The sequence below is a fragment of the Stenotrophomonas maltophilia genome, from assembly GCF_006974125.1.
Classification (GTDB): domain Bacteria; phylum Pseudomonadota; class Gammaproteobacteria; order Xanthomonadales; family Xanthomonadaceae; genus Stenotrophomonas; species Stenotrophomonas maltophilia_O.
On sequence record NZ_CP037858.1, the window covers coordinates 4261892 to 4377234 of the forward strand.

92 protein-coding genes, 2 pseudogenes and 1 riboswitch (2 of these 95 running past the window's edge) are annotated in these 115343 nt (G+C 64.8%); of the genes and pseudogenes, 36 read left to right on the top strand and 58 right to left on the bottom strand.

The genetic code is table 11. The features are described 5' to 3' along the window. On the top strand, positions 1–224 hold the 3' end of the coding sequence (locus EZ304_RS19705) for an electron transfer flavoprotein-ubiquinone oxidoreductase (RefSeq protein ID WP_142807928.1). The gene continues 1453 nt to the left of window position 1, outside the view; 224 of the gene's 1677 nt are visible here — the last part of the coding sequence; the start codon falls outside the window, past its left edge; it ends in the stop codon at positions 222–224. A 65-nt stretch (positions 225–289) separates the two neighbouring features. Then, on the top strand, positions 290–691 hold the full coding sequence (locus tag EZ304_RS19710) for a c-type cytochrome (RefSeq protein WP_099551580.1): 402 nt from the start codon (positions 290–292) through the stop codon (positions 689–691). On the opposite strand, the gene EZ304_RS19715 is transcribed toward EZ304_RS19710, so the two are convergent. Further along, the gene (locus EZ304_RS19715; protein ID WP_142807929.1) at positions 685–4281 is read right to left on the bottom strand and encodes an ATP-binding protein; all 3597 of its coding nucleotides are present in this window, start codon (positions 4279–4281) and stop codon (positions 685–687) included. The two genes, EZ304_RS19710 and EZ304_RS19715, sit on opposite strands and share 7 nt — an antisense overlap. Positions 4282–4356: 75 nt before the next feature. Here EZ304_RS19715 and EZ304_RS19720 point away from each other — a divergent pair, with 75 nt between their 5' ends. The 7 genes from EZ304_RS19720 (at position 4357) to pnuC (ending at position 13137) form a co-directional block, all read left to right on the top strand. Then, positions 4357–4995, top strand: a complete 639-nt coding sequence (locus EZ304_RS19720; RefSeq protein ID WP_099551582.1) for a response regulator transcription factor — start codon at positions 4357–4359, stop codon at positions 4993–4995. Between the two features lie 378 nt (positions 4996–5373). Beyond that, the gene (locus EZ304_RS19725; protein WP_142807930.1) at positions 5374–6144 is read left to right on the top strand and encodes a hypothetical protein; all 771 of its coding nucleotides are present in this window, start codon (positions 5374–5376) and stop codon (positions 6142–6144) included. Between the two features lie 111 nt (positions 6145–6255). Beyond that, complete coding sequence (locus EZ304_RS19730; RefSeq protein ID WP_142807931.1) at positions 6256–8253, top strand: peptidoglycan-binding domain-containing protein; 1998 nt, start codon at positions 6256–6258, stop codon at positions 8251–8253. Between the two features lie 246 nt (positions 8254–8499). Further along, complete coding sequence (locus EZ304_RS19735; protein WP_142807932.1) at positions 8500–8907, top strand: glycine zipper 2TM domain-containing protein; 408 nt, start codon at positions 8500–8502, stop codon at positions 8905–8907. 128 nt (positions 8908–9035) lie between these two features. Further along, the gene (locus tag EZ304_RS19740) at positions 9036–10160 is read left to right on the top strand and encodes a phosphotransferase enzyme family protein (RefSeq protein ID WP_142807933.1); all 1125 of its coding nucleotides are present in this window, start codon (positions 9036–9038) and stop codon (positions 10158–10160) included. 43 nt (positions 10161–10203) lie between these two features. Beyond that, positions 10204–10299, top strand: a riboswitch (TPP riboswitch). Positions 10300–10369: 70 nt separating this feature from the next. After that, positions 10370–12559, top strand: a complete 2190-nt coding sequence (locus EZ304_RS19745; RefSeq protein ID WP_142807934.1) for a TonB-dependent siderophore receptor — start codon at positions 10370–10372, stop codon at positions 12557–12559. Positions 12560–12567: 8 nt separating this feature from the next. Then, complete coding sequence (gene pnuC / locus EZ304_RS19750; protein ID WP_142807935.1) at positions 12568–13137, top strand: nicotinamide riboside transporter PnuC; 570 nt, start codon at positions 12568–12570, stop codon at positions 13135–13137. Between the two features lie 105 nt (positions 13138–13242). Here the strand turns inward: pnuC and EZ304_RS19755 are convergent, their stop codons facing one another. The 4 genes from EZ304_RS19755 to EZ304_RS19770 form a co-directional block, all read right to left on the bottom strand. Beyond that, positions 13243–13659, bottom strand: coding sequence for a hypothetical protein (locus EZ304_RS19755; protein WP_099551588.1), 417 nt, complete (start codon positions 13657–13659; stop codon positions 13243–13245). Between the two features lie 86 nt (positions 13660–13745). After that, complete coding sequence (locus tag EZ304_RS19760; RefSeq protein WP_142807936.1) at positions 13746–14720, bottom strand: Dyp-type peroxidase; 975 nt, start codon at positions 14718–14720, stop codon at positions 13746–13748. A 114-nt stretch (positions 14721–14834) separates the two neighbouring features. Further along, entirely contained in the window at positions 14835–15158 is a 324-nt protein-coding gene (locus tag EZ304_RS19765; protein WP_099551590.1) for a hypothetical protein, read from the bottom strand. Positions 15159–15318: 160 nt separating this feature from the next. Beyond that, a complete protein-coding gene (locus EZ304_RS19770) occupies positions 15319–15894 on the bottom strand; it encodes an Ax21 family protein (protein ID WP_099551591.1) in 576 nt (191 codons plus the stop codon). Positions 15895–16055: 161 nt separating this feature from the next. Here EZ304_RS19770 and EZ304_RS19775 point away from each other — a divergent pair, with 161 nt between their 5' ends. The 3 genes from EZ304_RS19775 to EZ304_RS19785 all read left to right on the top strand — a co-directional run bounded on the left by EZ304_RS19775 (position 16056) and on the right by EZ304_RS19785 (position 18379). Further along, positions 16056–17051 (top strand): DUF2268 domain-containing putative Zn-dependent protease, encoded by a 996-nt coding sequence (locus EZ304_RS19775; protein WP_142807937.1) that lies wholly within the window; start codon positions 16056–16058, stop codon positions 17049–17051. A gap of 212 nt (positions 17052–17263) precedes the next feature. Then, the gene (locus EZ304_RS19780; RefSeq protein WP_012509703.1) at positions 17264–17536 is read left to right on the top strand and encodes a hypothetical protein; all 273 of its coding nucleotides are present in this window, start codon (positions 17264–17266) and stop codon (positions 17534–17536) included. 156 nt (positions 17537–17692) lie between these two features. Then, positions 17693–18379 carry a hypothetical protein gene (locus tag EZ304_RS19785; protein WP_099551593.1) on the top strand — a complete coding sequence of 229 codons (687 nt, stop codon included), beginning with the start codon at positions 17693–17695 and terminating at the stop codon, positions 18377–18379. 13 nt (positions 18380–18392) lie between these two features. On the opposite strand, the gene EZ304_RS19790 is transcribed toward EZ304_RS19785, so the two are convergent. Continuing rightward, positions 18393–18767: a glyoxalase superfamily protein gene (locus tag EZ304_RS19790; protein ID WP_142807938.1), complete on the bottom strand. Its 375-nt coding sequence runs from the start codon at positions 18765–18767 to the stop codon at positions 18393–18395. A 232-nt stretch (positions 18768–18999) separates the two neighbouring features. Between EZ304_RS19790 and EZ304_RS19795 the strand changes: the two genes are divergently transcribed. Further along, positions 19000–19644, top strand: a complete 645-nt coding sequence (locus tag EZ304_RS19795) for a DUF2306 domain-containing protein (protein WP_185959200.1) — start codon at positions 19000–19002, stop codon at positions 19642–19644. Here EZ304_RS19795 and EZ304_RS19800 read toward each other — a convergent pair. Together EZ304_RS19800 and EZ304_RS19805 are read right to left on the bottom strand one after the other, a co-directional pair. Then, entirely contained in the window at positions 19630–20757 is a 1128-nt protein-coding gene (locus EZ304_RS19800; RefSeq protein ID WP_142807940.1) for a helix-turn-helix domain-containing protein, read from the bottom strand. The genes EZ304_RS19795 and EZ304_RS19800 overlap by 15 nt on opposite strands. Positions 20758–20853: 96 nt before the next feature. Further along, positions 20854–21519, bottom strand: coding sequence for an Ivy family c-type lysozyme inhibitor (locus EZ304_RS19805; RefSeq protein WP_142807941.1), 666 nt, complete (start codon positions 21517–21519; stop codon positions 20854–20856). 137 nt (positions 21520–21656) lie between these two features. Here EZ304_RS19805 and EZ304_RS19810 point away from each other — a divergent pair, with 137 nt between their 5' ends. Further along, positions 21657–22112, top strand: coding sequence for a YybH family protein (locus EZ304_RS19810; protein ID WP_142807942.1), 456 nt, complete (start codon positions 21657–21659; stop codon positions 22110–22112). Between the two features lie 142 nt (positions 22113–22254). On the opposite strand, the gene EZ304_RS19815 is transcribed toward EZ304_RS19810, so the two are convergent. The 5 genes from EZ304_RS19815 to EZ304_RS19835 all read right to left on the bottom strand — a co-directional run bounded on the left by EZ304_RS19815 (position 22255) and on the right by EZ304_RS19835 (position 25339). Next, a complete protein-coding gene (locus EZ304_RS19815) occupies positions 22255–23280 on the bottom strand; it encodes an NAD(P)H-dependent glycerol-3-phosphate dehydrogenase (RefSeq protein WP_005407597.1) in 1026 nt (341 codons plus the stop codon). 20 nt (positions 23281–23300) lie between these two features. Further along, positions 23301–23819 (bottom strand): protein-export chaperone SecB, encoded by a 519-nt coding sequence (gene secB, locus EZ304_RS19820; RefSeq protein WP_004153553.1) that lies wholly within the window; start codon positions 23817–23819, stop codon positions 23301–23303. A 99-nt stretch (positions 23820–23918) separates the two neighbouring features. Next, positions 23919–24356 (bottom strand): rhodanese-like domain-containing protein, encoded by a 438-nt coding sequence (locus EZ304_RS19825; RefSeq protein WP_004153552.1) that lies wholly within the window; start codon positions 24354–24356, stop codon positions 23919–23921. 57 nt (positions 24357–24413) lie between these two features. Continuing rightward, positions 24414–24839, bottom strand: coding sequence for a hypothetical protein (locus EZ304_RS19830; protein ID WP_049429838.1), 426 nt, complete (start codon positions 24837–24839; stop codon positions 24414–24416). A 32-nt stretch (positions 24840–24871) separates the two neighbouring features. Further along, positions 24872–25339, bottom strand: coding sequence for a YiiD C-terminal domain-containing protein (locus tag EZ304_RS19835; RefSeq protein WP_005407593.1), 468 nt, complete (start codon positions 25337–25339; stop codon positions 24872–24874). Between the two features lie 35 nt (positions 25340–25374). Between EZ304_RS19835 and EZ304_RS19840 the strand changes: the two genes are divergently transcribed. From EZ304_RS19840 to EZ304_RS19850, 3 genes are all read left to right on the top strand, one after another. After that, positions 25375–26184 (top strand): uroporphyrinogen-III synthase, encoded by an 810-nt coding sequence (locus EZ304_RS19840; protein ID WP_142807943.1) that lies wholly within the window; start codon positions 25375–25377, stop codon positions 26182–26184. Between the two features lie 103 nt (positions 26185–26287). Next, entirely contained in the window at positions 26288–27265 is a 978-nt protein-coding gene (locus EZ304_RS19845; RefSeq protein ID WP_142807944.1) for a uroporphyrinogen-III C-methyltransferase, read from the top strand. Between the two features lie 6 nt (positions 27266–27271). Then, entirely contained in the window at positions 27272–28567 is a 1296-nt protein-coding gene (locus tag EZ304_RS19850; protein ID WP_142807945.1) for a heme biosynthesis HemY N-terminal domain-containing protein, read from the top strand. An 88-nt stretch (positions 28568–28655) separates the two neighbouring features. Here the strand turns inward: EZ304_RS19850 and EZ304_RS19855 are convergent, their stop codons facing one another. Further along, positions 28656–29951 carry an acetyl-CoA C-acetyltransferase gene (locus EZ304_RS19855; RefSeq protein WP_099551602.1) on the bottom strand — a complete coding sequence of 432 codons (1296 nt, stop codon included), beginning with the start codon at positions 29949–29951 and terminating at the stop codon, positions 28656–28658. Between the two features lie 93 nt (positions 29952–30044). Here EZ304_RS19855 and EZ304_RS19860 point away from each other — a divergent pair, with 93 nt between their 5' ends. After that, the gene (locus tag EZ304_RS19860; RefSeq protein ID WP_142807946.1) at positions 30045–30932 is read left to right on the top strand and encodes a hypothetical protein; all 888 of its coding nucleotides are present in this window, start codon (positions 30045–30047) and stop codon (positions 30930–30932) included. Positions 30933–31057: 125 nt separating this feature from the next. On the opposite strand, the gene EZ304_RS19865 is transcribed toward EZ304_RS19860, so the two are convergent. The 4 genes from EZ304_RS19865 to EZ304_RS19880 all read right to left on the bottom strand — a co-directional run bounded on the left by EZ304_RS19865 (position 31058) and on the right by EZ304_RS19880 (position 34881). Beyond that, positions 31058–31684, bottom strand: a complete 627-nt coding sequence (locus EZ304_RS19865) for a superoxide dismutase family protein (protein ID WP_142807947.1) — start codon at positions 31682–31684, stop codon at positions 31058–31060. 31 nt (positions 31685–31715) lie between these two features. After that, entirely contained in the window at positions 31716–32285 is a 570-nt protein-coding gene (locus tag EZ304_RS19870) for a superoxide dismutase family protein (protein WP_142807948.1), read from the bottom strand. A gap of 93 nt (positions 32286–32378) precedes the next feature. Next, on the bottom strand, positions 32379–33827 hold the full coding sequence (ntrC, locus tag EZ304_RS19875; protein ID WP_142807949.1) for a nitrogen regulation protein NR(I): 1449 nt from the start codon (positions 33825–33827) through the stop codon (positions 32379–32381). Next, complete coding sequence (locus EZ304_RS19880) at positions 33820–34881, bottom strand: two-component system sensor histidine kinase NtrB (protein WP_099551616.1); 1062 nt, start codon at positions 34879–34881, stop codon at positions 33820–33822. The genes ntrC and EZ304_RS19880 overlap by 8 nt, the downstream gene beginning before the upstream one ends. Positions 34882–35265: 384 nt before the next feature. Here EZ304_RS19880 and EZ304_RS19885 point away from each other — a divergent pair, with 384 nt between their 5' ends. Further along, the gene (locus EZ304_RS19885) at positions 35266–37092 is read left to right on the top strand and encodes an ATP-binding protein (RefSeq protein WP_111105525.1); all 1827 of its coding nucleotides are present in this window, start codon (positions 35266–35268) and stop codon (positions 37090–37092) included. Positions 37093–37260: 168 nt separating this feature from the next. On the opposite strand, the gene chrA is transcribed toward EZ304_RS19885, so the two are convergent. The 5 genes and pseudogenes from chrA to EZ304_RS19910 all read right to left on the bottom strand — a co-directional run bounded on the left by chrA (position 37261) and on the right by EZ304_RS19910 (position 41985). After that, positions 37261–38460, bottom strand: coding sequence for a chromate efflux transporter (gene chrA / locus EZ304_RS19890; protein ID WP_049441726.1), 1200 nt, complete (start codon positions 38458–38460; stop codon positions 37261–37263). Between the two features lie 54 nt (positions 38461–38514). Then, positions 38515–38934 (bottom strand): arsenate reductase (glutaredoxin), encoded by a 420-nt coding sequence (gene arsC, locus EZ304_RS19895; protein ID WP_049441725.1) that lies wholly within the window; start codon positions 38932–38934, stop codon positions 38515–38517. Beyond that, positions 38931–39638, bottom strand: a pseudogene (gene arsH / locus EZ304_RS19900) (arsenical resistance protein ArsH). Before arsH ends, arsC begins: the two are co-directional and overlap by 4 nt. Before the next feature lie 67 nt (positions 39639–39705). Next, the gene (locus EZ304_RS19905; protein ID WP_049441724.1) at positions 39706–41184 is read right to left on the bottom strand and encodes a SulP family inorganic anion transporter; all 1479 of its coding nucleotides are present in this window, start codon (positions 41182–41184) and stop codon (positions 39706–39708) included. A 507-nt stretch (positions 41185–41691) separates the two neighbouring features. Next, positions 41692–41985 carry an ArsR/SmtB family transcription factor gene (locus tag EZ304_RS19910; RefSeq protein ID WP_049441866.1) on the bottom strand — a complete coding sequence of 98 codons (294 nt, stop codon included), beginning with the start codon at positions 41983–41985 and terminating at the stop codon, positions 41692–41694. Positions 41986–42156: 171 nt separating this feature from the next. Here EZ304_RS19910 and EZ304_RS19915 point away from each other — a divergent pair, with 171 nt between their 5' ends. Genes EZ304_RS19915 through EZ304_RS19935 form a run of 5 tightly spaced genes read left to right on the top strand, consistent with a single transcriptional unit; the run spans position 42157 to position 45177 of the window. Beyond that, a complete protein-coding gene (locus EZ304_RS19915) occupies positions 42157–43098 on the top strand; it encodes an MBL fold metallo-hydrolase (RefSeq protein WP_239683842.1) in 942 nt (313 codons plus the stop codon). Beyond that, the gene (locus EZ304_RS19920) at positions 43095–43535 is read left to right on the top strand and encodes a YeeE/YedE family protein (RefSeq protein ID WP_080355804.1); all 441 of its coding nucleotides are present in this window, start codon (positions 43095–43097) and stop codon (positions 43533–43535) included. Before EZ304_RS19915 ends, EZ304_RS19920 begins: the two co-directional genes overlap by 4 nt. Continuing rightward, on the top strand, positions 43532–43963 hold the full coding sequence (locus EZ304_RS19925) for a YeeE/YedE family protein (protein WP_049441722.1): 432 nt from the start codon (positions 43532–43534) through the stop codon (positions 43961–43963). Before EZ304_RS19920 ends, EZ304_RS19925 begins: the two co-directional genes overlap by 4 nt. Further along, the gene (locus EZ304_RS19930; RefSeq protein ID WP_049441720.1) at positions 43960–44397 is read left to right on the top strand and encodes a TIGR01244 family sulfur transferase; all 438 of its coding nucleotides are present in this window, start codon (positions 43960–43962) and stop codon (positions 44395–44397) included. The genes EZ304_RS19925 and EZ304_RS19930 overlap by 4 nt, the downstream gene beginning before the upstream one ends. 18 nt (positions 44398–44415) lie before the next feature. Further along, positions 44416–45177: a sulfite exporter TauE/SafE family protein gene (locus EZ304_RS19935; RefSeq protein ID WP_049441719.1), complete on the top strand. Its 762-nt coding sequence runs from the start codon at positions 44416–44418 to the stop codon at positions 45175–45177. Between the two features lie 72 nt (positions 45178–45249). Here EZ304_RS19935 and EZ304_RS19940 read toward each other — a convergent pair whose 3' ends face one another. The 3 genes from EZ304_RS19940 to EZ304_RS19950 all read right to left on the bottom strand — a co-directional run bounded on the left by EZ304_RS19940 (position 45250) and on the right by EZ304_RS19950 (position 49773). Beyond that, complete coding sequence (locus tag EZ304_RS19940; protein WP_049441718.1) at positions 45250–46521, bottom strand: DUF2254 domain-containing protein; 1272 nt, start codon at positions 46519–46521, stop codon at positions 45250–45252. A gap of 123 nt (positions 46522–46644) precedes the next feature. Then, positions 46645–48624 carry a BCCT family transporter gene (locus EZ304_RS19945; protein ID WP_049441717.1) on the bottom strand — a complete coding sequence of 660 codons (1980 nt, stop codon included), beginning with the start codon at positions 48622–48624 and terminating at the stop codon, positions 46645–46647. 51 nt (positions 48625–48675) lie between these two features. Beyond that, the gene (locus tag EZ304_RS19950) at positions 48676–49773 is read right to left on the bottom strand and encodes a hypothetical protein (RefSeq protein ID WP_049441715.1); all 1098 of its coding nucleotides are present in this window, start codon (positions 49771–49773) and stop codon (positions 48676–48678) included. 298 nt (positions 49774–50071) lie between these two features. Here EZ304_RS19950 and EZ304_RS19955 point away from each other — a divergent pair, with 298 nt between their 5' ends. Continuing rightward, on the top strand, positions 50072–50440 hold the full coding sequence (locus EZ304_RS19955) for an H-NS family nucleoid-associated regulatory protein (RefSeq protein ID WP_075675701.1): 369 nt from the start codon (positions 50072–50074) through the stop codon (positions 50438–50440). Positions 50441–51114: 674 nt separating this feature from the next. Here the strand turns inward: EZ304_RS19955 and EZ304_RS19960 are convergent. From EZ304_RS19960 to glnA, 21 genes and pseudogenes are all read right to left on the bottom strand, one after another. Then, the gene (locus tag EZ304_RS19960) at positions 51115–52278 is read right to left on the bottom strand and encodes a hypothetical protein (protein ID WP_142807950.1); all 1164 of its coding nucleotides are present in this window, start codon (positions 52276–52278) and stop codon (positions 51115–51117) included. 178 nt (positions 52279–52456) lie between these two features. Next, on the bottom strand, positions 52457–53476 hold the full coding sequence (locus EZ304_RS19965) for an AAA family ATPase (protein WP_080355803.1): 1020 nt from the start codon (positions 53474–53476) through the stop codon (positions 52457–52459). A 239-nt stretch (positions 53477–53715) separates the two neighbouring features. Next, on the bottom strand, positions 53716–53970 hold the full coding sequence (locus EZ304_RS21195) for a hypothetical protein (RefSeq protein ID WP_229302317.1): 255 nt from the start codon (positions 53968–53970) through the stop codon (positions 53716–53718). Positions 53971–54186: 216 nt separating this feature from the next. Continuing rightward, a pseudogene (locus tag EZ304_RS21200) lies at positions 54187–54717 on the bottom strand (AAA family ATPase); the annotation flags it as partial. After that, the gene (locus EZ304_RS19975) at positions 54717–57137 is read right to left on the bottom strand and encodes an integrase catalytic domain-containing protein (protein ID WP_142807951.1); all 2421 of its coding nucleotides are present in this window, start codon (positions 57135–57137) and stop codon (positions 54717–54719) included. The pseudogene EZ304_RS21200 and the gene EZ304_RS19975, both read right to left, overlap by 1 nt. A gap of 1563 nt (positions 57138–58700) precedes the next feature. Beyond that, complete coding sequence (locus tag EZ304_RS21310) at positions 58701–59279, bottom strand: histidine phosphatase family protein (RefSeq protein WP_049441709.1); 579 nt, start codon at positions 59277–59279, stop codon at positions 58701–58703. After that, complete coding sequence (locus EZ304_RS21315) at positions 59273–59563, bottom strand: leucine zipper domain-containing protein (RefSeq protein WP_080355800.1); 291 nt, start codon at positions 59561–59563, stop codon at positions 59273–59275. Before EZ304_RS21315 ends, EZ304_RS21310 begins: the two co-directional genes overlap by 7 nt. Before the next feature lie 40 nt (positions 59564–59603). Next, complete coding sequence (locus EZ304_RS19990; protein ID WP_185959201.1) at positions 59604–62021, bottom strand: S8 family peptidase; 2418 nt, start codon at positions 62019–62021, stop codon at positions 59604–59606. A 181-nt stretch (positions 62022–62202) separates the two neighbouring features. Further along, positions 62203–63183, bottom strand: coding sequence for an AAA family ATPase (locus tag EZ304_RS19995; RefSeq protein WP_049441864.1), 981 nt, complete (start codon positions 63181–63183; stop codon positions 62203–62205). 695 nt (positions 63184–63878) lie between these two features. Next, positions 63879–64193 (bottom strand): hypothetical protein, encoded by a 315-nt coding sequence (locus EZ304_RS20000; protein ID WP_032130155.1) that lies wholly within the window; start codon positions 64191–64193, stop codon positions 63879–63881. Between the two features lie 72 nt (positions 64194–64265). Further along, complete coding sequence (gene mltA / locus EZ304_RS20005; RefSeq protein ID WP_142807953.1) at positions 64266–65432, bottom strand: murein transglycosylase A; 1167 nt, start codon at positions 65430–65432, stop codon at positions 64266–64268. Positions 65433–65499: 67 nt separating this feature from the next. Further along, the gene (locus tag EZ304_RS20010; protein WP_142807954.1) at positions 65500–66246 is read right to left on the bottom strand and encodes an N-acetylmuramoyl-L-alanine amidase; all 747 of its coding nucleotides are present in this window, start codon (positions 66244–66246) and stop codon (positions 65500–65502) included. A 116-nt stretch (positions 66247–66362) separates the two neighbouring features. Next, the gene (locus EZ304_RS20015; RefSeq protein WP_142807955.1) at positions 66363–66776 is read right to left on the bottom strand and encodes a hypothetical protein; all 414 of its coding nucleotides are present in this window, start codon (positions 66774–66776) and stop codon (positions 66363–66365) included. A gap of 94 nt (positions 66777–66870) precedes the next feature. Continuing rightward, entirely contained in the window at positions 66871–67194 is a 324-nt protein-coding gene (locus EZ304_RS20020) for a hypothetical protein (RefSeq protein ID WP_142807956.1), read from the bottom strand. 339 nt (positions 67195–67533) lie between these two features. Further along, positions 67534–67809, bottom strand: coding sequence for a DUF596 domain-containing protein (locus EZ304_RS20025; RefSeq protein WP_158230201.1), 276 nt, complete (start codon positions 67807–67809; stop codon positions 67534–67536). A 338-nt stretch (positions 67810–68147) separates the two neighbouring features. Beyond that, positions 68148–68492 (bottom strand): DUF596 domain-containing protein, encoded by a 345-nt coding sequence (locus EZ304_RS20030; RefSeq protein ID WP_142807958.1) that lies wholly within the window; start codon positions 68490–68492, stop codon positions 68148–68150. Beyond that, entirely contained in the window at positions 68489–83599 is a 15111-nt protein-coding gene (locus tag EZ304_RS20035; protein ID WP_185959202.1) for a hemagglutinin repeat-containing protein, read from the bottom strand. The genes EZ304_RS20030 and EZ304_RS20035 overlap by 4 nt, the downstream gene beginning before the upstream one ends. A gap of 106 nt (positions 83600–83705) precedes the next feature. Beyond that, positions 83706–85430, bottom strand: coding sequence for a ShlB/FhaC/HecB family hemolysin secretion/activation protein (locus EZ304_RS20040; protein ID WP_142807960.1), 1725 nt, complete (start codon positions 85428–85430; stop codon positions 83706–83708). A 304-nt stretch (positions 85431–85734) separates the two neighbouring features. Beyond that, positions 85735–87165, bottom strand: a complete 1431-nt coding sequence (locus EZ304_RS20045; protein WP_099551610.1) for an ammonium transporter — start codon at positions 87163–87165, stop codon at positions 85735–85737. A 21-nt stretch (positions 87166–87186) separates the two neighbouring features. Continuing rightward, complete coding sequence (locus EZ304_RS20050) at positions 87187–87525, bottom strand: P-II family nitrogen regulator (RefSeq protein ID WP_004134334.1); 339 nt, start codon at positions 87523–87525, stop codon at positions 87187–87189. 322 nt (positions 87526–87847) lie between these two features. Continuing rightward, entirely contained in the window at positions 87848–89257 is a 1410-nt protein-coding gene (gene glnA, locus EZ304_RS20055) for a type I glutamate--ammonia ligase (RefSeq protein ID WP_004153533.1), read from the bottom strand. A 224-nt stretch (positions 89258–89481) separates the two neighbouring features. Here glnA and EZ304_RS20060 point away from each other — a divergent pair, with 224 nt between their 5' ends. The 3 genes from EZ304_RS20060 (at position 89482) to EZ304_RS20070 (ending at position 91787) form a co-directional block, all read left to right on the top strand. Further along, complete coding sequence (locus EZ304_RS20060) at positions 89482–90276, top strand: undecaprenyl-diphosphate phosphatase (RefSeq protein WP_099551611.1); 795 nt, start codon at positions 89482–89484, stop codon at positions 90274–90276. A 73-nt stretch (positions 90277–90349) separates the two neighbouring features. Further along, positions 90350–91177, top strand: a complete 828-nt coding sequence (locus EZ304_RS20065) for an META and DUF4377 domain-containing protein (protein ID WP_142807961.1) — start codon at positions 90350–90352, stop codon at positions 91175–91177. A 142-nt stretch (positions 91178–91319) separates the two neighbouring features. Then, positions 91320–91787, top strand: coding sequence for an META domain-containing protein (locus EZ304_RS20070; RefSeq protein WP_142807962.1), 468 nt, complete (start codon positions 91320–91322; stop codon positions 91785–91787). Positions 91788–91872: 85 nt separating this feature from the next. Here the strand turns inward: EZ304_RS20070 and EZ304_RS20075 are convergent, their stop codons facing one another. The 9 genes from EZ304_RS20075 to EZ304_RS20115 all read right to left on the bottom strand — a co-directional run bounded on the left by EZ304_RS20075 (position 91873) and on the right by EZ304_RS20115 (position 100844). Next, positions 91873–92484 carry a YbhB/YbcL family Raf kinase inhibitor-like protein gene (locus EZ304_RS20075; RefSeq protein ID WP_099552518.1) on the bottom strand — a complete coding sequence of 204 codons (612 nt, stop codon included), beginning with the start codon at positions 92482–92484 and terminating at the stop codon, positions 91873–91875. Between the two features lie 10 nt (positions 92485–92494). Next, on the bottom strand, positions 92495–94564 hold the full coding sequence (locus tag EZ304_RS20080; protein WP_099552519.1) for a tetratricopeptide repeat protein: 2070 nt from the start codon (positions 94562–94564) through the stop codon (positions 92495–92497). Positions 94565–94620: 56 nt separating this feature from the next. Continuing rightward, positions 94621–95610 carry a YheT family hydrolase gene (locus EZ304_RS20085; protein ID WP_185959259.1) on the bottom strand — a complete coding sequence of 330 codons (990 nt, stop codon included), beginning with the start codon at positions 95608–95610 and terminating at the stop codon, positions 94621–94623. A gap of 52 nt (positions 95611–95662) precedes the next feature. Beyond that, positions 95663–96454: a lysophospholipid acyltransferase family protein gene (locus EZ304_RS20090; RefSeq protein WP_142807964.1), complete on the bottom strand. Its 792-nt coding sequence runs from the start codon at positions 96452–96454 to the stop codon at positions 95663–95665. Positions 96455–96573: 119 nt separating this feature from the next. Beyond that, positions 96574–97008, bottom strand: a complete 435-nt coding sequence (locus tag EZ304_RS20095) for a hotdog fold thioesterase (RefSeq protein WP_099552522.1) — start codon at positions 97006–97008, stop codon at positions 96574–96576. A 10-nt stretch (positions 97009–97018) separates the two neighbouring features. After that, a complete protein-coding gene (locus tag EZ304_RS20100) occupies positions 97019–99070 on the bottom strand; it encodes a phospholipase D family protein (protein ID WP_099552523.1) in 2052 nt (683 codons plus the stop codon). Next, a complete protein-coding gene (locus EZ304_RS20105) occupies positions 99067–99684 on the bottom strand; it encodes a YceI family protein (RefSeq protein WP_099552524.1) in 618 nt (205 codons plus the stop codon). The genes EZ304_RS20100 and EZ304_RS20105 overlap by 4 nt, the downstream gene beginning before the upstream one ends. 4 nt (positions 99685–99688) lie before the next feature. Then, complete coding sequence (locus EZ304_RS20110) at positions 99689–100165, bottom strand: SixA phosphatase family protein (RefSeq protein ID WP_005407539.1); 477 nt, start codon at positions 100163–100165, stop codon at positions 99689–99691. Between the two features lie 49 nt (positions 100166–100214). Continuing rightward, positions 100215–100844: a ParA family protein gene (locus tag EZ304_RS20115; RefSeq protein WP_049446080.1), complete on the bottom strand. Its 630-nt coding sequence runs from the start codon at positions 100842–100844 to the stop codon at positions 100215–100217. A 123-nt stretch (positions 100845–100967) separates the two neighbouring features. Here EZ304_RS20115 and EZ304_RS20120 point away from each other — a divergent pair, with 123 nt between their 5' ends. Next, positions 100968–102452 (top strand): AAA family ATPase, encoded by a 1485-nt coding sequence (locus EZ304_RS20120; protein ID WP_142807965.1) that lies wholly within the window; start codon positions 100968–100970, stop codon positions 102450–102452. A 567-nt stretch (positions 102453–103019) separates the two neighbouring features. Here the strand turns inward: EZ304_RS20120 and EZ304_RS20125 are convergent. Then, the gene (locus tag EZ304_RS20125; protein WP_099552526.1) at positions 103020–103655 is read right to left on the bottom strand and encodes a tetratricopeptide repeat protein; all 636 of its coding nucleotides are present in this window, start codon (positions 103653–103655) and stop codon (positions 103020–103022) included. Between the two features lie 172 nt (positions 103656–103827). Between EZ304_RS20125 and EZ304_RS20130 the strand changes: the two genes are divergently transcribed. The 3 genes from EZ304_RS20130 (at position 103828) to EZ304_RS20140 (ending at position 109259) form a co-directional block, all read left to right on the top strand. Next, positions 103828–107514: an indolepyruvate ferredoxin oxidoreductase family protein gene (locus EZ304_RS20130; protein WP_142807966.1), complete on the top strand. Its 3687-nt coding sequence runs from the start codon at positions 103828–103830 to the stop codon at positions 107512–107514. 212 nt (positions 107515–107726) lie between these two features. After that, on the top strand, positions 107727–107933 hold the full coding sequence (locus tag EZ304_RS20135) for a helix-turn-helix transcriptional regulator (protein ID WP_239503844.1): 207 nt from the start codon (positions 107727–107729) through the stop codon (positions 107931–107933). 3 nt (positions 107934–107936) lie between these two features. Continuing rightward, positions 107937–109259, top strand: a complete 1323-nt coding sequence (locus tag EZ304_RS20140; protein ID WP_142807967.1) for a type II toxin-antitoxin system HipA family toxin — start codon at positions 107937–107939, stop codon at positions 109257–109259. On the opposite strand, the gene EZ304_RS20145 is transcribed toward EZ304_RS20140, so the two are convergent. Beyond that, complete coding sequence (locus EZ304_RS20145) at positions 109260–109874, bottom strand: DUF938 domain-containing protein (protein ID WP_099552529.1); 615 nt, start codon at positions 109872–109874, stop codon at positions 109260–109262. It abuts the gene before it with no gap. A gap of 701 nt (positions 109875–110575) precedes the next feature. On the opposite strand from EZ304_RS20145, the gene EZ304_RS20150 reads away from it, so the two are divergent. The 4 genes in view from EZ304_RS20150 to EZ304_RS20165 are tightly spaced (at most 30 nt apart) and all read left to right on the top strand, a layout consistent with a single transcriptional unit that may run on beyond the window. After that, on the top strand, positions 110576–112207 hold the full coding sequence (locus tag EZ304_RS20150; RefSeq protein ID WP_185959203.1) for a TldD/PmbA family protein: 1632 nt from the start codon (positions 110576–110578) through the stop codon (positions 112205–112207). A 30-nt stretch (positions 112208–112237) separates the two neighbouring features. Further along, a complete protein-coding gene (locus EZ304_RS20155; RefSeq protein ID WP_099552766.1) occupies positions 112238–113872 on the top strand; it encodes a TldD/PmbA family protein in 1635 nt (544 codons plus the stop codon). Positions 113873–113893: 21 nt separating this feature from the next. Beyond that, positions 113894–115228 carry a TldD/PmbA family protein gene (locus EZ304_RS20160; protein WP_142807968.1) on the top strand — a complete coding sequence of 445 codons (1335 nt, stop codon included), beginning with the start codon at positions 113894–113896 and terminating at the stop codon, positions 115226–115228. Next, on the top strand, positions 115228–115343 hold the 5' portion of the coding sequence (locus EZ304_RS20165; protein WP_099552768.1) for a DUF4159 domain-containing protein. 592 nt of this gene lie beyond the right edge of the window; only the first 116 of its 708 coding nucleotides appear in the window; the start codon lies at positions 115228–115230; the stop codon falls past the right edge of the window. The genes EZ304_RS20160 and EZ304_RS20165 overlap by 1 nt, the downstream gene beginning before the upstream one ends.

Genomic DNA, 115343 nt, shown 5'->3' on the forward strand with positions numbered 1-115343 from the left:
CGAGCATTCCAGTGAAGGTGAACCTGGCCGAGTACGCCGGTCCGGAAGCGCGCTACTGCCCGGCCGGCGTGTACGAGTTCGTCGGCGACGCCGACAACGCGCGGCTGCAGATCAACGCGCAGAACTGCGTGCACTGCAAGACCTGCGACATCAAGGACCCCACCCAGAACATCGTCTGGGTGACCCCGCAGGGCGGCGGCGGCCCGAACTACTCGGGCATGTGATCGCACCGGGCTGCGACCGCGTGTCGCAGCCCGCCTGCCCCGCTGCGTCGCTATCCTGCCCGCCCATGCGTGCATCACTCCCGCTCATCGCCGTTGCCGTGGCCCTGGTCGCCACGGCCTGCCAGCGTCCGCCTGCGGCACCGGCCACGCCGGAACAGGCGCACCAACAGGCCATGCAGCGCGCGTTCGAGTTGTGTGCCGGCTGCCACACCGTGCAAGCCGGGGGCATCCACCGCTTCGGGCCGAATCTGCACGGCGTGATCGGTCGTCGCGCCGGCAGCCTGCCCGACTACGGCTACTCCGATGGCATGCGCCGCGCCGACATCACCTGGACCGCGCAGACGCTGGATGCGTTCCTGCAGTCGCCCACCCACGTGGTGCCCGGCACGCGCATGTACAACGCCTTCCCCAGCGCCGAACGCCGCGCGCTGGTGATCGCCTACCTGCAGCAGCAGTCGGCTCAGTGAGCCAGGCGCTGCAGTTGTTGCTGCAGCCGCGCCACGAATGCCGCCACCGCGGCGAACAATGGCACCGGATCGGTCTCGGCCGCATCCTGCAGGCGCTCGACCAGTGCATTGGCCTGCCCGGCCAGTGCCGTCGCCCCCACTGCACCCAATCCGCCCGCCTGGCGATGCAGGTGCAGCGCGGCAGCCTCACGGTCGCCGGCCTGCAGCGCGCACTGCACAGCGGCCAGGTCACCTTCACTGGCCTGCAGCAGGCTGTCGCGCAACTGCTCGGCCACGGCCTGCGAACCGAAACGCTGTTGCAACGTGGCCAGATCAGGCAGCATCGCGCCGGCGGCGGCGGACTCCGGCACCGGCTCCTCGAACGAATGCCCCTGCGCCTGCGGTAACCAGCGCAGCAATGCCGCGCGCAGAGTGGCCAATGACAACGGCTTGGCCAGCACCTCGTCCATCCCGGCTTCACGGCAGCGACGCGCATCGTCGTCCAGCACGCTGGCGGTCAGCGCCAGCACGGCCAGCCGCGGTTGCCCGGTGCGTCCCTCGCGCTCACGCAGAAGGCGGGTGAAGGCGAAACCATCCAGCACCGGCATCCGGCAATCGGTAATGACCAGATCGAAGGACTTTGATGCCAGATGATCCAGGCCCTGCTGGCCATCACCGACCAGCACATGCGGCACGCCCAACTGCTGCAGCCGCCAGGCCATCATCGCCTGGTTGGTCGGATGATCCTCGATCACCAGCACGCGCGCCTGCCGCAGCGCCAACGGCAGCAGGGCAGCCTGTGCCTGTTCGGCAACCAGCGCTTCAGCATCGGCAATGCCCGCTTCCACCAGCGATAGCCGCACCTCGGCACAGGTGCCCTCGCCCAGCGTGCTGTGCAGCTCCAGCTCGCCCTCCATCATCTGCACCAGGCGATGGCAGATGCTCAGGCCGAGGCCGGTGCCACCGTGGTCACGCTGGATGTAAGCGCCGGCCTGGGTGAACGGCGCGAACAGGTGCTGCAATTCTTCCGGCGCGATACCCATGCCGGTATCGGTGACGCTCAGGCGAAGCGGCTGGCTACCGTCTTCGGCGGTCGGCCCCAGCACCTCCAGCTGCAGCCGCACTTCGCCGTGCACGGTGAACTTGATGGCGTTGCTGAGCAGGTTGAACACGATCTGGCGCAGGCGCACGCCATCCACTTCGTGCGCCGCCGCCAGCTGCGGGTCGATCTGCACCTGCAGGTCCAGTCCACGTGCACTGGCCTGCGCCGACAACAACCGGCACACGCTTTCCAGCAATGGCCGCAGCCGCTGCGGCACCGGTTCCAGGCGCAGCGCGCCGGCCTCCAGCCGCGAGTAGTCGAGGATGTCGTCGAGGATCTGCCGCAGCATCTGCGCCGCGTCCTCGATAACCCCGAGAATGCGCTGCTGCTCGGCATCCAGCGGCGAATGCGCCAGCACCTCCAGCATGCCCAGCACGCCACTCATCGGCGTGCGGATCTCATGGCTCATGGTGGCCAGGAAGCGGGATTTGGCCTCGGCCGCCTGCTCGGCCTCGGCCTTGGCTGCGGTCAGGGCATCCGCCTGTGCACGGGCCTCGCTGGCATCCACCCAGTAGCCACTCCAGGTCACTACACCGGCTTCGGCGGCATAGGGTTGCGCCTGGGTGCGCACCCAACGCGGGCCTGTTCCATTGCCGCGCAGGCGGAATTCCAGCATGAGCGGTGCGAACTGGTGCGCGGCCTGTTCGACCGCCTGCAGGATGCGCGCGCGATCGTCCTCTTCGACGCGTTCCAGCAATGTCCTGGCGTCCTGCTCGGCCTGCTGCCGGGTGATCCCGAACAGCGCCTGCAGGTCGCCGGCAATGAACGGGAAGCTGAGCGTGCCATCAACCTCGCGACGGGCCTGGTAGACCACGGCAGGCAGGTTGTCGGTCACTTCGGCCAGGCGCTGCTCCAGCTGGCGGCGCCCGGCCACCTCACGGCGCAGGCGCCAGTAGCCGATGCCATGCACCAGCAGCGCGGTCAGCAGCACCAGCAGCAGCGGTACACCCCAGCGCAGCGTGCTTCGCCAGTCGATGCCGTTACGGTACTCCACCGCCAGCCAGTCGTCGCGCAGCGCTTCGCGCTCGCGTGGCGTCATCTGCAGCAGCAAGCGATCGAAGGTCGTGGCGAGCGCCGCATGCCGGCGCTCCACGGCCAGTGCCAGCTGGTCGTTGAAGCCCGCGGGCGCGGCAACCTGCAGGCGCCCCGGGAAACGCGTGCGCAGCAGGTGGTCGACCAGCGCAAGATTACCCACGTAGGCGTCGGCCTCGCCATCGATCAGGCGTTGCATGGCCTGTTCGGCACTGCGCGCGGCGACGATCCTGGCCTGCGGCGCCTGCTGCAGCACATAGCCACGAACGCGCTCCGGATCGGACAGCAGTACACGCTTGTCCTGGAGGTCGGACAGACCTAGGAGGGCCGGGCTGTCGTGGCGGCTGATGATCACGTTCGGCACGCTGATGAAGGGTTGGCTGAACACCCAGTCCGGGCCCAGGTAATGCGAATCGACCGGAATGCCCATCACCGCCTGCAGCTCGCCGCGACGCGCCTTCTCGCGCACCTCGTACCAGTCATGGCTGTTCTGCGCCTGCAGGTTGGCACCGGCCTGCATCAGCCGCCCCAGGTACTCGCTGGCCAGGCCGCTGGGCTTGCCATCCTCGTCGGCGAACGACAGTGGGGCGGCGTTCGGCGCGAAACCGATCTTCAACGGCTGTTCCAGAACCCGCTTCTCGGCCTGGCTCAGCGCCAGCTGTGCCGATGCCGACCACTGCGGCGGGGGCAGCCAGCGTTGTGCCAGTGCATCGCGCTGGGCCTGGCTGGTCGCGGCCAGCGCCAGGTCCAGCGCTTCGGCCAGCGGTTGCTTGCTGTTGGGAACGCCGAAGTGCAGCCGTTCGGGGGGCAGGTCGCTCGGACGCAGCAGGACGACACCCTGCAGGTGCTGGCGAGCGATCAGTTCGGTGGCAACGTAGGCATTGCCTATGTAGACATCAGCTTTGTCGTCTCTGACCATCTGCAGCGCTGCCAACGAGCTGTTTGCGACAAGCTGCACCGCACGTGGGAAACGTGCCCGCACCTGCGGGCCGGTCAGGAAATCCTGCTCGATGACCACCCGCAATCCGTCCAGGTCGGGCATGTTCGAAGCACGCAGATCGCCTGGCCTCCCCACCAGCGCCAACGGCGCCTCGCCATAGGCAGCGGTGTAGACCATGCACCGGGTGCGGTCGGCGCTGAGACCGACATTCATTACCACGTCGATCTCGCCACGACAGGCCGCATCCAGTACGGAAGTCCAGTCGGCATATCGCCGGGCCTCGACCTTCACGCCCAACTGACGGGCAAGAAGCGACAGATAATCCGGCCCCAGGCCAACCTGCTGGCCATCACGGAGGGACTCGAACGGCGGCCAGCCGCTGTCATACTGGCCCACGACGATGCTTGGATGGGCGGCGAGGTACTCGCGCTGCAGGGGACTGAGCGGCAACAGCCCAGGCACCGCCTGTGCCAGCGCCACCGGCAGCACCAGTGCGGCCAGCAGCAGGACCAGCCCGCGAACAGCCCAGCTACGCATCGGCGTCGATCTCCTAGAATCCTGCCAGGGTCCGCGATGGTCGCGGTCCGGCCTGCCCGGTGGTCATACTAGAGCATGAGCTTGCGCATCATCATCGCAGACGACCACCCGGTGGTCCGTATCGGTACCCGCGCCGTCATCGAATCGAGCGGGGTCGGTCGTGTGGTCGGTGAAGCCGACAGCGCGCAGGCGCTGATGGCCCTGCTCGGCAGCCACCCCTGCGACCTGCTGGTGACCGACTATTCCATGCCGGGCAGCCCACAGGCAGACGGCTTCGCCATGATCGGCATGATCCGCCGCCGCTACCCCGACCTGCCGGTGCTGATGCTCAGCGTCTCCAACAACCTGGCGATCCTGCGCATGGTGCTCGACAGCGGTGTGCTCGGTCTGGTCGACAAGAGCTCGTCGATGGACGAACTGCCGCAGGCCATCCAGGCGGTCTACCGGGGCCAGCCCTACATCAGCCGCAGCCTGCGTGAGCGGGTCGAGGCTGCGGGCAGCTGGCGCATGCGCGAGGGCGACGGCAAGCCGTTGTCGCCACGCGAGGTGGAAGTGCTGCGGCTGCTCGGCACCGGCATGACGGTGAAGGAGATCTCGCTGCAGCTGCACAAGAGCGTCAGCACCATCAGCCGGCAGAAGGGCGACGCCATGCTCAAGCTGGGCCTGAAGGGCGACGCCGAGCTGTTCGACTACCTGCGCGACGGCAAGATCTGAGAACCAGATCACACTGCAAGGGCATCTGTCACCGCCCTCTTTGACCGACCGCCGTTCTGTGCCAAGATGACCCGGCATGGGTTTTCAATGCGAGGTCGAAGGAATCGGCCGGCTCATGTCCTCGCTCCCGTCCCTGGTGGATGGGGTGCGGTTTCCTGCCGGCCGTCTGGCCCGGCAACGCTGACCATGGAGAGGCGCATGCATCACCCCCCCGAGCTACGTTGGACCCTGCCGTTGCGGCCCCTGCGCGCATTCGCGGCGTGCCTGCTCGTCTCTCTTTCCGCTGCGGCCTGCAGCGCCGCCGATCCGGCCCCCTCGTCCTCCCAGCCTGGTGCCCCCGTGCAGGCTGCCGATGCGCCCCGACAGGATGTTGCCCCGATGCAGAACACCCCTCCCGACACCGCCGTCACCCCGCCCGACGCGCCGACCGTGATGTATTTCACCTACCAGGTGGACGGTGATGGCGCGACCTCCTACGAGGTCCAGAACGGCAGTGTGGCGACCTTCTGGTTCGGCCACACCTTCACCCTCGACGGCACCACGTATTACACGGGTTTCTCCTGGGATACCCGCGAGCACTACGGCAAGCCGGGCGAGCAGTCGCCGGCCGGCCCGGATGACCGCGCCAATCTCGCCGAGGCCACCTTCGTGCTGGCCGGCAGCGATGCGAACAAGCCCTGGAAGTTCCGTGGCCAGGAATGGACCATCGGCGCACTGGGCGCCTATGACAAGGCCGACGATGTGGATACCCGGCGCAAGCCGCTTGAACATCGCACCGCAGACGGCCGCCTGCTGCTGGCGGTGCCGACCAGCAGCTTCGACCGCGGCATCAGCAGCACCGGCTATGCACTGCTGCTGTTCAACCCCAAGCGCAGCGAAGACGACGTGGACAGCAAGGTCTGGCGCTATGTCGGTTCGGTGCGCACCGGCGAGGACAACAGCGCCGCCTGCGACGAGGGCAACGTGATGCCCTGCACCGACAGCGATGGCGAACTGGCGTTCGCTGCCGACGGCAATGGCCTGCCGCGACTGACCGTGACCTTCAAGGGCACCACCATCGACGCCCCGGGCAAGACCCGTGCGCTGGCTGCCAGCGATGCCGTGCACTACACCTTCGACAGCGCGACCCAGCAGTACATCGCGCCCTGATAGCACCCGCCACACGCGGGTTCCCTGTTGACCGACATGTTCTTGACTCATGGATGAGTCCGGTTGGCGATTCGCGGCACGCGCCGCTCCATCAACCCCGAGGAAGACGTCATGGCACAGCATGACTACAGCAGAAAGGAAGTCCTGGACATCGTCGAGCAGGTCGCCCGGCACAAGGGCATTCCGGTCGATGACTTCATGCGCTTCGCGCACATCGAGACCGGCGGCACCTTCAACGAGCGCGCCCACAACACCTCGTCCGGCGCCAAGGGCCTGTTCCAGTTCGTGCCCGGCTCCGCACGCCAGTATCACCTGACCGGCCACGAGTTCGACCCGACCCGCAACACCGAAGCGGCCGCACAGATGTACCAGGACAACCTGGACTCGATGGCACGCCGCAACGAACGCACCGGCCACCCGTACCTGTCCGGCGGCAGTACGCCGACCGGCCTGGACCTGTACCTGGCCCACCAGCAGGGCAGCGCCGGCTATGGTTCGGTGCAGACCGCGATCGCCACCGGCACCTTCGGCGTGGTCCGCAACGGCCATGGTGAAGAGATCAACATGCGCCGCAACGTACTCAACCAGATCGGCTCCGATGCCAAAGCGCTCACCGGCCACACTCTGGCCGAGATGCGTGGCATGAACGATGGCGACCTGGCGCGCACCTTCTCCAGCTACTACATCCACAAGTACGCGGCGATCAGCATTCCGGAAAAGAACATCGCCCCGCAGACGGTGGCCCCAGGCCAGAGCCAGGGTCAGACCCCGGCAGCGCCGGTGCAGGCCAGCGCCGCCGTGGCAGCCGGTGCAGCCGCGCTGGCGGCGACCGCTTCGGCCGCCGCCGCGCCGAAGCCGGGCATCGAACTGCAGGCCGCCTACGAGGCCGGCGTGAAGTACGACCACGTCAAATACGCCATCAATATTCCGGGCCACGCGCTGCATGTGCCGGGCAAGAGCGGCAAGAACGTGGAACAGGGTTACATCGACTGTTCCGGTTGGGTCGGCACGCTGCAGAACCGGACCATGGATGAGATCAACCAGAAGGCCGGGCATGCGGTCTTCAGCAAGGCCGATCGCATCGACCTGGGCAACCTGGGTTCCGGTGGCATCGTGCGCAAGGCATTCGACCAGTCCGGCGTGCTGCTTGACCGCGACGCGATCCTGAAGCCCGATGCGCTGAAGGAAGGCATGATCATCGGCCTGGATACGGCCAAGACCCGCCACGAGCATTGGAACGGCATCGACCACATCGTGATGGTGGTGCGCGACCCCAACACCGACAAGCTGCTGATCAGCCAGTCCACCGGCAGCAAGGGCGTGCACACCATGCCCATCGAGGATTACCTCAAGCAGGTGAAGGACCACCCGAACTGGAAGCTGTACGCCTCCGACCCGCTGTCCAAGGCGCGCGACCTGCTGGAAAACCGCACCCAGTCGCATGAGCAGACCCAGGGCAAGCCGGCCGCCGAGCACAAGGCCGCTGCCACCCCGCACGCCGAACTGTACAAGCAGGGCGCGCACAGCGAGGGCGTGCGCACAGTGCAGGAGCAACTGGGCCACCTCGGCTACGTCGGTGCCGACGGCAAGCCGCTGATCGAGGATGGCCGCTTCGGCCGCAACACCGACGCGGCGGTGCGCCAGCTGCAGAAGGACAACGGCCTGGTGGCCGACGGCATTGTCGGGGCCAAGACGCTGGAGGCAATCAGGGAAGCCCGCGAGCGCCCGCTGCTGAACGACGAACGGCACCCGCGCAATCCGCTCTTCATCCAGGCAAGCAAGGGGCTGGAACTGATGCCGGCAGGCACCTTCAAGGATCGCCACGCGCTGGAAAGCGCCGCCGCGGCCCTGACCAAGGAGGCGCATGCCGCCGGCCTGCAGCGCATCGACACGGTGGTGCCGAGCCCGAACGGTGAGCGCCTGTTTGCCGTGCAGGGCACGATCGGCGACCCCGCCGCCAGCCGCGTGGCGGTGGAGACCCGTGCAGCCAGCGAGCAGAGCCTGGCGCTCAGCAGCGGTGCCGTGCAGGGCGCGCCGAACGTGCTGCATCAGCAGCAGGACGCCCAGCAGGAGCAGGCCCGGCAGGCACAGAAGGCCATGGGCGTCTGAGCCCGCGGCGCCTTGCAGACCAGGGAAGGGCCGCGCCATGCGCGGCCCTTTCCCTTTCTGCCAGCTGAGCGGCAGCGGCCGCTTTCAGCCTTGCTTCATGCCGCCTGCCGCTAGATGAATGCGCAAGCCGCACGGTGGGCCAGGCAATGTTCCGGCAATGTTGGAACGTCAGCGTGGTCTCCACGGCAGCCGGGGCGCCCGCGCCCTCCCTGCCCAGCGTGGCATGCACCTCACAGGAGAACGAACATGCTCAGTACTTCCACACTCAGCTTCCGTGGTCTGGCGATGGCCCTGGCACTGGTGGCCGGTGTTGCCGTGGTCAGCGATGCCAGCGCGATGTCGAGGAAGGACAAGCGCACCCTGGTCGGCGCCGTGGTCGGTGGCGTGGCCGGCAACCTGCTCTCCAACGGTGATCCCGCTGCCACTGTCGGCGGTGCCGTGGCCGGCGGCGCGATCGGCAACCTGACCACGTCCGACCGCCGCGACCGTCGCTATTACGACAACCGTTACTACGACAACCGCTACGACCGCCGCTACGATCGTGGCTATTACCGCAGCGGCTACTACGACCGTGGCGACGACCGTCGCTGGCAGCGCCAGCGCTACTACGACAACCGCTACTACAACGACCGCGGCCGCCATCGCGGCTGGTAAGCGGCGCGACGGCATCATCGCAGCTGATGCAGGCACGGGCGGGTCGATGACCCGCCCGTTTGCGTTGGCCGCGCGCATGGCGTTGAATGCGCAGCCTTGGATGTGACTTTCCCCACTGGGGCTGCGGCATGACTTCTTCCTCCCACCGCGTGCAGGGCCTCAACAACGACGAGGTCGCTGCCGACTGGCCGCCGATCAGCGCGGCGGACATTGCGTGGCTGAGTGCGCGTTACCCGCAGCTGGACGAGCACAGCCATCCCCGCTGGCACAGCCCGCGACCGCTGTCGGCCGCCGCCATCGTCGACGGCGTGGACGGCGCGGTGTTCGTCAAGCGCCATCACCACAGCGTGCGCAGCGCGGCCTGCCTGGAAGAAGAGCACCGCTTCATCGCCCATCTCGCCGCAGCGGGCGTACCGGTGGTGCAGGTGCTGCCGGCGACCGATGGCCGCACTGCGGTCGAACACGGCGAATGGACCCTCGAGCTGCATGCGATCGGCGTCGGCGAGGACCTGTACCGCGATGCCGTGTCGTGGTCGCTGCTGACCGACGTCGCGCAGGCCCGCGAGGCCGGGCGTGCACTCGCGCAGCTGCACTGTGCTGCGGCCAGCCACCACGCGCCCCAGCGCAGCACCCATGTGCTGGTCGCGCGCGACGATCTGATCCGTGCCGACGATCCGATCGCGGCCATCAAGGCAGGGCTGCACGAGCGCCCCGGGCTGGCCCGCTATCTCGCGCGCATTCCATGGGAAGCGCAGCTGCGGCGCGACGTGCTGCCGTGGCATGCCGGCCTGGCCCAGCGCCTGCGCGACGAGCCACGGTTGTGGGCGCACAACGACTGGCATGTCTCCAACCTGCTGTGGCGCGATGGGCAGATCAGTACCGTGCTGGATTTCGGCCTGGCCTCACCCACCAGCGCGCTGTTCGACCTCGCCACGGCGATCGAGCGCAACGCGGTGGCGTGGCTGGAACTGGAGCACGGCATGGAAGCGGTGCGCATCGATATCGCGCTGGCCCTGCTCGACGGCTATCGCCAGGTGCTGCCGCTGTCGGCGGCACGCGTGCGCCTGCTGGCCGACCTGCTGCCGATGGTCCATTTCGACTTCGCACTGTCCGAAGTGGAGTACTTCGAGGGCGTCACCGGCTCGACCGCCAATGCCGACGTAGCGTGGCAGCCCTTCATGCTGGGGCATCCGGCATGGTTCCACAGCGCGCCGGGACAGGCACTGCTGCAGGCGCTGCACGCGGCAGCCTGAAGGGCACCGGCTCGCAAATCCGTACCATTTGTAGTGAAATGGTCACCTGAAGCGGGGGTGCCTGGATCTGCCAGGCTGAGAGAGTCCCTTGGAACCTGATCCGGTTTGCACCGGCGTAGGGAGCTTTGAGCCGCAGCCACACCCCCATCATGGGCCGGTGCACCTGCGCGCCGTCGCTTCGTCTCCCTTGTTGTCCGAAGACGAACCGAATGAACCGCTGCCTGCGCCCCACCCTGCTCTCCCTCGCCCTCTGCGCCGCGCTGCCGCTGCACGCCAGCGACGCCGAAGCGTCCCCCGATGCGGCTGCCACCAGCGCCGAACGCTCGCCGACCGAACTGGCAGCAGTGCGCGTGCAGGCCGGCAAACCGAAGGCCGATACCTCGCGCGTGAATGCCTTCGGTGGTGGTTCCTGGAAGGACATGCCGGCCTCGGTGAACGTGCTCGAGCGTGACTACCTCGACCGCCGCCAGGTGCGTTCGCTGTCCGAGCTGGCCAGCAACGATGCCTCACTGGGCGATGCCTACGCGCCGGTGGGCTACTACCAGAACATCGCCATCCGTGGCTTCGCCCTGGACGCCGCCACCGGCTACCGCTTCAACGGCCTGTCCATCGCCGGCGAACAGCGCCTGGCGCTGGAGAATGTGCAGTCGGTGGAAATCCTCAAGGGCGAAGCCGGCCTGGCCGCAGGCGTGATGGCACCGGGCGGCATCATCAACTACATCGGCAAGCGCCCGGCCGAGGTACGCACTGCCACGCTCGGCACCGATTCGGAAGGCTCGCGCTACGTCGCCGTCGATGTCGGCCACTGGATCACCCCGCGTTTCGGCCTGCGCCTGAATGCCGCGTGGGATTCCAGCAACTCCTATGTCGAGCACGCCGATGGCCGCCGCAATTTCTACTCGTTGGCCGCCGACTGGCTGATCGGCGAGCGCGGCAAGCTGGAAGTGGATGCCAACTACCAGACCAGCTCGCAGCGTTCGGTGTCGGGTTACCAGCTGCTGGGCGCGCGCGACCTGCCGCGCGGCGTCGACCGCGAGCACCTGCTCGGCTACCAGCCGTGGCAGCGCCCGGTGGATATCGCCAGCACCAACATCACCGCCCTGCACACCTATGATTTCAACGACGCCTGGCAGTCGCGCGTGTCGGTGGGCCACAGCCGGTCGGTGATCGATGACAACGTCGCCTTCGCCTATGGCTGCTACTACGCCACGCAGTGCGCCGATGGCAGCGTGCCGGGCAACTACTTCGCGCCCAATGGCGACTACGACGTCTACGACTACCGCAGCCCGGACGACACCCGCCGCAACCAGCAGGCGCGTGCCGAACTGCGTGGCCGCTTCGAGACCGGCAACGTCGGCCATGAGCTGACCCTCGGTGCCGACTACTTCCGCCGCACCGTGGACAAGCGCCCGAGCGTCAACGAGTACGTCGGCACCAGCAACATCCACGACGCACCGGTGCAGGTGTTCGTGCCGTCGCCGAAGATGCCGGGGCCGTCCGCACGGCGCCTGGACAGCCGCCAGACCGCGTTCTTCGCGCTGGACCGGATGAGCTTCGGTGACGACTGGCAGTGGCTGGCCGGCGGCCGCTTCGTGCGCCTGGACGAGCGCGCCTACGACAAGCGCGGCACCCCGCAGCGCCACAGCCGTCTGTCGCGCTTCCTGCCGCAGACCGCCGTGGTGTGGAAGGCCACCGACCAGCTCAACGCCTATGCCAGCTACGTGCGCGGCATTTCGCTGGGCCAGGAAGCGCCGTTCTGGACCAGCAACGCCGATACCTTCCTGCCATCGGTGCAGTCCCGGCAGCTGGAAGTGGGCGTGAAGTACGTGCCGGTCGAAGCACTGACGCTGGGCGCGGCGGTGTTCCGCATTTCGCAGCCGTACCAGTACGCCAAGCCCGACAACAGCGACGTCGGCTACACCTTCGTTGAGGAAGGCACGCAGACCCACACCGGCCTGGAGCTGACCGCCAACGGCCAGCTGACCGATGCGCTGCAGATCGTGGCCAGCGCCAGCGTGCTGCAGGCGCGCGCGCGCGACACCGGCACACCGGCCTATGAAGGCCATCAACTGGTGAACGTGCCGAAGGTGCGCGCCAGCGTGCACGTGGCCTATGCGCTGCCGTTCGTGCAGGGCCTGGATGTGACCGGTGGCTGGCGCTATGCCGGTGCCAACGTGGCCCGCGCCGACGGTGGCGTGCGCGCGCCCGACTACTCGGTGTTCGACGCGGGCCTGCGTTTCCAGCATCGCCTGCACGAGCGCGCGGTGACCTGGAACCTGTCGGTGGACAACGTGTTCAACCGCTTCTACTGGCGCGATACCGGCAGCAGCGGCGGTGACTACTACCTGCTCCCCGGCGCACCGCGACAGGCCCGCCTGTCGGTGACGTTCGCGCTGTGAGCGGCGTGATGCTGGAGTGGACCGCCGCGCTGTGCAGCATCCTCGGCGTTTGGCTGATGGCCAAGCGCCGGCTGGTGGCGTGGCCGGTCGGCCTGCTGTCGGTGACGCTGTACGGGCTGGTGTTCGCCGAGGCCAAGCTGTACTCGGACACCCTGCTGCAGGTCGCCTTCGGTGGCTTCCTGGTCTATGGCTGGCTCAACTGGCGCCAGCATGCTGCCGATGAAGGCAGCATCCGCATCGTGCCGTTGGCGCGCGGCAAGCTGCTGCGCGACCTGGCCATCGGCCTGTGCGGTGGCGTGGCGTTGGGAGCCGGCATGCACACCTTCACCGACGCTGCGCTGCCGTGGCTGGACGCGATGCTGACCGCACTGAGCCTGGTTGGCCAGTGGTGGCAGGCACGCCGCCACGTGGCCTGCTGGTGGGTGTGGATCGCGGTGGACGTGGTCTACGTCGGCGCCTACCTGTTCAAGTCGCTGCACGTGACCGCCGCGCTGTACGTGTTCTTCCTCGGCCTGGCCGTGTTCGGCCTGCGCGCATGGAGCGCCGCCGCGCGCGAGCCGCAGGTGGCAACGCAGTAGAGCCACGCCATGCGTGGCTGAGGAACACCGGTAGTCGCCAACCGTGGTTGGCGCGCGCCTACCGACCACGGTCGGTTACCATGCACATCCACGCATGGCGTGGATCTACTGGGTAAGCAGCAGGCCCAGCCGCAGCGGCTGCCGCATGTCGGCCGGTGGGGCCGCCTGCAACGGCGCGGCCTGCAGCGTCGCGCGCAGGTCGGCGTCGACCTGGGCATCACCCAGGCTGTCGAACTCCAGCTTCGATATGCGACCATCTGCCGCGATCCACACGCTCACCGGCAACGGCGTCGGCGCATCCGGATGTGCCTGCAGCCATTCCAGCACGCGCTGCGCCTGAGGATCCTGTTCCTGCTGCAGGCGCTGCTGCAGCTGGCCACCCACGGCGGCGGCGTAGGCCATCCAGTGCGCAGGGGCATCCTGCGCGGAAACGCTGGCACTCCCCAGTGCCAACGCGCCGAACAACGCGGCCAGTGGCCGCCACCAGCGCCGCACGCCGGTCCCGTTCCCAGTCTTGGCCATCGCCTGCCTCCTGCACTCCCATCCAGCGCGCCATGGTCGGCGCCATAGATGACAGGCAGATGGCGGGCCGTGATGGCCCGGCGCGATCAATCGCCCAGGTCGGCCAGCGCCTTGCGCGAGGGTGCGAAGAAGGTCACGCCGGTGGTGGCGGTGGAGAAGTCCAGGATGCGGTCGTGCAGCGGCGCGGGATTGCCGATGAACATGCGCTCGAGCATCTTCTCGATCACCCACAGGCGGCGGGTGTAACCAATGAAGTAGGTGCCGTACTCGCCACGGCCCGGGTTGGCGAACGGCATGTTGTCGCGCAGGATCTCGTGCTCGCCGTCGGCGTCTTCAATGGTGCACAGGGTCTTGTGCGACTTCTGCGCATCGGCCGGCGCATCGTCCAGCTCGATGTTGTCGTGCTTGGTGCGGCCGATGATCGCTTCCTGCGCTTCGGTCTTCTGTGCGCGCCACGCATCAAGATTGTGCAGGTACTTCTGCACCACCACGTAGCTGCCACCGGCATGCTCCGGGTCTTCATCGCCCACGATGGTGGCTTCCGGGAGCGACAGCCCTTCCGGGTTGGCGGTGCCGTCAACGAAATCGAGCAGGTCGCGGCCATCGAAGTAGCGGAAGCCGGCCACGTCATCGACCGTTTCCACCGCATCGCCAAAGGCCATCAGCAGGTTGCGCTCGAACGCCACGATCAGGTCCATCGTGCGTGCACGGACGTGGTACAGCAGGTCACCGGGTGTGGACACGGCCGTGTGGGTCGCACCCTTGATCTCGCGGAACGGCTTCAGCTCGCGCGGCGGCGTGGTGCCGACCAGCGGCTGCCACACGCGGTGGCCGATGGCCACGTTGCAGGTAAAGGTGCGCTCGATCTCGCGGATGGCGGTGTTCTTGATCAGGTCGTCGGTGCTGGCCAGTACCTCGCGTGCCTTGGCGATCGACGCCTCGTCATCCTTCACCTTCAGCACCAGGAACGCCGCCGAATGGGTGAGCGGCGCAGTGATCTGCTGCGGCTCGTTGTCGAGCGTGTGGTTGACGGCGGTGATCGGTGCGGGCTGGGAGTTCACGGCGGTTCCTGCTGGCTTGAGGCGGACGCATCGCGTGGCGATGTGCGGGCGATCATAGCCGAACCACCCGCGCGCGGCCGGAGCGGTTCTCGTTCCGCTGCCAGCAGCGCCGCACTACGCCCGGGTCAACTGGAACTGCTGCGTGCCCGTCCAGGCGATGCGCAGGTACGTGCCTTCCAGCAGGCCGCGCTCGCGCAGCCAGGCAAACACCTCGCCCGGGCACCACTCGCGCCCCGCCGAGAAGGCCACGCCCAGATCGCGCAATGCGACGAACATGCGGGCCTTGGCGGCATCGTCGGCGACAGAGGCATGCAGGATCGGCGGCACGCCCTGAAAACCAAGCGCACCCAGCGCCGGCTGCGCGGCGGTATCCACAAGCACCACCTGCACGGTGTTGCCATCGGCCTGCTGCACGTATGCGCAAAGGGAGGTCTGCATGCGGGATCCGCCATCCGGTGGGCTGACAGTATGCCCGCGCATTACCGATGCCTCAGGGGTCCCGGAAAAAGTGAAGCCCGGCGCGAGGCCGGGCTTCGGTTGGCGTGTGGGAGAGAGAGAGTCACACGCCAGCACAACACGCACTAACGACAGGCGTTTGTTACCAGGTGAAGCGCGGGCCCACGAACCACTCGCGGTCGCCGGCCTTGGCCAGCTTCACTTCGCCACTCAGGCCCCAGTTCTGGTTGAACTTGGCGGTGGCGCCGACACGGCCGTAGAACTCGCCGTCCGGGTTGATGCCGTGCTTCTTGGTGTAGTCCTCGTAGCCGGCCATCACGTAGCCTTCCACGTACGGGTTGAACGCGGTGCGCACGCCAACCTCGGTGGAGTAGCCGTTGAAGTCCAGGCCATGCTTCATGTCGTACTTCTGGTACGCAACGCGAGCCACCAGGTCGGTGTTCGGTGCGATGCCGTAGTTGTAGCCGGCGCCGATGCGCCACTGGTCGACGTCATTCTTGAACTTGTCGGTCTCCTGCGCGCTGTAGTCGCCGAAGATGTGGAAGTTCGGGTGCACCGCCACGGAACCCTTCACCTTCCAGCCATCGGCGTCGCCGCCCTTGGCATCGGTGTTCACGTAGCCGCCTTCAACGTAGTTGTACGACAGGCCATCGGTTGCCGATGCAGCGAACGGCAGAGCAGCCAGAAGACCCAGGGCAAGCAGCGAATTCTTGTTCATCGGGACACACCTTTAATTATTTTGGTTTCGTCGACCGCCTCCCGGGAGGGGGAGAGAGAGGAGGCGGTCGACAGGTGTGAATTATCCGTTAGGGGGTCTAATCAACCCTGAATATTGAACTGACTGGTGTATAAATAAGGCTGACGTTCAGGGAACTCCGCATGGCATTGCTGTCGGCTTCTAACGCTCACCACGCTCGATGCCTGATGCGGGCACTGATCCTGATCGCCTCGCCGGTCGCGCTGCTGCAGGCACAGGCAGCTGATCACGTCGTTGCTGCCGGGCACATCGTCGTACAGACAGACGATGTCACGCGCTTCTTCAAGGTGTTGGACGCCAACCACGGGCGCCCAAGCGCCGATGATCTGCAACACGGCTATCTGGATGCGGGTACGCATGCCCTGCGCAGCTTCACCGACAGCCGTATCGGCTCGATGGAGCGGCTGGCCAGGGCCATCCAGGACAAGCCGGCATTGTTTGCGAAAGCGAGAACCTGCGCGAGAGCATTGCCATCGATCCGCACGCGCGTCGCCGTTGCCGTCGATCAACTGGGCGCCCTGTTGCCATCTGCGCGCTTTCCCCCGGTCACCGTACTGGTGGGCCGCGGCAACAGTGGTGGCGTGACCACCGAAGCAGGTGTGGTCATCGGACTGGAAGCGCTGTGCAACGCCGACTGGATGCAGGCCGATGTAAGTGACCGCTTCGTGCACCTGATCGCCCATGAGTACGTGCACGTGCAACAGCCCGGTGCACGTGTGGACGTCGAGCAGCCCACCCTGCTCTATCAGACGCTGCTGGAAGGCGGTGCCGAATACGTGGCCGAACGGATCTCCGGGCAACCGGCCAACGCACATCTGCAGCGTTGGACGCAGGGTCGCGAGTGTGCGCTGGAGCGCGCCTTCCTGCAGGACAGCATGGGTACCGATCTTTCGAGGTGGCTGTACAACGGCCCCGGCGACGACGCGCGCCGCGGAGATCTCGGCTACTGGATCGGCTACCGCATCGCCCATGCCTATGTTGCGCGCGCGCCCGACACGCGCAACGCCATCGCCGAACTGCTGGATGTCCAGCCTGGAAACGCTGCAGCGCTGTTGGAAGCAAGTGGATGGCAACCTGCGTGCGGAGCAGGCGAAAGCACGCAGACGCGCATGCCGTGATGCCGGCTTCATGCAGGTGAATGGGTGATGTTTAACAGGCACAAGGCGATACGCCGATGCAGATCAGCTCGCTTGATCCCGCTTGTTAAGGTTTGTTGATTTACAGGCCTTCACAGCCCATCCACGTACTCAAATTCCAGCTGAAAGCGCTTGGTAGCGCCGGGAACAAACGCCGCTATATTCCAGCTTCCCCAGACGAAGGAGGGAGTGGAATGAAACTGACCTCGCAACACATGAAGATGGCCCGTGCACTCAGCGTGGCGCTCATCGCCACCGTGAGCCTTGGCGCTTGCGCCTCTTACAAGAACGAGTTTGCAACGATCAACTCGCGTCTCGACCAGCTCGATGTAAAGGTGCAGGGCGCCGCCCAGAGTGCCGAGTCCGCCAACCAGTCGGCGCAGCAGGCCAACCAGCGTCTGGACCAGATCGAAGGCCGCGTGCAGCAGCTTGAAAGGGCACCTGCCGGCCGCAAGCCGCGCGGTTAATCGCTCCCTCACCGTTTGAATTGATCCACCTCTGTATCGGGAACCAGTGGCCTTCGCCGGCCACTGGCATCCTTCCACCAAGATTGCATTGCAAGGAGCCGCCCCATTCGCACTTCCTCCTCCCCTGCACGCCGCGCCCTCCATGCCGCACTGGCCATGGCACTGGTCGTTGCGTGCAGCGGCGTAGCCAATGCCAGGGACAAGGACGCACCTGCACCTCCGGTGGCCGCAGTCGATGAACTTCCCGCTGACCAGGGCGTCTCCGAGACAGTGATCGAGCTGGCCGGCTGGGTGGTCGCCAGCAAGGATAACCAGGGTTATCCGTTCGCGATCATGGACAAGGCGGCCGCGCAGGTACTGGTCTTCGGTGGAGACGGCAAGCTGCGTGGCGCGGCACCGGCGCTGTTCGGTTCGGCCATCGGCGATCACTCGGCCCCCGGCGTTGCCAAGCTCGCGCTGAGTGCGATTCCAGGCCATGACCGCACCACCCCGGCGGGCCGTTTCATTGGTGGCTACGGCCCCTCCGACGATGCCGGTCGCGTGCTGTGGGTGGACTACGATTCCGCCGTCTCGATGCACCCGCTTCCGCCAGGCACCCCGAAAGAGAAGCGCGCCGAACGGCTGGCATCACCTTCGCCGGACGACAACCGCGTTACGCACGGCTGCATCAACGTCACACCTGCGTTCTACGAGCAGATCGTGCAGTCCACGTTCGAGAAGGGCGGTGTGTTCTACATCCTGCCGGACAAGGATTCGATCGCCAAGACGTTCCCGGAATTCGCGCAGAGCCGTGGGGATGCAAAGGACGAAGACGAGAAAGGCGCACGGCGCGCGAGCAAGTAATGGGCAATGCACGCTAACGGGCGTTGTCCCTGTTCTCCATGACTTGCCCGATGCTGAGCTCATTGCCACTTGGGTCCGCTATGCGGAAATCGCGCATGCCGTAGGGCCTGTCCCCGATGGGGACGATGATCGTGACGTTCGAGCCCGCAAGCGTTTCGTAATAGTCGTCGATACCGGATATGCCCAGATAGACATGTGCCGCGCCTGCAGGCTTGCTATCGGCCTGTTGCGTGAGGGTGATCTCCACCCCGTCGCGGCAGACGGCGGCAATGTCCGCTGGATCGCCCCACGACCATGCCAGTTCGAATCCGAGCACGCTGTGGTAGAACGCTATCGACTCCGCGAGATGGTCTACTGAAAGGATGGGAGAGATGGACTCGATCTTCATGGGCTCGACAGTCCTTCCATGCTCCGGTGTTGGCTGATCATAGCTTCCAACCGGTCCCCGGGCCTGACCATCTGAAACAGCGAACGAGCACAGCCAGCCACCGTTGCCACTGTCAACGGGTCACCCTGGCCGTACTCCTCCACCGGTCCCATGTACGACTCCGCCGATCTGGACGATTTTCCGCCTCGTCGTACCCATGCTCGGGCCTCCATTTCCCCAAGGAGGTTCCGAGATGCCACACCGCTTTCCCAAGGCCGCCCGCTGGACGGCCGGGCTGGTCTTCACCCTGCTCTGCGCCGCCGTGGCGGCCTACGCCTTCGCCGTGCTGTACGGCCAGCCACACGCGGACAATCCCCTGCAGATGAAGTTCGCAGCATCCGGCCTGGATGTTCCCGCCCACCTCTTCGGCGGCGGGCTGGCCCTGTTGCTGGCGCCGTTGCAGATAAACGGATGGATCCAGCGGTACGTCCCCCGCCTGCATCGGCTGAGTGGCGGACTGTATGCGGGCGGGGTGCTGATTGCCGGGCTGGCCGGCCTCTCCCTGGCATTCCACGCCGAAGGTGGAGCGCCTACCGGCATCGCCTTTGGCCTGCTTGCCGTGGCATGGTTGGCCACAACCGGCATCGGCGTCGGCCACGCGCTGGCCGGCAACCTGGCCAGGCACCGGCAATGGATGTGGCGCAGCATCGCTCTTACCGCGTCGGCGATATCGTTCCGGCTGATCCTGGGCATCGGGCTGGGCGTGCTGCATCTACCCTTCGCCCCGGTCTATCTGGCCGCCGCCTGGGGCTGCTGGTTGTTCAACCTGACGGTCTGCGAACTGGTATTGCGATGGCCGCGGCGCTCATCGGCCACGGCGTTGTCAGCGGCTCGGTGATTCCGGGGCGCCAGACATCGCATGGCGCTTGCGGAAGACGCTGGGTGTTTCATCCAGCCGGCGCTTGAACGCCGCGTTGAACGTCGATTTCGAGGTAAAGCCGCAGGCATAGGCGATATCCAGAATGGTCCGGGCGTCAGCACCATCGGCCAGATGGGCAGCGGCGGCTTCAATCCGCTGGCGGTTGATGTAGTCGCAGAAGTTCTCGCCGAAGCGGCGGTTGATGACCACCGAGACCAGGTATTCGGGGTAGCCGCAGCGTTTGGCCAGCTGGCCGATGGTGAGCGCCGGTTCGCGGTACAGCTGCTGATCGGTCATCAGCTGCGACAGGCGCACCTCGACATCGACAAAGCGCGGGGCGTCAGCGCTCGACGCCGTGTCGGGCTGCGCTGGCGGGGGTTCAATGACCGACTCCACCACCACGGCCACCTGGGTGAGGCTGAAATACCCCATCAGGAAAACCCAGGCCGCCACCAGGCCGTAGATCAGCGGATAGTCGATCCAGGGGATCCGCACCAGCCACTGCAGGGTGGCAACGAACCAGATGGCAATCTGCGAGATCGCCATCGCGTCGATCCAGTGCAGCGACATCCGGTCCGCATCCGAACGTCGCTGCAGCAAACCGCGCCGGTAACGCCAGACACGCAGCAGACCGGCAATCACATAGGAAAGGCTGTACGCGTACAGCACGATGTTCAGCCGCATCCATTCCAGGTCCGCGATGCCCGTCAGCAAGCGCGCATGGATGCCTTCAGCCGATACCAGCCCCCGCAGGAAGAAACCTGCGTGCAGGGCCAGCACGATGATGAACCCGGATAGATGCACACTGTCGCGCCAGCGTGCGGTCCGCGCCTCGGTGAGGACACTGACGTAGACATAGAACAGGCTGCCGTACAGGAATGGGAACAGGCCGACGAACCGCAGCGCCTTGCCGGCCGTGGGGTAGGACGGATCCCAGTAGACTGCCTTCACCGCAAGATCGATGCCGATCAGTGCGATCCACACCGCCAGCACACGGTTCGCCCCGGCATTGACCGGGCGGCGCCACAGGGCCAACGCCAGCAGCGCGGCCTGTGCGGCGCCAATGGCGAAGACGACGGTCCAGAAAGCCATGCAGGGAGGCCGATGGGCAACGGGCTGGTGTGAAATCTTAGCAGCCGGTTTCCGGGCGAAAGAACAGGACGAACGGCACAGAGCCCGCCCGCCACATCACTCGCAGAGCGCGCTGTCTTCCGTCAACGCGGCATCCTGCAGTGGCTGGCGCTGTTCGATCTGCGCGCGTTGTTCCGCCGTCGGCTCGCCCAGCCACCACACACGGCAGCGCGCGGTAAGACGGCCGACCATCTTCGCTTCCGTCGGCGAATACAGCATCGCCAACGCGGTGCCGGGGCAGTCGTGGGCCTGGCAGGCGGTGTAGAACCACCACGGCTCGCCCTGCAGCACCACCAGCTCGCCAGGTCCGCTGGGCCCGCTCAACAGGCGTTCGCGCAGCGACGGAATCTCCTTGTCGGCGGATTCGGCCGCGGCCGTGTTCTTCATCAGGGCGTTGAACGCGGCCAGCACCTTCGGGTCCTTGCGGCCGCAGTCGTCCACGGTGTTGCCGCCCACCAGAGTGAAGAAATGGGTCGCCAGCGGGTTGTCCGCACAGGTGAGTTCGCCGCCGGCGCTCGGGTCTTCCGGTTCGCCTTCGTTGTCCCACACCGAGGGGTCCACGCCGTCTTCGATGGACGGTTCCTTTTCGACCACCGTCGCTGTGGCGGCCGGTGCTTCGGTGGCCGGTGCCGGTGCGGCCGGTGCTGCATCCGGTGCCGGTGCCTGTCCGCAGGCCGCCAGCAGTGCGACCATCATCGCCATCCCTGTGATTCGAATCTTCATTCCGTGTCCTTGTCTGATCTGCGGTGCATGCAGCCGCGCGGGCGCCTGCGAGATTCTAACCAGCGGCGCGCTAGGATGCGTCTGAAGCCTTCCCACCATCGCCAGGGCCTGGACGCATGCGCCGCACACGACTCGCCATGATTTTCTCCAGTGCCCTGCTGCTGGCATCGCCGGCAATTGCCCACGATGCAGAAGGCGTGAAGCGTGCACAGCCTCTCCCGGATGCAGCCCTGCCCGCACCGCTGGACCGTGTACTGCGCGACTACGAACAGGCGTGGCGCACAGGTGATGCCAAGGCACTGGCGGCGCTGTTCACCGAGGATGGCTTTGTACTGCAGAGCAACCAGCCGCCGGTGCGCGGGCGCAGCGCGATCGAGGCCGCGTATACCGGCCAGGGCAGCAGCCCGTTACGGCTGCGTGCCTTGGCGTATGCGGTGGAGCGGAATACGGGTTACATCATCGGTGCCTACGGCTACGGTAACAACGCGGGCGATACCGGCAAATTCACGCTCACGTTGAAGCGCGTGGGTGACGGGCCGTGGCTGATCTTCTCGGACATGGACAACGGCAACGCGCCGCCGCGGGCGCGGTGATGAATGCCGCCGGGCATGGCCCGGCGCTACCGGGCGCCAACCAAGGTTGGCGACTACCAGAGGCGGGTTCCGTCGTAGATCCACGCCATCCGTGGATGGGGCGCGCACAAAAAACCCCGGCACGTAGCCGGGGTTTTTCGATTCACTTGAACAGCGTGTCCGGGTATTCCGGTTTCTGTTCCCGCGCCAGCAATGCGCGCAGGCCTTCTTCCGGCGTCTGCTCGCCGTGCAGCACGGCACGCACGCGGTCGGAGATCGGCAGGTCGATGCCATGACGGCGTGCCTGTCGCATCACTTCGTCGGCGGTCTGCACCGACTCGACCACCTGGCCGATTTCGCGCACGGCATCCTGCAGCGTCTGGCCGCGGCCCAGGGCCAGGCCCAGGCGGCGGTTGCGCGACAGGTCGCCGGTGCAGGTCAGCACCAGATCGCCCAGGCCCGCCAGGCCCATCAGCGTTTCCGGCTTGGCACCGATCGCAGCAGCCAAGCGCAGCATCTCGTTGAGGCCACGGGTGATCAGGCCGGCGCGGGCGTTGAGGCCCAGCTGCATGCCATCGGCCACGCCGGTGGCCACGGCCAGCACGTTCTTCATCGCGCCGCCCAGCTCGGCGCCGACCATGTCGTCGCCGGTATAGGCGCGGAACGCCGGGCCATGCATCGCCTCGGCCACCGTCTGCGCGAACTCGGGCACGTCGCCGTGCACGGTGATCGCAGTCGGCAGGCCCTGGGTCACTTCCTTGGCGAACGACGGCCCGGTGACAACGGCCAGCGGCACGTCCTCACCCAGCACTTCGCGCGCCACTTCATGCAGGAAGCGGCCCGAACCGGGTTCGAAGCCCTTGGTGGCCCAGGCCACGCCGGCACCGGCCGGACGCAGCGGCGCCAGCGCACGCACGGTTTCACCGAAGGCATGCGACGGGGTCACCACCAGGATCCAGGCCGCGCCCTCCACCGCCGACGCCAGGTCGGTGGTGGCACGCAGGCTGTCCGGCAGCGGGATGCCCGGCAGGTAACGCGGATTCTCGTGGCGCTGGTCGATGGCTTCGACCACGGCAGCATCGCGCCCCCACAGCACGGTCGGATGACCGTGCCGTGCGAGCAGGCTGGCCAGCGCGGTCCCCCAGGAACCGGCGCCCAGCACGGCGATCTTGTCAGCGGTAGTGCTCATCCGTGACGTCGCGGCAGGAATCAGGCGTTGCCAGCCGGCTCGGAGTCAGCCAGCGACGGTGCGTCGCCCTGCTCCTGGCGCTGGCGCAGGGTTTCTGCGTACAGGCCTTCGAAGTTGATCGGCTGCAGGAAGAACGGCGGGAAGCCGCCGGCCTGGATCAGGTCGCTGACCAGCTGGCGCACGTAGGGGAACAGGATGTTCGGGCACTGGGTGCCGAGCAGCACGTCGATCGACTGCGGGTCCAGGCCGACCAGGCCGAACACGCCGGCCTGCTTCACTTCGGCCACGTAGGCGGTGCGCTCACCGGCCTGGCAGGTCAGGGTCACGGCCAGCACGACTTCGAAGGCGTTCTCACCCAGGCGCTGCACCTGCTGGTTCAGGTTCAGCTGCAGCTCCGGCTGCACCTGGTCGTTGAAGATGGTCGGAGCGTTCGGCGACTCGAAGGAGACGTCCTTGACGTAGATCTTCTCGACGGTGAAAGCAGGGCCGGTAGCGGCATCGACCGGCGCAGCGGCGCCGTTGGTGATCTCTTCGGACATTTCCAGTAACTCCAATGAATGCAATGAAAACGATGGTCGAACTACTGCGATGGGGGCGGGATCAGGCCCATACAAGGCCGGATCCGCCACCTGTGGCAATCAGTTGCGGCCCTTGACCAGCGGCAGCTCGGCCTGCTGCCAGGCGGGAATGCCGCCGTCGAGCACGTAGACCTTCTCGAAGCCGGCCTTCTTCAGTGCCTTGGCGGCGGTTTCCGAGGCGTTGCCGCTGCGGCATACCAGCACCACCGGCGACTGCTTGGCATTGGCCACCAGCTTGTTGTCCGGGCCGAAGGCACTGGCCTGGGCGTTGCGGCTGCCGGCAATGTGACCCTTCTCGAAGTCACCGCTGGCCGACAGGTCGACCACCACCGTGCCGCCCGCGTTCATCAGCTGGGTCAGTTCGGCGGGCTTGATGCCCTTGAAGCCCCGGAACAGGCGGCGGATCTCGGTGACGATGATGGCCACGGTCAGGCCGACCAGGGCCGCGGACAGCATCGGGTTTCGGCCTGCAAAGGCCAGCAACTCTTCGTAATTCACTCAGGTCACGGGTCGATTAAGCGGGCGCCGATTGTCGCACAAGCCGGACGCGGCCCGTCACTGCCCCTTCCACAGGTCCGGCAGGCCGGCGGTCTGCCACCAGCGCTTGGCCTCCGGATCCCAGCGCCAGCGCTCGACCACCATCACGGTGCGTTCGGCCTGGGTGTTCTGGTTGATCACCCCGATTTCGACCCGGCGCTCGACCAGGCCGCCTTCCAGCGCCGCGCTGCTGCGCTCGCGGTAGGACGACACGCGCAGCTGCGCGTAGCGGTTGAGCTCGAACTCGGTGGGCGGCTTTTCCTTGCGCTGCTTGGGGTCGAGGTAGCCGATGGCATCGTCCATGCTGCCCCAGCGGATGGTCGCCCCGTAAGCGATCTGGGTCTCTTCCAGCAGCTTCCGCTGCTTGCGGCTGAGGTCGTCGGCCGAGGCTGCGGCGCTGGCCAGCAGCAGGGAGCAGATCAGGAACTGGATCAGGCGGCGCATCGGTGGTTTCCCCAGAACGTCAGCCTGCCATCCTACCCTTTGGCGAAGGCAACAAAGCGACCGCTGAACTCGGCGGCCGGCTTGCCATCGGCGCCGGGCTGGGTGGCGATGATGCTGATGCGGGCCTTGCGGCGCTGGCGGAAGGTGTTCAGGAAGGCATCCCAGCCGGTGGCTTCGGCCGCTTCGGCATGGGCATGCAGGTCTTCGTAGACCGGGGCCAGGTAGCGCAGGTTGCTGTCGGCCACGTAGACCTCGGCATCGTGGCCGGCAAGGCGCAGGCGCAGGCTGACCAGTGCCCAGCCCGACAGGGTCAGCACCGAGGCCAGGCTGCCACCGAAGGCATTGCCCTTGTCGTTGACGTTGGCGGCCAGCGGCGCGGTGATGCGCAGCACGCCGTCGGCATAGCCGTCGAGCTGGATCTGCATGGCGCGGACCGCCGGCATGCAGTCCAGCACGTCCTGCAGGGCGGCCAACGAGGAAGTCAGGGCATCAACGGACATCGGAGCAGCGACCACGACAACGAAGGGCCCGCATAATGCAGGCAATGGCCGACCATACGATACCCACTGGCGCTGCCGGTTCCGAGGCGGGCTGGACCTTCATTTCGCTGCGCCCGCGGGGCCAGAATGCGGCGCTGCGCCGCGCCGTTGCTGGGCTGGGCGGGCATGTAGTGGCCCTGCCGCCCTGGCGCTTGCAACGCCTGCAGGGCACGCCAGTGGTGCGCCAGCTGCAACGCGCGCTGAACTGCGATCGGGTGGTGTTCACCAGCCCGGCTGCGGTGGCCGCAGCCGCCGCGCTGCTGCCGCTGGCCGACGCGCAGCGCAGTCCCTGGCTGACGGTGGGCGAAGGCACCGCACGCGCGTTGCGGGCGCAGGGCATTGACCAGGTGCATGCACCGCAGCGGATGGACAGCGAAGGCCTGCTCGCCCTGCCGGTTCTGGCGCAGGTGCAGGGCCTGCACATCGGCCTGGTCACCGCTCCCGGTGGACGCGGCCTGATTGCCGCGCAGCTGCAGGCGGCCGGCGCCACCCTCGAACGCGCAGACGTCTACCAGCGCTGCCTGCTGGGCCTGCAGCCACGCGTGTTGGCCCGACTGGCGCGTTCAGCGTCTCCCTGGGTGCTTGCGGTCAGCAGTGGCGAAGCGCTTCAGCATTTCTGGCGGCAGATTCCGGCTGCCTTGCAGCAGCGTCTGCGGGCACACGCCAGCATCGTGGTCGCCAGCGACCGGCTCGGCGAACAGGCTCGCGACCTGGGCCTGCACCGGGTCGTGCGCAGTGCCGGTCCGACCACTGAACAGTTGGTCGCCGCTGCACACGCCACACTCACCGGCCCGGCAGCGACCTGAACAGGGACGTGCGTCACGCTTGCCGCTGCCGTCGGCAACAGTGATGCTGTGCACAACGCGGCCTGCCGGAACCGACTGGCAACACAGCCGACAAGGAAGCCCGATGAACGACACTCCGCCCGCTGCTCCACCCCATCGACCCGTGCGCTGGCTGCTGCCGCTGGCCGGGGTGGTCGTGCTTGGTGCGGGCGGCTATGCCGGCTGGTACTTCTGGCAGCAGCAACAGGAAGAACAGCACGCGCAGGCGCAGACCACCGCCGTGCAGCTGCAGGGCCTGGAAGCCACGCTGGACGCGCTGCGTCGTGACCAGCGCGCGACCAGCCAGCGCCTGCAGGATGCGGCGGCCACCAACCGCGTGCTGCGCGACGAGATGCTGGGCCTCTCGCAGCGCAGTGCACTGCTGGAAGAGAACCTGGCCAAGCTGGCCGACAGCGCCAACCAGGGCCGCCAGGCGGTACAGCGCGATGAGGCCGAGCTGCTGCTGACCCAGGCCGCGCAGCGCCTCAACTACGCCGACGACGTGGACGGCGCGCGCCGTCTGTACGCGCAGGCTGCCACCGCGCTGGCCGATCTGCCCGACAGCGAGGGCCTGAACCTGCGCCAGGCGCTGGTGCAGGAGCGCGATGCGCTCGATGCGCTGGGTGCCGGCCCGCGCGTGCAGTCGCTGCAGCGGCTGGATGCCTTGGCCAGGGCACTGCAGAGGTTGCCCTCGCAGGTAACCGGCAACGCTGCGACCGACACCGCAAGACCGTGGTGGCAATCGACGCTGGCCCCGTTCGTGGACATCACACCGAGCCGCCAGAACGGCCCGCTGACCGCTGCCGAACGCCGCAATGCCGACGATGCACTGCAACTGGAACTGACCCTGGCGCGCGCCGCGATCGAACGTGGCGACCGCGCCGGCCGCGATACCGCGTTGGCACGCGTGGAGCACTGGGCACAGCGACGCTGGCCGGATTCACCGGCCCTGCGCGCGCAACGTGCTGAACTGAAGGCCTTGCGCGAGCTTCCGCTGCAGGCCAGCAACGCCGTTCTTGGCAGCACCCTGCAGCAACTGCGCACCCAGACCGACCGGAGGTAATCCCGCATGAAACCCCTGCAATCGCTGGTCGTGCTGTTGCTGGCCGTGGCCATCGGCGTGGTCGCCGCGCAATGGCTCGGCGCCGATGACCTCAACCGCTTCGGCGAAGTGACGCTGCGCTACGGCGGCTACGACTACCACAGCAACCTGCCGAAGGTGGCGCTGCTGTCGGTGATCGCGGTGCTGGTGCTGTGGCTGCTGTGGAGCCTGATTGCCGCACCGTTCCGTGCCTGGGGCCGCTACCGCCGCAAGCAGGGCCGGGTACGCCTGATCGATGGCCTGCAGGCCTACGAACACGGCCAGTGGCAGCGTGCCGAAAAGCTGCTGGACGGCGCGGCCAAGGATCCGGAAGTGAGTGCGGTGGCGCTGGCCAATGCCGTGCGCAGCGCACAGGCGCGTGCCGATGGCCCCGCGGGCGAGGCGCTGCTGCAGCGCCTGGGCGAAAGCGATGCCACGTTGCAGGCGCTGCTGCGTGCGGAACAGCTGCTGGCGCGCGATCTGCCGGTGGACGCCATCAACGCATTGGACGTGGCGGCGATCCAGCCACTGCCGCCGCGTGGCCTGTGGCTGCGCACCGAAGCGCTGGCGCGTGCCGGGCGCGCACACGAGGCCTATGGCCAGCTGGGTGCGCTGCGCCAGAGCAAGGTGCTGCCGGCCGAATCGAACAGCGAACTGGAGGCACGCCTGGCCGCACAGGCGCTGCTGGAAGCAGCCGACGTCAATGCGCTGGCCGCGCAATGGGAAGCCACGCCGAAGGCGCTGCGCCCCACTCCGGACGTGGTCGGCGCCTATGCCAGCCGCGCGGTGGCACTGAACTGGGACGAGCCCGCGCTGCTGGCGCTGGAACAGGCCCTGGACCATCGCTGGGACGACGAACTGGTGGCGCTGTATGGCCGCCTGCCGGCCGAGCGCCTGGCCACGCGACAAGCCAACCTCGCGCGCTGGCGCAACGTGCACGACAGCTCGGCCGCGCTGCGCCTGGCACAGGGCCGCGTGGCACTGGGCCAGCAGCAGTGGGATGCCGCCGATGCGTTCCTGCACGAGGCCATTGCCACGGGTGCCGGTGCACCGGCCTGGGAAGCACTGGGAGAACTGTTCACGCAGCGTGGCGAGCACGCACTGGCCGCGCAGTGCCTGTCCAATGCGCTGCGCCTGCAGCGCGGCGAGGACAGCGTGGAGCTAGTGCGCAGCATTGAAGCGCCGTCGCGGGCCACGGTGGAAGAGCAGCCGATCGCGGTGCAGCCGCCGGTGTATGACGCCAACGAAGAGCGCGACGAATTCGGCAACCCGCGGTTGCCGTGAAGCGTGCCGACCAACGGTCGGCACCCACCGGAGCAACAAAAAAACGCCGCCCATTGGGCGGCGTTTTCATGTGTGGAACGTCGCGCGATCAGCGTTCGACGATCGCGACCACGCCCATGCCGCCGGCGGTGCAGATCGACACCAGCGCGCGGCCACCGCCGCGTTCTGCCAGCTGCTTGGCTGCGGTAGCAATCACACGTGCGCCGGTGGCGGCGAACGGGTGGCCGGTGGCCAGCGACGAGCCCAGCAGGTTGATCTTGTCCGGGTCGATGCGGCCCAGCGGTGCGTCCAGGCCCAGGCGGTTGCGGCAGTAATCCTCGCTCTCCCACGCACGCAGGGTGCACAGCACCTGCGCGGCGAAGGCTTCGTGGATCTCGTAGATGTCGAAGTCCTGCAGGGTCAGGCCGTTGCGCTTGAGCATCTCCGGCACGGCCACCGTCGGCGCCATCAGCAGGCCTTCGCCATGCACGAAATCAACGGCCGACACGTGGGCATCACGCAGATACGCCTGCGGTTCATGGCCATGCGCACGAGCCCATTCCTCACTGGCCAGCAGCACCGCGGCGGCCCCGTCGGTCAGCGGCGTCGAGTTGGCAGCCGTGAGCGTGCCACGGCCGGAGACCTTGTCGAAGGCCGGCTTCAGCGTGGCGAGCTTTTCCAGCGAGGTATCCGGGCGCAGGATGTTGTCGCGCTCGACGCCACGGAACGGTGCGATCAGGTCGTTGAAGAAGCCACGCTCATAAGCGGCAGCGAGCTTCTTGTGCGACGACACCGCCCACTCGTCCTGCGAGTCGCGCGAGATGTTCCATTCCTTGGCCATGTCCTCGCAGTGGTCGCCCATGCTCTTGCCGGTGCGCGGCTCGGCCACGCCCGGGAACTCGGGCTTGAGCTCGGAGAACTTGAAGCCAGCGGTGAGCGCGCGGATCTTGTCGCCGGTGCTCTTGGCACGGTTGGCGGCCAGCAGGCGCGCGCGCAGCTTCTTGCCGTAGACGATCGGCACGTCGGAGGTGGTGTCCGAACCGCCGCCGATGCCGGATTCGATCTGGCCCAGCGCGATCTTGTTGGCGACAGTGATGATGCTGTCCAGCGAAGTACCGCAGGCGCGCTGCAGGGTGATGCCGGGGGTCAACGGCGACAGGCCGGAGGACAGCGTGGCTTCGCGGCCCAGGTTCCAGTCGCTGGAGTGCTTGATCACCGCACCCATCGCCACTTCACCCAGCTGCTGGCCGTGCAGGCCGAACCGTTCGACCAGCGCGCCCAGCGTACGGACCGACATGCCGAGGTTGCCGACATCCGAATACGCGGTGTTCTGGCGGCAGAACGGAATGCGGACGCCACCGAGGATGGCGACGGGACGAGCGTTGGGCATGGAGATACCTGGCATGGATGAGGGTGTCTGCAACATGGCCTGCACGACGGAGCAGGCATAATGGAGCCAAGTGTAGCTGCCGCCCTGTGATGGGCCAACCGTGGAACCATGAGCAAACCCGACCCCGCGATGAATGCCCTTGGCGTGCTGGCCCTGGAACTGGCCGGCGGTGAAGTCCCCCGCCAGGCGGTGCTCAGCGCTGAACAAGCCGGTGAACTGGCCGAACGCGTCGGCCGCGACCTGTCCAAGCTGGTGCCGCAGGTGGCCGAGCTGGACCTGGTGTTCGCCGCCGCCCATTTCGACCCGGCCGAAGTGCTGCGCCCGGGCTGGCCGATCCATCGCCGCCTGGAAGAACTGCAGATGCGCGCCCCGGGCCGCAACCAGGGCCCGCGCCTGCTCGCCTTCGGCACCGATGCCCAGGGTGACGTGCCCCTGCCCTTCCAGGCCGATGCCAGCCTGGTGGGCGGTGGCCTGCGCGTGGTGCCGTTCCTGTTGACCGGCAGCGACGTAGCCACCACCAACACTGTCGCCAACGCGCTGGAAGAAACACTGCTGGCCAACGGCATGGCGCATGCCGATACCGCGTTGATGGCGCAGAACACCTTCGGTGCCCGCATCGAGCACGCGCGCTACTTCACCGTGAATGATCTGGCCGCGATGATGTCGATGCAGTACGACAACCAGGGCCTGGCCGCGCTGTGGCCGCTGATCGAGACCGCGATCATGGCGCCGGGCGAGGACGAGTGGCTCAACGCCGCGCCCGAGCCGCTGCTGCGCTATACGCATGGCGAAGCGCGCATGGCGTTGTTCGACCCGGCCGGCTGGTGCGCGCACTACAACCACGGCAAGAACGACTGTGACCGCCTGAAGGGGATCTACGAGCAGTTCCTGATGCGCCAGCGGCAGATGGCCGCAGTGCTGGAAGCGCACGGCGTGCCGGTGCTGTTCGTGCACTGCGAGGCCGGCCAGGACGCGCGCGAGCTGCTGGCGCGCTGAAGGCCGGTAGTGCCGGCCGCTGGCCGGCAACCTCCGGATCTGCGATTGCCGGCCAGCGGCCGGCACTACCGATCAGGAAAAACGCCGGCTTGCGCCGGCGTTTTCTGTTCCCAGCACGATCGGCCTTACGGGGCCTTCTGGATCACTGCACACGCCAGGCGCGCGCCGGCGTTGCCGGTCGGCTGGGTCTTGTAGTCATCCGCATCGGCGTGGACGATCAGGCCACGGCCGATGATGTCGAAGTCATCACCCTTGCCGATGTTGACGTTGCTCGACACCGGGCCGTCGATGGTGGCCACGCCCTTGTCGTCGGCCTTGATGTTGGGCATGTCACCGCCGTGGTGCGGATCGGTGGCCACGCTGCCGTGATCCTGCTTGCCCGGATTGAAGTGGCCACCGGCGCTCATGCCGTCCGGGGCACTGCAGTCGCCCTTCTCGTGGATGTGGAAGCCGTGTTCGCTACCCGGCTTCAGGCCACTGATCTGGCCGGTCACATGGACCTTGCCGTCAACCACCTTGAAGGTGACGCTGCCCTTGGTCTCGTTGCCCTGGGTCGGTGCCAGCTCGGCGCTGGCCGAGGCGTCGGCAGCCGGTGCAGCCGCCGGGGCCGGCGTCGCAGCCGGTTCGGTGGTGGCGCCGTCGGCCGGCGCGGCCGGCGGGGTTTCAGCCTGCGGCGCGGCCGGCTGCTGGTTGCAGGCCGCCAGGCCCAGTGCAGCAATGGCCGCGAACAGCGAAGTGTGGATCAAACGCATGGAATCTCTCCCTGGATGGTGCCTGCAGTGATCAGCGGACAACCCGGATCACGCCACAGGCGATGCGGACGCCGGCATTGCCGGCGGGCTGGCTGCGATAGTCGTCGGCGTTGGCATGCACGACCAGTGCACGTCCGGCGATATCGGTGGCGGCGCCTCCGCCAAGGGTAACGCCCTTGAGGTGGATATCGACGTTGGCGCGGCCCTGGGCGTCGGCACGCAGATTGTCCATGTCGCCCAGGTGGTGCTTGCCGGTGCCGGCGCGACCATGCGCAGCGCCACCGGGGTTGAAGTGGTTGCCGGCACTGCTGGCATCCACCGCGCTGCAGTCGCCGCGCTCGTGGATGTGGAAGCCGGCCTGCTGCATCGGCTGCAGGCCACCGATCAGGCCGGTGATGTGGATGCCACCGGGCTCCACCATCAATGCCAGGCGGCCACTGACGATGCTGGCCGAAGACGGCGACAGATTGGCCTCGGCCTGCTTCGCGGCGCTGACCACGGTCGGCGGTGGCGGGGTGGGCTCGGCCTTCTTCGGCGCACTGCCACAGGCAGACAGCAGCACGGCGGCGGACAACGGCAGGATGGAAAAGGACAGACGCATCGAAGACTCCTTGCAGGTGACACTACGGACGGCATCGTCCATGAACGATCAACGGTTCGGCAAGCGGGCGCGAGGATCGCGTGCAGGGACCGTTCAATGGCCCCCGCGGCGGCGCCCGGCGCCCAGCTTGCGGGTAAGGGTATTGCGGCCCAGGCCCAGGCGGGCCGCGGCTTCGGCACGGCGGCCGTGGGTGATCTGCAGCGCGGCCTCCAGCAGGGCATGGTCGACCCGCTCGCGCACCTGCGCGTGCAGCCCTTCCACGCCTTCGGCCAGCTGACGGCGTGCCCATTCGGCCAGCAGCGCTTCCCACTGCCCCGGATCGGCGCTGGTGGTGCTGCTGCGGCGACCGCGCGTACGGTTGAGCGCGGTATCGACGTCGGCCACGCCGATGGTGTCGGCGGCGGCCAACGCCGCCATCCGCCAGCACACGTTTTCCAGTTCGCGCACGTTGCCCGGCCAGTCGTGTTCGCGCAGCGCCTGCAGGGCGGCAGCGGTCAGGCGCTTCGGTGGCGTGTCCAGCTTGCGCGCGGCGGCGGCCAGGAAGGTGCTGGCCAGTTGCGCGATGTCCTCGCGGCGCTCGCGCAGCGGCGGCAGCTGCAGGCGCACCACATCCAGGCGATGCAGCAGGTCGGCGCGGAACTTCCCCTGTGCAACCAGACCTTCCAGATCCTGGTGGGTGGCGGCGATCACGCGCACATCGACGCGGATCAGTTCACGGCCACCGACACGGAAGAACTCGCCCTGCGCCAGCACGCGCAGCAGGCGGGTCTGCAACGGCAGCGGCATGTCGCCGATCTCATCCAGGAACAGCGTGCCGCCATCGGCCTGCTCGAAGCGGCCGATATGGCGGCGCTGCGCACCGGTGAAGGCGCCGGCCTCGTGGCCGAACAGCTCGCTTTCCAGCAGCTCGGCCGGGATTGCGGCAGTGTTGAGTGCAACGAACGGACCGTGCGCGCGTGGTGATTCGCGATGCAGCGCATTCGCCACCAGTTCCTTGCCGGTACCGGTCTCGCCGGTGATCAGCACCGCCAGTGGTGCCTGCGCCAGGCGGCCGATGGCGCGGAACAGCGCGCGCATCGGCGGCGTATCACCCACCAGTTGCGGCGGCTGGTCGCTGGGCGTTTCGGCGGCGGGGCTGGACGCGGCCAGCGCGGGCGCCACCGCCGGCAGCACACGCTGCGCCAGCGCCACGGCATCGTCCAGGTCGAACGGCTTGGACAGGAACTCATGCGCACCACCACGGAACGCACCGGCGGTGCTGGCCACATCGGTATAGGCCGACATCACCACCACCGGCAGCTGCGGCAATGCGGCCTTGAGCTTGTCCAGCAGCACCAGGCCGTCGTCGCCGGGCATGCGCACATCGGTGAACAGCAGCGCCGGCGGCGGGCCTTCGTTCAACGCCTGCAACGCGGGCGCAGCGCTGTCGAAATCGACGACCTGGTAGCCCGCCTCGCGCAGCGCGGTGCACAGCACGAAGCGCACGGCACGATCGTCATCGACCACCCAGATTCGCTGCGGGGACGAAGAAGGCTCAGACATCGCGCGGGGCCTCCTCGGCCGGGGCGGCGCTGCTGACGATCGGCAGCAGCAGGGTGAACACGGTATGGCCCGGGCGCGAGCGGTAGGTCAGCGTGCCGCGATGCTCGCGCGCCACCTGCTGGGCCAGCGCCAGGCCCAGCCCGGTGCCCTCGGCGCGGCCACTGACCAGCGGCAGGAACAGGTGTTCGGCCAGTTCCTCGGGCACGCCACGGCCGTCGTCGGCGATTTCCAGGCGCAACGCCAGCGTGTGCAGCTGCTCGGCAATGCGCACGCCATGCTCCACGCGGGTGCGCAGGGTGATGCTGCCGGCGCCGGCCTGGATCGCGTTGCGCACCAGGTTCCAGACCGCCTGGGTGAGGCGGTCGGCGTCGCCATGGAATTCGGGAATGCTGGGGTCGTAGTCGCGCTGCAGGCGCACCGCCCAGCCGGCTTCGCTCTCGGCCAGGCGCAGCACGCGCTCCAGCGCCGCATGGATGTTCAGTTCTGCATGCGGCGCGGCCGGGGCCGGCGACAGCAACTGGTCGAGCAGGCCGTTGAGGCGCTCGATCTCCGAGCCGATCAGCTCGATCAGCTCGCGTTCGCTGGCATCGCGCTGGGCAGCACGCCGGGCGAGCAGTTGGGCGGCGCCCTTCAGCCCGGCCAGCGGATTGCGCAGCTCGTGGGCCAGGCCCTTCAGCGCCGCGCTGAGCGCGCTGGGCAGGGCCTGGGTCGGGTCGAGCCCGGGGAATTCATCGACCGGGTGTGCCTCCAACAGCCAGCCTCCGTCGTCGCGGCGGCTCATCCAGCCCTCGGCGAAGCGCGGCGCCTCGCCGGGCACAGCCAGTGCCAGCCGGTTCAGGCGCAGGCTGTCGCGCTCGTCACGGGCCAGGAAATGGGCCAGGGCCTCGCCCTGCACTTCCAGTGCAGCCAGCGGCCGCCCCAGCAGGCGCCGGACGCTGACGCCCAGCCAGCGGGCGAAGGCCGGATTGCAGCCGGCAATGCAGCCATCGGCCCCGGCCCAGGCCAACGGCGTGCCCAGGGCATCGAGGGACGGCGGGGGTGCGGGGTCGGACATTGCACCAATGTAGTGCAAAACGCGGGGTTCGGGGTCAGAGCTCTTTCCGTGAGGAATGGACGCTTTGGCAAAGTCAGTGCTGTAGGCACCAACTATGGCGAATCGCATGAGTACGAACTATGCCGAACTGTAGTTTCAGGGTGGGTTCCCAGATTCGACAGTTCAGGGAACTGCGGAACCAGATGAGAGCGTACGCCTGTTTGGCCAGCCAAGAACGCATTCGTGAGAATGAAGCGTTAAGAGTAGCGGGCCATCTTAGGTGCCGAAGGCTAGCGCCCTTGCTCAGGCCCTCAGATTGCCTCGGTTGCCGCTTCCGCAGCCTCGAGGCACTATCTAGTGGCGGCTGGCTTGGCTGCATGGAAGGCGCTCAGGGGGAGCGAAGATATGCGCTTGGAAGCAATCAGCATTACCAACTTTCGTTGCTATGGGGATGAGATCCGGGTCGAACTGGACGACTTGACTACTTTTGTCGGCCGGAATGACATCGGCAAGTCAGCGATTCTGGAAGCGCTGGAAATATTCTTCAACGCAGACGTGGTGGCCATGGAGCAGGGAGATGCTCATGTTCACAGCGTAGACAAGACCGTTTCGATCACGTGTGAGTTCTCGGAGCTTCCGCCAACACTGACGTTAGACGCGGGGGCAGATACCACGTTGGCCGATGAGTATCTTTTGACCTTGGAAGGCCGGCTGAAAATTCGTAAAACCTACGACTGCACCAGCAAGAAGCCATCCGCAGAAGTGCTGGTGCTTGCGTTTCACCCCACTGCGGCCAATTACGACAACCTGCTGGAATTGAAGGAGAAGGAGCTCCAGAAGAGGGTGAAAGATCTTGGCTTGGCGGTTGCATTGAAGGGCAACCCTGGCATGCGCCGCGCACTTTGGGCGGCCGCTGGCGACCTCAAGCTTCAAGAGGTCGCAATCGCGGTCGGCAAGTCCAAGGAGGACGTCAAACGTATCTGGGACCAGATTGAGCCTCACTTGCCGATGTTCGCTCTCTTCCAAAGTGATCGGAGCAGTCGGGACTCGGACAGCGAGGTCCAAAGCCCGATGAAGGCAGCCGTCGCTGCTGCCATTGCAGAGGTCCAAGATGACATTGCTCGAATCCAAACAAAGGTTCGCGAGAAGGCCGAAGAGATTGCGAAGAACACGCACAGTGCTTTGACCACGATCGATCCCAACCTTGCCAGCGAACTTACACCAGAGTTCAGCCCTCCCACCGCCGCCAAGTGGCAGGGACTGTTTTCGCTCGGCTTGAGCACCGACGGTGGCATACCGTTGAACAAGCGAGGCAGCGGCGTCAGGCGGCTTGTGCTGGTGAGCTTCTTCAAAGCCGAAGCGGAGCGACGGCTCAAAACCAGCACCAAGCGCAGCATCATCTACGCGATCGAGGAGCCAGAGACGGCTCAGCACCCCAGCAACCAACGGATTCTCATCGACTCCTTCAAGGTGTTGTCAGAAGACCCCGGCTGTCAGGTCATATTGACCACTCACAGTCCCGGATTTGCCTCGGCGCTACCCCAGCAGAGCATTCGTTACATCTCTCGCCACTCTGACACGAAAAAGCCGCAGGTTGAGTCGGGGGTCGACGTGTTCGGTAAGGTGGCTGAAGCATTGGGCGTAACGCCTGACAGCCGGGTCCAGGTACTAGTGTGCGTCGAAGGTCCAACCGATGTACTGGCCTTGAAAGCCCTTTCCAAAGCGCTCCACGAGGTCGACTCCAACCTGCCAGATCTTTCATCCGATGAGCGACTTGCATTTGTTGTCCTAGGCGGTGGAACGCTGGAGCACTGGGTCAATCACCACTACCTGCGGGGCCTAGGCAAGCAGGAGGTGCACATCTACGACGGCGATGTCCCGGCATATGCCCTAAGCGCGCAGCAGGTCAATGACCGTGGGGACGGGTCATGGGCTGTCGTCACAACCAAGCATGAGATTGAGAGCTACTTGCACAAGGACGCCATTGCGCTCGCGTTCGGATTTGAGATTGAAGTCACTGATCACCCCATGGCGGGCAAAGCTGTTCCAAAGGTCTTCGGGGAAGCTTTTGTCGCCCACGCTGGCGTAGGCAGTCCGCTTAAAGACTCCAACGCCAAGAGAAAGTTGGCTCAGCATGCGTTCCCTTGCATGACAGCAGCCATGTTGGAAGAGCGTGATCCCGATGGCGAAGTTCATGGTTGGATGCGTCGGCTAGGCGAGATGTTGGCTTAAATGCCCCTTTGGGTCGGAAACTGGCCTTCGTTACCCCCGATAAGAGTCCGTAGATCCAGAATTGGATATCTGCTCCCCAAGCCTAAGCTTTGGCAAATGCCCCCTTCCGGCCAGAAGCGGACATCAGGTTCCGCTGCCGAACCGCTCCTGACCGGCCTGGCGGCGTCATCACGCCATCGTCCAACCCGCCACGGCAGCCAGCAACACGACCAGTGCAGTCGGAGCACGCACAACGACAAGTAGCCCAAACGCAACCAACGCCATCGCGACATCCCATCGGTCATGGATCGCGCTCGTCCACACCGGGTCATACAACGCCGCCAACAGGATGCCGACCACCCCGGCATTGACGCCTGCAATCGAAGCTTGGAGATCCTTGCGGGGGCGCAGAGACTCCCAGAACGGCAGCACCCCCACGAGCACAAGAAGGGCTGGCAGGAAAATGACCACCAACAGCGCAAGGCCGCCTGCCCAGCCACCCAGCGGCCCCTCGGCCATAGCCCCCAGGTACGCTGCAAAGGAGAAGAGAGGGCCCGGCACCGCCTGCGCCGCGCCGTACCCGGCGAGGAGGTCCGCCGTGCTCACGGTGCCGCTCTGGACGACCGCGGTCTGCAGCAGCGGCAGCACGACATGGCCGCCGCCGAAGACCAAGGCGCCAGCGCGGTACACACCCTCCAACAGCGCGGCCAAGGGGGAGCCGCTAGCCACCGCCCACAAGGGCAGCAGAACAAGCGGCAGGACCAGTAGCACTAGTGTCACCGCGCCGGTTCTTCGCGAGACGGAATAGCCGCGGTCTGATTGGCCGGACGCCGGTTCGATATTCAGTATCCAGCGACCGAGCAGTCCGCTGGCGATGATCACCACGATCTGGCCGGCGATCGAGGGCATGGACAAGGTCAACACAGCCGCAAAGACCGCCATCGCTGCCCGTAAACGATCCGGGCACAGGGATCGGGCCATTCCCCATACTGCTTGGGCCACCACAGCAACTGCCACGATCTTCAGGCCATGCAGCCAGCCGGATTCAATGATGGCCTGGTATTTGGCAACGCCCGAAGCGAAGAGGATCATCAGCACGGCCGACTGCAGCGTAAAGCCGGCCCAAGCGGCCAACAGGCCAGGCCAGCCGGCGCGACGCAAGCCCAGCGCCATGCCTACCTGGCTGCTGGCCGGGCCTGGCAGTAACTGACACAGGGCCACCAGATCGGAGTAGCTACAGTCCGTCAGCCAACGGCGGCGTTCGACGAACTCGAGACGGAAGTAGCTCAGGCGGGCGATTGGACCTCCAAACGACGTGAGCCCCAGTCGCAGGAACACCAGGAAGACGCGCCATGCGCTGTCGCTTGTCGTGGGATTCAGCGCCGACATGGGGCATGACCTCCTGTGGTTCTCAGCGGTGGCGAGCCAAGCCTGGCATTGGGATCACGGCGTCGAGCTTCCCGGGTGCCCGGTCACCAACTCTCCATCTTCCTTTCGGAAAGGCCCGGGCAGCGGCGGCAGGATCTCCAGTACCACTTCCGAAGGCCGACACAGACGAGTACCCCTATCGGTCTGTACGAAAGGACGATTGATGAGTATCGGGTGCGCCAGCATCGCATCAAGCAGCGCTTCCTCGCTCAGTGCTGCGTCGCCTAGCCCGAGTTCGTCATACGGCGTTCCCTTCTGCCGGATGGCATCGCGCACGCTCAATCCCGCCGCCGCAATGAGATCGACCAGGCGCGCACGGCTGGGTGGGTTGGCCAGGTAGTCGATCACTTCCGGCTCGATCCCGGCAAAGCGGATCAGCGCTAGGGCATTGCGCGAGGTGCCGCACTTTGGGTTGTGATAGATGACAGCGCTCACGCACTTTCCTTCTGGTTCAAAACGGTCTCCACCACGCCTGCGGCAGCGGCCAGCGCTGCTGCCTCGACGGCCCCCTTGCGCTCGCTGTAGCGGTCCACCAGGTAGTCACTACGCCCGCGCACCAGCAGGGTGAACTTGACCAGTTCCTCCATCACGTCCACCACGCGATCGTAGTACACCGAAGGCTTCATTCGACCGTCGTCATCGAACTCCTACCAGGCTTTGGCCACCGAGGACTGGTTGGGAATTGTCACCATCCCCATCCACCGGCCGAGCACGCGCAGCGCGTTGACCACGTTGAACGACTGGGAACCGCCGCAGACCTGCATCACGGCCAACGTACGGCCCTGGGTGGGGCGAACGCTGCCCTCTTCGGGCGGCAGCCAGTCGATCTGGTTCTTGAATACCGCCGTAAGGGTGCCGTGGCGTTCCGGGCTGACCCACACATGTCCTTCCGACCACAGCGAGGCCTGGCGCAGCTCCTGCACCTTGGGGTGGCTGGCTGGCACCGAGTCAAGCATCGGCAGATCATGTGGATCGAACAAGCGGGTTTCCGCCCCAAACTGCTCCAGCAGCCGCTGCGCCTCCAGCGCCAGCTTGCGACTGAACGACTGCGGCCGCAGCGACCCGTACAGGATAAGGATGCGTGGCCGGTGTGGCTGCGCGGCCGGATCGTTGAGCTTGGCGGCCGTGGGAATGTCCATGGCACCCGGTACCACGTTGGGGATCTGCTGCACAGGGCGGGCACCTTTCGGTGCCCGCTTCGCTCATTCAATGACTCGACGACAGCGCGGCGCCTGGCGTACGGTGCTTTCCCAGGCGATCAACCAAGGTCTCACTTGCATCGTTGAGACCGAACACTTCAACGGTCGCGCCGTGCTCGCGCAGCTTCATCACTACCCTGTCGAGCGCATCAACGGCGGTCAGGTCCCAGAAGTGGGCGTCCTTCAGATCGATTTTGACGTTCTTGGGGACATCCAGATAGTTGAAGCTGCTCACGAACTGTCCGGCAGACGCAAAGAACACCTGCCCCCTCACAACGTAGACGCGCGAGTCGATGTCGACCTGGGTGTCGTCGATGCTCAGCATCTTTCCGACCTTGCGGGTGAAGAACACGGCCGACAGGACCACGCCTGTCAACACGCCCTTGGCAAGGTCGTGGGTAGCCACGGTCACGATGACCGTCCCAACCATCACAATTGAAGAGCTCTTGGGATGAACGGCCAGCTCGCGCAGCGAGCGCCAGCTGAAGGTTCCGATGCTGACCATGATCATCACCGCGACCAGTGCGGCCATTGGAATCTGACTTACCAGGTTTGACCCATAAACAACGAGGAGGAGCAGAACCACGCCGGCCACCAGGCAGGAGAGACGGCCTCGGCCACCGGAAGTGATGTTGATCACCGACTGGCCGATCATTGCACAGCCTGCCATGCCCCCAAAGAAGCCCGTTACGGTGTTAGCCAAGCCTTGGCCCGCACATTCGCGATTCTTCTGGCTCGGGGTATCGGTCATGTCTTCGACGATCTGCGCGGTCATCAGCGATTCCAACAAGCCAACGACCGCCAAAGTCGCCGAAACCGGCAGCAGGATCTGGAGTGTTTCCCAGGTGAATGGCACGTCCGGAATCAGGAACGACGGCAGGCTGTCAGGCAGCGCCCCCATGTCGCCTACGGTGCGTACCTGGAAGCCGAAATACATGGAAGCGGCCGTAAGAACCACGATCGCCACCAATGCCGAAGGAACGGCTTTGGTCAGCAGCGGCAGCAGGTAGATGATTGCCAGACCCACAGCACAGATCGCATACACCATCCACGGCATGCCGATGAGCTCGGGAAGCTGCGCCATGAAAATGAGAATCGCCAGTGCATTCACAAATCCGGTCACCACCGAGCGCGACACAAAGCGCATCAGCGAGCCCAACCGCAGGGCGCCGGCCAGCATCTGCAGCACGCCGGCCAGGATGGTGGCGGCAAACAGATACTGGATGCCGTGCTCGCGCACCAGCGTAACCATCACCAACGCCATGGCGCCGGTCGCAGCCGAGATCATGCCAGGGCGGCCACCGGCGATGGCGGTGATGACGGCGATGCAGAACGAGGCATACAAACCTACCTTTGGGTCGACGCCGGCGATGATGGAAAACGCGATTGCCTCAGGAATCAGGGCTAGCGCAACGACGATGCCCGACAGCAGGTCACCACGGATGTTACCGAGCCATTGCTGGCGCAGGGGATAAATTGCAGACATAGGAAATGATCTCCGCGCACAGCCGTGCGCGCCAAACTAAAGAAACAGGCACCCTTCCAGACCTAAGTGTCTGGATCGCTTCTTCAATCAAGCCTCAGGGTGGAGTCATCGCTAGCCGATCCGTTAGGTATTTGACGGTCTATTGTAGGCCGGCATAGCGCCTGAGGGGAAATCCGGCATTGCGGTCGCCTCGGTGCATTCTCAATGGGTAGCTTCCCAGATCCCAAGATCATTTCGCAGGCGAGGTCGACAAGCTGGTAGGCAGTTGATCAGACTGAATTGAGCTCTGACCGAATCGCCAAAGAACAGGTGGACATTCGCCACGGGTCCTATGTCCCGCTATCGGCCATAAGCAGACATCCACCCCATCCCTGATAAACATCCCTAGACCGCAGCAGACCTCGAGCCTGCTGCGGTCAATTGGTTTTGGGGCAGACTACGCCAATGGCCTAAATTCCCCTAGGTCAGTGAGTCTAGCTCGTCCCTTCTAGGACGCCTTAGGCCACTTCAAGTTGATGCATCGTCCGCACAGAAAATCCCATGCATCGCGCCCAGCAGTGCTGCAACGCGCGGGTCTGCCATGCGGTAGATGATCGACCGCGATTCCCGCCGGGTCGCTACAAGCTTTCGTTGGCGGAGTTCGGCCAGTTGCTGGGAGAGCGCCGGCTGTCGAATGCCAGTTGCGTCCTCAAGTCCGCCCACCGTCATTTCACCTTGCGCGAGCTGGCATAGCAGCAACAGGCGCGAGGGGGTGGCCATGAAGCGCAGCAACTCGGCCACTTCGGGCACGCGCTCCTTCATCGTGGCTAGGTCAGACGGGCTGAATGGGGGGCTGGTCACAGGCAATGGCAACTTGGGCGGCTGAGGTGATGCGAACACCATGGGTGGCCCGTCCAATCTAGCATGCTTCAATAGTTGCACATATTAGGTAACTATGTAATTCTCAGGCCACGAAGCCTCCTGGAGCCAGTCATGATCCCATCCGTAGAGACAGACGCCCCCCTGGAGCAGGCTGTGCGCCTAGTCAGCGATGCGCGTGCCGGCCTGCTTCCCTCGCCTTCCGTGAAGACGTTCTTTGATCCTGCTACGTTTACTGCCAGCCACGTCGTACGCGATCCAACTTCTTCAGCGTGCGCCGTCATCGACAGCGTCCTGGACTTCGACATGGCCGCAGGCCGCACGTCCACTTCCTCCGCATCGGCGTTGGTGGACTACGTGCGTGCCGAGCGCCTGCAGGTGCAATGGTTGCTGGAAACCCACGCGCATGCCGACCACCTGTCCGCGGCTCCATGGCTGCAGGAGCAGGTGGGAGGCGCGCTGGCTATTGGCGAACACATCACCGCAGTCCAAGAAACCTTCGGCAAGGTCTTCAATGCCGGTACTGCATTCAAGCGGGATGGCAGCCAGTTCGATCGCCTGTTCGCCGACGGTGCCTCCTTCCGAATCGGTAATCTGCAGGCTATGTCGCTGCACGTGCCAGGCCACACTCCCGCTTGTCTGGCGTACGTGATCGGCGACGCCGTGTTTCCTGGAGATACGCTGTTCATGCCGGACTACGGCACCGCCCGATGCGACTTTCCAGGTGGTTCGGCTCGCCAGTTGTATCGCTCGATCCAGCGCCTGCTGTCCCTACCCGACGCCACCCGCGTATTCCTGTGCCATGACTACAAAGCCACCGGCCGGGACCATTTCGCATGGGAAACAACCATCGGTGCCGAAAGGACAACAAACATGCATGTGCACGAGGGCGTGAGCGAAGCCATGTTTGTGGAACTGCGGGAGGCTCGTGATGCCACGCTTCCGATGCCACGGCTGATCCTGCCGTCAGTGCAGGTCAACATGTGCGCCGGCCATCTGCCCGAACCCGAGGACAACGGCGTGCGCTACCTCAAGCTGCCGGTGGACCTGCTATGACGCTCTCTCATTTGGCCTGGTACTGGCCGCTCGCTGGCGGTGCCATGATCGGAACAGCGGCCGGTGCCTATCTGGTCCTTCTCGGCCGCGTTGCCGGCATCTCGGGTCTGCTTGCCAAGACACTGGGCATGCCGGGTGACGGCGGACGCGGGAGTGCAGCCCTGTTCATGGCAGGACTTGCCCTGGCGTCAGGCTTGGCATTGGCGGCCAGGCCCATACTATTGCCGGCGCTCTCCGCAAACGGAGCAGTGGTATTGGTGATTGCCGGACTGCTGGTGGGTTACGGAACTCGCCTTGGCGCTGGCTGTACCAGTGGGCACGGTGTCTGCGGCCTGGGCCGGGCATCGCCTCGGTCGGCGATGGCTACCTGCGTGTTCATGCTCATGGGCATGGCCACGGCGACCCTAGTACCGATTGTGGCGGGAGGCACGGCATGACCCGTCTCGCCGCGTTCCTGTGCGGCGCACTCTTCGGACTGGGACTGGTCGTATCCGATATGGCCAACCCAGCCCGCGTGCTTGCTTTCCTTAATGTGAGCGACGCCTGGGACCCTTCTCTGGCGCTGGTCATGCTGGGCGCACTGATCCCATCCAGCGCAGCCTACTTGTGGATACGCGCCCGCAGAACGCCGCTGCTTGCCGCATCGCTGCACATTCCCACCCATCGCATCATCGATCGGCGCCTTGTGATCGGTGCGGCGATATTCGGCCTGGGATGGGGACTGGCCGGAGTGTGTCCCGGCCCTGCCATCGCGTTGCTGGGAACCGGCCAGCCCTTCGCGATCATCTTCACCACGGCAATGATCGCAGGCGTGATCCTGCATGGCCTCATTCATCGCCCCACTGCAACTACGGGACAACCATGAACCTCAAGCCACTCTCTGCCTACCTCAAGGTATCCGGTCAGCTCCTGCCAGAGGATATTGAAGCTCTGAAGGAGCAGGGCTTTGGGAGCGTGATCTGCAATCGGCCCGACGACGAACAGCCGGAGCAGCCCAGTCACCATGCGCTGCAGGCTGCCTGCCAACAGGCGGGCATGCAATTTGCCTATCTTCCGGTAGTGCCTGGTGTCATTACCGATGATCAGGTGCATACCTTTGCCAAGTTGATCGACGCGCTGCCACGCCCTATTGCCGCGTATTGCAGAACCGGCACCCGCGCTGCGATGCTTTGGGCGCTGTCGGAAGTCGTTCACAACGGAGCGGCGTTTGCCCACGTCCTGTCTGTTGCCTCGGACGCAGGCTACGACCTTTCCTCCATCGCAACACGGCTGCAGCAAGGTCCGGCGTCCGCCGACTGACATATGGAAACGCTATCTATGCTGCAGTGGGTGCTGGGCGGCCTGTCTGGCGTCCTGGTCGGCTTCGTCCTCGGCGTGGTTGGCGGAGGCGGATCCATCCTGGCGGTACCACTGATGCTCTACGTGGTCGGAGTGGAAGATCCGCATGTGGCTATCGGTACCAGCGCCCTGGCAGTGGCGGTCAACGCGGTGTCGAATCTGGTGATACATGCCCGTAGAGGGAATGTTCGTTGGCCCTGTGCCTCGGTCTTCGCCCTGGCGGGGATCGCGGGCGCCTACCTGGGTTCCAGCTTGGGCAAGGCGTTCGACGGCAACAGGCTGTTGGCGCTGTTTGCTGTGGTCATGGTCATTGTCGGCATCGCCATGCTTCGCAGGCGCAACACGCTTGGCTTCGCGGACGCTCGGCTCGGCAGACGCAATGCACCCGCACTGATTGGGCTGGGCGCCACTGCCGGTGGGCTTTCTGGCTTCTTTGGCATTGGCGGAGGTTTCCTCATCGTGCCCGCACTTGTGGCCGCGACGGGAATGCCGATCATTGCCGCAGTCGGAAGCTCGCTCCTCGCCGTCGCCGCATTCGGCATGACCACCGCACTGAACTACGCGCATGCAGGCCTGATCAACTGGAAGCTCGCGGCAGTGTTCGTCGTTGCCGGGATGGCTGGCGGTACTGCAGGAGCAGCAATTTCGACGAAGCTTGCCAGCTATCGTGGAGCTCTGAACACGGTATTTGCAGTACTGATCTTCATTACTGCCGCATACATGCTGTGGAAGGTGAGCTGACCGTATGTGTTCCAGACCACAGCCGAGTACTGATAGCCAGCGCAGCGCTTCAAAGGCATTGATAGGAAGATACTACGAACGTTGGTCCACATCTTCCAGAGTCAAATAAGATACGACGGCTCGAAGCGCCTTGCGATCAGCTTCGAAATCCATGCCCAATAGGCCGCGCTCCAACGCAATGCGGGCATGCGCCTGTGATGCGACTCTTGTCGCTTCATTCGAGGACCCTGCCAACGCTACGAAGGCCTTCTGCAGCCGGATGTTGACCTCCAGCGAGCCGGCGGCATCCCTGGAGATTGGTGTGAATGCATCCTCGAACATGTCGCGGACATCGAGGCACTGCACGTGCACACGCGGATAGAGCACTTCACACGTCGCAGCGTCCCCGGTGTGGCTGGCCCATGCACAGAGCAGCCTGACACAGGTCCCGATGACGTCGATGCAGGTGCCAGGGTCGTTCACCGCAGGTGACATGGCTCGCTGGGCAATTTCCGCAAGCACGACCAGCCCGAACCGTGGGTCATTCTCGATGGAGCGCGCGTCACTGAAGGAGATGGCTGAGATCACTTCACTCTGCACGTCCGGAAGTGGATTCCCTTCAATGGCTATCAAGGGACGGGCTGGGGTCGCGAACGTACCCGGCTGGCAGAGCAGATGAACTCGCAGATCATGTTCTTGTGCAATGCCGTCAATCCGGGCGACGTCCACATGTTCAACGTAGGCAATTTGATCGCCAACCAGCAGTATCGCCCCCTTCCCTACCGGGACCGCACTGGCTCCGCCGAGCCGAGGCTCCTCGGCGCGGCGCTTCATTGCTGCTTTGGTCGCCCGCTCCACCAGATCGATGGTTTCGCCAACGCGGCCAAAGCGTGAGAACTGCTCGATAGCCCGGAGCAACGTCACTGTGATGACGATGATGACCGCGATGGTTGCCCCGAACAAGACAAGCCGGCCGCTGTCTCCGTAGATGCCGGTGCTGAGCGCGATGAGGCCGACGATCGAGAACAGGAAGGCACCAATGAAGGTGGCCAGCGCACCTTGGGCCCGGGCGTCTTCGATCAGCAGGCGGGCCGCGCGCGGGGTGGCGCTGCTGGATGCGGAGCCGTATGCCGAGACCATGGTGGACAGCGAGAAGGTGGTGACCGTCAGCATTGACGCGGCAAGTATGCCAAGGATGTTGCCGACGGAATCTGCGCCGATCCGTGCGGCAAGGCCAACGGGAATGAGGAACTTCAGGAACGCGCCGGCCAACGCCGTGATGATGCCTAGGGCGCCATACAGGGTCGAACGGAACCACATCCGCTTGGTAACTTTGCTGGCTGCGAGCCTCAGTCGGCTGAGCATGGGCTACTTCCTGAGCAGTTCGACCATCAATAGCACGGTCGGGTGCCGAGGCCACGTCAAAGGCAGGGTCATGCCCGGCCCAAGGCAGATGCCGCCCCTCCGGGCGGCATCTGTGTACGGATTCTACGAGCGCACCTTGTCCAGGAACTGACGGTGGCGTTCGTACTGATCGAGCACATCGTGGATGAGCTGAACCTTGGTCCACCCCATGACGTCGTAGTCCTGCCCGCCCTCCCGCAGATAGACCTCCGCACGGTAATGACGGGTGCCCTCGCTGACCGGCCGACGGGGATCCTGCAGGGCGAACGTCGGCGGCTCATAGGGCTGGGGCCGTACGGAGTAGAAGAAGTCCATCTCCTCGCCATGGCCAACCTGTAGCCACGCACGACCATCCTCTCCCTTGGAGACCTGGACCGGCAGATCCTGCTTGCGAAGCTCAGCGGCAACCTCTTCCAATGCAGGAATGACGCGCTGCTCGATGAAGCCGGTCACCTCGATCTTCAACGGGTTGTGCGCCAGCAGGCGCAGGCGCGCCCGCCAATCCTCGCTGGTACCCGGTAGGATACGTGCCTCGCGCAGGATCGAGCGCTTGGTGGCATCCAGATGCATGGCCTTCAGCAGTCCCCAGCACATCAGGATCATGACGATCGTAAATGGCAACGCGCTGGCAATGGTGGCAGCCTGCAACGATTCCAGCCCGCCAGCCACCAGCAATGCAATCGCCAGGCCGCCGACCAGCAGCGCCCAGAAGATCCGCTGCCAGACCGGCGATTCCTGCTCACCCTTCGAGGTGAGCATGTCGATTACCAGGGCACCGGAGTCCGCTGAGGTTACGAAGAACAGCGCAACCAGGATGACCGCCAGCGAAGAGGTCAGCATGGTCAGCGGCAGGTGCTCCAGGAACTCGAAGAGCGCCATCGAGCTGTCGGTTGAGACCGCCTGCACCAACTGCTGTATGCCCTCCGCCCGCACCATGTGCAACGCGGTGTTGCCGTAGATGGTCATCCACAGGAATGTGAAGCCAAGCGGTACGAGCAGCACCCCCACCACGAACTCACGGACGGTGCGTCCACGTGAGATGCGCGCGATGAACATGCCAACGAAGGGCGACCACGCAATCCACCAGCCCCAGTAGAACAGCGTCCAGCCACCCAGCCAACCAGTGGGTTCGTAGGCATAAAGGTTGAAGGTCATCGAGAACAGCTGGGAAACGTACATGCCGGTGTTCTGCACCAGCGCCTGCATCAGGTGAACGGTGGGTCCACAGACCAGCACGAAGGCCAGCAGCGCCGCCGCCAGGATCATGTTGAGCTCGGACAACCTGCGTACGCCGCTGTCCAGGCCAGCCACGACCGATCCGGTGGCCACCAGTGTGATGACGGTGATCAAGCCAACCTGGGCGAGCGTACTGACCTCCAGGCCGAACAGGTAGTTCAGGCCGGCGTTGATCTGCATGACGCCCAGCCCCAGCGAGGTGGCAAGGCCGAAGATGGTACCCAGCGCGGCAAACGTGTCTACGGCATGTCCCAACGGGCCGTGGATACGGTCGCCGATGAGCGGATACAGCGCGGAGCGGACACGCAGCGGGAGATTGTGTCGGTACGCAAAGTACGCCAGCGACAGCGCCACCACAGCGTAGATCGCCCATGCGTGGATGCCCCAGTGGAAGAACGTGATGCGCATCGCCTGGCGGGCAGCGGCGGCCGACTCGGGCGAACCAACCGGCGGCGTGGCGTAGTGCATGATGGGCTCGGCAACGCCGAAGAACATCAGACCGATGCCCATGCCGGCAGCGAACAACATGGCGAACCAGGAGCCGTAGCTGTAGTCCGGCGTACTGTGGTCAGGGCCGAGCTTGATGCGGCCGTAACTGCTGATGGCGACGCCGACAACGAAGACCAGGAAGCCGGCTACTGCAAGGATGGTGAACCAACCTGCATCATTGGCTGCCCATGACTTGGCCGCGGTGAACCACCGCGTGGCCATTTCGGGCGCGAAGGCGGCAAGCGCGAGCAGCGCGATGACGATGGCTGCCGTGGGAATGAACACCTGCGGAAGGATCCGCTGGCGAACGGGGGGATGTTGCGGAGCCGTGCTCTGCATGGATACCTCCGTGTTATTGGGTGGAAGAACCTGCGGCTTGCGCGAGGCCGATCAGAAGTAGAAGCCGATATTGAGGTTCAGCCGCGAATGCCAGCTGGAAGGGCCTCCTTCGTCGATGCCGATACCATCACCACCAGCAAACCACATGTTGCGGCCAGCGATCCAGTCGACATAGGTGAGCATGATGCCTTTCTGCAGGCTGCAACCGGTCACGTTCTGCCACGAATCACGAAGGCCCGCGCGGTGCCCGACCGGGCGGGTCATGCTGAGGTTGTTATAGCAGGTGATGTCATCCAGCCAGCCCTTCTGGCCGAACGAATAGGCGATGTTGGCGCTTGGCACATCCGCCTGCGCTGCAACCTGGAAGGGGGATTGGAACGCCGACATTGCGATGCGATCTCCGGGCACGTCATACCGGTACCGCGCCCACTGCAGCTGCGCGGTCCAACCATCGCGCTGCCACTGTGCATGGAGGGCAGCGCCCTGATGACCGTAGTGACGCCGTGTCTGAGTGTTCTGCACCTTGCCAGCAAACGCTGATGCGCCCAGCAACAGTTCGCCGCCGCCCCAGTCGCGCGCGCTCTCCACGCGTGCATGCAGTCGTTGCCGCTCGCGATACGGCAACGCCTCGGTCTGCGCGACATCAAAGGAGTAGCGATCGTAGCGAGCCCCGGACCCGTATTCGTCTCCGGAGAACCAGCCAAGATGCCAGGTTGTGCTGCCGCTGCGGTGAATCACTACAAGGCCCGGATCGTAATCATCCTCGACGCCCAGGTAGTAGCCGGAGCCGAACCAGAAACTCTGCGAAACGGTAGGGAGCAGCCCGAACGGGACTTGCTGGATACCTGCCTTCAGCTGGGTAACATCGGAGAACTGCCAGCCCGCGTACGCGTGATGCACGGCGTCGAAACCATCGTACCAGCGGTACTGGGCAGAGAAGGAAAACGGTCCGGATCCAGCGTCAAGGTCTGCGCGCAGCAGTTCAAGCTGCAGGCGGCTGGTCGGCCCGTAGTCGAGCCAGCCATAGTTGAACCTGACGGCGCCTCCTGGATCAAAGTAAGGATCTCTATGGAGGTTATCCTCAGAAGCATCTGCAGCCAGCGAAGTTCCCGCCAACGCGGCAGCGACAATGAAGGGAATTGATCTCACGGTTATGCGCCTTGCCTCCCTGATCTGCTACGGAAAGCACTTGAGTCTAACGTCGATTGATCCAATGCCTCAAACTGGCGATCTCAAAGAACTCTTGGCGACGCCACAGCAATCACTCACGGCGCGTCTTTAGTCCTCAGTTCCATATGCCACGTAAAAATCATGTGTAGTGAGAAAGTAGCTAACACGATCCACTTTTTAGTAGTCGATCCTGTGATTGAGCGACTCATAGTGGATGTGGAGTGACACGCAATGTCATTTGAGAATAGGCTAGGGCCTCGACAGCGGGGAAGAATTCATGACTATTGATATCAGCGGCCTTTCTGCCAAGGAACTTCGCTCACTGATTGCTCAGGCGGAGAAGCAGCAGTCCAAAGTGCTGTCACGCCCTAAGGCCACAGCGATGCGCGCCAAGATCAACAAGTACGTCAAGGATCATGGATACACGATAGAGGAACTCTACGGCGCTTCAGTGATCGTGCCCTCTGAAACCGCCAAGAAGCGAGGTGATCGGAGGTCTGCCAAATCGACAGTGCCCAACACCGCCCCCAAGTACCGCAATCCTGCAGTGCGCGGCCAGACGTGGTCCGGTCGAGGGCGGCAACCGCGATGGATAGCCGAGCTGGTAGCAAGCGGAAAATCACTGAATGACTTCCTGATCAAGTAGTGATAGCGGGGCAGCCGTACACCGGTACCGCAGCAAGTCCTGAGAATCATTAGTCATCAGATCGAACAGGATGCTGGTGCGCGGAATGCCCTCCCAGGTAGGCGATCAAAGATTTCAGCTAGTCGCAGTTGATGTGACAGCGGGCGAACAGCAGGCGCTCCCCTTGCCTTTGGAGAGTGCGCTCAGGCAGCAATGTTTGCAGTATCCGCTTCTGGCCAGAAGCGGACCTGGATCAGGGCCAATGCGGCCGGGATAGCTTCGGGCCGCTGCGATCCTAGGCAACTCGGTCACTTCACCAAGTTCCAAGAGACGCCGGTGTCGAGCGGTACAGCCTACTAGCGTCACCGAAAGCAACGGCGTTAGGTCAAAGTTGCGTCGGATCCGAAGGATTAGAGCCCTCATGGCAAACCCTCGTCATGTGAACTCTCGCTAGAATCAGCTAAACCTCCGGGGCGGCAATGGCCAGTAGAAGTCAGCTTCGCCAAGCAATCATTGAAGCTCAGGCTTCGCTACGCTTGGAGGGCCTGCCCATCGGAGATCGAGATGATGACATCTATGCCGCAGCCATTGATGGTTCGCTCCGTAGACCGTTGCGCGATCTGGTCTTGAAGCGTATTCGCGCCGAGTTAGGACTGGCTCACGAGACGAATGAAAATTGACAGAGGCCGCGAGGGCTAGGCGACGCTATGTGGTCGCCGGCCACCAGACGGCTGTTTTCGTAAGCGGTTTTCACTTAGCGCCTTCAGCACGTTTCGTGCTCCGAGCATCACCGAGAATCCCACATCCAGCGACACATTGCATCGCTGGCCGATTTGCTTGGCTGCCTGCTGAAGTTTGCGGTGGGATCCTGCTTGGTCTGCATCTCCTTCAACCATCTGTAGCGCAAGATCCATTGCCCTGTTCAAGTGAACTCTTTGACTGTACGGACCTTGCTCTTCGTATCTCACTTTGTACTCCTCGTAGACGTCAAGGTGCATCTCTCTTAGCAACTGCCTATTGAGCCTGAAGCGTCTAAGTACAACTTTCATCTGCGGCACATAGTGGTCTTTCTCGGATGCTTTCAGAACATCTGAAAAGCATTTGGCACATCGCTCGAGCCGCTCCGCATGCCTCCCAACAGGTAGCTTTAACGTTGCATAGCTAAACCAAAGATCCAACAGCGGCTCGGAAGCCGCCGCATCCGGGCTTAGCAAGATGTCGCGTGCTGAGATGGACTGGAGAGCGCAGAGATTGACAATGGCACGAATGGTCGTCCGACCCCTGGTCAAGTTCTTGGTAGCGCGGTAAAATTCCGCCTTGAGAGCGTTAGGATATGCCCGCCTCATCGGATGGCCGTCAACGAGCAGTTTCACGAATCGAACATAGTTTTCGAAGGGAATCTGGGGTTGTGAGGGCGTCGCGCAAAGTTCGATTATGGATGCAAGCTGCTGCTGACCCCATGCCTCGTCGCCAGTAATCGCTGCGGCGGCGCCATCACCGGAAAGCGATTGCTTGCATTTGTGGCATCTTCTGCGCCGCTGGTAGTCTGTTGAGCTCGGCTGGTCCGCGCCACACCTTGAACAGGTGGTTTCGAGCTTGCATTTATGCAGGTCACACTCAGCTTGAATGTCGACGATCCACGATAGCGGCTCATATGAGAGATCATCGTCCCAATCGCGGTAGCACACTGGGCACCAGCGGCGGCGCGTTGTGTCTCGGCCTCCTCCGTAGGTTGCCAGTACGTCCTCCAAAACCCAGAATGTGCCGCACTGCAGGTCGTCCTGGGCGGTCAGCATCTTGAGCGTGCTGATACGGTGACTGAAGTCACGGCTGGGACCGCAATACTTGCCCGAGCCCATGACTTGTCCTCTACGCCCACCAGCAATAGCTGGACCGACTATCGACATCATATTAGCCATGGTCACGCCGACTGTCCACGCTTGCCGTAGAACGTAGTGCTCCAAGGATTCAACTCGCGACGTTCCCACACCCTTCAATTGAAGTGGAGGCAAGGACGACCAGGTAAATCGGTGAATGCTAGACTTCACGGCACACCTCCCCATAAGAGAAGGCCCAACTAGACTTGAGCTGTTTCGCTCTGGCTGTGACGCTTCCAGCCTCCATTGCATCCTCGAATTCCTCGATATCTCGCCAAAGGTTGGCAAGATCGTTGTCTGAATAGTAGGAGGCCTCTATGTGACGTTTAAGGATCCGCTCGCTTCCTTCCTGCTTGGCCGCATCCGCAGCTCGCGACAGAAGTTGAGCCACCTCTCCATAGACACCTCCCGTCGCGACCAGTAGATCCGCCGCCATTCGAATCAATAGGTCCTGTTTAGAGAAATTGTGCCTTTCGCTTAGCGACATAAGGAGGCGCAAGAATGGAGCCCGGTCCTCCTTTCTTCTAACGCTATATGGCGGAACCCATATAGACGTCACACTTCGGCGAAGCTCGGATCCGATCGACCAGAGTTGAACTGCCCTGTGGATTCCGCTCATTATCAGCATCGACCCGGCGGACTCTGCTAACGTCATCAAGTGCAATGCATGGTCTGCAGGTGACTTGTCTTTGTGATTCACCAGAAGCGCTGATATTTGATCGATAGCGACATACTTGCAGTCACGCGCAATCATGGACCGCCTTACAGACGACCAACACTCCGCTTCGGTGAGCCTGAGTTGATACCGTCCAAGCTGAAGGTCTCTGTCGCGCACTTCGGCTTGAATGTCCGAAGGGGGACTTGACCGAGGTGATCTGCCCTCCAGCGCCCAAGTCAGAGTCGGCGCGTTAAGCTCTTGCAACAACTCGCGGGCGAGGTATCGCGAACTGAAATATGCTCCAACTGGCAAGCACGCAAACGTCTCGATGGCAGGAACTTTCCCCTTTTCCCACAGGTTTGGATTCCCAAACATCTCACGCATAACGCTCCGACGCATCGTGGTCTTCCCTACACCGGACGGACCGATGACGCAGACCATATGCCCCGGTCTGTGATTGTCTAGGGCTGCCCTCAGTCGATCTCGCGGCCCTCTGTATGCTGAGTGCTGGAGAAGTTCCATCAGAAATCCTCCGCTTTGTCGAGCGCTTCTACACCTTCCTGCGAAGGGCCTATATGTTGGCCCTCGTGACTGGTGGATTCCGCCAGCTCCGCCAGGTGGGAGAGGAGTGCAATAGCAATGATTAATGCAGCCGCGAACCGCCTCCTGGCGTGCAGTTTTCGCGCGAGATCGTCGCGCCGCCTCCTTGCATCGGCGCCCCACCGGAACTGATTTGAGTCGGTAGTCACCATTTTCTTCCCTCAGGTTGGAGATCCCCAGCGAGCCTTCACATGCTCTGATCGCTCAGTGACACTGCCGGCAACCATGCTCATCTCAAAGGCGTCGATGTCCCGCCATAGATTCCTAAGATCCTCACTTCCGTAGTAGGAGATCTCAATGTGTCGCTTGAGAATTCTGTTGCATCCCTCCTGCTTCGCAGCAATATCTGCCCGCCCCAGTAGTTCGACCACCTCAGCGAATACGCCGCCGGTAGCGGCAAGGATATCGTTGGCCATCCGGATTAGCAGATCATCCTGTGATAGCCCGTAGCGAGTGGCCAATGACTTGAGCAAACGAAGGAACGGCAGTTTGTCATCCCGACGCCTATCACTATATGGAGGCACCCAAACGGTTGTGACTCGGCGTCGCAACTCGGAGTTGACCGACCACAACTGCGTGGCTTTGTGCACCCCAGTCATAACGAACATCACGCCTGTGGCTTCAGCTATCGCCATTAGATGGAGGGTGTGGTCAGCGGGTGACTTGTCCCTGTGGTTGACTAGTAGCGCTGTAACCTGATCGATTGACACATACTTGCAGCTACGCGCTCTCAGGCTTCGCTGCACCATCCCCCAGTACTCGCCTTCTGTCTGCCTTGTTCGCGCTAAGGACGCCCACTCCGATGTTGCTGCGGCGAGCTCGCGTCGTATTCGCAGTTTTGCATCCTCCCCGAGATAGCTTCCGTCCAGTAGCCACGCCAACGTGGGCGCGTGCAACTCTTGGAGAATAGAGACAGCGAGCTGACGCGAACTAAAGTACGCGCCGTGAGGAAGTGTGGCGAATGTCTCGACCAGGGGTATCTGCCCACAATCCCAGCATGCTGGATTGCCAAACATCTCCTGCATTACCGAGCGCCTCATCGTGGTCTTGCCCACGCCCGATGGCCCAATAATGAACACCATATGTCCTGGCCTATGACGGTCGAGCGCCGTTCGCAATTGCTTGCGTGGGCCCTCGTAGGCTGGGTGCTGAACCATCTTCATCAGTAGTCCTCCCGTTCATCGAACGGAACGATGTCCTGTGCGATCGCAGGTGGCACTGGTTCGATATCTAACCTCTCATCGCTGCCGGTCATTGGCACCGGGGCAAGGTGCTCTGTTGCGGGCATTGCCGCTTGGGCCTGCGCTCGGCGCGAATGACGAGCACGGGCAACTTCCTCTTTTCTTTTTGCCGATTGTGAGCGCAACGAGGGTGCCCAGAGCAGATGAAACAGTCGCTCCTGATCCGACAAAAGCGCATCGCTCTGCACTTTGTTGTGGAAGGCCTTGAACCACCTCCCCCGAACCTTCACGTAGATCACATTTGGGTCACAGCAGTCGCTACGAATCTCACTGGCATCCTCAGTTCGCAGCGCTTGTAAAAGCCCGTCACTGGTGAACCAACCGTCGGCAGTGCGTACGCCACGCTGGCGGTCGATTCGCTTCTTGGTCTCCACCTTGATCGCGGTTCTGATTAGGAACCCATCGTTCCATTCGCACGGTGTTCCGACAGCGCCGTAGGCCGCGAGCGCCTCAACCCTCTTCTCAGCTGGCGTTGTATCATCTGGCCCCGGTGTCATAGGAAGGTCGTGATAGACGAACTTCAGGAACTCCTCGTGCACACGGACAAAGTCCGTCCTCGCATTGTTTCGGCTCTTGAATCTGCCGTCGACCTTACGTCCCATCTGATCGGGCCGCGTGCTTCCCGGGAATCGCTGTGCTACTTGTTCGTTGACCTGCTTGATGGCGTTCTCAGCAATGCCGTTCCAGGCGCTGCCTGCCGTTGGGGAGAACCTTAGACTGATCTCGCCATGGCAGAAATCTTGTAGCCAGCGGGAAGTGTTCTCCGGCCCTCGATCCAGATGGATCAACTTGGGCAGGAAGCCCTGCCTTTTGACGTACTCACGCATAAGCAATGCCAAGGCGTCGGTTCTTGCTGAGCCAAATACCAATGCATGAGCCATCGGATAGCCCGTCGCTCCGTCTATGCCGATATAGAACTTTGCTTTGCTTGCTGGGAAGCAGTGAATCAGGTTCGGAGCGCAGCGAACATCCAGATCCGACGAATCTACGTGCAGTGTGTGGCCATATCCGATCGGAGGTAGCGAGCGATGGCGAGGATCGGTGCGTGTACGCGTCGCGTGGTAGGCGCGAAAGCCGCCCGTGGATAGCGCATGGCGCGTTGGGCTCTCGCTTCTTCGTCTGGCATCCAGTCGGCCCCTACCGCAAGGCTCAACTCCTAACCGAAGGCACTCCTCTTCGAACACATAGAGCAAGTCCTTCGGTCTATGTACCCTCCCGGTGTTCCAGTGCAGCGCGATGACGGTCTCTATGGCTTGCTCGTGTTCCGGAAGCAGGCGCGATGCTCGGTTTCCGCTAAAGGCATATTTGGTAAGACAAGCCGAAAGCGCGGATCTTCCTTCGGCAACAGCCTTTCGAACCTGTCGCTGCAGAGCGCCCATCCGTCGTGTTGCGGGCAGACTTCCGGCCTCAATCAGCGCAAGCCTACTGAGTCGCTGGCGTGCCCGCTGGAGGTCGGTAGCGGTTGCGACCAGCAATGGATCGTCCACAGCTGGTTGCGACTGACCTTTGACAATGGCTCCAAACAGTAGCTCGTCCGCCTCCTTGGCCTGCTCCTTCGTGCCATACAGATGGAAGCGGTCAGTCCTAGCCACGGGAGTGCTCTGCCATGGACCGAAGGCCGCCGATCTTCCCAGCATCCAAAGCGCTAGGCGCGGTGTGAATCCGGGCACCTCGGCGAGGAGACAGTCCAGCAGAAGCGGGCGCTTGGCGATTAGCCCAGCTGCCTTGGATACTGCGGTAGTTTCATGTTGCTGAAGGGCATCACCGGCTACCGCGTAGCACGCTTCAAGGTTCTGGAGGTACACACCGGTTGGAGTGGGCGGTACCCAGACTCTGAACACCAGGCCATGCTGCTGTGCCCATTGGGCGTAGGGGGAATAGGTCCACACCGCGTCCTGCTTGACCCAAAGGGAGTCCGGAAGGCCCAGTTGGCTCTCCAGCCACGATAGCGGCTTGCACTCCACTAGCTCTACGTGGTCCCTGCGAAAAACAAGAAAATCCACATGTGCAGTGCTGATGTGATTGCGCCCGGACGCCGTGGTGCGCTGCACGCGGCGGCATGGTACTTGTACGTAGTAGCCCAGCACCTCGGGATCAAGCTCAAGCTCATAGGCAAAGACCAACTCGCACGTGTGGCTTTCAACTGTTCGCGCACTACCGTTCTTGATTGAGTTGCGCCTAACACGAACGTTTCTTAGCGCCGCCTTGCCTACAGTCTTTGTTCCGCTGCCGGTAACCATGCTCTCGATCTGCCGGATACTGAGCTCACTTGCCTTTATGCGGGTGTAAAGCTGGTGACGGTCTTCAAACGATAGGCCACCAGATTGAGCGTCTGTGGACATGCCGATTCCTCATGCGCACCCCACGGGAGCACCGTCCAAAATGCCTGGGCGAGCCTTACCAGGCGAGTCGGACATAGGTGCCCGTGACAGGCCTGCGCAGGCTTGACAGGGGAGTCAGGGAAGGGGAAAGTATCGGCAAGACCTGCAAAGTCGCCGACCTGAAAACCCGTGAGTCCTACCTCACGGGTTTTTTCTTTCCAACTTCCGGCGAGGGAAGTTTAGATTGGGCTAGGTCATGGGCTGCCTGCCTCCCTCGGAAATTGAGGTGCCTGAGATCGAAGGTATGCGCTGACATCGGCGGCGTGAGCGAACCACCCGCGACGACCTTGTGGACGAAACAGCGTCACTGGCAAACGACCTGTGGCGGCTGCCCGCCTAAGTGCTGCCGGGCTATTGAATCCGAGCAGTCGCGACAGGTCTTTGGCCGGCACCAGCCCGCCATAGGTTTGCGCCACCCAAGCCACAGACAATGCATCCGGCTCTTTACTTGGTAGGCTCACGTACGCTCCAGTGATGCTAGGTTCCAGGTAACCCTAACGCTCTACCGTAGCCTTTTCATCCAGCAAAACTACCCTTCCAACGTCTACTTTTTTTGGAGGTTTCCGATGGGGGAGTTGCACGAAGCTTGCCAAGCACTCCAAGCGATGCAGTGCTCCAATATAGGTCGTCCTGCCTCTGATGCATCGGACAGGCTGCACTCCAGGATTCTCTGGAATACATGGTCTCTGGTGGAAGGCGGGGAGGAGGAGCTGAGGGCACGCTATGTTCTTCGGCGCCAGAGCCTAGATGGTCCGTTAATGATGCGCAGCGATGAGTTCAGTGCATATCGGCAGGGATTGCGGTCGCTATCACCCAAGCGGCGCAAGCACCTTGCCCTGCAGCATCCCCAGCTTGAAGAGGTGGTTAAGTGGCCCTTTGCAGCCCTCAGCCATCGAGAGTGGGATATGAGGACAGTTGTTGGCTGGAATCGCCTATTTACGTCCAGCGCCGGACTACTCGGAGACCGCTATTCATTCCCGGGCGATAGGACCAGCACTGATGAGAACCGCGTGCCTGTGATGGCATATGACCTGGATGGCCTTTACCAACGAGGTGACATCTATGGCTTTCTCATGCTGACGTGCACGTATCGGCTGTTCCACTTGCAGCGGTTGGCTGATCGCCAGTGGTATGCGGCAAGCCACATGATACGAGCGCTATCTGGAGCATGCAGAGATCCCAGAGTGCGTCCATTCGCTCATGAGTTGATCACACAGACGAAGCAACTTCTTCGCCTGCTGCCGGACACGAGCTTTCCAATTCACGTGAATGACGACGTGATCTGGGATCAGATCCGGAACAACGTCCACGAGCCCTCCTACTTGATGAGGCGGGCTGCTGAAAGGCGTGGCGTTCACATCCCAGAGCCTGTGAGCCCAATCATCTCCTACCGATACCAAAAGTGCGGCCCTCATCAACGGCCTTTGCTGTTCGCGCGTAACGGGTAGTCTTCTGATCCGACCAGGCCAAAGATCTGCGGCCGGGGAGCGGGGCCGGGAGGTTGGCAGTATCCGCGATCGCCTTCTATTCGAAAGATACCCTCTGGCAATGGGCTATAGGCTGATCCAAATCCAGCTTTCGAAATGCGCCCATCGCTGCAGCGTTCACCACGGAGGGAGCCTTGCTCCCGCAAATCCAGCGCATCGCCTGCATCAATTGGCCGTGGCTAAACACGACCACCTGCTCATGCGCGGAGTAGGATTTAAGAATGCGCAGCGCTCGCGCAGCGCGGGCAACTAGCTGGGCAAATGACTCGGCACCAGGTCCATCCACATAGTTTGGATCGCAACGGGACCAGTAGTCCTCTACCCACTGCCTGCGGTCTGCTGCCGAGGTGCCCACGCACCGCTCAGGCGACAGGTAAGTGAACTCGTGGACCCCCAGGGGCGCAACGACCATCTTGAAGCGTTCGGCGAGTGGTTGTGAGGTCTGCCTCGCCCGGAGGAATGGTGAGGTAAAGATTCGGTCAGGCGCAGCCGACCAGGTCATTGCCAATGCGCGAGCCTGCTCCTCCCCTGCGGCAGTAAGGGCAATGGATTCCGGATCGGCGGTTACAAATCCCGCATTAGCCATGCTTTGCGCATGCCTAACTACCACTAGCATATCCCCTCTCCTCTGTTCTGCTTTTCTCCTGGACAGGTACCTGATGTGAGTCGCCTCAAGCCAGTCTCTAGCATGTGGCACTTAGCACTCGACGCTGGCCGAGCTGCGGCAGGCCTCGCAGCGATGTGCCACAGTGGCCGAAGCAAGCGGCGCTGATATTCGAAGCGCTGCACCCGTTCGGGTGGAACGGCCGAAGGACTGGGGTGTGAACGACAAGGACGCTTGAGGAGTTCGGCAAGACGCTCGTCAAAAAAGCTTGCCTGCAGCTTGTAGGCGGCGCGCATACTGACGCCTGCACCAAGGCTCGCGTTTTTGCTAACAGCACTAGACTAGCACCGGAACAGCGGGGCGTATTCGATCACGGATTTCTTGATAGATGTCGATTCCGGATTCAATGCCAACTTCCAAGGTGACACATAGGGCGAATTTGATCTCGTCGGTTAGACCGGGGGCATCTTCCATACAATTCACCTTGCACTCGAACATCTGCCCATCAACGATGGGCAGCGCTTTGCGTTCGCCCTCCCAGACCTCGTGTTGAACGGTGCCGCGCTTGACAGTCATGTGGAAGGGTGTGTTGATGCGGCTGGTGCCGAAATCCTCGGGTGGCTGTATCCACAGCTTGGCCTGACGATAGCGCTGCAGCGAAGATATTGTGGGCGACATCCAGGCCAAGGTCACGGTCATTCGACGCATTGTCACGACGCGTCCAAGCCCTGGCGGCATGGGGGCGGTGAATGATACTGCCCTGTCTTTCTTGACCTCCCCCACGCCGATCAGTGTGGCGCGATTGCTCGCGCACCTGAGCGCTCGCTCTTCGTCGACTGGACCGTAGCCGAGCCAGCTTGAAATGAAGTCCTTCTCCCGCATGTGTCGCGAGTTGAGCGGAGTGATGTGAGCAAAGCTCGGGCCATGATCGAGCACGGTTTTCGATAGCGAACCCCACTGAGCTCCATGGACAAGCAATGCCTTGATCAACGCAGCATCGTGCGTTTTGGGGATGGCCGCACCGCTTGCACGCAAGGCTTCGATAACCTCAAATGCTCTTGCCGCCATGCCACTGGCCAATGCTGTTGCGTTACTGGTCCCGCGAGAATATTCGGTATCACCGACAGGTCCGCCGGCCGCGGATGGGCGAGCCACCAAATGTCCAGGTGCCAACCCGGTGGGTGCCATCTGCACGGTCGTGCTCTCTGGCTTGGATAGGACATGCTCTTTGAAAACGATCCGGCCGCCGGGCATCAAGATGTCGGGCTTGATGGAGCGCCCCATCCCCATGCCAATGCGTGAGACTGGGCTCAACCCTCCTCGGGCAAAGAGATCATGAAGGTTGGGATGAGCTGGGCCGGGGGCCCCGTCACTATGATGCGCTCCCACCGTGATTGCGTTGATCGATTCGCTCGGCGACATAAGCCTGCGCCGGACTGAGGTCTGTAGCAACGCTCTTGTTGCAGCTGCCTGCTTATGATCCTCAGAAAGGTTGCTGAGCGTGTCACGCCTAACTTGAAGTTCAAGATCTTCTGACTGGTTGCCGGCGCTAATTACAAAGAGCACGTTGTACTTGAAGGACAGCCAGTCGATCAGCCTGGCCCAGGGAGAAATTTCTCCGGTAAAGATGCGGTGCTCGTTGCCTACCGAAAGGTTGATGACCTTGATTGAAGGTCCAACCGGAGGCTCTTGACCGTCTTGCTCGAACAGGCGCCGTACAGCACGGTGAACTAGGTCGATCAGCAGCTGATTATCCGGCGTGCACTCCGCCCGCCGGGCCCGCCCGTCGTTCGGGTCAGGGCGCATGATAGGTCTTACGTAAAGCGGACGATTGGCAGGCGGCGCGCGATTATTCAAATCGCCATGGAGGATTAGCGAGGCCATGGCGGTCCCATGCACGCGATCCTTGGCTGGATATTCGAGCGCCCAGTTGTCTGGGTCGTCGATCAGTAGGCGACGCTGCAGTACGGCGTGGTTGGCGAGCGGCAGTCCGTCAAACAAAGCAACGACCGGATCGCCTAGGACTTCCCCTTGCGCCCCAACCAATTGCTGGACTGGCCCTACTTCAGAGCCTGGGTTGACGCTTTGAGCTCGTGGCCGGAAGAACATGACGCGATCGGAGAGGACGAACGATGGGTAATCGCCTTTCAGAATTGAAGATACAACAGGTGTAGGTAGCTCGACGAGAAAGCCGTGGTAGGCGATCTCAGGAATTAGCGCCCTTTGAAGGACCTGACCGCCGGACGCTCTAATGAAGGTAAGTAGGTCGCGCACAACTGCAATGTTCTTTGCCGGGGACCCGAAGTACCAGGCCTCCAACTCAAAGCGAGTTGTCGCACGACCACTTTCGACTTCATCTTGCCAGTACAATCGCATGTCCGCATCGATGCGATCCTCGACACCCCATCGTCTGATGTCATGCAGATGGACGAAGACTTCTTTCAGCGGCGCCAAGCCCCGGTCAAACTTTGCGCGTGGATCAGCCTGAAAGCGCTGCCAAAGGGAAAGCAACTCAGCTAAAGCTCGCTGGTTGGTGCCTACTAGGTACATGCGTCCATTCAGAGGCTCGTCGGCTTCGGCTCCGGCCTCCAGACGATGAAAATCTTCGTCTTGCACGAACTCGTCAGCGAATTCGAACAGCCATTCGGCCTGCAGCTTCTGGACGGCCTTGAAGAACTTTTCGTGAGATCCAACCGTCTCCAGTACTAGGACAAACTCTGGATCCTGTTCTGGCGCGTTCTCAGAGATGGTCAACCGATGCGCTTCTAGTGTCTCAAACAGTTCAGTGAACTTTGGGGTAAGTCGCTCCCCTTGGCGCTGAGGTGTTGGAAGCTGAATGGGCTTTGGGGCCCCACCCGCCCCGTCATTCCTATCTTCGATATTCGCCCGTTTCGGGAAAAGGAGAAGCGGAAATTCCTCATTAGCCATTGAGCGCTCACGTCATCCTGTTGACTTGGTAGCGAGCATGCCACTGATTCAAGCGTTCGGTCACAATTTTCTTCAGGTTTGGCTCTGGCATTGCCAAGATGAAGCGGCGATGGACGTCTTCGCAGAACTGCTCCAGATCCGAAAAGCTGGTGGCATGCAGCTTGGCTGCCAAGGTCTTCGGAGAGACACCCAGCGGTGCATCTAGGCGCTGTTGGAGCTTAATGAACCAGGCTTCCTTCTGCGCCGCAGTCGGCGGTTCAAGCTCAAGTCGGAGCTGGAACCTGCGCCAAACTGCACGGTCGAGCAGCTCAGCATGATTAGTGGCAGTCACGACGACAACATGGCTAGGCAATGCATCGATCTGCAGGAGCAGCGAGCTCACCACGCGCTTAATCTCGCCAGTTTCATGCGTATCGCCACGTTCTTTACCTAGAGTGTCGAACTCATCAAAAAACAGTACGCATTGGTGGGTTCTAGCGAAGTCGAAGAGCTTCTTCAGACGACCACTGGTCTCCCCTAAGAAGCTGCCGATAACTGCTTCATAGCGCACCACGAACAGTGGGACCATCAGCTCGGTGGCCAGCGCCTCTGCCAAAGACGTCTTTCCATTGCCTGGCGCGCCTGACAGCAGGATGCGGTGCCGCGGCTCCAAGCCGTACGACCTCAAAAGATCACGTCTGTGGTGCTCTTCAATGATCTCTTCGCATGCGCCGCGCACCATCGGATCGATGAACATCTCCGACAGAGTACGGCGAGGCTCGATTTCATATAGCAATCCGCCGTGACCGCCATCGTAGGAGCGCACCACCTCGGGCGTAGGCGCGCGCGCGCGCGCTTCGCCCAAGTTCTTCACTAGGCGATCGGCCAATTGATGGTGGCTCTTTGCGCGCTCCTCTGCGGCCATTGCCTCGACCGTGCTGCGGAGCAATCGCTGGTCACCTTCGCTTCCTGCCTTGACTAGGCTGACGAGTAGATCTGCTCGTGACATGTGCTCACCGTGCTTGAAGTGATATTGGCTCAACGCCTTCGAGCTGTCTACGTGGCCCAGGCACCTATTTCTTAGGCAGCGAATCACTTCGTCTCGTGCTCAGTTGAGACAAAGTTCATTTGCGAATAAATAATACCATATATAAGATATTATTGTATGGTGAACGTACTGTCGAAGATCAGCTTTTGCCTCACCGATGAGGACCTACAGACTGTGGAGGAGACTCGGCGGCGGATTGCCATGGGTGGAAGAAATAGCAATCGCAGCGAGATCCTGCGTGCGGCGATCGCACAGCTCAGTCGTCTTTCTGATACAGAGCTGCTGGATGCAGTCGCGCTTATGCCTCGGTTGCCACCAGGAAGGCGGCCCGGCAAGCCTTAAGTCGCGCACCAAGGCGGCCAACTGGCTTAAGTGTCCCCGCACGGGAGAGGACGCGCATGCGTATGTCTTAGCTCCAACACGCGGCCGTCTTCCAAGCTGACAGCGCAGAGCACCAAGGCCACTGGCCTGCTTATCGCCTTGGTTCTGGTCCTGCTGAGCCGCAGCGTATGTGTGCCTTGAGTACACGCTCTTTGCTGTTCAACGACTGGCAATGCATGGACCGGAGCCCCCGGCTCACACCATCTATGACGTCTCGGCGAGCACGCACTTTGGTCATCCGCCCAGGAAAGGGCTCTGACCCCGGCCGGGCAGCGTTACACCGGGTAGCCGGTGGCTTCCCTGGCCTTCTTCCAGGCGCTTTCGAATTCGCGTGCGGAAATTTCGTCGTCCTCGTCGAAATCCAGGAACGACACCGGCTGGTCGGCCAGCAGGAAGCGGTCATCGCTGTGGGCATGCTCGTCGGCCCAGACCATCTTGGTGCCGTAGATTTCCACTTGGCGCACGATCTTCTCGCCGCGCGCCTCCATCAGCACGTTGCCCTTGCCCAGGCCCGATTCGGCCCAGTGCTTGTAGTACTTCTTTGCGGCGGACTTCGCGCCGGGTTTTGCGTTGTGCTTTGCGTAGGTCATTGCAGGGGTCCTGGCCGCAGGCGCGGCCGGAAAGTTCGGAATGGCGCCATTATCAGGCATCCGGGGGGCAACCTACCGCGGCAGCGCCACGCTCTTCGGCCACAGCATCCAGATATTGCCCTTCTGCTTCATGTCGCCGGCCAGCTTGCCAGCAGCATCGCCGCTGCCCCAGTAGAGGTCCGCGCGCACTTCACCGGCGATGGCGCCGCCGGTGTCCTGCGCGGCCACCGGGCGCACCACGGGCGTGCCATCGGGGCGCGTGGTCGACAGCCACAGCAGGCTGCCCAGCGGCACCACGGTGCGGTCCACCGCCACGCTGTAGCCGGCGGTGAGCGGCACGTTCAGTGAACCGCGTGGACCCTCCGGGCTGTCCGGGTTGCGCACGAAGAACACGTAGCTGGGGTTGCTGCGCAGCAGTTCCGGCACGCGCGCGGGGTTGGCCCGTGCCCAGGCACGGATGGCGTCCATGGTGACGTCTTCCTTCTTCAGCTGGCCCTGGTCGACCAGCCAGCGGCCGATGGCACGGTACGGGCGGCCGTTCTGTTCCGCATAGGCCAGCCGCACCTGCTTGCCATCAGCCAGGCGCACCCGGCCGGACCCCTGGATCTGCAGCAGCTGCAGATCCATCGGGTCGGTCAGCCAGGCCAACACCGGGGCCTTGGCGCCCTTGGCCGCGATGGTGCCAGCGTCGTCATAGGGCTTGAGCACCTTGCCTTCGACGCGCCCGCGCAGGCGCTTGCCTTTCAGTTCCGGGTAGAGGCTGTCCAACTGCACCACCACCAGATCATCCGGCGTGCCGTACACCGGCACCGTCGCCTTGTCGGTGCGGGTCAGGCTGCCGGCGTAGATCGGCTCGTAGTAGCCGGTAATCAGCCCGTCGGCCTGGTGGCCGCCGGCACGCAGCGCATAGACATCAAGGTCGCGCTGCAGGAACTGGCGGATCGCGGCCGGGTCCTTGTCTGATACCGCGGCGGCGGTGGCGCAGGGCTTGGCCCAGACCGCATCGTTCTTCAGGCGGCTGCAGCTGCTGCGCCAGGCAACGAAACCGGCCTGCAGATCGCTGTCGGAAACCGGCGGCAGTGCGCTCCATGCAGCCTTGGCGTAGGTGGCCGCGGGCGGTGTGGCCGGCGCCGGCACTTCGGATCCGGTACGGGGAGCGGTGGTGGAGCAGCCGGCGAGCACGGCCGCTGCCAACAGGGTCCAGTGCTTGCGCTTGAAGAAGGTAGCGGAATCGATCATGCCGCCATGGTGGAGTGCCGGCCGCTGGGCGGCAACCCAACGCGGGGCCAAGCGTTCATGCGCGGGGTCACGGCATCTGCAGCAGCAACGAGTGCAGGATGCGGGCATCTTCGGCATCCAGCGTCTTCGGCAGGTCGTCGCGGCCGCGGAAGCGGCGGTGGAACGCGGCTACGGTGGCCTCGCGGTTGTCCAGCGGATAACCGAAGCGGGCCAGCGCATTCCACGCGTCGAAGCCTTCCGGTGCCGCGCCGTCAGCGGCGCGCGGCCATACCCCGAAGCCAGCCTCGGCCAACTGCTGCCAGGGGAAGAACCGGCTCGGATCCTGCTTGCGCGTCGGCGCCAGGTCGGCATGGCCGATCACCTGGCGCGGCGGGATGTTGAGGCGACTGCTGAGATCGCGCAGCAGCACGATCAGCGATTCGATCTGCGCCGGGCTGAAGGGGCTGCGGCCGTCGTTGTCGAGCTCGATGCCGATCGAGGCCGAGTTGAGATCGGTGATGGTGCCCCAGCGTCCGGCACCGGCATGCCAGGCACGGCGCTCATCGGCCACCAGCTGGTAGCGATGGCCATCGGCGCCGATCAGGTAGTGCGCGCTGACCGGGCCACCGCTGTTGGCGGTGCGCAGCGTATGCAAGCTCTGCTGCACCGACTTCTGCTCGGTATGGTGCAGCACGATGATGACCGGGGTGCGCGCGTTCTGGTTGGGTGACGGCACCCAGGTGGCGAGCGGGTTGTGCTGCACGGGCGCGGTGGCCGTGCAGGCCGAAAGGGCCAGTGCCAACAGTGCGGAAACCAGAAGGCGGGGGCTGATCATGGGCAGATTGTAACCACGGACCGCAGCCGTGGTTCGACGCAGCGTGCCGAACGACATCGCCGATGACCCGCAGTCCACGTGCTGGTGGCAGTGCCTGATCATTAAGATGTAGCGGATCACATGAAAAGAGCGAAGCGGCAGTATGGGGCAGCAGGGCCCGCAAAGATCAGATCCTGCCCAGATCTTGCGGCATAGAAGCTCTCGAACTGGAAGGAAAGCACGAACCGCGATTCACATCCCGCATAGCGCTTGATGAAACGGCAGATTTCCTCCCAAGCGCATTCAAATCCGCTTGCGCGGAAATGGAACAAGCCCAGCAACCCCACACGCCACTCGGCCTCCAGCCCTTCCGCGACGACAGCCTCCGGCGGTTCAACGATGCGGAAACCGAATCCCGTGTTGGACGCTGGAAGATACCCCTGCAGCTTGTCCAGACCATCGGAATACTCGGCCTGGATCGAATCCAAGGCTCGTTGCACGGCTTCGAGTTTGGAACCAACCTCGACTTCAAGAAACAGCGAAATACTCATCGTCGAACCTTTACAGCGGCGCCATCGTCAAAGGTCTTATGCTACGGCAGAGCGTTCTCATCCGCGTACAGGGCATTCGGACGTAATGATCCCTCTACCCGCTGAGCTCACCCATGAACTCCGCAATCAACATCCGATCAGAATCATTCTTCCCCACTCGATCCAGAACTGGGCCAAGATGGTAGGCGAGAAGGTCACGATAGGCACCGGCCTCTGGAATAAAAGCATCAAGACAACTCAAGAAGGACCTTACCGACATGAACGAAAGAAAGACCTCGTAGGGATATGAGCTCGCATAAGGAACAGCCTGCAAATAGTAGTTGGCCAACTTTTTCTGCTCTGCCCTGGGCCAGGAACGGCACTTCATCAGAACAAATGCATCCCGATAATTGTCCGACCTCAAGGCGGCGTAGTTCATCAACCACTCCGATGCGGCCGCAGCGTCCATTGCAGAGATCTCGCCGCAGAGCTTTCTAATTCTTTCATCCATAGATCTGCAGCCGACCTGATGATTGCTTCGTTGTAGATTGCTTCATTCGCCGACTTCGGCATCAACTGCTATTTGTGCCCCTTCCTCTGCGAGGGCTCCCAACAGCGCATGTGGATAGTAATCATCCTTCGACAGTAGATGCATATATCACCCGGCGACTTCGATCACCGAGGCATTGCGATACGGAATCTCGAAAAATTACTCACGAGAGAGGACTTCAGCTTCAAAAAGCCATCCCCGCTTCATCCGATGAATTCCACACTCAAATCAGGTCCAGACGTCTCCCTCAGGCGCGGTCCAAACCAATCCAAACGGTGCATCCGTAAGAAACCAGAATCCATCCTCATCGAGATCTTCCTGATCTCTTGTAGCAGGCCAAGCGTGACGCAAAACATCCAGTTGCGCATCGATATCGCCATCGGCGAAGACACCATCCGAGGCAAGCTTCAGCTTCCCTTCCTGCATCAACATCCTAAGCATCGAGAAGAACTCTTCCGTCTGCTGCTCAAAAGCGACACTCCCCGCATCAAACTCCATGTTCATATTTCTCCATAGAACTCCCATGGAGTAGCCATAAGAGTAATGAAGAACATTCCTGATTACGCCAGACATTTCTTGGATCTGCTGGGGGTGATGCCTCTGACCTATCGATTGCTCCAATTGAGTAGCGAGGCCAATGCTTCCATTGAAAGCTGATTCAAACTTGGATGACAGGCGACCATTTTCTTCATATCCGAGAATAGATCATCCCACCCCTGCAGTTCACGGCAAGTACTGAGCGCAAAACACTTCTCAAGCAAGCTTCATCAAAGCTCGGTGTCGTTACAAGCCCTGACCCATTCGTCAGGATCATCGTTGCTCCACCGACATGAATCGGACTACTACGTCCAGTGTTCACGGCCATCTGCGCCGATCCAAACCAGACCCGCCGGAGCATCGGTCAAGAACCAGAGGCCGAATCCATCGATATCATCTTCACCAGGATTTTCGGGCCAAGCGTTTGAGATTAGCGTCAGCTGCTCCCTCCAGTCGCCTTGCAAGAACACCCCGTCCGTTGCAAGCCTCACTTTCCCTTCCCTCAACAAACGACCCATCAACTCGAAGAACGCGTCTTTTCTTTCGGAGATCCCAACACCTCCCATTTCCATCGTCATGTGCTGCCAGACGGTACCCATTGATAACCCAAACGAAGAAGTCACCACTGCACAATAAACCCCATCTTTCATTTGAACTTCACCTCTACTCGCTTTCCATTATTTATGGATTTATCCTGCACATCAATTGTCCAACTCGCACCAGTCTTCTGCGCGCTCGTTGAAAAATCTCTAAGAGTTATCTTTGCACCAGAGCTCGTGGTTGCCGTATAAAGAAGACCCTTTCCAGGTACGACCTTCGCTACAGGCATGCGATCAGTTCCAGTCAGCTGTCTGAAATACAGCATGACATCGGATGTGCTTGCACCAATATAAACCGGAGCACCCGTACTGACTTGAGCATCGGCCTTCAAGACCTTTGAACCAAGATTCAGCTGAAAATCCTTAGGATCCAATGACTTGCTATTGTATTGGTGTGCGAGGTCATCAATTCGCTTTTGCGAGTACGCCTGAAGAACGGATTCAGGTTGTTTGAGAGACAAATCGGGCCCTGCCGGGCGACCTGCGATTCTCTCCAGTGCGGACTTCTCCGCATCCACTTGCGTCCCGCTTGAGGTATTCGGTGTCCCATCACTCCGTCCGCTCCCAAAGCCTCCGTTGCCGCCGACTATATTGACCATTCCATAGCGTCGTGCCAGCAACTGTGCCAGCCCAAGGCCTACTTCGCCTGCAGTCTCCTTGGACCACAGCCCATATTGATCGATGGAAGTGTCGACACCGGCGGTCCACTGCGCCAGCGCGGCCACCGTATATTCCTGAGGCAGGATATAGACGGGCTGGAGCCCCCCGTTCTCAAAAATCAGCTCGCGATAGGCACGTCCATTCATGGAGTGAGCGAACGAGGAAAGCGCCTCGCTGCTACGGCCGAGATCATCGAACAGTCCAAGATCTCCGGGCCACGAGCCATACTTGTAGGAAACGGCCGCATTCACAAACGCCTGACACGCAGGGCTCGCCGAGTTCGCTGTACAAACCGAGAGCAGCTCATAGTCCATTCGCTCCGACAGTTGCTTGGCAACGTCACGCACCATCTTCTGACATGACGTGTCGCTGCCGCACTCGTCGAGTTGCTGCTTCATTACTCGAGCCTGATCCTCGGCAAGGAAGTTGTTCTCAACCGAGTTCTTGGCAATCCCCGCATTCAACGCGATCCCAGCCAGATCCTGCCCCGACAGGCCACCCGCCAGTGCACCCACCGCCTGCGACAGCGCCAGCACCATCTCCTTCTGTTCCGGGCTCAGCCTGGAAGGATCGCCCCCGGTCAACGTATCGGTCAGCACCTTCGCTGCCAACTCGCCGCCGGCCGCCGATACGGCACCGGTCCCCGCATTGCCACCATTGGCTTCGGCCAGCAGCGCACCCAGCACCGCATGCGACAGCAATTGCAGCGTTGCGTTCGGGTCACTGCCATGGTTCGGGTCAAGCGTGCTGCCGATGAAGTAGGCGGCATATGGCGCCAGTGCATTGGAGGCGACCTGACCAGCACCTTGTCCCGCTGCGCCTCCCACAAGGGCGGTCGTCACTGCGTTCAATGCGCGGTTGTATTCACCGCCCGTGCCCCACTTCTTGGCATTTTCGTAGGCCGGGCTGTTTGCCGTCAGCACCGCATCGCGTTGTTCCGCGCTTAGCGCGTTGAATTCGTTCTTCTGTTCCGGCGACAGGCCGTCGTAGTACGCCTGGGTCGCCTTGTTGCTCTGATAGGCCTGCACATCCACGGAGACCTGCTTGCTGGTGGCAAGCACCGTGCTGGCTGCGTTCGCCATTGCCTGCTGGTCAGCCAGCAGTTTGTTCGCATCAGGCATCGCTTCCAGCGCGCGGTGTGCAGCGGCTGCATCGGTGTTGACGCCCAGCTCGGCCGCGGTGGTCTTCCTGCCGCCGATGGTGATGTTGCCCTCGGTCAGCGTCGCACGCGTGCTGGAGCTGTCGCTGCCGCTCTCATGCATGGGCAGCCCACCACCTATCGAGACACCCGTCGGCCGCCCCAACTCGCCGGTCACGATGCTCGTGCCAATGCCCTTCAGCTGCTCGCCGGCCCCCACGCCCTTGCCGGCCGGTCCCTTGCCCCCGTTACCGAAGCCACCACTGATGCTGCCCGAGCTGGCCTTGTAGTCCATATGGTTCTGCAGGTCGGTGAACGTCAGCGAATCAGCAGTCAGTTCACTGTTGCCCGCATTCGTGCTGGCGATCGCGCCGCCTACCAGGTTCACCTGGCCTGCATCAACGTGATAACCGCCATCACCTGCGAACAGGCCACTCTGCTGGCCGACGCCCTGATAGCTGCCGTTGGCCTTGCCTCCGCTGGCGTAGCCGTCGGCGTTCCACGCGGTGCCGAACGACACCTGCACGCGGCCACCCACCTGGCTGTTCTTGGACATGCTCTCGGCGATGTCCTGCAGCGATTCGATGGTCAGCGTGCCACCGGTCTTGACGTCGATGCGGTCGGCGGTGGCGGTCGCGCCGCGGAGGGTGGTATCGCCCTCGGCCTTCATCGAGATGTTCTTGCCGGTCAGCGTGGTGTTCTGCCAGGTGCTGCTCTCGGCATTGGACTTGCTGCTGCCCACACTCGCTTCGGCGTAGACATACACACCGGTCTGCGCACCCACCGCAACGCCCACGCCGACTTCGGCGCCGGCATTGCTGCTCTTGCTACGGTCGGCCACATGCGCCTTGCCGGCTTCCAGCAGGATGTCACCGGCCGAATCCAGACTGAGCGTGTTGCCCGCGCTCAGATTGCCCTGCACCACGCGGATGTCGCCCCGGGTGCTGGTCAGGTTGACGTTGCCGCCGCCCTGGATGGTGGAACCACGCGAGACCTGGCTGCTGCCGTCGGCACTGCTGCTGGAGGTCTTGAAGCCAACGCCGGCCTCGGCACTGAGCAATGCACCGCCCCCGCCCTTGCCGGCCATGCTGGAGATGGCACTGGCAGCCTGATAGGCATTGGCACCAGCAGCAAGCCCCTGCATCTTCTGCAGGCGGTCGTCGGACTTGCGGGCGGCATCGACATTGTTGAGCAGATCGATCAACGGCGACTTCACCCGCGCGAAGGCACCGATCTTCAGGTCCTTGTCGCTCTGCGAGTAGTGACCACTTTCGTCAGCGGTCAGCAGCTCGATCTCAGCGGCAGTGATGTTCACGTCCTTGGCCGCCACCACATTGCTGGCGCTCTGCGTGTACTTGCCACCGGCGGTGAGGTTGACGTTGCCGCCGAGGCTGCCAACGGTGCTGGCCACCTGCGAAACCTGCGCGCTGTCATCGCGATGCTGCTCGCGATGCCAGCCGGAGAACTTCTCGGTATCGGAGATCTGCACGGTGCCGATCGCCTTGCTGTCCGAGCGGTTGGCATTGCTGACCGTGTCCTGCCCACTACGGATCGTCAGGTCGCCCGCAGCGCGGATGCTGACGTCCTTTTCCGCCGCGATGTTGGCGGCGGTCAGGCGGATATCACCCTCGGTGGTGGCCATGCGTACACCGCCACCCACCGACAGCTGTGTGCCGGTGATGGTGTCGCTCTGGCCGGCGCCCTCGCTGCGCGAATTGTTGGTGCCAAACGGCAGACCGGCGGAGTTGGTGGCGATACCCCAGCCCTTGCCACGGCTGTCGCTGTCACTGCGCTCGGTGTTGTGCGCGACATCGAACACGATGTCCTTGGTGGCCAGCAGGACAGCATTGCCCTCGGCCGACATCTGCGCACCCTGGCTGGTGATCGAGCCGCCATTGGCGATCAGCGAGAGATTGCCGCCTGCATTGAGGTTGCTGACCCGGGCGTCACTGGTGGAGTGGCTCTGGTTGCTGTTCGAGCGCTGGCTGCCGGCCGTGATCGCCGGTAGCACGGCCGCCGACACGCCGGCCGCCACGCCTTCAGCGGTACGCGTGATCCGGCCCATCATCGTGCCACTGTCGGCCATGCCTTCGGTGGCGTTGTCGCGTGCGGTGCGGTACGCCTTGGCCGGGTCGTAGGTGACGCCCACCGAGAACCCGCTGGACTTGCTCGACTGGCTGGCCTGGGTGTCCACTGTGTCCTGGCGGGCGAGCAGGTTGATGTCCTTGCCAACCAGGGTCAGGTCCTTGCCTGCGGCCACATCGGATGCGGCGATCGTCAGCTGGTTACCGGCGTTGATCAGCACACTGCCTTCGCGCGAGGCGATGGCCGAGCCGACCTGGGTGGTTGACTGCTCGGCAGAACTGCTGCTGTTCTTCGAGCTGCCGTAGCCGATCGAAGCGGTTCCATTGGAGAAGCCACCGGTGAAGCCGGACTTCTTCCTGCTCTCGCTGGACTCGCTGCTGTGATGGTCTTCCGCAGAAGTGATCAGTACATTGTTGCCCGCACCGAGGACCACTGTGCCGGTGGCGTCAACCACCGCGCCTACGGCGGTCAGATCGCGGCCGGCGGTGACGCTCACGCTCTCGCCCATCAAGCCGGTGCCAATGGCGTAGCTGTCGCTACTCTCGGCGTGGCGGGTGGTGGTGGTGCTCGACAGGGTCTTCTTTTTCTTGTCGTAGCTGTCCAGGCTGAAGTCATGCGTTTCGTTGGCCGAGAGCAGGTTGACGTCGCGACCGGCCGCCACGCTCAGCGTGCCATCCGAGCTGGCAACCTGGGTGGCAGTCAGGTTGATATCGCGGTTCGCCCTCAGCACTACATTGTCGCCAGCCTGCAACTGGCTGCCACGCACGATCTCGTCACTCTGGCTGATCTGCAGCGAACTGCGCTTGCCACCGGCACTGAAATCACTGCTGCGGCTGTCCACCAGCACCTGGCTGTTGATGTCACCACCGGCCTGCAGGGCCATGCCGCCATCGGCCTTGATGCGGGTTGCGGCCAGGTTGATGTCCTTGCCCGCGGCCAGCACCACATCGCCCGCGCCCTCAATCGAAGTCACCCCATGCGTGGTCTGGCTGTTGCTGGTGTGGTTGCGGCTGTCGTGGTTCAGCGCACTGCTCTGGCCCAGCGTCTGCGCACCCAGGTCGAGATTGCCACCGGCAACCAGCTGGGTGATGCCATGTGTACCGGCATTGCGGATCTCCGCTGCCTTGAGCCCGATGTCACCGCCAGCCACCACCGACAGCACGCCTTCGCCACCGGGATTGGTGACATACAGGCCGGCCACGCGATCCAGCGTTGTCTTCTGCTGCGACAGGCGGTCGCCCTGGTCCTTCCATTCCGTGGTGGTCGAGGCCACGGTGATGTTGCCACCGGCCTTCAATGCAATGGCATCGGAAGCCTTGACGGTACTGCCGATGATGTCGATGTCCTGGCGCGCCGAGAGGCCCACCTGCGCACCGCTGATCTGGCCGCCGGACAGGTTGCGGATGTTGCCGGCATCGATGCTGACCAGCTGCCGGCCGGCAATCGTGCCGCTGTTGACCAGGTCGCCGCGCAGCTTGACGTCCACCTCCGCGCCGGCCAGCAATGCGCCATCGTTGCCGAGGTCGCCCGGCATCACCCGCAGGTAGACCTGCGGGACCAGCGCACGGACCACCGAGCCATCGGCCAGGGTGACGTCCTTTTCCACCAGCCAGACGATGTCGCTGGTCAGCCGTGCCATCTGCTCGGCGGTGAGCGCCACGCCCGGTCGCAGGCCCCACTCGCTTGCGACCGTGGCACCGGCCTCCAGCAGCGCGCGGTACTGCTCCTCGTCGCTGGCATGGCCGGTAAGGAAGCGGCGGCCGGTGAGCTCGCCGATCTGCTCGCGTACCAGCTTCTGCTCGTAGAAGCCATCACCCAGGCGCTTCTGCGTCTGCGAGGGCTCGAAGCCTGCGCGCTGCAGCAGGTAATCCGAGCTGAGCCAATCACGATAGCTGGCGAAGCGCGGGTCGGTTTCCACGATGTGGTTGCCACGGTTGGCATCTACATTGAACAGGCTGGCCGTGGGTGCGCTGGCATTCGGGCTGGTGGTGACCACCACGCGCGGATCAGCACCGGTTGTCGTGGTGGCCTGCTTGCCATCCACCGCGGCATTGCCACCACTGCCGGCATGCTCTCCGGCGCGCACCGCCGCCGGGCCATTGGCATTGGCCTGCCCGGCCTGGGCGGCGCTGATGTCCTGCGCCGTGCCAGCGCCCGCCCCGGCATTGCCGGCCTGGCCGGGGCCCTGTGCACCCGCCGCGTCTGCCCGCACGCCGTCGGCCTGGGCTACCGCCTGCTGATGGCCGCCGTTAGCCCCCTGCGCCGCGCCAGCGGTGCCCGGCCCCTGCGCGTCCACGCTGCCCGCACCCTGGCCTGTGCTCTGGCCAGCCCCCTGCACGCTGCCCGCGCCGGGACCGACCGCACCCGCACCGCGGCCGCCGGTATCCAGCTGCGCGGTTCCCTTGCCACCACCGGCGTTGGGGTTGCTGCCACCGGTGTTGTCGTTGCGCAGGTTGCCGACATCGATGGTGAGCTTGCCACCTGCCGTTATCGATGAACCCAGCGCACCGGTCTTCTCGGTGATGGGGGCCGCCTTCCAGCGGCTGGAGGAGCCACCGTAGGTGATGGACACGTTGTCGAAGGTGCTGGTGCGGGTCAGCTGCTCGGCGGCATTGATCACCTCGGACTGGTCACGGTTCAGGCCGACAATGGCCAGGTCGCGGCCCGCGGCGATGTTGGCGAAACGGTTCTCCAGCCGATCGGTGCTGATCCGCATGTTGCCGCCCGCATTGATCACGGCATTGTTGCCAGCCGATACCACCACGTCTTCCACGGTGGTACGGGTAGCGATGCGGGTCTTCTCGTTGCCGCTGGTGTCCTGCGGGTGGCGCTGCATGTTGATCAGCGTCGATTCCGGGTTGTCGTAGTCCGGATAGGTGATGATCTGCACGCAGGTGGTGGTGCAGGTGCCATAGGCGTTGTTGTACCGGAGTGTGTCGGTCACGTACTCGATCGGCGGCGAACCGGCCCCACGGACGGACAGGTCGCGGAAGGGATCTTCCGCCCCCGCACCGAGCTGATCGGGATTGTTGCGGTTGTCGGCACGGCCAACGTAGTAGACCGTGACCGTACCGTCCTGCACGTTCAGGCGTTCGCGCGACGCGCGCGCACCGTACGCGCCACCGCGGGCGAAGGCGTAGGCACTGGTGTTGCTGGTCAGCCGGATGACCGCCTTGCGGATCTGCTGGCCATCCGGGGTCACATAGGGGGTGTCTTCGAGGATGTCGGACGGATCGAGGTAGTAGATCTCGTACGGCTGGTAGTTCGACGTCGCGCGGAAATCACGGTTGTTGTTGGTGGCGTTCTTGAACCAGCCAGGCTGCTCCAGCCGGACCGGCGCATGCACGGTGGTGACCTTCTCCACGACCACGTTCTCGCGGATGTTGTTCACCGCCAGCGCGGACAGGTCCAGGTTGCCGCTGACCTCGATGGTGGAGCCGATGTTGTCCACCCGCTGCGCGCTGCCTACCGCGCCCAGCCCGTTCAGCGCCCCGCCGATGGCGGCGTCGCCATCACTGAAGATCAGGCTCTTGCCGCTGTTGGTCAGCGTGCCGACACCCAGGTCCAGACGCTGGCGCGCGGCGATGGTGCCTGCACGGTCCACGCCGCCGATGTTGGCGGCGAGGTTGTTGAGCGAGCCCGCCTGGATGGCGACACGGTCACCGTAGATGCGGCCGCTGCCGATGTTGTCGACGCTCGCGGCGGTGATGTGGGTGACGTTGCCGTCCAGCAGGCCGTAGTTGACCAGTGCGCCCCCCGCTGCCAGGCGGGTCAGGCCGATGCTGCTGATCTCGCCGGTGGAGGCGTTGGTGATGTTGCCGGCGTTGATGTTGACGTTGGCACCCGCCAGCTTGCCGCTGTTGTCCAGGTTGCCCTGGATGGACAGGCTCAGCGTGCCGTTGGCGACCATCTCGCCGCGGTTGGTGTGGCTCTGGCCCAGCTCCAGGGTCATGTCACCCTGCGACATCAGCCGGCCATCACCGATGATCTCGCGGGTGCGGAGGGTCTGCTGCCTGCCGGCCACCAGGGTGCCACCACTGTTGACCAGGGTATCGGCGCGGACATCGGAGGTCAGCGCCGCCGACACCTGGCCACCGCTGTTGTCCAGGCGCTGGTTCACCTGCAGCAGCAGGTTGTCGGCAATCACCTGGCCGTTCTGGTTGTCCAGGTTGCCGGTGGTCACCTGCAGGTTCTTGCCCTGCAAGCCCAGCGCAGGACCATTGGCCTGGCTGAGCGTATTGCGGTTGTCGATGTAACCGGCCTGCAGGTCGAGGCGGCCGGTCGCCGCCACCAGGCCGCCACTGTTGAGCAGGGTGCCCTGCAAACCGATATCGGCATTGCCACCGGCAGTCACGCTGCCACCGCTGTTGGCCAGCTGCTGCGCGCGCAGCAGCAGGTCGGCGGCACTCACCAGCGAGCCGCCACCACTGTTGTCGATGTTGACGGCCCGCACGTCGGCGCCGGCCTTGGCGAACACCGAGCCGCCTCGATTGTCCAGATCGCCACTGCGGATCTGCAGCGTGCCACTGCTGACGATGCCGTTGCCATTGGAAGCGGCATTGGTCAGCCGCTGTCCGGAGGTGTCGATGCTGAGCGCTGCCGCCGACTGCAGCAGGCCACCGGTGTTGTCCAGCGCACCACTGCGCAGCGCGGCATTTCCGGAAAGGCTGGCAATGATGCCGCTGCGGTTGTCCAGCGCCTGGCCGCGGGTATCCAGCTGCAGGTCGTTGGCGATGATCCGGCCACTGGTGTTGTTCAGGCCGCCGGCCGCGACCTGCAGGTGCTTGCCGGCCTGGACCAGGCCGCCGCCATTGCGCAGCAGATCGGTGCTGGTCAGCTGCAGATCCTGCCCCGCAGCCACGGTACCGCCGCTGTTGTTGATGGCCTGTGCCTCGGCCAGCAGCGCGCCCCCCGCAGACAGGGTGCCCTTGTCGCTGTTGTCGAGCAGGCCGTCCACGCGCACGGTCAGCGCGCTGTTGCCATCGCTGTGCACGGTGCCGCCGCGATTGTCGAGCGTGCCGGCGCTGAGGCCTGCGTCGCCCGTGGTCAGGATGCGACCCCCGCGATTCTCCAGCGCATGGGTGATCGCCAGGGTGCTGCTGCCGCTGCCGGCGGCCTGGAGGGTACCCAGATTGTTGATCAGCTGCGCGCTGCGCAGATCCAGCGAGCCGTTGCCGGCCAGCGTGCCCCCGCTGTTGTCCAGCCGGTCGCGCGCGGACACCTTCAACGTATCGGTGCCGGAGGCGATGATCGATCCGCCCGCGTTGAGCAGCGTGCCGGCATCCACGGCGATGCGGGCCGCGGCCAGCGTGCCGTCGCGCAGGTCGGTGGTTTCGCCGGTCAGCTGCAGGGCGCCATTGCTGAGCAGCTTGCCGCCCTGGCCATTCACGGTGTGCGCGTTGATCGCCAGCGTGCCGGTGCCGGCCTGCTGCACGGTACCGCCGGCATTGCCGAACAGTGCGCTGGTCAGGGTCAGGTCGCCATTGCTGGCGATCAGGCCGTTGCCGCCGTTGTCCAGCGAGGTGGTGGCCTGCACGGTGCTGGCCTGCGTGCCCGTCGCCAGCAGCTTGCCGTTCTGGTTGTCGAAGCGGTCGGCGTTGACGGTGAAGTGATCGGCATTGAGCGTGGCACCGCGATGGTCCACGCTCACCGCATCCAGCTGCAATGCGCCTGCCGTGGCGATGCTGCCGCCGGCCCCGTCCAGCTGGGTAGCCTTCACGGTCAGCGTGCCCTTGCCGGCATGGACGATGCTGCCTGCGGCATTGACCAGCTGCGCGGCGTCCAGGCGCAGGTTGCCAGCATTGCTGGCGAGGGTGCCACCGCCGTTGTTGAAGCGGCCCGTGACCGTGATCCGGCTGTCGGAGGTCCCTGCCGAACTCAAGGTGCCGCCTGCGTTCGACAGCGAACCGGCGTTGATCTGCTGTGCGCCGTTGGCGGCGATGGTGCCGCCGTCATTGCCGAGCGCACCGCGCACCTGCAGCGACATCGCCTGGTTGCCGGTGGCGTTCAGCGTACCGGCCGTGTTGTCCAGCTGGCCGGCCTCGATGCTGACCTGCTGCGCGGCGGTGGTGCCTGCGCTGAGATCCAGGGTCTCGCCCTTCAGCTGCAGCTCGCCGTTGCTGACGATGCGGCCGGCGTGGCCCTGCAGCGTGGTGGCATCGATCTGCAGCAGGCCGTCACCGGCCTGCTCGATGCTGCCGCTGCGGTTGTCCAGCGAAGCCGCCGCAACCTGCATGCCCGCGCCGCTGGCGATGACGCCCTTGTTGCTGTTGTCGAGCAGGCCATCGGCCTTGACCACCAGCCGTGCGGCGCTGTGCAGCGTGCCACCCTGGTTGTCGATGCTGCCGGAGCTGATGCCAAGCCCACCGTTGGCCAGGATGCGGCCGCCGCGGTTGTTGATGTCCTGGCCGATGATCAGCTGGCTCGCCGCTGTACCCGCCGACTGCAGCGTGCCGCCCGCGTTGACCAGCGCGGCACTGCGCAGGTCCAGCCCGCCATTGCTGGACACGGTACCGCCGCTGTTGTCGATGCGTTCGCGCGCGCTCAGCCGCAGCATGTCATTGCCGGTGGCGGTGAGCGTGCCGCCGGCGGTGATCAGCGAGCCGGTGTCGATCTCGATCCGCTTGGCGGAGGTGACACCCGCACGCAGGTCGGTGGTGGTGCCCTTGAGCAACAGGCTGCCATTGCTGACCAGCGTGCCGCCGGTGCCGTTGAGCGTGCCGGCGTCGATCGACAGCACGCCTTCACCGGCGTGCTGCACGGTGCCGCCGGCATTGCCGAACACCGCCGCCTGGATGCCGAGGTCGCCGTTGCTGGCCAGCAGGCCGCCCTCGCCGTTGTCCAGCGTGCCGACCACGTTGATCGTGCTGCCCTCGGCACCGGTCGCGATGACCTTGCCGGCGCGGTTGTCGAAGGACTGTGCGTCCAGCGCGATGCGCTCGGCCTGCAGGGTGGCTCCGCGATGGTCCACGCTGCCCGCCTGCAGGGTGATGCCGCCCGCGCTGGCGATGCTGCCACCCTGGCCGTCCAGTTGCCCGGTGCGCAGCAGCAGGCCCTGGGTGCCGGCATGGCTGAGCGTGCCCTTCACGTTGGCCATGTGGCCGGCATCGATCTTCAGCGCGGCACCGTTGCTGGCGAGCACGCCGTTGCTGTTGTCGAACAGGCCCGCTACGTGCAGCTCGGTCGTGGCACTGCCTGCCGAACTGAGCGTGCCACCACGGTTGGAGAGTTCGCCGGCTTCGATGCGCTGCGCACCGTTGCTGGCGATGGTGCCCGCGTCGTTGGCCAAGCGGCCGCTTACCTGCAGTGCCAGCGTCCCGCTGCCGGTTGCGCGCAGCGCGCCTGCGCTGTTATCCAGGCTGTCGGCCACGATATCGAGCTGCTCGGCCGCCACGCTGCCGCCGCGCAGATCCAATGACCCGCCCTGCAGTGACAGCGCGCGGGCGGCACCGATGCTGCCGCCCTGGCCCGACAGCGTTTGCGCCTCGATGCGCAGGTTGCCGTTGGCAGAGATCGCGCCGCTGCGGTTCTCCAGCTGCGCGGCGCGGATTGCGGATGCAGCATCACCGGCGGCAATCAACTTGCCATGGTCGTTGACGAAGCGGCCTGCGTGCACATCGACGGCCCCATTGCTGCCCAGCGTTCCGCCGGTATTGTCGAGCAGGCTGCGGGCCTGCAGCTGGAGCGCCTGGGTGCCCAGCGCACTCAGCTGGCCACCGGCGGTGATCACGGTGTCGCCGTCGATGCTGATGCGCTGCGCGGTGGTGGTGCCGTTGCGCAGATCGAGGGTGTCGCCCTGCAGATCCAGCGAACCGTTGCTGAGCAGGGTGCCACCGGCGCCGGTCAGGTCCTGCGTGGTGATGACCAGGCTGCCGGACCCGGCCTGCTGCACGGTTCCGCCAGCATTGCCGAAGGTACGCGCGTGGATATCCAGGTTGCCATTGCTGGCCAGGGTGCCGCCATTGCCGTTGTCCAGCGCGCCCTGCACGCGCAGCGTATTGCCACCGGTGCCGGTGGCGATGATGTGCCCGCCGCGGTTGTCGAACCCGGTCGCCGTGATGTCCAGCTGCGCGGCAGCCAGCGACGCGCCCTGGTGATCGACCTCGGCCGCAGTAAGCTGCAGGGCGCCGGCAGTGGCGATCTGCCCCTTTGCTCCGTCCAGGCGCCCGCTGTCGATGACCAGGCCGTCGCTGCCCGCATGGCTGAGGGTACCGCCGGCATTGACCAGCGCGCCGCTCTTCAGCTGCAGGTGGGCGGCATTGCTGGCGATGCTGCCGCCACTGTTGTCGAGCGTGCCGTCGACCCTGATCTGCGAAGCTGCCGTTCCCGCCGAACTGAGCGCACCGCCGCGGTTGGACAGCGCACCCGCCTGGATCTGCTGCGCGCCATTGGCACTGATGCTGCCGCCGTCGTTACGCAGCAGGCCCTGCACCTGCAGCTGCATCGCATTTTCGCCCAGTGACAGCAGGCTGCCGCCACTGGTGTCCAGCCCGGCAGCGTCGATCTTTACGTCACGGGCGCGGGTGCTGCCCTTCTGCAGGTCCAGCTGCTGCCCGCTCAACTGCAGCTGACCGTTGCTGGCGATGCTGCCACCGGTCCCCTGCACGGAGGTCGCGTCGATCTTCAGCGTGCCGGTGCCGGCGTGGTCGATGCTGCCGCCCTCGTTCAGCAGGCCATCGGCCGTGATGTCCAGGTCGCCATTGCTGGACAGCAGGCCGCGCTGGTTCTGCAGCCGCTGGCTGGCATGGATGCGGCTGGTGCCGGTGCCTGCGGCGATCAGTTTGCCGCCATCGTTGATGACGGTGCCGCCGTTGATGTCCAGCGCACCATTGGCGCCCACGGTGCCGCCACTGTTGTCCAGGGTGCGCGCTACCTGCAGGCGCAACGCATCACTGCCAGTCGAGGTCAGCGTGCCGCCAGCGGTGGTCAGGTCGCCGGCACGCACATCGATGCGCTGTGCAGCGGTGGTGCCATTGCGCAGGTTGAGGGTATCGCCGTGCAGCTGCAGGGTACCGTTGCTGAGGACGGTGCCGCCCTGGCCCTGCAGGTTGGCGGTAGTGATGCGCAGGTTGCCGATACCCGCCTGCTGCACGGTACCTGCGGCATTGCCAAAGGATGCTGCGTCGATCTGCAGGTCGGCATTGCTGGCCAGCAGGCCACCGTCGCTGTTGTCCAGATGATTACGCACGCTGAGCGTGCTGGCCTGCTGGCCGGTGGACAGCACGCGGCCGCCACGGTTGTCGAAGTCCTGTGCCGTCAGCTCGAGCTGGCGGGCGACCAGCTGCGCGCCGCGGTGGTCGGCACGGCCCAGCAGCAGGTCTGCCGCGCCTGCGGTAGCGATGCTGCCCTGTACACCCTCCAGTACCTCCGCACGCAGCAGTAGCCCTTCGCTGCCGGCGTGGTTGATGCTGCCCCGGGTGTTGACCAGGGTACCGATGTCGAGGCCGAGCCGCGTGGCATTGCTGGAGATGCTGCCCTCGCTGTTGTCGAGCTGGCCGATCGTCCAGGTCGTCTCGGCGCTGCCACCGTGGGCAAGGCTGCCGCCGCGATTGATCGCCGACTGTGCCTTCAACTCGAAACCACGGGCGAAGGTCATGCGGCCGCCGCTGTTGTCCAGCTGTTGCACCTGCGCGCTGGCCGCGCCCTGGACCTGCAGGGTGCCACGCATGTTGCGCAGCGCTTCTCCCTGCACCTGCAGGGTGCTTGCACCCAGCGTGCCGTCGCTGTTGTCCAGGCTGTTGCGGGCGCTGAGCTGCAGGTCACCGCTGGCTTCAATGCGGCCGCCATCGTTGCCCAGCGTTCCTGCGATGTTGAGCACACCGGCCGCCAGCGGCGGAAGCGGCGTGACCGGCGGGGTGCCGCCGCCGGTGCCGGGGGTGCCAGTGCCCGGGGTACCTGTGCCTGGAGTGCCGGTACCTGGAGTGCCGGTACCTGGCGTACCCGTACCTGGCGTACCCGTACCCGGCGGGGTGCCGGTGCCGCCGGTGCCGGTGCCTGGCGAAACACTGGACACGGTGCCGATACGGCCCTGCAGGTTGCTGAGGTCGGCGGCCTGCAGCTGCAGCGCCTGCGTTCCAAGCTGTTCGATGCTGCCGCCGCGGTTACGCAGCGCATCGGCATTCACTTCGATGCGTCGCGCATTGAGCGTGCCGCCACTATTGTCGACATCTGCCGGGGTCTGCACGCGCAGCTCGCGCTCGGCACTGAGCGTGCCGGCATTGGCGATGCCCGCGCTGGCGTCGATGCGCAGGTCCTGCTGCGCATGCATCGCGCCGGTGTTCTGCAGCCGGCCGTCGGCGGTGACCACCAGCTCGCCGGCCTGGGCACCGATCTTGCCGGCATTGCTGACGCCCACGCCATGTTCGTTGCCGACCAGCCAGATGCGGTTGGCATACATGCCGCCCAGCGCGCCCACATCCAGCGCGAAGGTGGGCGCGGCGGACGTGGGCTTCTGCTGCTGCACGCTGCTGTGGTCGGCACTGACCACGTTGCTGCCCAGGCTGGCCTGCAGCTGGTTGGCCCAGATGCCGGCATTGACCTGCAGCGAACGGGTGATGATGTCGGTGTAGTCGGCGCGGCTGGTATCCAGGCCCGCGCCACCGACGCCGATGCTGCCACCTTCCACGCGATAGCCTTCCAGCACGCCATTGCTGACGATCGGCGTGCCGGTGGTCAGGGTCACCCGGCTGGCGTTGAGGAAGCCCGCGCCATTGACCTGGATCCCGGCCGGGTTGGCGATGACCACCTGCGCCCGCGCACCGGCCACCTCCACATAGCCATTGAGGTGGCTGGGATTGCTGCTGTTGACCTCGTTGAGGATGACCCGCGCGGTGCCCGTGGCCAGCCACGGATTGCCCTGCACCCAGCCACCCAGCTGGGTCTGCACCTCGCCGCGCGAGTTGTTCAGGATCACGCCCTGCTGGCCGACGTCGAACTGCTGGTAGGTATTGCGCGACACCCCGCCCGCACTGGGCGTGGTGATGTTGACCTGTGGCGTGCCGTTGGCCGAGGTGATCACCGTCGGGCGCTGGTTTGCCGGCGCGCCCGGGTCGGCGGCGATGCGGCCCGGGTCGGCCGGCGCCTGCTGCGCGGACAACGGCTGCACCAGCCCCACCCAGCCCAGCACCAGCCACAACGCGAAACTGATCGGACGCAGGGTGCCGACCGTGCGGCCTTCACGATTGTCGGCACCGCCGTGCGCGGCGTTGACCAGCTCGGACGCAACCTGCATGACCCCGAGCGTACGGTTGAAGACCAGACGGTAGACTTTGTTCACGGCGCTGATTCCTTTCGGTGCTGTTGGGTGGTGTGCGCGGCGGGCTGCGCGGTACCGCATCGTGTTGGCCGCGCTGCAGGCAGCGCAGGCCGGCCATGCGCAGGCGTCAGAACGAGACGCCCATGTTCATTCCGAACGTGGTGTAGGCGGTCTGGAAGCCGCGCGGCCTGGACAACGGACTGCCGACGAAGGCATCCCAGTTGATGTGGCGGGTGCCGCCGCGAAGGCCGAGCGCGGTACCGGTGAGCCGGTCGCCGAGCAACCGGGCCGTGGACGGGCCGCCGACGCGGCCGTGATCGACCGCGACGTAGGCCTCCACGCCACTGCCCAGGGGTACGCCCACTTCATTGCGCAGCAGCCAGCCGCGCTCGCCGGTCAGCGACATTTCGCCATCGAAGCCACGCACGGTGTAGCGGCCACCGATCGAGAACCGATCCTGCGGTACCAGCGGTGAGCGGTTCCACTGCGCACGCCAGCTGCCGGTGTAGCGCAGGCTCTGGCGGCCCCACTGCATCGGCACGACCAGCTGCGCATCGGCGGTGTAGATGCGGCCATGCGCCGTGCCTTCGCCAAAGGCCTCTTCTGGTGCGCGCAGCGCGTTGAAGGCACCGGTGCCCTTGCGGTACGCCAGGTTCACATCCAGCGTCGCCTTGCCGATGAAGTGCCGGTGGCCCAGGCCCAGTTCCCAGCCCGCCATGCGGCGGCGCTGCACTTCGATCTCGGTATCGTTGATGAAGTTGTCCGATTCGCGGTACCAGCCGCGCGCGTACATGCTGGTCTTGGCGCGCGCGTTGCGGAACAGCATGCGCGTCAGGCGCAGCTCGGCGTTGCGGCTGGAGCCACTGTAGACGTAGTTCTCGAATGCGCCGGCAACGGTCTGCTCATAGTCGAAGTTGCTGGCGTTGGCGCCCAGCAGCCATCCGCCCAGCGGCACGCTGTAATGCACTGCCCAGCTGTCGGTGCCACGCTCGCTGCCGTTGAACACCGATTTGCCCACGTTGATGTAGAACAGATCGCTGAGGCCGGCCGCGTTGTCCACCGACACCGTGGTGCCGGCCTGCATCTTGCCGGTGGACTGGCTGCCGGCATCGTCCAGGGTCAGGTTGACCCGTACCAGGCGCGCCTGCTGCCAGCTGATCACCAGATCGCTCTCGCCCGGCTTGGCCGCCGCGCCATCGGCCGGGGGCGCGATCTGGATGTCCACCTGCGCGGTCGGCACGCGCTGCAGGTTTTCCAGCGCCTGTTCGATGTCACGCAGGTTCAGTACTTCGCCGCGTGCCACCCGCACCGCATTCCAGAGGGCGGGGGTGCGGCCTGCGCCGTCGGCAAAGCGGATGGCATTGACGCGGCCCGGCACGACCGTGAGCGTCAGGATGCCGGTCTTCAGGTCCTGCGGTGCGGCCAGGATGCGGGTGGTGACGTAGCCGCGCTCGATGATCGCGTTCTGCACGCGCTTCATCACGATGTCCACGCCGGCGGTACCCAGGCAGCGCCCGGTGGCGGGGTCGCTGCGCGGATCGGCGGCCGCCAGCGCCCAGCGGAAGCGGTCCGCTAGATCCCCCTGCAGCGCGATGGTGTTGATGGTGAAGCAGGGGGACTCTTCCACCGGCAGGTGGCCGAGGTCTTCGGTAGCCGGCTGCAGGCGGACATCCGGCGTGGACTCCTGCTGCTCACGCAGCGCGCGCTCGCGCTCCTGCTGCCGGAGCAGTTCCTGCTCCGGTGACACCGTCTGTGCCCATGCCGGCGCCTGGAGGCCAGTGATGGCCAATGCCACGCCCACGGACAACCGCCACTGCAACACCCGGCTGCGTACTTTACGTCCTTGTTCCACGATGCTTTTCCCTGCTGATGACTGCCAGACCGACGAAGATGCGGCTGGAAGAGGCAGCACTGTAAGGGAATCGTGTGGCAGGAAAAAGCGCCAGAGAACCGCGCTGGCGCAAGCCTTCAAGGCAAAGTGTGATGTCCGACGGAGGGCATTCCGCCAGCGGGCAGCGCCCTGGATCTACACTGGAACCAGCAGAGCACCGCCAGTGCGTCGACTGATGCCGGTGGCACAAGGAAAACCTGTACCTGACGCCCGCCACTGCGTGCAGCGCAGCAGTGGCGGGGCGCCCTTGAAACCGTGAAACCGGTCAGGCCTCGTAAGCCGATTCACCATGCGAGGTGACATCCAGACCGGTGCGTTCGGCTTCCTCGGTCACGCGCAGGCCGACCACGCTGCGCACCACCAGCAGGATCAGCGTGGTCACCACCGCCGACCACACCACGGTGAGGCCGACGCTGACCACCTGCACCCACACCTGGTGGGCGATATCCAGACCGGCCTTGGTACCACCCAGCGACTGTGCACTGAACACACCGGTGAGAATCGCGCCGACGATGCCGCCGACACCATGCACACCGAACACGTCGGCAGTGTCGTCCACCTTCAGCAGGCGCTTGAGGCCGGTCACGCCCCAGACGCAGACCACGCCGGCGACGAAGCCGATGATGATCGCGCCGAGTGGGCCGACGGTGCCGCAGGCCGGGGTGATGCCGACCAGGCCGGCCACCGCGCCCGAGGCCGCGCCCAGTGCCGACGGCTTGCCCTTGCTGATTGCTTCCACCAGCGTCCAGCCGAGTACGGCCGCGGCAGTGGCCAGCACGGTGTTGAGGAAGGCCAGCGAGGCCACGGTATCGGCCGCCGCCGCCGAGCCGGCGTTGAAGCCGAACCAGCCCACCCACAGCAGCATTGCGCCGATATAGGTAAACGGCACGTTGTGCGGCTTCAGCGCGGTCTGGCCATAGCCCAGGCGCTTGCCGACGAACCACGCGGCAACCAGGCCTGCAACGCCTGCGTTGATGTGCACCACGGTACCGCCGGCGAAGTCGATGGCACCCAGCTCACCCAGGTAGCCGCCACCCCAGACGATGTGCGCCATCGGGATGTAGCTGAGGGTGAACCACAGCGCCGAGAACAGCAGCACCGCGCGGAACTTGATGCGTTCGGCGAAAGCACCAACGATCAGCGCGGTGGTGATGCCGGCAAAGGTCGACTGGAAGGCGACGAACAGATAGTCCGGCAGTCCCTTGATCGGCGTGTTGCCCACCGACTCGGGGGTGAAGCCCTTGAGGAAGGCGAACTCGGTGAACGAGCCGAAGAACGGGTTGCCTGCACTGAACACCGCGCTGTAGCCGTAGGCCACCCACAGCAGCAGCACCAGCGAGAACACCACCAGGATCTGGCTGAGCACCGACAGCACGTTCTTCGAGCGCACCAGCCCGCCGTAGAACAGGGCCAGGCCCGGCACCACCATCAACAGCACCAGCAGGGTGGAGGTGAGCATCCAGGCCACGTCGCCATGATCATAGGCGGCGGCCGCTTCGGCCACGGCCGGTGCAGCAGCTGCAGCTGCAGGGTCCTGCAGCGGTTCAACGGCCACGCTTTCGCTCGGCAGTGGCGACACCTGCGCCTGGGCGTGGGCATTGCCCGGCCAGGCACCGGCAGCCAGCGCGCTGAGCAGCATCAACAGGCACACGATATGGAACCGGGCTTGCCACCCGGTGAGAAGGCGCATCTTCATGGGGGAGTCTCCGGAAGGGGGTTACAGCGCGTCGGCACCGATTTCGCCGGTACGGATGCGGATGACCTGTTCGACGGCGGTGACGAAGATCTTGCCGTCACCGATCTTGCCGGTGCCTGCCGACGATTGGATCGCTTCGATCACCGCATCGGCACGCTCGTCGGTGACCACGGTTTCGATCTTGATCTTGGGCAGGAAGTCGACGACGTACTCGGCGCCGCGATACAGCTCGGTGTGGCCCTTCTGGCGGCCGAAGCCTTTCACTTCGGTCACGGTGATGCCCGACACGCCCGCGTCGGACAGGGCCTCGCGGACCTCGTCGAGCTTGAACGGCCGGATGATGGCGGAGATCAGTTTCATGCGCATGTCCCGAGGGTGGATGGGGCCAGCGCGCCAGCGCGCGTTGGCATCAGGCAACCAGCGGCCATCACGGTGATGGCCGTGGCAGTTGCACCGGACACGTACAGGGCCGGGACGGCCGTGCCTCTCTCCTTGCACGACCGACGCGGGAGGGAGGGCGGCCCTGGTCGCGTATCCGGTCTTTCTCTTGCCCCTGGATCAGGGGTCAGAGCCCATTCGTAGACGAACGGGACCGACCCCGATCTGACCGCGGCTCCCCAGCCGCGAAAACGGAAGCGATGGCGGCGGGTGGGAGGGGGAAGCCCACCGCCATCGCATCCGGTCAGCTCGCGTAGTACAGCTGGTACTCCAGCGGGTGGGTGGCCGCGCGGAACTTGGTCACTTCCTGCATCTTCAGCGCGATGTAGCCGTCGATGAAGTCATCGCTCATCACGCCGCCGGCCTTCAGGAACTCGCGGTCCTTGTCCAGCGCTTCCAGGGCCTGGTCCAGCGAGGAGCAGACCTGCGGGATCAGCTTCTCTTCTTCCGGCGGCAGGTCGTACAGGTCCTTGTCGCTCGGTGCGCCCGGGTCGATCTGGTTCTTGATGCCGTCCAGGCCGGCCATCATCAGCGCGGTGAAGGTCAGGTAGCCGGACTGGATCGGGTCCGGGAAGCGCATTTCAATGCGGCGTGCCTTCGGGTTGGACACCCACGGAATGCGGCACGAGGCCGAGCGGTTGCGGGCCGAATAGGCCAGCATCACCGGCGCTTCGTAGCCCGGCACCAGGCGCTTGTAGCTGTTGGTGCCCGAGTTGGCGAAGGCATTGATGGCCTTGGCATGCTTGAAGATGCCGCCGATGTACCACAGCGCCAGCTGGCTCAGGCCGCCGTAGCCGTCACCGGAGAACAGGTTGGTGCCGCCCTTGGACAGCGACTGGTGCACGTGCATGCCGCTGCCGTTGTCGCCGACGATCGGCTTGGGCATGAAGGTGACAGTCTTGCCGTTGCGGTGCGCGACGTTCTTGATCACGTACTTCATGCGCAGCAGTTCGTCGGCCTTCTGCACCAGGGTGCTGAACTTGGTGCCGATCTCGCACTGGCCGGCGGTGGCCACTTCATGATGCTGCACTTCCACTTCGATGCCGACCTGTTCCAGGGTCTTGCACATCTCGGCGCGCAGGTCGTGCAGGGTGTCGGTCGGCGGGACGGGGAAGTAGCCGCCCTTCACGCCCGGACGGTAACCGCTGTTGGCGCCGTCGTACTTGGCGCCGCTGTTCCACGCCGCTTCTTCCGAGTCGACCTGGAAGAAGGTGTGGCCCATTTCATTGGCGAAGCGGACCGAGTCGAAGATGAAGAATTCCGGCTCCGGGCCGAAGAACGCGGTTTCGGCGATGCCGGAGGACTTCAGGTAGGCCTCGGCACGCTTGGCGATGCCGCGCGGGCAGCGGCCGTACGGCTGCATGGTGGCCGGATCGAGGATGTCGCAGCTGATCACGATGGTCGGATCGGCGTAGAACGGGTCGACGTAGGCGCTGGCGGTATCCGGCAGCAGCACCATGTCCGATTCGGCGATGCCCTTCCAGCCGGCGATCGAGCTGCCATCGAACATCTTGCCTTCTTCGAACAACGACGGCTCGACGATGCTGACCGGGAAGGTCACATGCTGCTCGACGCCACGCATGTCGACAAAGCGCAGGTCGACGAACTCGATCTGGTTGTCCTTGATCAGCTTCTCAACGTTTTCCACGGACATCGGTACGACCTCGGATGGGGATGAATGCCTGCTGAGGTACAGCAACGACCGTGCCAACTTTTCGCTGGCCGCAAGTCATTGATTTCAAAAAGGGCGCTCCGTGGCGGTGCAGAACGGCGCGCACCAAACGGGTGCACCCGGCACCAGACGCACCCGTTTGGTGCAGCAGGGATCGTCTATCCTCTCGACCTTCTTCCTTCCTGCCGCGCGTGCCCGCACCGTCCATGTCCGACCTGCTCTCCGCCCTGCTGCTGGGCATCCTCGAAGGCTTGACCGAATTCCTGCCGATCTCCAGCACCGGCCACCTGCTCATCGCCCAGCACTGGCTGGGCGCCCGTTCGGACTTCTTCAACATCGTCATCCAGGCCGGTGCGATCGTGGCGGTGGTGCTGGTGTTCCGCCAGCGCCTGCTGCAGCTGGCCACCGGCTTCAACCAGCGTGAGAACCGCGAGTACGTGTTCAAGCTGGGCGCCGCCTTCCTGGTCACTGCCGTGGTCGGCCTGGTGGTGCGCAAGGCCGGCTGGTCGCTGCCGGAGACGGTCAGCCCGGTGGCCTGGGCGCTGATCATCGGTGGCGTCTGGATGCTGCTGGTGGAGGCCTATACCGCGCGCCTGCCCGACCGCGACCAGGTGACCTGGACGGTGGCGATCGGCGTCGGCCTGGCGCAGGTGGTGGCCGGTGTGTTCCCCGGCACCTCGCGCTCGGCCTCGGCGATCTTCCTGGCCATGCTGCTGGGCCTGAGCCGCCGCGCGGCCGCCGCCGAGTTCGTGTTCCTGGTCGGCATTCCCACCATGTTCGCCGCCAGCGCCTACACCTTCCTGGAGATGGCCAGGGCCGGGCAGCTGGGCAGCGAAGACTGGACCGACGTGGGCGTGGCCTTCCTTGCCGCGGCCGTCACCGGCTTCGTCGTAGTGAAGTGGCTGATGGGCTACATCAAGTCGCACAGGTTCACGGCCTTCGCCATCTACCGCATCGCGCTGGGCGCAGCACTGCTGCTGTGGTTGCCGTCCGGCAGCTGAACAGCGCCGGGGCACGGTAACCCCGTTGCCGGCCCCACCCCGTTTCCCCCACGGTTCCCCAAGGAGAATCACCATGAACCGCAAGCTCACCCTGCTCCTCCCGCTGGCCCTGATGGCCGCCTGCAGCCAGACCCCGGCCCCGGCCGGCACCGGTGGCGACGACGTGGCCCCGGCCGCGGCCAAGGCAGCAGACCAGCAGACGCTGGCGCACCTGGACGCGCAGCGCCTGCAGAGCCAGCACTGGCTGCTGCAGCAGGCCACCGCCGCCGACGGCAAGCGCATCGACGCGCTGTTCGCCCGCGAAGACAAGCCGGTCACCCTGGACTTCGCTGATGGCCGCCTGTCGGTCAGCAACGCCTGCAACCACATGGGTGGCGGCTACACCCTGGCCGACGGCAAGCTGACGGTCAGTGCGATGGCCTCGACCATGATGGCCTGCACCGACAAGGCGCTGATGGCGCTGGACGAGGCCGTGTCGAGCCGCCTGCAGGGCGAGCTGAAGGCCGAGCAGGACGCCGACGGCAAGCTGACCTTGACCAACGCCGAGGGCGACAAGCTGGTCTTCAACCCGGAACCGACCGCTGAAACCCGCTACGGCGGCGCCGGCGAAACCGTGTTCCTGGAAGTGGCCGCCAAAACCGAGAAGTGCTCGCACCCGCTGATCCCGGACTACCAGTGCCTGCAGGTGCGTGAGGTGAAGTTCGACGACAAGGGCCTGAAGCAGGGTGAGCCGGGCAAGTTCGAGAACTTCTACGGCAACATCGAGGGCTACACCCACGAAGACGGCGTGCGCAACGTGGTGCGCGTGAAGCGCTACGAGGTGAAGAACCCGCCGGCCGATGCGCCGTCGCAGGCGTACGTGCTGGACATGGTGGTCGAGTCGGCCATCGAGAAGAAATAAAACGATGGAAGGGCGGCCGAGAGGCCGCCCTTCTTCATGGTCGGTAGAGCCGGCCGCTGGCCGGCTGCCCTGCGGGGCACCGCCAACACACGGATGTTGCCGGCCAGCGGCCGGCACTACCCGGATGCATCGGGAGATTGGCATGAAGCACGTCCCCGTCCTCATCATTGCTGCGCTGCTGGCCATGTCCGCGGATGTGGCCGCTGCCAGCACGCCCGGTACCGATCGGCTCGAAACACGCCTGTGGCAACTGGCGCGCGCCACAGATGCGCAGGGCCGGCGCATCGATGCCTTGTTCGTCCGCGGCCACGCGCCCTATACGCTGCGCTTCCAGCCCGGTTACATGAGCGAATTGAACCTCTGCAACCACGTCAGCAACGAGTACCGGCTGCAGGGCAACCTGCTGATCCTGCGCAACGGCGTGCAGACCACGGCCCAGTGCATCGATCAGGGCATGACCATGCAGCAGGAACGCGCGGGAATGCTGATGCGCGGTGGACATTCGGCGCCGACGCTTGCGTTGGATGACCACGGCGTGCTGGTGCTGCGCAATGCGCAGGGCGACATCGCGGTGTTCGAACCGGTGGCGCTGCAAGCGGATGGAAGGTAGAGCCGGCCGCTGGCCGGCATCTTCCCTGTGTTGCCGCCATTGCCTGCAGCAGCCGGCCAGCGGCCGGCTCTACCCGGTGTGCTGCTCAGCCCAGCGCCGGGTTCAACGTGTAGGTGCCGTGCAGTGCGGCTTCGGCCAGCACGTGGCCGTGCATGGCGCGGTACGCATCGGCGGCGGTGAAGCGCTGCGGCAGGTCCAGTGACGCCACGTCCAGCGCGAATACCCGGAAGAAATAGCGGTGCATGCGCTCGTCGTTGAACGGCGGATACGGGCCGTCATAGCCCAGGTAATCACCGGCCATGTCCGGGTTGCCCGCGAACCAGCCGGTGAAGTCGTTCAGACCCTGGCGGCTGCCGGCCGGGCCGGCGGGTGCGGGCTTGCCCTTCACCACGAAGCCGTCGCTGCAGCTGCCAGCGGCGATCTCCTGCACCGTGGCCGGGATATCGGCCATCACCCAATGCACGAAATCGCAGCGCGGCTGGTCGCGCGGCACGCTCATGTCGCTGCGGCCAACCGTCTCCGGCACGGTCGGTACGTCCGGGTCCACGCACACCAGCAGGAACGAACGGGTGCCGGCCGGCGCCCCGCTCCAGGCCAGGTGCGGGTTGCGGTCCGGGGCGAAACCGCTTGCGTCGCCCGCGGCGAACTCACGATCAATCGGTGCGCCGTTGGTCAGGCTGTGGCTGGTCAACTGCATCGGACTCTCCTCACTCTTCCGGGTAACCCAGGCGCACCGCAACCGGGGTGAGCTGGGCGAAGGCGGCGCTCATCACGTCGCGGTAGTTGCGCCAATGACCGGCAGGCAGGCGCGGGGCTCCCAGCTGTGCCGCCGGCGGCATCGGCCGCTCGAACAGGCGACCCAGCAGTTCGGCCATCGCCTGCGGATCATTGCCGATCTGGTCGATGCGCAGCAGCACGTGCGGGTACAGGTCGTCCTCATGCAGCGTGGCGATCTGGTTCAGCGCGCGGGTCAGCCATTCACTGGCTTCGGCCAACGACGTCATCGCCAGCGGCGCGGCGGCACCGTAGGCCACCCAGTCCAGCAGCATGTCGCGCGGGTCGCGCAGCACCAGCACCAGGCGGCCCTGTGGCAGCTGCGGGCGCAGCGCCCACAGCAGCGCGTTATCCCACCACAGCAGCCAGTCGATCACGGTGTCGCTCTGCAGGCCACGTGCCGGCAGCTGTTCACGCCAGCGCTGCACCAGCCGCTCCGGCGTCAGCACGCCCGAGGCCAGGTCCTGCAGCGTGTTGTAGTTCTGGAACGCGTCATCGGGCGGCGTGTTGGTGTAGCGGTCGCTGCGCAGCACCGGGCTGGCAGCAGCCAGGCCGGTTGCCACGCGCTCCACGCCCGAACCCGGCGCGCCCCAGAGGAAGATCGGCGCGGAGCTGGCATCGCCGTCGATGCTGCCCTTGTCCGGCCAGCTCGGCGGGGACTTGGCCTGCGGCGGCAGTGGCAAGCGCTGCGACGCCTGGTCGGCCTGCAGCGACAGCCACGTGCGCAGCGCGTCCTGCGGCTGCCCGGCGCGGTCCTGGATCTCGCCCATCCACGTCCGCAGGTCGGCACGATGGTCTTCCGGCGCCAGCTCGATCAGCGCCTGCACGCGGGCCACGGCGGCGGCGGGATCGCGCTGCAGCAGGCCTTCGACCAGGCGGGTCTCGCCGCTGACGCGGCCCGGTTCCAGGCTGACGATGCGTTCGGCGATCGCTTCGGCCTGAGCGTGTTCGCCGACCATGTCATGCAGGCGCAGGCGCGCCTCCAGGGCCGGCAGATGCGCGGGCATCGCCGCCATCCAGCGCTCGACCGCGGTCACGGCGCTTTCGCTGCCCACCTGCTCGATGGCCAGGCGTGCCAGCCACACGTCGTGCAGCTGGTCATTGGCATCCAGTACCGCATCCAGGCGTGCACGTGCTTCATCCTCTCGCCCCAGGCGCTGCCATGACATCAGCAGCAGCTGCAGCACCTGGCGGTCTTCCGGCTGCGTCTCCAGCAGCGGCAGCAGGTAGTCCAGGGCCTGCAGCGGCTGGCCATTGCGCAGCGACAGTTCACCCGCCAGGCGGCGCATCGACGGTACGTCCATCTCTGGCTGCTGCAGCGCCACCTGCATCGCTTCGGCGGCGGCCGGCACGTTGCCCTGGCGCAGTGCCAGCTGCACCACCAGGCCGTGCAGCGAGGACAGCGACGGATTGAGTTCCAGCACGCGGCGGAACGACTGCTCTGCAAACGCCAGCATGTCCTTGCCCAGGTAGGCGAAGCCCAGCGCGTACAGCACGCGGGTATCGTCCGGCAGTGCCTTGCTGGCAGCCGACAGCAGCGCCAGTGCGCGGTCGGCATCACCGCGGCGCAGTGCAACCATGCCGTCGATGGTCAGCAGCTCCGGATGGTCCGGCTCCACGCGCGCGGCCAGGGTCGAGATGCGCTGCGCTTCGTCGAAGTCATTGCGGCCGATCGCCAGGTGCGCCTGCATCAGATAGGCGGAGAACGAGTTCGGATCGAGGCCGGTGGTGCGCACCAGTGCTTCGTCGGCACCCTCGAACTGGCGCAGTGCCAGCAGCAGGCCGGCATGCTGCAGGTGCAGCTGGGCGTCGTCCGGGGCCAGCCGCAGCGCCTGCTGCAGGGCCTCCATCGCCTCCTCGGCGTTGCCCTGCTGCTGCAGCGCAAGCGCCAGCCAGCGGTGGGCGTTGGCCTGGCCGGGTTCGTCATGGGTCCACGCCTGGGCCAGCTGCACGGCCTGGTCGGCCTGGTTCTGGCGCAACGCTTGGATGATCTGGTCTTGCATGGCAGTCCGGTTCAAGTGCAAACCCGCATTGTAGCGGGCTGCGCGCTGCCGCCGGTTCAGGCCCGCAGAACCCGCCGCAGGCGCTGCGCCACCCAGCGCTCGGAGAAACCGTCGCCACGCCAGTTCTCGATGAAACCGCAGTGGCCGCCCCAGCAGGCGGTTTCCAGGTGCGCCTGGCGCGGCAGCTGCCAGTTGTTGAAGGTGGCATATGGGATCACCGGGTCATCCTGCGCCATCAGGATGTCGGCCGGTACCTGCAGGGTCGACAGGCGATCGCCGGCAATCGAGTAGCCGTCGAAATAGGCCTGCAGCGAACCGAAGCTGGTGTGGCGCTCGACCAGCCAGGCGGTCAGCGCGCGGATGTCCAGCTTCAGCACGCGGTCGTCGCAGTCGCTCAGCTCGGGGAACAGGTCGCGCTTGCGGCGCAGCGAACCGGCCCACTTGCGGCGGAAGTACCAGTCGTACATCGCCGGTCCGTTCTCGATGCTTTCCATGGTCAGCGCCGGGTCCAGCACCGGGCACACCGAGGCCACGCGCTGCAGCGGCACGCCGGCGGCCGGTGCACGCAGGGCCAGGCGCAGCACGAAGTTGCCGCCCAGCGAGTAGCCGGCGGCCACCAGCGGCAGCTGCGGCCAGCGCTGGGCGACGTCACCCGCGGCGTGCACCACTTCGTCGATCAGGTTGGAGTGGAAGATGCCGGGGTTGAGGTGATGGGTGTTGCCGTGGTCGCGGAAGTTCAGTCGCACCACGTCGAAGCCCTGTTCCAGCATGCGCGCGGCCGCCATCCGCATGTAGCTGGATTCGGCACTGCCTTCCCAGCCATGCAGCAGCAGCGCGATGCCCTTTGGCTCCCGGCCTTCGACATGGCTGTGCCAGCCCTGCAGGCGAACGCCATCGCCGCCATCCAGGATCAGCTCCTCGCTGACCGCACCGGTGGCGGCCAGCAGCAGCAGGCCACGCTGGAGGCGCATGCGACTGGAGCTGAGCATCGACTGCAGGTGGGGATTGCGCAGCCAGCGCGGTGGCTGGTAGTCAGCCGCATGCAGCGTCGGCGTACCGGCGTCCAGGACAGGTGGCGGGATCAGGGCCACCGCAGCCTCACCCGGTGCTCATGGCCGCCACGATGCGCGCGCGCGAGGTTTCCGCGATGCGCCGACGGCCTTCCAGGTCCTGTGCACCGATCGGTGCCAGGAAGTGCACTTCCGCACGTCGCGCCGGCTCGCCGAGCAGGCGCAGGAAATTGGCGAAGAAGCTTTCGTTCGGGCCGAACGCGACGATGGTCTGCGCGCCGCCCTTCACCCCGTATACCAGTGCCACCGGCTGCACCGGCACGCCGGTCTCGACCGCAGCCTGGAAGATGCGGGCGTGGAACGGGCCCACTTCGTGACCGCCGCGGGTCCGCCCCTCCGGGAACACGCCCACGGCCTTGCCCTCGCGCAGGCGGTCGGCCATCACCTGCATCACGCCACCGAGCGATTCGGTGTTGCCTCGCTGGTGGAAGATGGTCTGGCCGCGCGCGGCAAGCCAACCCACCAGCGGCCAGCTGGCGATCTCGCGCTTGGCGACGAAGCCCATCATGCGCTGGCTGTGCAGGATGCAGATATCGACCCAGCTGACATGGTTGGCCACGAACAGCACGGCACCGGGCAGTGGCGCGCCGATCTGCGTCAGGCGGAAGCCGAAGATCCACATCAGCCCACCCTGCCACCAGTTGACCACCTTGGCGCCGAAGGTCGCCTCGCCCACGCGCAGCTCGCCCCACGGCGGAAGCATGCCGATCAGGATGAGCGGCAGGAACACGATGATGTGGACCAACAGCAGCGGTACGCGGTACAGGTAACGGCACACACGCGCCACGCCGCCACGGGGGGCCGGAGTGGGGGAAGTCATCCGCGCACGATACCGGAGGGCCGTCATCGCTGCCAGCCGATTTAGGCCATAACAGCCATCGACCGGGGCAATCGGCGGGGAACGCTGGGTTCCGCCGCCGTCAACGAGCCCCGCGGAGCTCAGCCGTGGCCGGCAGCCACCACCGCCAGGGTCAGCCGCGAGATGCATACCAGGCGGCCCTGCTCGTCCTCGATGCGGATCTCCCACAGCTGGGTGCTGCGGCCGACGTGCAGCGCGCGGGCGGTGCCGGTGACCGTGCCCGAGCGCACGGCGCGCACGTGGTTGGCGTTGATCTCCAGGCCCACGCAGATCTGCTTGCCGGTATCCACGCACAGGTTGCCGGCGCTGCTGCCCAGGGTCTCGGCCAGCACCACCGAGGCACCACCATGCAGGATGCCGTAGGGCTGGCGGGTGCGCTCATCCACCGGCATGGTGGCCTGCAGCCAGTCCTCGCCGGCGGCGCTGAAGACGATGCCCAGGGATTCAATCGCCGTGTCGCGGCTGAGCGCGTTGAGCTGCTCGATGGAAACGGCTTCGCGGAACACCTGGGTCATGCGGGTACCTTCAGAGGATGGGAACGAGACCGGCGCCGAATGCTGTCAGCATGCGCACCAGCAGCCACTTCGGGCCGACGTTGACTTCGGGGAAGTCGCCGACGGCGACGTAGCAGCGATGGAAATCAGGATCCTGCCGTGGCAGCGGCCGCGGGCACTCGGGGCCGGGCTTGAACTCGTAGTCGGTGGCGTAGCGCCACGGCCAGAAATCAAGGATGGGCAGCGCTTCGGAGGCCTTGCCGACGCTGTAGTTCAGCCCCGACAGCACCGGTGGCTTGGCCCGTGGCGCCACCGTCCAGGAGTTCTGCGGGTGGGTATCACGCAGGATGCTCTGCGCCAGTTCCTCGGCAAAAACAGGGTCATCGATGATCACCGCGCCTTCGGTGTTGTAGTTCTCGCTGCGCGGATCGAAGTTGTGGGTGCCGACCACGCCGATGCGGCGGTCGACCACCAGCGACTTGGCATGCAGGCCCATGCGCGCGCCCTTGCGGGTGACCGGCAACGGCTTGTTGACCGCCTTGCTGCCCAGGAACGACGGCCGCGTCTCGGTGCGCAACAGGCGCGTTTCCACCTCGCTGCCGGCGGCGCGACGGCGTGCGCGTGCGTTGTCGTAGGCACCATCGCTGTGGCGATGGTTCAACGGGCCCTGCTTGCTGCCAGCATCCGAACCACTGCTGCTGCCACTGCGTGCGTTGCTGCCGGCGGCACTGCCGCCGATCAGCGGATTGCGGTCGCCCTCGTCTTCCCCCCCGGGCGCGGCGATCGGGTCCGGCAGCAGGTTGCGGTAGTCGACCGGCGCATCCAGCGGGAACGGCTTGTATTCGAAGATGTTGAAGCCCAGTTCGCGCATGTTGCGCCGCTTGTACTTGTACGACAGCGCATACACGATCGGGTTGTCGGTCGCCGCCAGGCTGTTGCTGGACACCACCACGCGGGGTGGCTGCGGGCGCTTGCGCAGTTCACGGAACAGCTTCTGCGCCGGCTTGGACAACACCAGGTACGGCGTCTGCAGGATCACTTCCTTCTGCGCACTGGCGATCAGCGCATCCAGCTGTGGCTCGGTCACATGCTGGCCGGCCAGCGGGGCATCGGCCTTCTCGCGGCGATGCTTGCGTGGCAGGTCGGCCACGTAGCGCACCGATGCCACCGGTAGCGCGGTATCCACGAAGGAACGGGTGACGAACTCGGTGTCGTTGGCTTCGGCGCTGACCCGCTGTACCCGTTCCGGGCGCCGGAAGGTGGCCGGTGGCAGCGTTGGCACGCCTTCGCGCAGCAGGGTGCGGCCCACGTCGTTGAGGCGCTCGGCCGGCACGCTGCGGTGGGCGCGCCAGAACGCGTCGAAGTTGGCCGCCATCGCACGTGCTTCGGGGCCGGCGATCAGCACATCGCGGTCGCGGAAGTTGTACTCACGGTCCCAGTCGTAATAATCGTCCTGGTAGTTGCGGCCACCGACCACGCCGATCGCATCGTCGATCACCAGCAGCTTGTTGTGCATGCGCTGGTTGAAGCGGCGGAAGCAGCACAGCACGCTGCCGGCATAGTCGAAGTAGTTCAGCCGGGCCTTGCCGAAGGTCGGGTTGTAGACCCGAAGCTGGAAATTCTGGTGGGCACCGGACAGGGCGCCGAGGATCTGCAGGTCGGAGATCGCCGAGAGCTGGTCGATCAGCAGCCGTACCTTCACCCCGCGGCGCGATGCGGCCAGCAGTTCGTCGATGACCAGGCGGGCGCTGTCGTCCTTGTCGAAGATGTAGGTCTGCAGGTCGATGCTGCGGGTGGCACTGCGCAGCAGGTTCAGGCGCGCCACCAGGGCGCCCTCGCCCTCATCGAGCAGGGTGGCGTAGTGGCGCGGTCGTTCCGGGGTGGATTCGGTGAACGCCCGGCCGGCCAGCGCACGCAGCGGCGAGTCCTGTGCACAGCGGTCGGGACGCTGGCAATCCACCACGGTCGAACGTGCCTGCACGGCGATTGCCTCGGCGCGGTCACGCTCGGCATTCGACAGCGATGCACAACCACTGCCCAGCAACACGGTTGCCAGCGCCAGTACACGCAGCAGGAGGTTCACGGTTTCGGCGCCTCGCTCAGGCGCGCACGCAATACGAAAGTCACTCGGTCACTCAAGGCAAGCTGCCAGCTGTCCATGCCGTACCGGCCTCGCTGCACGGTACCGCGGCTGACGACGTCGCAATCATAGCCGGGTCGGGCACACTCCGCCTTCTCGACCTTCAGTGTCTCGGGGTGGCTGATCCCGCGCAGGGTCAGCCGGCCATTGATGTCGCCACCGCTCTCCACGGTTTCCGGCCAGTACGGCAGCGAGTCGAACTCGACCACCGGATGGCGGCCGGCATCGAAGAACTCCTCGCCGCGCATCCAGCCGGTGTAGCGTGATTTGCCGGGAATCTCGACCGAGCGCGTGAACATCTTCAGGTGCACCTGGTGGCGGCCGTCGGAGAGGATCTCGATGCGCCCCTCGAAGTGCGGGAACAGGCCTTCGATACGCTGCCCGAAGCGGGTGCGCACCTCGAAGCCGATCTGCGAACGCTGGGTATCCAGGCGCATGACCCTGTGCGCCTCGGCGACCACCGGTGGCAGGGTGGTCGGCGTGGGCACGGCGGCCCAGGCCGGGCCAAGTGCCAGCAGCGCGGGCAGCAGATAGCGGCTGCGCCGCGCCAGGCTCATCGGATCACGGCCACCAGAATGCGTTCAGGCTGGCCACGCCCGGCTCGATCGAGGCCTCACGCGGGAAGCCGAGCACGGCGATCCCCGCCGGCGGCATGCCGCGGTAGTCGCTGCTGGTGCCCTCGGTCATCAACGCCACCAGCCGCTCCAGGCCCGGGTTGTGGCCGACGATCAGCACCCGGTCGAGATCACGGCGGTCGTCCACCAATGCCGCCAGGGTGCCGGGAGTGGCTTCGTAGATGCGGTCTTCCAGGCGCTTTTCCACGTAACCGATGGTGCCGAGCACGGCTTCCAGGGTTTCGCGGGTACGCCGCGCCGGTGAACACAGCACGCAGTCCGGCAGCAGGTTGTTTTCCTTCAGCCACTTGCCGGCGGCTTCGGCTTCAGCCAGCCCCACCGGCGACAACGGCCGGTCGAGGTCGGCCTGGCCGGGGGTAGCCGGTTCGGCATGGGCATGGCGCAGCAGGATCAATTCACGCATCGCGGGTTTCCATGAAGAAGAGGATGCAGCAGAAAGAGTGACGCAGGGATCAAAGCTTGAGCCAGGACAGCAGCGGCTCCCAGTCGGCCTGATGCTCGCGCACCTGGGCCGAGCGGTAGTCGAACAGGCTGCGGCCGAGGCCGGTCATGACCACGTAGCTCTGGCTGTCACGCAGCTGCGCGACCACCGGGTACGGCCATTCGGCCAGCATCTGCAACGCCTGCTGCGAAGTCTGGGTCCAGGGCTTGGTGCGGTTCAGGACCAGCCCGACCGGCAGCTTGCGGCTGTGCACCCGCGGGTTCTGGGCCAGGCTGTTGAGGAAGCCGACGATGGCTTCGATGTCCAGCGCCGAGGGCAACACCGGCACCACCACCGCGTCGGCAGCGTCAAGGAAATGGGGGATATCGTCGGCCAACGCACCGGCCGGTGCATCGATGATGACGGTTTCGGTGCCGTCGGGCAGCTTCTGTGCCCACTGCTTCTTCCGATACACATCAATGGGAAGCACCGCGCTCTCCAGCCCGGCACGCCGTTGCGCCCAGCGGGTGCTGGAGCCCTGCGGGTCGGCATCGGCGATCACCGTGGCCTTGCCCTGCAATGCCGCGTACGCGGCCAGGTGGGTGGCGACGGTGGTCTTGCCCACCCCGCCCTTGGAACCGGCCACCAGGATCGTCTTCATGCCAGCCTCGCTTCCGGGTACGTGCCCCGAGCGTACACCAGCGGTGGTGACGGGAGGTAGCACTGCGCTGAACCTGTGGCCATCGCCTTTGCTATCGTGGCGCCCCCGAAGGATCGAACCGGCATGAGCGAGCTGCAGGACCTGAGCGCACTGATCCGCGCCAACACCCCCCTGATCGTGATCGAGACCCAGGACGAGGGCCGCATCGTCGATCTGTTCCGGCAGACGCTGATGCACGTGTGGCGGGCGCTGCACCGCTGGTCGATCACCGAAGGCCTGCGCCGCATCGACCTGGACAGCGAAGATCCACCGGTCGGGCCGCCCGATGCCAGCGCGGCCCTGCAGATAATCCGCCAGGCCGAGCAGCGCGGGGTCTACCTGCTCCTCGATTTCCACCCCTACCTGGGCTATGCCAGCCACCAGCGCGCCCTGCGCGACCTGATCCAGCGCCGCCACAGCGAACCGCACGTGCTGGTTCTGATCGGCGCCAAGGTCGAACTGCCGGCCGAGCTGGAAGCGCTGGCGGTACGCTTCAACCCGCGCCTGCCCGACGCCAACGCCCTGCTGAAGATGCTGCGCGAAGAGGCCGATGCCTACGCCCGCGAGCATGGCGGCCGCCGGGTGGAAGTGGACAGCGAAGCGGTCAAGAAGATCCTGAAGAATCTGCAGGGGCTGAGCCTGGTCGATGCCCGGCGCATCGCGCGCCAGCTGATCTACGCCGATGGCGCGCTGCGCGATGACGACCTGCCGCAGCTGGCACGGCTGAAGTTCGAGCTGCTCAACCGCAGCGGCCACCTGTTCTTCGAGCATGACAGCGCGCGCTTCGGCGACGTGGCCGGCGCCAACCGGCTCAAGCGCTGGATCAACCAGCGGCGTGTGGCGTTCATCGCTGGCTCGGCACCGGCCGGGCTGGACCCGCCGCGCGGCATGTTGCTGCTGGGCGTACAGGGCTGCGGCAAATCGATGCTGGCCAAGGCCACCGCTGCCGGCTTTGGTGTGCCGCTGCTGCGCCTGGACGTCGGCGCGCTGTACAACAAGTACCACGGCGAGACCGAGGCCAACCTGCGCCAGGCCCTGGCCTCGGCCGAGCAGCTGGCGCCCTGCGTGCTGTGGATGGACGAAATCGAGAAGGGCCTGGCCAGCGGTGGCGAAGACGGCGGCGTGTCGCGCCGCGTGCTCGGCCATCTGCTGACCTGGATGGCCGAGCGCAAGGCACCGGTGTTCATTGTGGCCACTGCCAACCAGGTACATGAGCTGCCTGCCGAACTGCTGCGCAAGGGCCGTTTCGACGAGATTTTCTTCGTCGACCTGCCCTCGCCTGAAGTGCGCGTGGAGCTGCTGCGGCTGCACCTCGGCCGGCGCCAGCTCAACGCCGACGACTTCGCACTGCCCGCGCTGGCGGCTGCCGCCAACGGGTTCTCCGGTGCCGAGATCGAGCAGGCGATCGTGGCCGGGCTGTATGCGGCGCATGCCGAGGGCCGGCCGCTGGATACCGAGCTGCTGATGAACGAGATCCGTGCGACGCGACCGCTGTCGGTACTGATGGCCGAGCAGGTCGAGGCGCTGCGGGCGTGGGCGTCGGGGCGGACGGTGTCCGCGGACGATTGAGTTTTCCCGCGAACGGCGCAGCCCCTCGTGGTTGGTCGCTCAAAGCAACAGCCGTGGTTGGCCGGGCGGGGTGGGTTCGCGGGGGACGCCGTAAACCCATCCATGGGGGCTTGGCCGCGGCATCCATGCCGCGGACACCCCCGCGAACCCACCCCGCCCGGCCTCTGACAATTTCCGACTGCGTCCGCCACGGAAAAGAAAGAAGAAAAGCAGAAGCAAAAGCAAAAGCGCTTGGCTGGCCGCTCTTTGTAGAGCCGAGCCCACGCTCGGCTGCCTTTCGATCAGATATCGAATAGTCGATTCCGATGCAGATTCATCCACGCATGGCGTGGATCTACCGTGTCGACCAAGGTCGACACCTACCAACAGCAGCGTCGAACCGTCAGAGGTGGGGCGGTGTGGGTTGGCAGGACCGTTGGCGCCATGGATGGCGCCATCGAGCCCCCAGGGACGGGTTTACGGCGTGTCCTGCCAACCCACACCGCCCCGCCATCCCGCGGATTGCCCGCTGTTGCTCCGGCTGTTGCCTCTGCGGGTGCCGGGTGCAACCCGGCCGGACCCCCTTCCTCAGGGCCAGGCCGGTGGTGCGGCCACCCACGCCTGCTGCACTTCGGCCAACGACGCACGCTCGTCCTCGCGCCATTGCGGCAGCAGCTGCGCGTAGTTGGCGCTGGCGCTCCATTGCGACGGCTCGGTGCGCACCGCTGCGGCATACCACTGCACCGCTTCCTGTTTCTGCCCCATCCGCCACAGCGCCAGCGCATAGGTCGGTGGCACCCAGCTGGGCTTGCTGCGCGCATTGCCGGCCGATGACAGCCATTGCTCCAGCGCTGCCTCCGGCTTGCCCTGGCGCAGCAGGTCCCAGCCATAGTTCCAGCGCACGCTGCGGCCCGCGCTGCTCTGTGCCGGCGCCTCCTTCAAAGCCTCGCCGTACAGCTGGTCGGCCAGCTCGGCACGGCCCTGGGTGCTGGCCAACGAAGCCAGCTGCACGGTGGCTTCCACCGCGCGCCGGCCGCGCTCGCGCAGCCTCACCAGCTGGCTGACCAGCTCATCGCCCTCGCCCTGCATCGCCACCATCGGTGCCGCCGCCAGGTCGCTGTCGAAGTAGAACTCCTGTGGTGCCGGCATGGCCGGCGCGGCCCACGCCGTGGCCGCTCCCGAGGCCAGCAGCACGCTGGCCAGGATCTTTCCTGGAACTGACATCCCTTCTCCCCAGGCTGCACAACCGCAGCCTCCCTCTCTCGCCTCCGATCCTAACCCCAGCAGCGGCGCGGGCGCGAGTGCCGGGACCACCACGGCCCCGCTGCTACAATTCGCGCCTTTCCCGCCGCGTGCCCGCACGCGGCCGGTGCCAGCCGATCCTACCGGGCCAGCCATGACCAGTACCGCGCAACTCACTTCGCCCTCTTCCGCCGACCTGATCGACCGTGATTACACGCTCGACCACAAGTACAGCCGCAACGAGGGGCGGATCTACCTGAGTGGCGTGCAGGCGCTGGTACGGCTGCCGCTGATGCAGCGCCTGCGCGATGCCGCCGAAGGCATCGACAGCGCCGGTTTCGTCAGTGGCTACCGTGGCAGTCCGCTGGGCGGCTTCGACCTGGAACTGTGGCGCGCGCGCAAGCACCTGGACGCAGCCAAGGTGAAGTTCACCCCGGGCCTGAACGAGGACCTGGGCGCCACCATGGTGTGGGGCACCCAGCAGACCAACCTGTTCCCCGGCGCCAACGTGCAGGGCGTGTTCGGCATGTGGTACGGCAAGGGCCCCGGCGTGGACCGTTGCGGCGACGTGTTCAAGCATGCCAATGCCGCCGGCACCTCGCGCTACGGCGGCGTGCTGGCACTGGCTGCCGATGACCATGCCTGCCGCAGCTCGACCCTGCCGCACGGCAGCGAGGACGAGTTCGTCAGCGCGATGATGCCGGTGCTGAACCCGGCCGGCGTGCAGGACATCCTCGACATGGGCCTGCTGGGCTGGGCGATGAGCCGCTATACCGGCCGCTGGGTGGGCTTCAAGACCATTGCCGAGACGGTGGAATCCTCGGCCTCGGTCGAGGTCGATCCGCTGGCGCGCCGCATCGTGCTGCCGGAAGATTTCGAGATGCCGTCGGCTGGCCTCAACATCCGCTGGCCGGACCCGCCGCTGGACCAGGAAATGCGCCTGCACCGCTATGCGGTGAAAGCCGCGCAGGCGTTTGCCCGCGCCAACGGCATCGACAAGGTGGTGATGGATGCGCCGCGCGCGCGGCTGGGCATCGTCACCACCGGCAAGAGCTACCTGGATGTGCTGCAGGCGCTGGAATACCTGGGCCTGGATGAAGCCGCATGCGCTGACATCGGCATCCGCGTGTACAAGGTCGGCATGACCTGGCCGCTGGAGCCGCAGGGCATCGCCCGCTTCGCGCAGGGTCTGGAAGACATCATCGTGGTGGAGGAGAAGCGCGCCTTCATCGAGCGCCAGATGAAGGAACAGTTCTTCAACTGGCCGGCCAGCTGGGGCCAGCGCCCGTCCATCGTCGGCAAGTACGACGAGAGCGGCGAATGGATCCTGCCGTCCACCGGCGAACTGACCCCGGCCACCATCGCCGGCGTGATCGGCCGCCGCATCCAGAAGTTCTTCAACAACGAGTCGATCGAGCAGCGCCTGCAGTGGATGCAGGAGAAGGAAGCCGAGCTTGCATTGCCGCGCGCCAGCTTCCCGCGCGTGCCGCACTACTGCTCGGGCTGCCCGCACAACACCTCCACGCAGGTGCCGGAAGGTTCGCGTGCGCTGGCCGGCATCGGTTGCCACTACATGGTGACCTGGATGGACCGCAGCACCGACACCTTCACCCACATGGGCGGCGAAGGCGTGACCTGGGCCGGGCAGGCGCCGTTCACCGACACCCCGCACGTATTCCAGAACCTGGGTGACGGCACCTATTTCCACAGCGGCTCGCTGGCGATCCGCCAGGCAGTCGCCGCCGGCGTCAACATCACCTACAAGATCCTCTACAACGATGCGGTGGCGATGACCGGCGGCCAGCCGGTGGACGGCCCGCTGAGCGTGCCCGACATCGCCAGGCAGATGCGCGCCGAAGGCATCCACACCATCGTGGTGCTGTCGGACAACATCGGCAAGTGGACCGGCCAGCGCGAACACTTCCCCAGCGACGTGGAGTTCCATGACCGCAGCGAGCTGGAGGAGGTGCAGAAGCGCCTGCGCGAAGTGAAGGGTGTTTCGATCCTGATCTACGAACAGACCTGCGCCACCGAGAAGCGCCGCCGCCGCAAGCGCGGCAAGCTGGAAGACCCGCAGAAGCGCGTGCTGATCAATTCACTGGTCTGCGAAGGCTGCGGCGACTGCGGCAAGAAGAGCTTCTGCGTATCGGTGCTGCCGAAGGAAACCGAGTTCGGGCGCAAGCGCGAGATCGACCAATCCAACTGCAACAAGGACTATTCCTGCGTGAATGGCTTCTGCCCGAGCTTCGTCACCGTGCACGGTGGCCAGCCGCGCAAGGGCAGCAAGCGCGATGCCTCCACCCTGCTGGACAACCTGCCGGCGCCGACCCTCCGCGGCACGCTGGAACAGCCCTGGAACATCCTGATCACCGGCGTCGGCGGTACCGGTGTGGTGACCATCGGCGCGCTGCTGGGCATGGCCGGTCACCTGGAAGGCAAGGGTGCGACCGTGCTGGACCAGACCGGCCTGGCGCAGAAGGGTGGCGCGGTGACCACGCACATCCGCATCGCCCGCCGCCCGGATGACATCCACGCCGTGCGCATCGCCGCCGGTGAGGCCGACCTGGTGCTGGGCTGCGACATGGTGGTGGTCAATGACTACTGGGCCCTGTCGAAGGTGCGCGCCGGACGTTCGCAGGTGGTGCTGAACACCTACGAAGCGATGCCGGGCACGTTCACCACCCGCCCGGACATGCAGTTCCCCGCCGCCGACATCGTCGCCGGTGTGCGCGTGGCCCTGGGCGGCCAGGAGCCGCTGCTGCTGGATGCTACCCAGCTGGCCACTGCGCTGCTGGGCGATGCCATCGCCGCCAACCTGTTCATCCTCGGCTACGCCTGGCAGCAGGGCCTGGTGCCGCTGTCGTTCGAATCGCTGATGCGCGCCATCGAGTTGAATGGCGCGGCCGTGGCGATGAACCAGCAGGCATTCGCCTGGGGCCGCCTGGCCGCCGTCGATCCGCAGGCCGTGCAGCAGGCCGCCGGCCTGGTGCGCAACCGCCACACCGATACCGAATCCACCCCGGGCCCGCTGCATCCGCTGCCGCCGGGCGAGTGGGAAGGCAACGAATGGGGTGCAACTGCGGCACCGCGCAACACCGCTGACGAACGCGAGCTGCGCGGCCTGCCCTCGCATGGCGGCGACGTCGCCTTCCTGCCGCTGGACGACGCGCGCCTGTCGCGCTCGCTGGATGAAATGATCGAGCGCCGTGCCGCCTTCCTGGTCGAGTACCAGGATGCCGCCTACGCCAAGCGTTACCGTGATCTGGTGGCACGCGTACGCGCCACCGAGGCCGATCGCATCGGCGGTTCCACCGCGCTGACCGAGACTGTGGCCCGCTACCTGTTCAAGCTGATGGCCTACAAGGACGAGTACGAAGTGGCGCGCCTGTACACCAGCGGCGACTTCCAGCGCCGCCTGCAACAGCAGTTCGAGGGCGACTACCAGCTGCGCTTCCACCTGGCGCCGCCGCTGTTCGCGAAGAAGGACGAGCAGGGCCGGTTGCTGAAGAAGGAATACGGCCCGTGGATGTTCAAGGCCTTCGGCCTGCTGGCGAAGCTGAAGTTCCTGCGCGGCGGCCGCTTTGATGTGTTCGGCCGTACCGAGGAGCGCCGCATGGAGCGCAAGCTGATCGGCGACTACGAAGCCACCGTGCAGCTGCTGCTGGATGGCCTGGATGACGACCGCCTGGCGCTGGCGGTGGAGATTGCCAGCGTCCCCGAGCACATCCGCGGCTTCGGCCACGTCAAGGAAGCGCATTTCGCGCAGGCCAAGGCGCGCGAAGCCACGCTGCTGGCGCAGTGGCGCAACCCGAAGGCGCTGCACATCGTGCAGGTGGCTTGAAGCGGCGCGGCGCAACGGAAAGGCAACCTATAGATTGCATAGTGAAATGGCAACCGAAAGGTTGCCTCCTCAACGGGAAAGCGATAGGTTGCTTGTCGTAAAGCAACCTATCCTTTGCGTACGCGTTGTCGTACGGTCATCTTTCCTTGGGGACTGCCGGTATGGACAGGCCGCTGCACACAGTGAGGACAGCCCAACAACTTACGCCCCTGATGCGTGCTTTCCGGCGCCAGGCGGGCCTGAGCCAGGCTCAGTTGGCGGAGCAACTCGGGATCAGCCGCCAAGCAGTGGGCGCGCTGGAACGCGACCCTGCGTCGGCAAGCTTTGAACGCCTGATGCGGGTCTGGGCTGTGCTGGGTCTGGAGGTCAGCCTTCAGCAACGAAGTCACCAGGAGAACACGTCGTCATTGGAGTGGTGAACCATGGGTACGCTGCGGGTCTGGATGAATGGTGTGGAGGTCGCACGTTGGGATGATGTCCGGAACGGGTCATCCCGGTTGTCGTACGTCAGCCAGTGGATCAGCTCGCCCCAATCCCGGCCGTTGTCGCTCTCGCTACCCCTGCTCCCAGATGGCGAGAGCCATCGGGGCAACGTCGTCAACGACTACTTCGATAACCTTCTTCCCGATAACGTCACCATACGCAACCGGATCCGCGACCGGTTTGCCACGCGCGGTAGCGATACGTTCGATCTTCTTGAAGCCATTGGACGAGATTGTGTTGGCGCAGTGCAGCTGTTGCCGCCTGCGTATCCACCCGAAGACGTCCAGCAGATTACGTGCGAGGTGTTGGATGAAGCAGGTGTCGCTACGATCCTGCGTCAGGTAACGACAGGGAACCTGCCTGGCGCACCCAGCCGTGATGACGCATTCCGTATTTCCATCGCCGGTGCGCAGGAAAAAACCGGTCTTCTGCTGCATGCTGGCCAATGGTGCATTCCTACCGGCAGCACACCGTCCACGCACATCTTCAAGCTGCCGCTTGGCATCGTTGGCAACATGCGCGCAGACATGCATCAGTCCGTGGAGAATGAATGGCTGTGCATGCATCTGCTTTCCGCCTTTGATATCCCCGTGGCCGAGACGCAGATGGGTCGCTTCGACGACCAACGTGCCCTCATTGTCGAGCGGTTTGACCGTCGCCTGTCTGTCGACCGCCGGTGGTGGCTGCGACTGCCACAGGAAGACATGTGCCAGGTCTTTGGTCTGCCGGCTGCCAGAAAGTATGAATCCGATGGCGGCCCGGGCATCGTTCCGATCATGGATCTGCTTCGACAGTCCGAACACCCCGAGGATCGCGCGATCTTCTTCAAGACGCAGATTCTTTTCTGGATGCTGGCCGCAACCGACGGTCATGCCAAGAATTTCAGTGTTCACCTGGAAGCCGGTGGACGCTTCCGCCTGACGCCCGTCTACGACGTACTGTCGGTATATCCCATCCTCGGCAGGGGACCCAATCAACTCGATCCACGAAATGCACAGCTCGCCATGGCCGTACATGGCAAGAACCGCCACCGGAAACTGCACCTTGTGCAACGGCGGCACTGGAATGAAACCGCGCGCGCCTGCGGCGTTGCCGATGGTGCAGAACCATGGATCAAGACATTGATCGCGGCCGTCGAACCCGCCATCCAGCAGGTCACCCGTCAGCTCCCGGATGATTTCCCCTCAACCGTGTCCGAACCGATTTTCGACGGACTTCGTGCTGCGGCAGCACGCCTTTCCAGCATGGCCCCCGAGGCCTGATCACCCCAACCGCCACAGCAGCAAGCGGTTGTTGGCCGGCATCGCCACGTCGCGCAGGCGGGTGAAGCCGTTGTCCTCGGCCAGCGCCTGCACAGCTTCCACGTCGCGGATGCCGCTGCGCGGGTCACGCGCCTTCAGCCAGGCATCGAACTGCGCGTTGCTGTCGCTGGTGTAGCGGCCGCCGTAGTTGAACGGGCCGTAGACCGCCAGCAGCGCGCCGTGGCGCAGCAGCGGCGGCAGCGCGGCGAACAACGCCTGCACGTGCTCCCAGCCCATGATGTGCAGGGTATTGGCAGTGAACGCCGCATCGAAGGTGCTGCCCTCGGGCAGGGTCAGGCCCGGTGCCGGCGGCAGTTCCACCTGCAGCGCCACGGGCGGCAACAGGTTGAGCAGCGCCGCCTCCGCGCGCCAGGCCTCGATGCCGGGCAGGTGGTCCGGGTGGTCGCTGGGCTGCCAGCGCAGCCACGGCCAGCGCTCGGCGAAGAAGGCCGCGTGCTGGCCGGTGCCGCTGCCGATTTCCAGCAGCCGATGACGGTCGCCCATCCACGGGTCGAGTGCGGCGGCGATCGGTTCGCGGTTGCGCTCGCAGGCTTCTGAATACGGCTTGCTCGACATCAGGACGGGGTCCAGGCGGGGTCGGCCCCATTGTGCACGAGGGGGTGTTGCTCGGCAGGGCTGCGCCCTGCACCTGCTTCAAGCCACAGCAACGGCAACAGCCACGTCAAATTCAAAAGCGGGCTTTCCGTGGGATGGCGGGGTGGGTCCGGTTGAGGGGGACGCTGCAAGTACGTCCATGTAAGCTCGGTCGCCGCATCCATGCGGCTCACGCCCCCTCAACCGGACCCACCCCGCCTTCGACAGACCTCCGCGATCTGTCGGAACGGCGTACGGCCTTGGTGGGTGCCGACCGTTGGTCGGCACGGATGAGTTCATTCGATATCCGACAGATGTGCCGACCAACGGTCGGCACCCACCAACAGCCACCGGCCAGCTGTCAGAGGTGGGGCGGTGTGGGTGGGCAGGACCGTTGGCGCCATGGATGGCGCCATCGAGCCCCCAGGGACGGGTTTACGGCGTGTCCTGCCCACCCACACCGCCCCGCCATCCCACGGAATGCCGCTCTCGCTCTCGCTCTGGCTCTGGCTTTGGCCGTTGCCGTTGCATTGAGCAGGTGCAGGGCTGCAAGCCCTGCCGAAACCCTCCCCAACCATGACTGCAGTCACTTGCCCGAAGCCGCCGCGCTGGCGAAAGTCGAGGAGTTGACGTGATCGGTCCGGCCCGTTGCCAACCGCACGCAAGCGAGAGAGAGAAACGCTGTGCAACGACGTGAGTTCCTGGCTTTTTCCGGTCTGGGCCTGGCGGGCCTGCTGCTGCCGCATTCCCGTGCCATCGCTGCCGAGCAGCTGCTGGCGCCGGTTGATACCGCCCAGCGCAGACGCCTGGCGGACGTGGCGCTCGCCGCCGCACGCACGGCCAAGGCCAGCTACTGCGATGTCCGCATCGGCCGCTATCTCAACCAGTCGGTCATCACCCGCGAACACCAGGTCGGCAATGTGACCAACCGCGAATCGTCCGGTGTGGGCGTGCGGGTGATCGTCAACGGCGCCTGGGGCTTCGCTGCAACCCATCAGCAGACCGAGGCCGCCGTGCGCGCCGCGGTCGAGCAGGCCGTCGCGATCGCGCGCGCCAACGCCGGCATCCAGACCCGGCCGGTGCAGCTGGCACCGACGCCTTCGGTCGGCGAGGTACGCTGGCAGACGCCGGTGCGCCGCAATGCGATGGCAGTGCCGATCCAGGACAAGGTCGAGCTGCTGCTGGCACTCAATGCCGCCGCGCTGAATGCGGGCGCCGACTACATCAATTCCACCCTGTTCCTGGTCAACGAACAGAAGTACTTCGCGTCCAGCGACGGCTCGTTCATCGACCAGGACATCCACCGCATCTGGTTGCCGTTCACCGCCACCGCCATCGACAAGGCCAGCGGCAGGTTCCGCACCCGTGCCGGCCTGTCGTCGCCGATGGGCATGGGCTATGAGTTCCTTGATGGCGATGCACGCGGCAAGGTGCAGCTGCCCGGTGGCATCACCGCCTACCGCGATTCCTACGACCCGGTCGAGGACGCCATCGCCGCCGCCCGCCACGCCCGCGAGAAACTGAAGGCGCCGTCGGTGAAGCCCGGCAAGTACGACCTGGTGCTGGACCCGTCCAACCTGTTCCTGACCATCCACGAGAACGTCGGCCACCCGCTGGAGCTGGACCGCGTGCTCGGCTACGAGGCCAACTACGCCGGCACCAGCTTCGCTACGCTGGACAAGCGCGATGCCGGCTTCCGCTGGGGCAGCGACATCGTCACCTTCTTCGCCGACAAGACCCAGCCGGGCAGCCTCGGTGCGGTCGGCTACGACGATGAAGGGGTGAAGACCCAGCGCTGGGACCTGGTGCGCGACGGCGTGCTGGTCGATTACCAGGCCACCCGCGATGAAGCACACATCCTCGGCCGCGATGCATCGCATGGCTGCAGCTATGCCGATTCGTGGTCCAGCGTGCAGTTCCAGCGCATGGCCAATGTCTCGCTGGCACCGGGCAAGCAGCCACTCAGCGTCGAAGACATGATCAAGGACGTGGAGAACGGCATCTACATCCACGGCCGGGGCTCGTACTCGATCGACCAGCAGCGCTACAACGCGCAGTTTGGTGGCCAGCTGTACTACCAGATCAAGGACGGAAAGATCGCCGGCATGGTCGAGGATGCGGCCTACCAGATCCGTACGCCGGAGTTCTGGAACGCCTGCTCCGCCATCTGCGACGAGCGTGACTTCCGTCTCGGCGGTTCGTTCTTCGACGGCAAGGGCCAGCCCGGCCAGGTCTCGGCGGTCTCGCACGGTTCGTCCACCACCCGCTTCAACGGCATCAACATCATCAACACCGCGCGCAGTCTCGGCGCTTGAGCCACCCATCCTTCGACATGGAGAGCAGCCTTGCAAAGACGTGACTTCCTGGCCCTGACCGGGCTTACCGCGGGCGGGCTGATCGTGCCCTCCTTCTTCGGCAAGGTGATCGCCGCCGAGCAGCTGCAGTCCAGCCTCGACCCGGCGCTGAAGAAGCGCCTGGCCGACGCCGCCCTGCAGGCCGCACGCAGCGCTGGCGCCACCTACTGCGACGTGCGCATCGGCCGCTACCTGCGGCAGTTCGTGATCACCCGCGAGGACAAGGTGCAGAACGTGGTGAACACCGAGTCCACCGGCGTGGGCATCCGTGTGATCGTCAACGGTGCGTGGGGCTTCGCCGCCACCAACGCGTTGGGCACTGCCGATGTGGCCAAGGCCGCACAGCAGGCGGCAGCAATCGCCAAGGCCAACGCCGGCGTGCAGACCGCGCCGGTGCAGCTGGCCAAGGCGCCAGGCGTGGGCGAGGTGAGCTGGCGCACGCCGATCCGCAAGAACGCGATGGAGGTGCCGATCAAGGACAAGGTCGGCCTGCTGCTGGACGTCAACGCTGCGGCGATGGGTGCCGGTGCCAGCTTCGTCAATTCGATGCTGTTCCTGGTCAACGAGCAGAAGTACTTCGCCTCCACGGACGGTTCCTACATCGACCAGGACGTGCACCGCATCTGGGCCCCGATGACGGTCACCGCCATCGACAAGTCCAGCGGCAAGTTCCGTACCCGTTCGGGCCTGTCCTCGCCGATGGGCCTGGGCTACGAGTACCTGGATGGCGCCGCCGCCGGCAAGGTGGTCGGCCCCAATGGCGTGGTCAATTACAGCTCCTCCTACGACATGAAGGAGGACGCCATCGCCGCCGCCAGGCAGGCGCAGGAGAAGCTGAAGGCGCCGTCGGTGAAGCCAGGCAAGTACGACCTGGTGCTGGACCCGTCACACACCTGGCTGACCATCCACGAGTCGATCGGCCACCCGCTGGAACTGGACCGCGTGCTCGGCTACGAAGCCAACTACGCCGGTACCAGCTTCGCCACCCTGGACAAGCGCGAGCAGCATTTCCAGTACGGCAGCGAGCTGGTCAACATCTTCGCCGACAAGACCCAGCCGGGCAGCCTCGGCGCGGTGGCGTACGACGATGAAGGCGTGAAGTGCAAGCGCTGGGATCTGATCAGCAACGGCAAGCTGGTGGACTACCAGACCATCCGCGACCAGGCCCACATCCTCGGCAAGACCGAGTCCGACGGTTGCTGCTATGCCGATTCGTGGTCCAGCGTGCAGTTCCAGCGCATGGCCAACGTGTCGATGGCGCCGGGCAAGAAGCCACTGAGCGTGCCGGACCTGATCAAGGACGTGGAGAACGGCATCTACATCATCGGTGATGGTTCGTTCTCGATCGACCAGCAGCGCTACAACGCGCAGTTTGGCGGCCAGCTGTTCTACGAGATCAAGAACGGCCAGATCACCCGCATGCTGGAAGACGTGGCCTACCAGATCCGCACGCCGGAGTTCTGGAACGCCTGCACCGCCGTGGCCGACGAGCGCGACTACCGCCTGGGCGGTTCGTTCTTCGACGGCAAGGGCCAGCCGGGGCAGGTCTCGGCGGTCTCGCACGGCTCGTCCACCGCGCGCTTCAACGGCATCAACGTCATCAACACCGCACGCAGCCTCGGCTGATCGGTCAGGAGCCCTTACACCATGAGTATCTTCACCGAAGCCCAGGCCAAGGCCATCCTCGACAAGGTCATCGCCCTGTCCAAGGCCGATGAGTGCACCGCCGTGCTGGCTGGCGCGATCAGCGGCAACATCCGTTTCGCGCTGAACAATGTCTCCACCAGCGGCATCGTCGACAACACCGAACTGGCGGTCACCGTCGCCTTCGGCAAGCGCGTGGGCACCGCCTCGATCAACGAGTTCGACGATGCCGCGCTGGAGCGCGTGGTACGCCGCGCCGAAGACCTGGCCCGCCTGGCCCCGGAGAACCCGGAGTTCATGCCGGCCATCGGCAAGCAGAGCTACCGCGCCAGCCCGACCTTCAGCGAATCCACCGCCGCGATCGATCCGGCCTTCCGTGCCAAGGTTGCCGCCGATTCGATCGCCCCGTGCCGTGGCCATGGCCTGATCGCTGCCGGCTTCCTCGAAGACGGCCAGGGCTTCCAGGCCACCGCCAACAGCAACGGCAACTTCGCCTACCAGCGCACCACCAACTTCGATTACACCTGTACCGTGCGCACTGAAGATGGCCGTGGTTCGGGCTGGGTCGGCCGCAACCTGAAGGATGCGGCCGACTTCAAGGCCGACCAGGACATCCGCATCGCCATGCGCAAGGCCACCGAATCGGCCGAAGCCAAGGCGCTGGAGCCGGGCAAGTACACGGTCATCCTGGAGCCGGCCGCGGCGGCGGGCCTGATCAGCTTCATGATGAACTTCTTCAGCGCACGCTCGGCCGATGAAGGCCGCAGCTTCCTGTCCAAGAAGGGCGGCGGCAACAAGCTGGGCGATCAGGTCTACGACCCGCGCGTGACCATGATCGCCGACCCGTGGCATCCGGATGCACCGGTGCTGCCGTGGGACAACGAGGGCCTGCCGCGCGAGCGCATCGCCATCATCGAGAACGGCAAGATCGCCAACCTGGACTACTCGCGCTTCTGGGCACAGAAGCAGGGCAAGACCGCCAAGGCCTCGCCGGGCAACCTGCTGATGAGCGGTGGCGACAAGAGCACCGCCGAGCTGGTGCGCGGCACCCAGAAGGGCATCCTGGTCACCCGCACCTGGTACATCCGCATGGTCGATCCGCAGACCGTGCTGCTGACCGGCCTGACCCGCGACGGCACCTTCTACATCGAGAACGGCCAGATCAAGCATCCGGTGAAGAACTTCCGCTTCAACGAATCGCCGGTGATCATGCTCAACAACATCGAAGAGCTGGGCAAGCCGGTGCGCGTGGCCGGTGATGAATCCAGCTACGTGATGATGATCCCGCCGATGAAGCTGCGCGATTTCACCTTCACCTCGCTGTCCGACGCTGTCTGATGGATCGCCGGGCCTGCCTGCGCTGGTTGGCCGCTGCCGCTTCGGCGGCGGCACTGCCGGCCTGGGCGCAGGCAGGCCCGCGCAGTTCGCGTTACGACTTCTGGTTCACCCGCCT

Excerpts from the sequence above, each read along its gene's own strand:
- EZ304_RS19995 (WP_049441864.1), bottom strand. The coding sequence starts at position 63,183 with ATGTCACGAGCAGATCTACTCGTCAGCCTAGTCAAGGCAGGAAGCGAA.
- pnuC (WP_142807935.1), top strand. The coding sequence starts at position 12,568 with ATGCTGGAGTGGACCGCCGCGCTGTGCAGCATCCTCGGCGTTTGGCTG.
- EZ304_RS19940 (WP_049441718.1), bottom strand. The coding sequence starts at position 46,521 with ATGCTCAGCCGACTGAGGCTCGCAGCCAGCAAAGTTACCAAGCGGATG.
- EZ304_RS20160 (WP_142807968.1), top strand. The coding sequence starts at position 113,894 with ATGAGTATCTTCACCGAAGCCCAGGCCAAGGCCATCCTCGACAAGGTC.
- mltA (WP_142807953.1), bottom strand. The coding sequence starts at position 65,432 with ATGATCGATTCCGCTACCTTCTTCAAGCGCAAGCACTGGACCCTGTTG.
- EZ304_RS20120 (WP_142807965.1), top strand. The coding sequence starts at position 100,968 with ATGAGCGAGCTGCAGGACCTGAGCGCACTGATCCGCGCCAACACCCCC.
- EZ304_RS19795 (WP_185959200.1), top strand. The coding sequence starts at position 19,000 with ATGCCACACCGCTTTCCCAAGGCCGCCCGCTGGACGGCCGGGCTGGTC.
- EZ304_RS19770 (WP_099551591.1), bottom strand. The coding sequence starts at position 15,894 with ATGAACAAGAATTCGCTGCTTGCCCTGGGTCTTCTGGCTGCTCTGCCG.
- EZ304_RS20070 (WP_142807962.1), top strand. The coding sequence starts at position 91,320 with ATGAAGCACGTCCCCGTCCTCATCATTGCTGCGCTGCTGGCCATGTCC.
- EZ304_RS19915 (WP_239683842.1), top strand. The coding sequence starts at position 42,157 with ATGATCCCATCCGTAGAGACAGACGCCCCCCTGGAGCAGGCTGTGCGC.
- EZ304_RS19800 (WP_142807940.1), bottom strand. The coding sequence starts at position 20,757 with ATGGCTTTCTGGACCGTCGTCTTCGCCATTGGCGCCGCACAGGCCGCG.
- EZ304_RS19845 (WP_142807944.1), top strand. The coding sequence starts at position 26,288 with ATGAACGACACTCCGCCCGCTGCTCCACCCCATCGACCCGTGCGCTGG.
- EZ304_RS21310 (WP_049441709.1), bottom strand. The coding sequence starts at position 59,279 with ATGCTAGTGGTAGTTAGGCATGCGCAAAGCATGGCTAATGCGGGATTT.
- EZ304_RS20080 (WP_099552519.1), bottom strand. The coding sequence starts at position 94,564 with ATGCAAGACCAGATCATCCAAGCGTTGCGCCAGAACCAGGCCGACCAG.
- glnA (WP_004153533.1), bottom strand. The coding sequence starts at position 89,257 with ATGTCCGTGGAAAACGTTGAGAAGCTGATCAAGGACAACCAGATCGAG.
- EZ304_RS20140 (WP_142807967.1), top strand. The coding sequence starts at position 107,937 with ATGGGTACGCTGCGGGTCTGGATGAATGGTGTGGAGGTCGCACGTTGG.
- EZ304_RS19860 (WP_142807946.1), top strand. The coding sequence starts at position 30,045 with ATGAGCAAACCCGACCCCGCGATGAATGCCCTTGGCGTGCTGGCCCTG.
- secB (WP_004153553.1), bottom strand. The coding sequence starts at position 23,819 with ATGTCCGAAGAGATCACCAACGGCGCCGCTGCGCCGGTCGATGCCGCT.
- EZ304_RS19775 (WP_142807937.1), top strand. The coding sequence starts at position 16,056 with ATGGCATTGCTGTCGGCTTCTAACGCTCACCACGCTCGATGCCTGATG.
- chrA (WP_049441726.1), bottom strand. The coding sequence starts at position 38,460 with ATGTCGGCGCTGAATCCCACGACAAGCGACAGCGCATGGCGCGTCTTC.
- EZ304_RS19960 (WP_142807950.1), bottom strand. The coding sequence starts at position 52,278 with ATGGGCTCGGGCAAGTATTGCGGTCCCAGCCGTGACTTCAGTCACCGT.
- EZ304_RS19835 (WP_005407593.1), bottom strand. The coding sequence starts at position 25,339 with ATGTCCGTTGATGCCCTGACTTCCTCGTTGGCCGCCCTGCAGGACGTG.
- EZ304_RS19805 (WP_142807941.1), bottom strand. The coding sequence starts at position 21,519 with ATGAAGATTCGAATCACAGGGATGGCGATGATGGTCGCACTGCTGGCG.
- EZ304_RS19885 (WP_111105525.1), top strand. The coding sequence starts at position 35,266 with ATGCGCTTGGAAGCAATCAGCATTACCAACTTTCGTTGCTATGGGGAT.
- EZ304_RS20000 (WP_032130155.1), bottom strand. The coding sequence starts at position 64,193 with ATGACCTACGCAAAGCACAACGCAAAACCCGGCGCGAAGTCCGCCGCA.
- EZ304_RS20090 (WP_142807964.1), bottom strand. The coding sequence starts at position 96,454 with ATGACTTCCCCCACTCCGGCCCCCCGTGGCGGCGTGGCGCGTGTGTGC.
- EZ304_RS19865 (WP_142807947.1), bottom strand. The coding sequence starts at position 31,684 with ATGCGTTTGATCCACACTTCGCTGTTCGCGGCCATTGCTGCACTGGGC.
- EZ304_RS19810 (WP_142807942.1), top strand. The coding sequence starts at position 21,657 with ATGATTTTCTCCAGTGCCCTGCTGCTGGCATCGCCGGCAATTGCCCAC.
- EZ304_RS20110 (WP_005407539.1), bottom strand. The coding sequence starts at position 100,165 with ATGCGTGAATTGATCCTGCTGCGCCATGCCCATGCCGAACCGGCTACC.
- ntrC (WP_142807949.1), bottom strand. The coding sequence starts at position 33,827 with ATGTCTGAGCCTTCTTCGTCCCCGCAGCGAATCTGGGTGGTCGATGAC.
- EZ304_RS19910 (WP_049441866.1), bottom strand. The coding sequence starts at position 41,985 with ATGAAGGAGCGCGTGCCCGAAGTGGCCGAGTTGCTGCGCTTCATGGCC.
- EZ304_RS19765 (WP_099551590.1), bottom strand. The coding sequence starts at position 15,158 with ATGCAGACCTCCCTTTGCGCATACGTGCAGCAGGCCGATGGCAACACC.
- EZ304_RS19830 (WP_049429838.1), bottom strand. The coding sequence starts at position 24,839 with ATGCGCCGCCTGATCCAGTTCCTGATCTGCTCCCTGCTGCTGGCCAGC.
- EZ304_RS19850 (WP_142807945.1), top strand. The coding sequence starts at position 27,272 with ATGAAACCCCTGCAATCGCTGGTCGTGCTGTTGCTGGCCGTGGCCATC.
- EZ304_RS20095 (WP_099552522.1), bottom strand. The coding sequence starts at position 97,008 with ATGACCCAGGTGTTCCGCGAAGCCGTTTCCATCGAGCAGCTCAACGCG.
- EZ304_RS19815 (WP_005407597.1), bottom strand. The coding sequence starts at position 23,280 with ATGAGCACTACCGCTGACAAGATCGCCGTGCTGGGCGCCGGTTCCTGG.
- EZ304_RS19920 (WP_080355804.1), top strand. The coding sequence starts at position 43,095 with ATGACGCTCTCTCATTTGGCCTGGTACTGGCCGCTCGCTGGCGGTGCC.
- EZ304_RS19725 (WP_142807930.1), top strand. The coding sequence starts at position 5,374 with ATGCAGAACACCCCTCCCGACACCGCCGTCACCCCGCCCGACGCGCCG.
- EZ304_RS19935 (WP_049441719.1), top strand. The coding sequence starts at position 44,416 with ATGCTGCAGTGGGTGCTGGGCGGCCTGTCTGGCGTCCTGGTCGGCTTC.
- EZ304_RS19840 (WP_142807943.1), top strand. The coding sequence starts at position 25,375 with ATGCAGGCAATGGCCGACCATACGATACCCACTGGCGCTGCCGGTTCC.
- EZ304_RS19755 (WP_099551588.1), bottom strand. The coding sequence starts at position 13,659 with ATGGCCAAGACTGGGAACGGGACCGGCGTGCGGCGCTGGTGGCGGCCA.
- EZ304_RS20045 (WP_099551610.1), bottom strand. The coding sequence starts at position 87,165 with ATGAAGATGCGCCTTCTCACCGGGTGGCAAGCCCGGTTCCATATCGTG.
- EZ304_RS19855 (WP_099551602.1), bottom strand. The coding sequence starts at position 29,951 with ATGCCAGGTATCTCCATGCCCAACGCTCGTCCCGTCGCCATCCTCGGT.
- EZ304_RS20115 (WP_049446080.1), bottom strand. The coding sequence starts at position 100,844 with ATGAAGACGATCCTGGTGGCCGGTTCCAAGGGCGGGGTGGGCAAGACC.
- EZ304_RS19790 (WP_142807938.1), bottom strand. The coding sequence starts at position 18,767 with ATGAAGATCGAGTCCATCTCTCCCATCCTTTCAGTAGACCATCTCGCG.
- EZ304_RS20105 (WP_099552524.1), bottom strand. The coding sequence starts at position 99,684 with ATGAGCCTGGCGCGGCGCAGCCGCTATCTGCTGCCCGCGCTGCTGGCA.
- EZ304_RS20025 (WP_158230201.1), bottom strand. The coding sequence starts at position 67,809 with ATGAACATGGAGTTTGATGCGGGGAGTGTCGCTTTTGAGCAGCAGACG.
- EZ304_RS19745 (WP_142807934.1), top strand. The coding sequence starts at position 10,370 with ATGAACCGCTGCCTGCGCCCCACCCTGCTCTCCCTCGCCCTCTGCGCC.
- EZ304_RS20060 (WP_099551611.1), top strand. The coding sequence starts at position 89,482 with ATGTCCGACCTGCTCTCCGCCCTGCTGCTGGGCATCCTCGAAGGCTTG.
- EZ304_RS19930 (WP_049441720.1), top strand. The coding sequence starts at position 43,960 with ATGAACCTCAAGCCACTCTCTGCCTACCTCAAGGTATCCGGTCAGCTC.
- EZ304_RS19740 (WP_142807933.1), top strand. The coding sequence starts at position 9,036 with ATGACTTCTTCCTCCCACCGCGTGCAGGGCCTCAACAACGACGAGGTC.
- EZ304_RS20020 (WP_142807956.1), bottom strand. The coding sequence starts at position 67,194 with ATGAACTACGCCGCCTTGAGGTCGGACAATTATCGGGATGCATTTGTT.
- EZ304_RS21195 (WP_229302317.1), bottom strand. The coding sequence starts at position 53,970 with ATGGCCAACGATATCCTTGCCGCTACCGGCGGCGTATTCGCTGAGGTG.
- EZ304_RS20010 (WP_142807954.1), bottom strand. The coding sequence starts at position 66,246 with ATGATCAGCCCCCGCCTTCTGGTTTCCGCACTGTTGGCACTGGCCCTT.
- EZ304_RS20135 (WP_239503844.1), top strand. The coding sequence starts at position 107,727 with ATGCGTGCTTTCCGGCGCCAGGCGGGCCTGAGCCAGGCTCAGTTGGCG.
- EZ304_RS19905 (WP_049441724.1), bottom strand. The coding sequence starts at position 41,184 with ATGTCTGCAATTTATCCCCTGCGCCAGCAATGGCTCGGTAACATCCGT.
- EZ304_RS20145 (WP_099552529.1), bottom strand. The coding sequence starts at position 109,874 with ATGTCGAGCAAGCCGTATTCAGAAGCCTGCGAGCGCAACCGCGAACCG.
- EZ304_RS19925 (WP_049441722.1), top strand. The coding sequence starts at position 43,532 with ATGACCCGTCTCGCCGCGTTCCTGTGCGGCGCACTCTTCGGACTGGGA.
- EZ304_RS19720 (WP_099551582.1), top strand. The coding sequence starts at position 4,357 with ATGAGCTTGCGCATCATCATCGCAGACGACCACCCGGTGGTCCGTATC.
- EZ304_RS19780 (WP_012509703.1), top strand. The coding sequence starts at position 17,264 with ATGAAACTGACCTCGCAACACATGAAGATGGCCCGTGCACTCAGCGTG.
- EZ304_RS20065 (WP_142807961.1), top strand. The coding sequence starts at position 90,350 with ATGAACCGCAAGCTCACCCTGCTCCTCCCGCTGGCCCTGATGGCCGCC.
- EZ304_RS19945 (WP_049441717.1), bottom strand. The coding sequence starts at position 48,624 with ATGCAGAGCACGGCTCCGCAACATCCCCCCGTTCGCCAGCGGATCCTT.
- EZ304_RS19975 (WP_142807951.1), bottom strand. The coding sequence starts at position 57,137 with ATGTCCACAGACGCTCAATCTGGTGGCCTATCGTTTGAAGACCGTCAC.
- EZ304_RS19785 (WP_099551593.1), top strand. The coding sequence starts at position 17,693 with ATGGCACTGGTCGTTGCGTGCAGCGGCGTAGCCAATGCCAGGGACAAG.
- EZ304_RS19870 (WP_142807948.1), bottom strand. The coding sequence starts at position 32,285 with ATGCGTCTGTCCTTTTCCATCCTGCCGTTGTCCGCCGCCGTGCTGCTG.
- EZ304_RS20030 (WP_142807958.1), bottom strand. The coding sequence starts at position 68,492 with ATGAAAGATGGGGTTTATTGTGCAGTGGTGACTTCTTCGTTTGGGTTA.
- EZ304_RS19955 (WP_075675701.1), top strand. The coding sequence starts at position 50,072 with ATGACTATTGATATCAGCGGCCTTTCTGCCAAGGAACTTCGCTCACTG.
- EZ304_RS19735 (WP_142807932.1), top strand. The coding sequence starts at position 8,500 with ATGCTCAGTACTTCCACACTCAGCTTCCGTGGTCTGGCGATGGCCCTG.
- EZ304_RS19715 (WP_142807929.1), bottom strand. The coding sequence starts at position 4,281 with ATGCGTAGCTGGGCTGTTCGCGGGCTGGTCCTGCTGCTGGCCGCACTG.
- EZ304_RS19710 (WP_099551580.1), top strand. The coding sequence starts at position 290 with ATGCGTGCATCACTCCCGCTCATCGCCGTTGCCGTGGCCCTGGTCGCC.
- EZ304_RS19880 (WP_099551616.1), bottom strand. The coding sequence starts at position 34,881 with ATGTCCGACCCCGCACCCCCGCCGTCCCTCGATGCCCTGGGCACGCCG.
- EZ304_RS19965 (WP_080355803.1), bottom strand. The coding sequence starts at position 53,476 with ATGGAACTTCTCCAGCACTCAGCATACAGAGGGCCGCGAGATCGACTG.
- EZ304_RS20015 (WP_142807955.1), bottom strand. The coding sequence starts at position 66,776 with ATGAGTATTTCGCTGTTTCTTGAAGTCGAGGTTGGTTCCAAACTCGAA.
- EZ304_RS20125 (WP_099552526.1), bottom strand. The coding sequence starts at position 103,655 with ATGTCAGTTCCAGGAAAGATCCTGGCCAGCGTGCTGCTGGCCTCGGGA.
- EZ304_RS20130 (WP_142807966.1), top strand. The coding sequence starts at position 103,828 with ATGACCAGTACCGCGCAACTCACTTCGCCCTCTTCCGCCGACCTGATC.
- EZ304_RS20075 (WP_099552518.1), bottom strand. The coding sequence starts at position 92,484 with ATGCAGTTGACCAGCCACAGCCTGACCAACGGCGCACCGATTGATCGT.
- EZ304_RS20050 (WP_004134334.1), bottom strand. The coding sequence starts at position 87,525 with ATGAAACTGATCTCCGCCATCATCCGGCCGTTCAAGCTCGACGAGGTC.
- EZ304_RS21315 (WP_080355800.1), bottom strand. The coding sequence starts at position 59,563 with ATGCGCGCCGCCTACAAGCTGCAGGCAAGCTTTTTTGACGAGCGTCTT.
- EZ304_RS19730 (WP_142807931.1), top strand. The coding sequence starts at position 6,256 with ATGGCACAGCATGACTACAGCAGAAAGGAAGTCCTGGACATCGTCGAG.